This window comes from Streptomyces sp. NPDC093544 (genome assembly GCF_040683495.1).
Lineage (GTDB): Bacteria > Actinomycetota > Actinomycetes > Streptomycetales > Streptomycetaceae > Streptomyces.
The window spans coordinates 54,297-167,656 of sequence record NZ_JBFBEA010000008.1 but is presented as its reverse complement, the minus strand read 5'-3'; the positions used below and the strand labels follow the sequence as shown (position 1 = coordinate 167,656).

Sequence of the window (113,360 nt, the reverse complement as noted above, 5' to 3'; positions counted from 1 at the left end):
TGTCCGCGGTGGCGCCACAGGCACCCACGGCGAGCAACCACGCGGTGGCAAGAGCTCCGAGAAGTGCGGCTCTGCGATTTCTCATGGCTCATCTCTTTCGCTCGGGCTGGTACGGCGCCATGATTGTGCGGCTCCGAGGAGAGCCCGCCTACGTTGTGTGACCATTGAAGGTTGAGTTCATAGTGGTCGTGACGTCCCGCCGCCATACGCTCGCCGGTGAACTGCTGGTACTGCAGCTCGCCATCGTGGTGATGGTGCTGTTCGCGGTCGCGGCCGTTTCGCTGGCGCAGTCCAAGGCGACGTTCGACCGGGTCGAGGGGCGGCGAGTGACCGCCCTCGCCGAGGAGATGGCCGGAAATCCCCTGCTGCGCACTCAACTTGTCCGTCCCGCACCCGGTGAGACCCTCGCACCGATGCTGCAGACCAAGAGGACGCAGTCGAACGTCACCTCCGTGACGGTCGCCGACGCACGGGGTGAGATCGTCGCCGCCACCAATCCCACCCTGGTCGGAACACGGCTGCCGGTCGACGGATCCAGCGTCGCGCAGGCGCGCGGCTGGTCGGGGGAGCTGCCGGTGGACGGGGGCCGCGAGCTGGTGGCCCAGGTCCCGGTGCTCGGCGCTGACGCGGGGCACATCGGCGAGCATCTCGGCACGGTCATGATCGGGCGGGCATCACCGACGGTCTGGCAGCGGCTGAGTGGTGCCTCCTCGTATCTGCTCGCCTACCTCGGTATCGCGAGTGTGCTCGGGCTGGCCGGCTCCTGGCTGCTCGCCCGGCGGATCAAGCGCCAGACCTTCGGCCTCGAACCACGCGAGATCGCCGGTCTCGCCGAGCACCGTGAGGCGATGCTGTTCGGGATAGCCGAGGGCGTGATCGCGCTCGACCCGCAGCTACGGCTCACGCTGGTCAACGAGGTCGGCCGCGGACTGCTCGATCTCCCCGAGGACTGCGTCGGGGTGAGCCTGGCCGATCTGGGCATCGAGGGCAGGCTGTACGACGTCCTGGCCGGGACCGGCGGCGAGCACGGCGCCGAACGCGGTACCGAACGGCGCGACGAGGTGGTCGTACGCCGGGGCCGGGTACTGGTGATGAACCGGATGGACGTCACCAAGGACGGCCGCCGGCTGGGCTCGGTGACGACCTTGCGTGACCGTACCGAACTGGCCCAGCTCGAACGCGAACTGGGCTCGTTCCGCAGCAGCACCGACCTGCTTCGCGCGCAGGCCCACGAGTTCTCCAACCAGCTGCACACCATCTCCGGGCTCATCCAGATCGGCGAGCACGAGGAGGTCGTACGGTATGTCCGCGCCCTGCGAAAGTACCGGGACTCGCTCGATCTGACCCTCACCAGCCGGGTCCGTGACCGGGCCGTCGCCGCGCTGCTCATGGCCAAGTCCGCGCTCGCGGCGGAGCGCAGGGTCCGGCTCCGCATCTCGGAACTCACGGCGCTGGACAGGCTGGAGCCGGCGGACTCCGCGGACGTGGCGACGGTGCTCGGCAATCTCGTCGACAACGCCCTCGACGCGGCCACGGCCGGAGACCACGACAACGACGCCTGGGTGGAGGTCGAGCTGCGCCAGGACGCATCGAGCGTCGAGATCGTGGTCCGTGACTCAGGCCCGGGTGTGGCTCCCGAACTCGCGCAAGAGGTGTTTTCCCACGGCTTCACCACCAAGGCCGCGCAGGGCGGCGACCGGGGGATCGGCCTGGCGCTCACCCGGCTGGTCTGCAAACGCAGAGGTGGTGAGGTATCGGTGACCAACACGTACGCGGGCGCCATGTTCACCGCCCGGATGTCCGTGGGTCAGCTGACCGACCGAGAGACGGAGGAAGTCCGATGATCGACGTCCTGGTCGTCGAGGACGACTTCATGGTCGCGAAGATCCACCGTGGATTCGTCGACGGCGTCGACGGCTTCCGCGTGGTCGGATCGGCGAACTGCGGGGAGCAGGCGCTCACTGCCGCCGCCGAGCTGCAGCCCGACCTGGTCCTGCTCGATCTCTATCTGCCCGACATGTTCGGCCTGGAGGTCATCCCACGGCTGCGGACGGCGGGACACGACTGCGATGTGCTCGTGATCAGCGCCGCCCGCGAGGCGGAGGCGGTCCGGGGCGCCGTCCGCCACGGAGTGGTCGACTACCTGCTGAAACCGTTCGACGCTGACGACCTCAAGGAGCGGCTGGAACGTTACAGCGCCCGGCGCGGCAATCTGCACGCCCCCCTGGTCAGCGGGCAGGCCGACGTGGACCGGGCACTGGGCCGGGTGACGGCACCGACGGTGACGCCCACGCTCCCCAAGGGCATGAGTGTGGAGACCGCGGAACTGGTCGAACGCACGCTGCGCGTTGCCGACGGGAACCTGTCCGCGGCCGAGTGCGCGACGCTGGTCGGCATTTCCCGCGTCAGCGCGCGCCGCTACCTCGAATACCTCAGCGTGACGGGCCGGGCGATGGTGTCGCTGCGCTATGGACACGCGGGTCGCCCCGAGCGGCGCTACCACTGGTACGCCTGACCTGACGGGTGCTGCGTTCCTGTGCTGCTCCTGATAGGGGAATGCGGCGGCGAGGGTGGCTGTTGGACAGAACAAGAAGCTGACATGCGCGAGTCAAAATCGCGGACGTCAGGCGAAAGGAGGACCTCATGGCACGCACCAGCGCGCGCCCCGTCGTCACGCTGAAGTCGACGGCCGGGACCGGCGTCACGTATGTGACGCGCAAGAGCCGTCTGAACGACCCCGACCGGCTTGTCCTGCGCAAGTACGACCCGGTGGCCGGGGAGCACGTCCCGTTCCGCGAGGAACGCTGAACCACGCCCGGATCCATCGGGTGCACAGACCCAGGGAAGGGAACCGCATGAGGTCCCGTATTCACCCCCAGTCCCAGCCGGTCGTCTTCCGGGACCGCGCCGCGGACGTCGCGTTTCTGACACGCTCGACCGCGCACTCGTCCAGGACGATCAAGTGGGAGGACGGCAACACCTACCCGCTGATCGACGTCGAGATCTCGTCGGCGAGTCATCCGTTCTACACCGGGACCTCGCGGGTCATGGACACCGCCGGCCGCGTGGAGCGCTTCGAGCGCCGCTACGGCCGCGCAGCCTCGGCCCAACACTGAACCAAGCAGCTTCGGCCCCGCGCTGAACCGCGGGGCCGATGTCGAGGAGAAGGAGCAGAGTCATGAAGGTCCGCAAGTCCTTGCGCTCACTGAAGTCCAAGCCCGGGGCTCAGGTGGTCCGTCGGCGGGGCGTGGTCTTCGTCGTCAACAAGAAGAACCCGCGCTTCAAGGCCCGCCAGGGCTGACAGTCGGAGGACGGCAAGGGTCCGGTACGCGAAGCCGTCGCCGTCGGCGACGGCTTCAAGGGCCGGTCCGCGGAAGAGGGCAACGCCGCCCTCACGCGCATGGCAACGGAACCGGTGCTGGGTGCGGCTCGCGGTATATCGCCCAGGGGGCACCGCTTGCATGATCAAAACGGTGGGGGATTACCATATGAGCGCCTCCTAGCTCGAAAGATGGACCTGTGACTGTCAATGACGACTCGTTCACCAACTGGAAAAACCGTGAGGAAATCGCGGAGTCGATGATCCCCATCATCGGGAAGCTGCACCGGGAGCGGGACGTCACGGTACTGCTGCACAGCCGCTCCATGGTGAACAGGTCGGTGGTCAGCATCCTCAAGACGCACCGGTTCGCCCGGCAGATCGCCGGTGAGGAGCTCTCGGTCACCGAGACGCTGCCGTTCCTGCAGGCTCTCACCACGCTCGATCTCGGCCCTTCCCAGATCGACATCGGCATGCTCGCCGCGACGTACAAGGCCGACGGCAGCGGCCTGTCGGTGGAGGAGTTCACCGCTCAGGCTGTCGCCGGGGCCACCGGCGCCAACAAGATCGAGCGCCGCGACCCGCGCGACGTCGTCCTCTACGGGTTCGGCCGCATCGGCCGCCTCCTCGCCCGCCTGCTCATCGAGAAGGCCGGCTCCGGCAACGGCCTGCGCCTGCGCGCCATCGTTGTGCGGAGGGGCGCCGGCCAGGACATCGTCAAGCGCGCCTCGCTGCTGCGCCGTGACTCCATCCATGGCCAGTTCCACGGCACGATCACCGTCGACGAGGCCAACAGCACGATCATCGCCAACGGCAACGAGATCAAGGTGATCTACTCCGACGACCCGACGTCGATGGACTACACGGCGTACGGCATCAAGGACGCCATCCTTATCGACAACACCGGCAGGTGGCGCGACCGCGAGGGACTGTCGCAGCACCTCCGCCCGGGTATCGCCAAAGTAGTCCTGACCGCGCCGGGCAAGGGTGATGTCCCCAACGTCGTTCATGGCGTCAACCACGACATGATCAAGCCCGACGAGCAGATCCTGTCCTGCGCGTCCTGCACCACCAACGCGATCGTCCCGCCGCTGAAGGCGATGGCGGACGAGTACGGCGTTCTGCGCGGCCATGTGGAGACCGTCCACTCGTTCACCAACGACCAGAACCTGCTGGACAATTACCACGACTCCGACCGACGCGGCCGCTCGGCCCCGCTCAACATGGTCATCACCGAGACCGGTGCCGCCTCCGCTGTCGCCAAGGCGCTGCCCGACCTCAAGGCAAGGATCACCGGCAGCTCGATCCGCGTCCCGGTGCCGAACGTCTCGATCGCCATCCTCAATCTGCGGCTCGCGCGCGAGACCACCCGCGAGGAAGTCCTCGATCATCTCCGTGACGTGTCGCTGACCTCGCCGCTCAAGCGTCAAATCGACTTCACCAGCGCCCCCGACGCGGTCTCGAGCGACTTCATCGGCTCGCGCCACTCCTCGATCATCGACGCCGGGGCACTCAAGGTCGACGGCGACGACGCGATCCTCTACCTCTGGTACGACAACGAGTTCGGCTATTCCTGCCAGGTGATCCGCGTCGTCCAGCACGTATCCGGGGTGGAGTACCCGACCTACCCGGTTCCGGTGGCCTGATCCCGGCGTGCTGTCGGAACCGGCGTTCCGGCAGGTGAGGCGGCGTGGGGTGGCAACTGATTCCGATCAGCACGGAGTTGCTTTCCCCCTGGCAACCGCCGCCCGCCGCCGGTGGTGCCAGGGGCAGAGGCTCCAGGTGCTTCCTACGAGATTTCTATGAATCTGTGAGTCGCTTGAACATGCCGGGGCGCGGCTGCGTATTGGGGCGAGGGATTGCCATAGCGAGCCGACCATCATGCGTAGGAGCCCTTCCTTGAGACGCAACACGCGCAGACGCCCGACAGGCGCACGGCGCGCGACCTCTACAGCAGTCGCGCTGATATTGGGGGGAGTCGGGCTCGTAACGGTCAACGTCTACGCCTCGGCGACCGAAAGCGGTTCGGGCAGCGAGCCCGGCCAGGACAACCAGGTCCTGTCGTCGGCGGGTGCCACGATCGACTGCCCGGACGTCGGTAGTCAGTTGACGACGGTTCCGGACGCGGCCAAGGGAGACGTCGACAAGGAACTCGCTCTCCTGGACCAGCAGATCACCGAGGCCTATCAGCAGCTGCAGAGCGCGGCGCAGGCCGCGGATCAGGGCGCTGACGTCGCCGACAGCGAGGTTCTGAATCCGCTGGCGGAGAAGCGTGCGGCGGCGATCGACCGCATCGTGGTCGCCATCGATGGCGCGGGGGACCGTCCGGAAGGACTCGAGGCCCTCGCGACCTGCACATTGCTCGATTCCGCCAACCAGAGTGGCAGCGGCGAGAACAGCGACGCGGGCGGCGACGACCAGGGCGGTGAGGACCAGAACCAGGGCGGCGGCGACGCTGAAGCCGACGACCAGCAGGGCGGCAACGCCGGTCAGGTCGGCAACGGGCCGGTGGCCGCGGACTTCCAGGACATCAACACCGTCCAGCCCAACGCGCAGAGCCCGCAGGACCAGGACAACGCCTCCCGCGGGGAGTTCACCACCAGCTGCGGGGTGAATGCCAACGGCGTGTTCAACTCCGACAACGTGATCGTGGCTCCCGGCGTCACCAACGGCGCCCACCACTTCCACGACTACGTCGGCAACCAGGCCAACGATGCCTTCGCCAGTGATGACGACCTGGCCAACGGCGACACGACCTGCGAGGACCCGGGCGACAAGTCGACCTACTACTGGCCCGTACTGAGGCTGCAGAACGGAACTCAGGAACAGGACGCCGAGTCCGCCGGGGGCGGAATCGAAGGCAACGCCGGTGAGATCGTCACGCCCAAGCAGGTCACGCTGACGTTCGTCGGCAGCCCGCAGGGCGAAGTCGCCGCCATGCCGCGACTGCTGCGCATCATCACCGGTGACGCCAAGGCGTTCGTCAACGGCAACGCCAACGCCAACGCGTCATGGAGCTGCACCGGGTTCGAGGACCGGCAGCTGAAGGACAAGTACCCGATCTGCCCGCAGGGCAGCGACGTGGTCCGCACCTTCAAGTTCCAGAGCTGCTGGGACGGCGCGAACATCGACAGCGCCAACCACCGCACCCACGTGGCCTTCGCGGACGCTCAGGGCAATTGTGCCGCCGGGTTCCGCGCCATTCCGCAGCTGGTGCAGCGCATCGTCTACGACGTCGACGCGCCGAGTCTGGACGACGGCGGCCGGACTACGCCGTTGTTCGCGGTGGACTCCTTCCCCGAGCAGCTGCACAAGCCGGTCACGGACCACGGCGACTTCATCAACGTCTTCGACGAAGACCTGATGCAGGAGATGGTCGACTGCATCAACAGCGGCCGTCAGTGCGGTGCCGGTGCTGACCCGGGCACCGGTACCGAGGAGCCGCAGGAACCCCCCGCCTCCGAAGAACCCACACAGGAACCGCCCGCTTCCGAAGAGCCCCCGCAGTCCCAGACGCCCAGTGCGGACGAACCGTCCGACGGGCAGGGGACCGAGGAACCCGGCAACAACGGGGGTGACCAGAGCGAGGAACCCGGCAACAACGGCGGTGACCAGAGTTCGGAGCCCGCGACCGGCACTCCGGGCAACGAACCGGCAGACGAGGACTCGCCCGACGCCGCCGTCAGCGCGGAACCCAAGGTCGATGAAACGCCTTCGGCCACCTACGAGGCCGCGGCACCGGCGTCCCACGCCGGCTCGGACGATCACGGCAGTGAGGTGGGCAGCCCCGTGCAGACACCGCAGGCCGGTGGGACGGACCCGTCCGCCGCATCGGGGACCGAACCTCAAGCGGAGGGCACGGGCAGTCTCGCCACCACTGGGGCGCAACTGTGGCCGGCCGCGCTGGGCGGCGTCCTCGTGATCGCAGGCATCGTCGTGCTCCGCCGCATCAGGCGCGGGCAGATCTGACAGCGCTCCCGGAGGGTGCACCAACGGTGGCGGGACCTGCCCACTGGGCAGGTCCCGCCACCGTTTTCCCGGGAGGCACCTCCACGGGAGGCGTCTCGACGCCCCTGCCGTGCGTCGCGGGCCCGGACGTACCGATGTCGGGTCGGATCAACTGTGTCGTTATCATCCGATAGAGAGGCAATATCGCCTTTGCCCTGATGGTGCAGGTTCCTCCCGGAGTGGTCGATGTCCCGCAAGCGCCCAACGGGTGACGGCGACGAGCTGCTGGCCCGACTCGGATCGCTGACCGCGCAGGCGCGTGAGCGCGCGGAGTTCCAGCGCTCACAGGTCGAGCTGGCCATCGCGTTGCAACGCGGCATGCTCCCGGGAGACATGCCGACCGCCCCCGGCTTCGACGTGGCGGTCCAGTACGCGCCGGCCTGCTACGGCCTCAACGTGGGCGGAGACTGGTACGACGCCTTCGAGCTGCCCGACGGACGTATCGGGCTCTCCATCGGTGATGTTCAGGGACACAACATCGAGGCGGCCGCGTTCATGGGCCAGGTCAGGGTCGGGCTGCGGGCGCTCGCCTCCGTCACGAGCGAGCCGGGAGAACTCCTCGCCCGGACGAACGACCTCCTCCTGTCCATCGGCACCGACCTCTTCGCCACCTGCACTTTCATGCGACTCGACCCGTCCACCGGAGTGCTGGAGAGCGCGCGGGCCGGGCACATACCGTGCGTCTGGGCGACGGCGGACGGAAAGTCCGGCATCACCGAGGACGAAGGGGGGCCACCGCTGGGTGTGGAGGCGGGGGAGGAGTACCCGGTGACCCGGTACCGGCTCACCACCGGCGGAGTGTTCGTGCTGTTGACCGACGGTGTGGTCGAGGGCCCTTCGATGAGCGTCGACGAAGGGCTCGATCAGGTGGTACGGCTCGCGGGCATCGCCGCCGTCGCCGGGCTGTCGGCCGGTTCACTCGCCGCAGGGGTGATCAAGGGCGCCGAGCGCGTGGGGCACGAGGACGACGCGGCTGTACTGGTGGTCTGCCACGCGGCGGCCGGCCTTCGGCCGTAGGACGCGGCGTCGGGGTCGGGGTCGGGGTGCGACAGTCTCGCCTCGCCGACGGGGCGGCTGAGGTGTCTGATGGCTGCTGTGGTGGGTACCCGTGAGCTGCGCCGACCGGTCGTCGTCGCCCTTCAGACGCTGGCAGTGGCCGCCTGCTACTTCGGGGCAGGGCGCCTGGGGCTCCTGCGGCGGCTGACTGTCGATGGCGCGGTGTTCACACCCATCTGGCCGCCCACGGGCGTGGCAGTGGCCAGCCTGTTGATCTTCGGGATCCGTTGCTGGCTCGGGATCGCAATCGGTGCCCTCCTCGTCGTCGTGAGCCTTGCCTCGCTCCAGCTGCCTGCGATCGGCATCATCGCGGGCAACACCGCCGCTCCGGTCTGCGCGTACCTCATGCTGCGCAGGCTGGGCTTCCGGACCGACCTCAGTCGTCTGCGCGACGGTCTCGCCCTGGTGTTCCTGGGGGCCCTGGGCTCCATGCTGATCAGCGCCACCGTCGACGTCGGCGTTCTGGTCCTCACGGACAAGCTCGCCGCACACAGCTTCTGGCCGGTGTGGCTGGCGTGGTGGGTGGGCGACGCGATGGGTGTTTTGATCGTCACCCCGGTCCTTCTCATGCTGTACGGGATACGCCTGCCGTTGCACCCGACGCGATGGAAGGAGGCCGCGCTACTGGCGCTCGTCGCCTGCGTCCTCGTGCCGACTGCCGCGTACAGTCCGATCAGTCTGCTGTTCCTCGTCTATCCGCTGCTGGTCTGGGCATCGCTGCGTTTCCCGCAGGGAGGCAGCGTGCTGTGTGCCCTCTTCGCCTCCGTGCTGGCCACCGTCGCGGCCACGGACAGGGTCGGTCCGTTCGAGCGGTTGAGTGATACCGCGCTGATGATCAAACTCCAGGCCTTCAACGGATCCATGGCCCTGACCGCTCTGCTCCTGTCGGCCGTGATCACTGAGCAGCGCAACACAAGACGTTCCGTGGAACTGGCCTGTCAAGATCTGGTGGAGGTACTGGAGCACCTCACCGCCGGGAACGCTTCACCGTTGCCGGCGCCGGTGGACGACGAGGGCAAAGGGTGGCGGAACGAAGCCCCGTGAGTCACCCGTCGCCTCAAGCTGTTGCCGCGGCCGACGGCCGGGCTGTCCCTAGGGCACAGTCCGGTGAGGAAAGATGAGACCACAAACGAAGAACAACCGATGTGGAGGTGCGCGCCCATGCCGCACGAGCGAGCGGGTCATCCGGCAGGCCCCGAGGACCTCGTCGACGTAGCCCGGTTGGTCACGGCGTACTACTCACTGCACCCCGACCCGGCAGAGCCCGGCCAGCGCGTCGCCTTCGGCACGTCCGGACATCGCGGGTCCTCACTGGCGACCGCGTTCAATGAGGACCACATCGCCGCGACGAGCCAGGCGATCTGCGAGTACCGCGACGCCCAGGGCACCGACGGTCCGCTCTTCCTGGGCGCCGACACCCATGGGCTCTCGGAGCCCGCCAAGGTCACCGCCCTGGAGGTGTTCGCGGCCAACGAGGTGTCGGTGCTCCTCGACAGCGCGGACGGCTACACGCCCACACCGGCCGTCTCGCACGCCATCCTCACCCACAACCGGGGTCGGTCCGCGGGCTTCGCGGACGGGGTCGTGGTCACCCCCTCCCACAATCCGCCCGCCGACGGTGGCTTCAAGTACAACCCGCCGAACGGCGGACCGGCGGGCTCCGAGGCGACCGGCTGGATCCAGGACCGGGCCAACGAACTCATCGCGGGCGGCCTCAAGGACGTACGGCGCATCCCCTACGCCAGGGCGCTGGCCGCCCCCGGCACCGGCCGCTACGACTTCCTCGGCACCTATGTGGCCGACCTGCCGCAGGTGCTGGACCTGGACGCGATCCGAGCGGCCGGCGTGCGGATCGGCGCGGACCCCCTGGGCGGGGCCTCCGTCGCCTACTGGGGACGCATCGCCGAACAGCACGCGCTCGACCTCACCGTGGTCAACCCGCTCGCCGACCCCACCTGGCGGTTCATGACGCTGGACTGGGACGGCAAGATCCGTATGGACTGTTCCTCGCCCTACGCCATGGCCTCGCTGATCGAGCAGCGCGACCGCTTCCAGATCGCCACGGGCAACGACGCCGACGCCGACCGCCACGGGATCGTCACCCCGGACGCCGGATTGATGAACCCCAACCACTACCTCGCCGCCGCCATCTTCTACCTGTACTCCCACCGGGAGCAGTGGCCCGCGGACACGGGGATCGGTAAGACGCTGGTGTCGTCCGGGATGATCGACCGGGTCGCCGCCGACCTGGGCCGTCGACTGGTCGAGGTGCCGGTGGGATTCAAGTGGTTCGTGGACGGGCTGTCCGACGGCTCACTCGGTTTTGGTGGGGAGGAGTCGGCCGGCGCGTCCTTCCTGCGCCGCGACGGCTCGGTGTGGACCACCGACAAGGACGGCATCATCCTGGCTCTGCTCGCCTCCGAGATCACGGCCGTGACCGGGAAGACGCCGTCGGAGCACTACGCCGCGCTGACCGAACGTTTCGGCGAACCCGCGTACGAGCGCATCGACGCCCCGGCGACCCGCGAGGAGAAGGCACTCCTCGCAAAGCTCTCGCCCGCACAGGTCAGCACGGACACCTTGGCCGGAGAAGCGGTCACGGCGGTGCTCACGGAAGCTCCGGGCAACGGCGCGTCCATCGGCGGCATCAAGGTGACCACCGCCAACGCCTGGTTCGCGGCCCGCCCGTCGGGCACCGAGGACGTCTACAAGATCTACGCCGAGTCCTTCCTCGGAACCGACCACCTCCGCCAAGTCCAGGAGGAGGCGAAAACCGTGGTCTCGACGGCACTGGGCGGCTGACACCGCTCGCGTGGCCTGGGACCGGGTGGGCAACGGTCGGTGTGGGGTGTCAGCGCGGACCGCGGCGTCGCGGTCCGCATGCGAGTCGCAGAGGCGGCATGGGCTGTCCGGCAGGATGCGCTGCCGGACGGCCCGCCGCGCGGTAGCCCGTCCGGGTGGTGGCTGGATCCGTTGAGAGGCGTGCGGGCGCGGTACGGAGGGCACCGCGCCCGCACGCCCTCACGTCTCCACGCGTACCGGTCGCCGGAGCAGGTAGAGGCCCGCGATCGTGACGAGCACGGCCATGCACGCGATGAACACCAGCCCCGCACCCTCCAGGCCCATCGGACTCGCCAGAACCCCCACACCGATCACTGGCAACGAGATACCCGCGTACGCCACCACGAACAGGGTCGAGATCACCGCCGCACGCCGGTCCGGGGGAGAGGCCCCGGCCACCGCGGACAGTGCTCCGCGGAACGCCAGCCCCTGCCCCACTCCGGCGACGAGCGCACTCGCCACCACCAAGGACAGCAGGTCCCACCGCAGCGCACCCGCGAGCAGCGCGAGGGCGACGAAGAGCGCGGCGCAGCCCAGCGGCAGCGACCGGCCCACCCCGACCCGGCCGACCAACAGCTGCCCGCCGACCGAGGCGAAGAAGGCCAGCGCGACGACAAGCCCGCTCACGGCGTGGTTGTCCACGTTCAGGGACTCTTCGAGGAACGTTGGGCTGACCGCGGTGAACACCCCGAACAGTGCGAACCCCACGAACGACGCGATCGCCGCGGGCCCGAACACCGCCCGCACCTGCGGGGGCACGCCCGGCCGCTGCGGTCGTACGGTGTTCAGCGGCCGTCGCTCCCGTACGGTCTCCGGCAGACGCAGCAGGACGACGGCCGAGCCTGCCACCAGCACGAGGTGTACGACGAACGGCAGGTACAGCGGCCAGTCGGCGTACTGCGCGAGTAGTCCGGCAAGCAGCGGACCGCAGCCGAGGCCGCCCATATTGACGGCCGTCGCCACGAACGTGGCCCGGGAGGCGCCGCCTTTCGGTGCCAGCTCCAGCACGTACACCGTGGCGGCCCCGGTGAACAGGCCGGCGGACAGTCCCGACATCAGCCGCCCCGCGTACAGCCAGGGCAGCCCGTCGGCGCACAGAAAGCAGACCGCGCTCAAGGCCGAGAATCCCAGACCCGTCAGCAGTACAGGCCGCCTGCCGACGGCGTCGGAGGCGTTGCCTGCCAGCAGCAGCACGCCGATGACCCCGAAGGCGTACACGGCGTACACGACGGTCACCATCAGCTCGGAGAAACCGAACTTGTCCTGGTAGAGGCCGTAGAGCGGGGTCGGCAGCGTGGTGCCGGCCATGCACACGGCGAACACCGTCCCGCCGAGCAGACACTGGCGCCACCCTGGGCGATTTCCGTCCATACCGCCGACAATAATCCCGGGGGTCGCGCCCGGCATGCTGCCGTACGGGAGAGTCGAAGGAGGCGTTGAGGCGCCGGCGGATGTGCCGGAGCGGTGCCGCCGGACACCGAATTAAAGAAACGCTTGCGTTTCGCTTCAGGTCGTCGTAGTTTATGTGTACGAAACCGTTTCGTATTGATGGGAGCTCGGGGCGTGCCCAGCCGCAGCAGTAGCAAGCCCGACGTGCCGCGTGAGGCGCGGTCAGCGGCTCTGGTTCCGACCGTCGTGGCGCGGGCCGCGCGATGACGACCTCTCCGGTGTTCCTGGCTGTCGCCCTCTCCCTGGCCTCCGCGGTCTGCTACGCCACAGCCGCCGTGGTCCAGGAAAGGACCGCCGCCAAAACGGCGAACCTGCGCGGCGCGCTCACCCGCGGCTCGTGGTGGTGGTCGGTCCTCCTCAACGCCACCGGCGCTCTGCTGCACGTGGTCGCCCTGCGGTACGGGCCGCTGACCCTGGTGCAGCCGCTCGGCGCGCTGACCCTCGTGGCGGCGGTGCCCCTGGGCTCGCTGGCCGCCCGCCGCCGGACCTCGGGAACGCAGTGGCGCGGCATGGCCCTCACCCTTGTCGGGCTGACCGCACTGCTGACCGCCACCGCCTCGGGCGACGCGCCGGACAACACCTTGCACGCCACCGAGGTCCTGGTGGTCGCGCTCACCGCCGCCACCGTCGTCGCGGTGCTCGTCCGGCTCGCCTCGGGCCGCTTCGCCCTGGGCGGCCTCGCTTTCGCGGCGGCCTCGGGTATCGCCTCCGGAGTCGGCTCCACGCTGGCCCAGAAGCTCGCCGTCGGGCCGGCGCTGTCCTGGAGCGTGGCGGTGGTGACGGTCCTCACCGCCGCGTTCGCCGCGGCCGGGCTGCTGCTCTCCCAGAAGGCCTACCGCAGCGGCCTCGGCGGCCCGCTCGCCCTGCTCACCCTCGTCAACCCGGTCACCGCGTCCCTCATCGGCATCACCTTGCTCGGCGAAGGCTTCCAGTACGGGGCGACAGGCACCCTGCTCGCCCTCGCCGGCGCTGCGGCGGCCGGCCGCGGTGTGGTCCTGCTCAGCAGGCCCCAGCCCCATGACGACCACCCTGACCACCCTGACGACGGCGACGACCAGCCGCGCCTGCCGCGCCGGACAAGGCCGGTTGCCACGCCAGGCCTACGACCCTCCCGGCTTTTCCGAACCGCGTTCGCGTCCACCGGGCGGATTCGCGCGGCCACGGTCGACATCACCTGAACGAGCCGGGCAATCTGAAATGGAGAACACGGATATGGCGACTCTTCAATTGCGTCCTCGGACGTCCGTGCGTGCGGCGGGTCTGGTGGACGTGCCCGCCGTGGTGCGCCTGATCGCTCCGCCCTCGCCCTCGACCTCGCCTTCAGGCCCGTCCCTGGACAGCTCCGCGCTGGACTGGGAGCAGGCGCAGAGCGCCATGCGGATGGTGCTGGCCCACCATGCCCTCGAAGAGGGCCAGGTGTGGGTGGCGGAGCAGGAGGACGGCGCGCTCCTCGCGGCCGCCATCTGGCTGCCGCCCGGTGTCGAGTCCGAGCCTCCCGAGACGTATTTCAGCGGCCTCCTCTCCCGCGAACTCGCCATCGGCCCGCAGCACCGTCCCGTCCTGCCGACACTGCTGAAGGAGGCGGGGCCCGACGTGCCGCACTGGAAGGTGGTCGTCGCCGGCGCGCTGGACGACATGAGCGCCTGGGACCATACCGTCGCCGCCGACCTCCTGGCCCCGGGGCTGCGCGCCGTTGACGACCAGGCCTCGACCGCCGTCGCGGTCACGATTTCCGCCCGCCACGCGGACCAGCTGCGGCCCCTCGGGTTCCGCCGGCCGCGCGAAGTCGACCTCATGCCGGGCGCGAGTGTGTGGCTGACGACTCGTCACCCGAGGGGCCGGTCGGAGGGCTGACGGGCACCCGGCGCTGACGATCGCGGTCACCACGGCGCCGGGTACTCGGTACCTTTCCCGGCTCGGTTTCCATGCGGTTCACGCGGACAACGGCGGGGAGTCGGCCGTCCCGTGGTTTGCGTATCCGTTGTCGGGCGGCCCCGTCGGGGAGTGGTGGAGTTGCCTTGGAGCGCACTCCAGGGTGTTCGCTGGTGAAGGTAGCGCCGCGACGTCGTGACGGAGCGGGCGATGACTTCATGAGGAGCACGCCATGACACAGAAGATCTGGTTCATCACCGGAGCCTCCCGCGGCTTCGGGCGGGAGTGGGCGATCGCGGCGCTGGAACGCGGCGACTCCGTGGCCGCGACGGCACGCGATCTGTCCACGTTGGACGATCTTGGCGCGACCTATGGGGAGCGGCTCCTGCCCCTGCAACTGGATGTCACGGACCGCGACGCCGACTTTGCCGCCGTGCGGCAGGCGCACGAGCGGTTCGGGCGCCTGGACGTGGTGGTCAACAACGCCGGCTACGGCCACTTCGGCATGGTTGAGGAACTCACTGAGGCGGAGGCCCGCGCGCAGCTGGAGACCAACCTGTTCGGGGCGCTGTGGGTCACCCAGGCGGCACTGCCGTTCCTGCGTGAGCAGGGCAGCGGTCACATTCTGCAGGTCTCTTCCATCGGTGGGATCAGTGCGTTTCCGCTGGTCGGCATCTACCACGCGTCGAAGTGGGCGCTTGAGGGAATCAGCCAGGCGCTGGCCCAGGAGGTCGCGCCGTTCGGCATCAAGGTCACGCTGATCGAGCCTGGTGGCTTCTCCACCGACTGGGCCGGCTCGTCGTCGAGCACGTCCGAGCAGCTGCCGGCGTACGCCGAGTTCCACAAGAAGGTGCAGGAGCAGCGCCGTGAGCGCGTCGGCACCCCGGGCGACCCCCACGCGTCTGCCGCGGCCGTCCTGGAGATCGTGGACGCCGACGAGCCGCCGCTGCGATGCTTCTTCGGTACGGCGCCGCTGGGTATCGCCAGGGCCGACTACGAGGGACGTCTGGCGACGTGGGAGAAGTGGCAGCCGGTGGCGGAGCTGGCCCAGGGCTGAGATCTCTCAGCTGTCCCCGGGTTCACTGATGCAGGCGGCGGGCCTGAGGTCCGCCGCCTGGACGGTCGGCTGGTGAAGAACTCGTTGCTTCGGGCAGCAGACACCGCCGGGTCACCGTAGGCGTCGCAGGGCCGGTCTCCGCTCTGCCGGTGTCATGGCGTCGGGTGGCTTTCGGCCAGTTGGTGATCCGCGCTGTGCGGGGAGGCGTCTCGGGCCGGTATTCCGGGGCCGATCGGGTGCCCGTGTCCTACTACAATCCTGGCGACCACCACGGGGGAAGAGTGACATGGACACGGTAATAGTTCAGCTGCCCGACCGGCCGGATCCCCATTCCGGTGGGGACCTCCATGGGGCGAAGGCGAAAGGGAAGCCCAGGCTGCTGCACATGGGCCCGGGTGAGACGAGGGACTTCGGGCGTGGATCCCCCGGCAGTTCCGTCGCCATCGTGCTGAACGACCCGGGCATCTCGCGCAACGCGGGCCGGATCGAAGCCGCAGAGGACTACTGGCGGCTGTCGAATTTCAGCCCGACCGCAACCTACGTCGTAGAAAACCTCGAAGGGGCCGGCGAGTACATCAAGGTGGCCCCCGGCCGCCTCGGCGCACCGGTGCCCTTCGAGTTCTCGCGAGTCGTGCTGCCGTCGCTGGAAGGCGCCGCGGACTTCAAGGTGTTCGCGCCCCAACACGCTTACGTCGAAGGGCAGTCCGGCCCCGGCGGCGGAGAGCAGACGGCCAGCCCCTTCTCCCTCGATCCGACGTCGAAGTACTTCCTGGTCCTGGTGGCACTGTGCGAACCACGGCTGCGCACGGCGTCCGGCGCAGCCCTGCCGGGCGTGGGGGAAATCGTGGATCGCCTGCGTCCGCTCGACTCCTGCCGGGATCTGACGCGTTCGGCGGTCAATTACCACATCGACTACCTGGCCTCGGTGAAACTACGCCTCGACGTCGCCGACGAGAGTGGCACCCACAAGGAGGGCGGCCGGGTCGGCGCCAAGCGGGAGGACCTCGTGACGCTCGCCCTCCGCTTCAATCTCGTACGGGAAGAACACCTCTCGGTACTGCCGGAACGGACCGCGCTGTTGGGCGGCCGGACCCGCGTCCGGGAGGCAGGCGTATGAGCCGGACCTCCGGACCGCTGCTCGACGTACCCGTCGGGTACCGGATCGAGGACTGGGAACTGACCGGCCCGATCGGAGCCGGCGGCTGGGGGAGCGTCTATGCGGCCCGAGCCGTTGCCGACGGAACGCCGGTAGCGGTGAAACTGCTGCGCACCGACGTACTCGCGCCCGGACAGCGGGCCTCGCTCGACGAACTGGTGCGGCAGGAGGTGCGGTTCAGCCAGGAGGCCGACCACCCAAACCTCGTCCGCACTCATGCCGTGTGCACCGTCAGCGATCCGGACAGGCCGGAGCTGGACGGGGCGATCGCACTCGTCATGGACCGGGCCGAGCGAAGCCTGCAGGATCTGCTCGACGCCACCGAGCCGGGGGAGCCGGTCCCCAACGCCGCCCGTGTCCTGCGCGGCGTCGCCGCCGGGCTCATGCACATGCACGCCGCAGGCTGGGTGCACGGCGATCTGAAACCCGCGAACATCCTGCTGACCGCGCACGGAGACGTGTGGCTCGCCGACTTCGGCCTCACCGTCGAACTCGAAGGAACCCATGCCCACATGCCCCCGCTCGGCACCCTCGACCACCTGCCCCCCGAATGGTGGTCGCAGCGCACCGACGCGCGCGGCACGGTCGTACGTCCCACCGCGGACATCTGGGCCTTCGGCGTACTCGCCCACCAACTGCTCACGGGGGGACTGCACCCCTTCATGGGCGCCACCGCCCGGGCCCGCGCGCTGGCTGCACAGTCCTACGCCCGCGGGACCGCGCCGTTACGGCTCGACGACCGGATCCCCGAAGCGTGGCGAGAGCTGATCACTGACTGTCTGGCCCCCGATCACAACTCCCGCGCCCCGCACGACGCAGCCGCCGTCGCGGCGCGCATCCGTCCACTGTCGAACGATGCCCGCCGCGGTCGCCGTGTAGTGCTGCCGGCCGTGGTCGCCGCTCTGATGGCCGTCTGCGCCGCCGTCGCGGCGACATTGCTGCCCGGCGACGATGACAACACCGGCTCGCAGCGGGACCGTTCGTCCCCGTCCGCTGCCTCGTCCTCCTCCGTACCGGTGGCCGCCGGCGCGATCCCCGCCGACTCCGACATACCGACGGCACTGCGGGAACCCATCACCCGGGCGGCCAACCGCTGCACCGAGGAGGAGATCACGCCGGTCGTGATCGCCGCCCTGCTCAAGGCGGAGAGCGGCTTCGACGCCGACGCCGCGCGGCCCGAGACGGACGAGTACGGCATCGCCATGTGGACGCCGTCGGTGTTCCGGGCCTGGGCCGTCGACGGGGACAGCGACGGGGACAAGGACTACATGTCGCCGCCCGACGCGATCGTGTCCATGGGTGGATACGTGTGCTGGCTGGGCCAGCGCTTCAAACAGGAGGGTCTGAAGAAGGACCTGCCCGCCCTGGTCGCCGCCGGCTACCGCACCAGCGACCGCACGATCATCGAGACCGGCGGTGTGCCGGAGCGAATCCTGCCCCACGTGGAGAAGGTAAGGGGCTATCTCGCAGAGTATTCAGGCTGAGACCTGCCCGGTCCCTGACACCTGTCAGGGACCGGGCAGGCGCCTGTGTTCCTAGAGTGCTGAACGTCGGCCGGACGCCGCGAAGTTCATCACTCCGTCAGCACAGGGGAACTCAGCAATGCTCATACGAACCATTGCCCGGGGCGCGCTCGTCGGCGCCGGTGCGCTGGCTCTGCTCGGCCCGCTCACCGTCGGCACGGCCGCAGCGGACACGGCCACCACGCAGGGAACCGCCCGCATCATGGCGGCGCCGTACGCGGTCGTCCCGTACGAGACCGTCAACGTTCGCAGCGGCCCGTGGCGTTCGGAAGCGATCGTCGGCACCGCCGCCGCGAACCAGCCGCGCGGCGCCTACTGCTGGACCTCGGGCGAGACCATCACCGACAACGGCTACAGCAACGATGTCTGGGTGCAGCTCGTCGAGGGCTACGTGAGTGCCGTCTACCTCAATGGCGACGAATACGGCGGCCTGCCCGCATCGGCGGTCTGCTGACCGCAACACATCCTTACGCACGGGGAGGAAGACGGCAGGAATGCGCAAAAGAACCGCACTACTTGCAGCCGCGGGAGCCCTGGCCCTCGTAGGAACCTCGGCTCCCAACGCCGCGGCCGACGGGCACGGGATCGGCTACTACGGACTGTGGGCGACCGGCGTCAATGTCCGAGAGATGTACCCCATCGACAGTTGCTGGGACTACCCGAGCCCGGCCAACTGCCCCGACGTACTCGGCCAGGTGGGCGCGCCCACTCAGGTCTTCGTGCGCTGTCAGATTCCCGGTCAGCCGGTGGGCGGGAACCCGTACTGGGTGGTCGTCGAGGTGCCCGGCTGGAGCAAATACGGGGTCATGGCCAGCTATTACCTCGACAACAGCAGTAACTGGATCGACGGCGTGCCCGACCACTGTGTCTGGTCCGGCGGCTGACCACAGGACCAAGTGCAACACCAACTACCAGGGGGACACCCATGAAGAAGATGCTGCGACGTTCCGCCACCGCGATGGCCGTGACCGCGCTCGCGGTCGGCGCGCTAGCCACCTCCGCCGAGGCGGCTCCCGAGGCGCGGACCTCCGCGGTGAACGCCTCGACCACGGTGGGCGCCGCGAACAACGGCGATCCGACTCTCACCGACGTCTACATCTGGGCCACCGACGTCAACCTCCGCAGCCAGCCGACCTCGGAGTCACCGCGCTTGGCGGTGCGTTCGCAGTACTCCATGGACGCGGTGTGTCAGAAGCAGGGCCAGTTCGTCAACGACCCGGCGGTCGGCGGCAACAACTGGTGGACGGCGGTCATGGAGTTCAGCGGTAGCGATGTCGCCTGGGTCAACAACTTGTACATCCAGGGCGGCGAGAAGATCGCCGGCGTACCGGACTGTTCGTTCTGACCCGCACGGGCGGAACTCCTTCGCCCGAGCGTGGCCTCCTCCGCACCGGCCGACTTCGGTGCGGAGGAGGCTCTGCCGATCAGCCGACCCACTGCACACCGGGCCCCTGCGGTGTGCACGGCGGGCGCTTGAGTGCGGCGTGTGATGGGTATGTTCGAAAGCCTCCGAATATATGCGTATCGTGTTGAAGTAAGGCTAGGATCAAGGCAGTTGGGGGCTGTTGTGGGATCAGGAGACGAGTACGACAGAGCTGGCTCGAGGTCCTCGGACCCGGGTGTGCCCTGGGGGACTGAGGGATCCGCGACGGAGCCCGTCCCGGAGCGGGGGCGAAGCGGGGGCGAGCCTTCGGCGCCGGGAGGGGCCGCAACCCCGGACCCGGTAGTGACCTCGGTCCCGGACCCGCCCTCGGCACCGCCCGAGGACTCCCTACCTCCGTCGTCGGGCCCGCCCTGGACGCCGGGATTCTCACCGTTCCCGCCCCCGCCGGACCATCCGCCTGTGGTCGGCCCGCTGTCCGCGCCCGACCCTCTGCGCGCGCTGGCCGTGGCTCTGCTGAATCTGAGCGGCCTGGGCCTGGGCTATGTGCTGCTGCGCCGCTGGTTGCCCGCGGCTCTCTGCTGGGCCGTCACGGGCGTACTGCTGCTGATCGCGCTGCCCGCGGATCCGGACGGCGTACCCGGTGGCGTGGTGGTCGCGTACGTCATCTTCCTGCTGCTCACCGCAGGCGACGGGGCACGCCGCGGACTGCGTAGTCCCGCTGAGCCTGAGTCGGCGCCGACGCCGACGCCGACGGGAAGGCCCGGCCGGGCCGGTCTGCTGACGCCGCCTGTGGTCATCGCCCTGGGCCTGGTACTGCTGGCGGTCCCGGCGGGTGGCGCGGTCGCCTACGACGCGGCGCGGGACGAGGCCATGGAGCAGATGCTCCTCGACCGGCTCGCCGGTGCCGACGAACTGGTCGCAAAAGGCTCCGCCGCCTCGTTCGCCGCCTCGAAGGAGCAGTACCGGAGTGCCCTGGCCCAATACGGCGAACTCGCCGAGGAGCACGAGGGATCGAGAGCCGCGAAGCTCGTACCGGACAGGCTGAAGAAGTACTACACCGCTGTCGCCGGCCCGTACGCGAAGGACGAGTACTGCGACGCCGTCGAACCGCTGACGTATCTGCGGACCGTCCCCGACGCGGTGGACAAGGACCTGCTGGGCGATCTCACCGACTGGCCCGACGACCGGTTGGCCACCTCGCTGTACGAGTGCGGCGTGAGCAGGCTCGGGGGCGCGGGGGCGGCCACGGACGGGGGCGAGTTCGGTGTGTTGATGCGTACGTTCCCGGACTCCGAGCAGGCGGACAAGGTGGAGCCTGCTGTCCGGGGCAGGATCAAGCAGTTGAGCGGGGAACTGTCCGGTGGCGGTCAGGGTCCCTGCGCTGTCACCGAGGAGGTGCAGCGGATCAGCGTCACGGCATCGGGGCTGCCCGGCAAGAGCGCGACCGCACTGACCGGGGAAGCCGGGAATGTGGTGGAGTCGGGGACGTACGCCTGCGGTGTGGACCAGTTCAAGGACGACGATTTCGCCGCGGCGCGTCAGACGATGACCGATTTCGCCGCCACCTACAAGAACAGCAAGCGGCGCGTGCAGGCTCAGAACATCGCCATAGGCGCGGAGATCGCTGCGGAGGACGCTGCGGCGGGCAAGCGTGTGCCGTCGGCCGCCAAACCGAACGGTTCCGGACTGGAGCTCGTCATCAGCAATGACGCTCCGGACAATGTGGAGATCCTCTTCACCGGTCCGGTCACCGGAAAGGTCTCGCTCAAGGCCTGCGGAGGCTGCGAGACGTACTCCAGCGAGTCGACCGGACGGTCTCTTGCCTGCCAGGACACGAGCAAGAGCTACCCGAAGACCAGACTGACGCTGCCCGCCGGCAACTACTACTTCCTCTACAAGCGCGCCGACGACACGGTCGACAACGCCAACCACACCGCCACCAGCAAGATCGAGTCCGGCTACTCGTACACGGACTGCACCTACGTCGTCGAGAGCGACCCGTGGGACCTCGATCTGCCCGACCTGGAACTCCCGGAACTCGAACCGATCCAACCATGACCCGACCGTCCGCCGCCGACTCCGTCGTGACCGGAGCCGACCGGCGGACAGGAAGGTCGCTCTCAGTCGGGTGGTGGTTCCGCCGGCGCGTCACGCAGAGCGGCGCGGGACTTCCCCACCCAACCCGGACGAGGCCCCTACCAGAAACGGACTCAGCGCGCCCTCTTACAGGTCGACGGTGTAGGACGACGTGGTGTCGATCCAACGGTCGAAGACAGCCTCGACGTGGATGGCGTAGCGAGCGCTGGCGACGATGATGCGGTCGAGGTGCCAGTCGGGGGCGTTGCCGTCGTCGTCGCGCTGGACGCCGACGGAGGTCAGGCGGCCGAGATCGTCACTGTGAATGGTGACGTAGTTCCAGCGGTCACTCTCCATCCGTTTGATGAGTTTGGTGTTGACGGCCTTGCTCACGGTGCCGAGGGTGCCGGTGAGGGTGAAAGTGACGTTGGCGTCGGTACCGGCCATCCACTTGTCGGAGGTGTGGATGGTGAGCCCGTAGGCGCGATTGTCGGGCTGGAACGGGTTGTCGTCGCGGGTGGCGAGTCGGACCAGTGCCGAGGACTCCGACTCGCCGACGATCTGACGAAGGTCGTCCAGGTCGTCGGTGATGATGCCGTCGACGCCGATGCGGATGTATTCGCGCATGGCGTCGTCGGTGTTGACCGTCCACACGTAGATGAACCTCGGCCGTCCGGCCTGGGCGCGGATGCCGCAGGCGGCCTCGAGGGTGTACCGGTAGTACGGCCCGATCAGGCGGTTCAGGAAGGTGATGCCGTTGCCGTATCCCTGGTTGACGACGCCGCGGCTGGTGAAGTAGTTCGAGACGGCCCCGGGGTCGTTCTCGTAGTCGATCATCAGCCCTTCGTGGGGTCCGAGCCGACTGACGATCAAGTCGAAGAAGGCGTCCTGATGGTCTTCGCGGGACGCGATCGAGATGATGACGTTGATGTTGTTGTCGTAGGTCAGATGTTCGCGGATCGCGGTCAGCAGCTCCAGGCCGTGTTCGGGTGAGGTCACGGGCTCCTTGCAGTCGAAGACCACCAGGGACAGCTGAGGAAACTCCACGGCCAGCTCGTGCAGTCCCCTCAGGTAGTCGGCCAGCATCGGCGCGTCGCCGTCCCCCGACCCGTGGCTGATGCACAGCAGTGGGCTGTCCGCGTACGTCTGCACATCCGGCTCGAGCGCGTTCGCGCCGGCTTCGAGGGCGGACCGGGCGTCGCCGAGAGTGTTCGGGTTGTGCCCGACGATGTAGAACGGGCGCGGTCGCACGATCGCGATGGGGAACCAGCCGTGCCAGGGGTTTCCGTTCCAGGTCGCCGTATCCACCCGGCCGTCCCGCCCCACAGCGAACAGGTCCATGTGGTCGGCATCGCGGGCCAGTGCCGCGATCGGGGTGAGCTGGCCGAACTCGCCGGTGCCGAGCCGGAACCAGTCGCGCCAGGGGTTGCCGTTCCACCAGGCGCTGTGGACGCCGCCGTCCAGGCCGATGGCGAAGATGTCCATCTGGTCGGAGTTGCGGGACAGTGCGGCGATGGGCGTGTTCTGGGCGAGGACCTCCTCGCCGATGCGGAACCAGTCGCGCCAGGGGTTGCCGTTCCACCAGGCGCTGTGGACGCCGCCGTCCAGGCCGACAGCGAAGATGTCCATCTGGTCGGAGTTGCGGGACAGTGCGGCGATGGGCGTGTTCTGGGCGAAGACTTCCTCGCCGATGCGGAACCAGTCATGCCACTGGCCGTCCCACCATGTGGTCCAGACCCCGCCGTCCAACCCCACGGCGAACAGGTCCATCTGGTCGGAGTTGCGCGACAGCACGGCGATCGGTGTTCCCTGCGCGAATTCTGCCGTGCCGATGCGGGACCAGTCGCGCCACGGGTTGCCGTTCCACCAGGCGTTGTAGACCCCGCCGTCGAGCCCGACGGCGAACAGGTCCATCTGGTTCGGGTTGCGCGACAGCGTCGAGATCGGCGTGTTCTGGGAGAACTCGCGGGTGCCGATACGGAACCAGTCGCGCCACGGGTTGCCGTTCCACCAGGCGCTGTACACGCCGCCGTCGAGGCCGACGGCGAAGAGGTCCATCTGATCGGAGTTGCGGGACAGCGTCGCGATCGGGGTCCGCGGCCCGAACTCGCGGGTGCCGATACGGAACCAGTCGCGCCACGGGTTGCCGTTCCACCAGGCGCTGTGGACGCCGCCGTCGGGACCGACCGCGAAGACGTCCAGTTGGTTGGCGTTCCGTGACAGCGCGGCAACCGGGCCGGTCACCGTGTAGTGCGGCGGGTCGGGCGGTAGGGCGTCGGCGGGCGGTCCGGGTGGCATGCCGGCGGTGCGCCAGAAGACCTTTTCGTCTTCCTGCGCGGCTGTCAGCTCGGCCTGGTGCTGGGTGACGTCCTCGGCGACGACCCGTTCATACGTTCCGAGCCGGTTGCCCATGATCGCCAGGGCGTCCAGTGGCAGGTTGGCGCGCTGGTATGCGTAGGCGAGGTTCCACAGACCATGGACGAGGTAGGGGGAGGCCCAGTACTCGTTCGGGATGAAGCCGGCGAGCTGGCTGTAGTTGACCGGATCGGTGTTCCCGGTGGGACGGATCCCGGCGAGCTCCTCACTGATGATCACGGCCTCTTCGCCGGGCGCGATCGCTTCGGTGGAGGTGCCGGCGATCTGCAGGAACTGGCTGTGGTCGGCGAGTGCCGTGCTGAGCTGGGGCCGGTAGGCGGCCGAGTCGGCTTCGACCATGCGCCGGTAGGCCAGTACGCGCCGTGCCATCGCCGTCACACCCTCGTGAGTGCGCCCGGCGTGCTGATACGCGTACGCCAGGTTCTGCAGCGAGGTGACCAGGTGCGGAGGAGCCCAGAACTCGTTGGGGGTGAAGCCGGCGAGTTGTGTGTAGTCGACAGGGTCGGTGGATCCGGCCGGCCGGATGCCGGCCAGCTTCTCCTCTCGGGCGAGGGCCAGTTCCGTCGCTGCGACGTGGTTGACGATGTCCTTCACGAGCTGGCGGATCTGGTCGCGCAGGGTGGCGGCGTGCTGGACGAGGGCTTGGGCGGGCGGGAGTTCCGGTCCGGGGGCGCCGAAGGCGAGCAGGCCGGTCAGCCGGTCGAGGAGGTCGGCCGCGCGGGTGAGGTCGGGGCCGCTCAGCGGACTGGTCGCGGGCGGTTCAGCGATTGCGAACAGCAGGTCGACGGCCCGGGCGGCGGCTTGCCGTTGCTGCCGTTGTTCGGCGGGTGGGTCGGCGCAAGCGGGATGGAATGACGTCTCGTGGTGGCGCAACGCCAGGCTGGTCCAGGTGGCTGCGAGGTCGAGCCGGTGGTCGTGATCGGTCATCGCCTGGTAGGCCTGCCGGGCGTGGGCGGCGGCCTGGTCGCTGGGCGCGGAGTCGGGGCCGCCGAACGTGAGCAGCCCGACCAGGCGGTCGAGGAGGACGGCCAGCCGCCGGCGATCGGGCAGCGTGACGGCAGCGTAGGGGAGGGCTTCGGCGAGAGGAAAGGCGATGGCAGCGGCCTCGGTGGCCGCTGCGCGCTGTTTGGTCTGCTCGGCGGGTGGGTCGGGGCATGCAGGGTGGAAGGACGTCTCGTGGTGGCGCAGCGCCAGGCTGGTCAGGCACTCGGCGAGGTCGAGTCGGTGGTCGTGATCGGTCATCGCGCCGTACACCTGTGCGACGTGGGTGGCGGCCTGGTCGCTGGGCGCGGAGTCGGGGCCGCCGAACGTGAGCAGTCCGATCAGCCGGCCGAGGATGTCGGCCATCCGTTGCAGGTCAGGCAGGGTGACGGCGGGATCGGGGAGCGCGTCGGCGATGGGGAAGACGATGGCGGCGGCTTGGGCGGCGGCCGCGCGCTGTCTGGCCTGTTCGGCAGGCGGATCGAGGTTGGCGGGATGGAAGGAGATGAGGTGGTGGTGGACGGCCTGGCTGTTCCAGGAGGCGGCGATGTCCAGGCGGTGGTCGCCGTCGGTGAGGCGCGTGTAGAGAGCGCGGGCCAGGGTGAACGCGGTGACTGCGAGATCGGAGGTGGGGGAACCGAAAGCGAGGTATCCGGCGGTGGACTGGATCTGGGGAGCCAGCCGGGCGCGCTGGATGTTGGTGAGGTCCGTCAGCCCGGACAGGAACAGATAGATTTCCCAGGCGTTGCGAGCGGCCGCCAATTGGTGGGGGACGTCGTGGGGGTGGGCCGCCGCGGCGGCTGTCAGCCAGGTGTCGGCATATGGGTAGAGGTAGTCGGCGGTGACAGCGGGGCCCGCGTCGGTGACGGCGGTGATGACATCGCGGACCGCGGTGAGGGACTCATCGAAACGCGAGGCGTCGAAGGCGGCCTTGGCCTTTTCGGCATAGGCATCGGCATCGGCGAGGGGCTGGGAGGCAGCGGTGGCGTCGGCGGCGATCCGTGCCGCTTCGTCGTTCGGCTCGTCCTGCATGCACATCCCCTACTCAGACGGACTTGTCACCCTTCCCTTGACACCGAGACCTTGTCGCAGCCCGGGTCAAACGGAGCAAATGTCCGCATACCCAATTTCGCTCCCACAGACTCTCCGTTTCGTCGGCGCGTGCGCTCCGGTTGGCGGCGGAACCCGAGCGGAGGTGAACCGGTTACGGCCATGGTCACGGTCGAAAAGGTGGCGTGCTCTCCGCGCGAGCGGAGGTGAACCGCTGCCGTATGGGTCTTTCAGGACGGCCAACTCTCCGGACTGTTCCAGGTCGCGGCGGCGGCCCCGGTCGTGAGCTTCGTGCCCATCCTGCTGATCGACGTCCTGTTCGGCCTCGCGATGGACTACGAAGTGTTCCTGGTCAGCCGGATGCGGGAGCACTTCCACCATCACCGGGACGCGCGGATCGCACAGCGACACGTGAACGCCGGTGTGGGCGGCCCTTGCTGAGCCGCCCGCACCGGCGTTCGAGGCGTGTTCGTGGCGGCAGTCTGTTCCGTAGGCGCGTCCGCATTCTCCGACGGCGAGCTTCCTGAAAGGGGCGTAGGCCCTAGAAGGAGCAGAACGGATCGGGCGGCTGGACCACCCCGAAACTGCGTACACCCGAGGCGCCGGCCGCTGGACCTGGCTCCTGGTCGTCGCGCACACCCAGCTCAGGCTCGCCCGGCCGCTGGCCGCCGACCCTGGTAGATAGAGAACAAGCTTGGCAACGCTCACACTTTATGCCGCTGGCCTGCCTGTCCGTCTCCATCCGGCGTACGCCTGCACGATCGAGCGTGACTCCTCAGGGCACCCTGGCCCGACCTACGTCATTTGACAGAAGCGGCCGATGCCAAGACGTCCTAGCCTCAAAGTGCCCGATGAAACGGTCATCGCAGACGAAGGGGAAGGTCATGGTCGCAAACTCGGCAATCCGGAACGTCGTGCTCGTTCACGGAGGGTTCGTCGACGGCTCCGGCTGGAAGGCGGTGTACACCCGGCTTGTGGGTGAGGGCTACAACGTGAGTGTCGTCCAGAACCCCACGCTGAGCCTGGCGGGCGACGTGGCCGCCACACACCAGGTCATCGAGGCGCAGGACGGCCCGGTCGTTCTGGTCGGGCACTCGTACGGCGGTGTGGTCATCACGGAGGCAGGCCGACACGACAGCGTCGCGGGCCTTGTCTACATTGCAGCCTTCGCCCCGGACAAGGGCGAGTCGGTGAACAGCCTGATCGCCGATCCGCCGCCGGGCGCTCCCGTGCCCCCGATCCTGCCTCCGCAGGACGGCTTCCTGTTCTTGGACCGTGAGCGGTTCGCGGAGTCCTTCGCGGGTGATCTGCCCCTTGAGGAGGCCCGCTTCATGGCCGACTCGCAGGTTCCGTGGGGCGTGGACGCCCTCGGGGGAGCGGCTACGGAGCCTGCCTGGCGGACCAAGCCGAGCTGGTACCTCGTGGCCACCGACGACCGCATGATCCCTCCGCCGGCGCAGCGGGCGATGTCTGAGCGCATCGGGGCGACGACCGTGGAGGTCCCTGGAAGCCACTCCGTGTATCTGTCCCAGCCCGACGCGGTCGTCGACCTGATCAGGCAGGCGTCCGGCGGATAGCCCTTGGCCCGCGCCCGGCGGCCGACGTCATCGGATACGCCCAGCGCGCATGGTCCGTGCTCCTCCAGCAGCGCATCGGCTGCAGGTCCAAGGCGGATCTGCGGCCGTACGGGCTGCCTGCCTGCGATGTCCCGGGAGAGCGAAGATCCACGCCATCCTGCACCGCGGGACCCTGAACCCGGCAACCGGCGGCCGCGTAACCGGGTCCCAACTGGGCGACCGGGCAGCCGAGTTCCCCACGCACAATGAGACCCTCATCGGGCGCCCGAACTGCTACCGGTACGCCGTCTCCGGCGACGGCATCGCCAAACACGGCCTCACGCGCGCCACACCAGTCACATTGGTGGAGCTGCCCTGCCCCGTCCCGGCCGGCCTCCACGGAAGCCGGTTGCCGGAGCCCGCACACCTGTCCTGAAGGCGACCGACCGCTCCCTGACTTCCTCGGTAGGGCCCCGTCGACCTGACGTACGCGGTCTATCCTGCACGCATCGCCGAGTGGGAGCATCAGGACTCCATCTCCCAGGCAGCACACGGTGCGTGGATCGTCGGCACGGAGGCGTTCAGGTCATGCTCTCCCTCAAGCCACCCACGGATGCGGAACTCGTACGCAGGGCCCAGGCCGGCGAGACCGGAGCCCTCGGGCTGCTGCTGGCTATCCATCAGGCGCCGATGCGGGCGGCGGTCGTGGGAGCGTGGCTACCGTGACCACAGGAGGACATGTGCAGCGTGGTGAAGTCTGGTGGGTGGAGTTCGACGAACGGCGGCTGGTCGTCATCCTGTCGGGAGACGACGTGTCCGGGATCCGGGTGATGCAGGTCGTCGCTCCGGCGGTCGTTGACATCAGCGGTCTGGGCGTCGAAGTGGACGTGGGCGCCATAGAAGGACTGCCCTTTGAGGGCGTGCTCCGGTTCGCCTTCCCGCGTCCGGGCTTCACCCCCTGCACGTGGCTGACCACCGTGTCCCGGGACGACCTGATCGAGCGGGCGGGCGCCCTGTCTTCCGCGAAGCTCGGCGAGATTGAGGATGCTCTCAGTCTCGGCGGACAGGCGAAGGAGTGCACCCCCGCGACGACCGCGAAGCTCAGCGAGATGAGGGACGCCCTCCGGCTCGGTGGACCCGGGTAGGCGGAGAAGGAACGGACGCCCGCTGCACCTTGGGCCCTGCCGGAGCTTCAGGAGACCGAGGCCGGTGCACAGTTGATCGGCGGGAAGCTGTCGCGGATCGGCGCCGGCGGGCCGGTCGGCTACTTCGGCCTGAACATGGGTACCGCGACCCGGGTGCCGTTGACGGCGAGCGAACGCAGGATCACGGCTGCGGTTTTCGGTCTTTTCTGGCCCGATTCCATTGCAGAGACGGCGAGGCAGATCACCGTTCCCATAGAGTTCGTACTCCAGTGGGACGACGGACACATCCCGCGCCAATCCGGTCTCGCGTTGTTCGACGGCGCCGATACCGCCGTCCATCTCGACGTTCGGACGCGAGCATCTACGTCATCTGATGGAAGCCCACAGGCAGCGCCGCAATTAGGATCGAAGTGACTTGAAGAACAGGGTCACCGGTCTACTGGCGGAGACGGGGCTATGACATATGACAGCAGAGATTGCGGTACGGAATGTCGTACTCGTTCATGGTGGATTCGTGGACGGGTCCGGGTGGCAGACAGTTCATGATCACCCTGTGAAGGCCGGCTACAAAGTCAGCGTTGTGCAAAATCCAACACAATCGCTCGCCGGCGATGTAGAAGCTACGCCGCGAGTGGTCGCTGTTCAGGATGGTCCGGTTGCTCTCGTAGGGCATTCCTATGGCGGTGTAGTGATCACCGAAGCGGGCCTGGACGCCAAGATTTCAGCTCTGGTCTATGTCGCGGCATTTGCCCCGGACAAGGGCGAGTCTGTCAACTCGCTCATCGCTGACCCCTCGCCCGGCGCGCCTGTCCCGCCGATTCCCCCGCCTCAGGACTGTTACCTCCTTTTGGACCGGGAGCGGTTCCCAGCCGCATTCGCCGGGGATCTCCCTCTCGAGCAGGCGAAGTTCATGGCTGACTCGCAGGTTCCGTGGGGCGTCGACGCCCTGTCTGGCGCCGTTACCAACCCTGTCTGGCGTACGAAGCCCAGTTGGTACCTCGTCGCGGAGGATGACCACATGATTCCGCCGCCTGCCCAGCGAGCCATGGCCGAGCGCGCCGGCGCAACGGTCTCGGAGGTCATGGGCAGTCACTCCGTCCACCTGTCGCAGCCCGACGCGGTTGCCGACATCATCAAGCGCGCCACGACCGCGTAGTCCCAGCCGGGGGTGGTTCTTGCCCAGCCATTACGGCGGAACCGCCCCCCGGTCACGGCAACCAGGGCAGACCATCTTATTGCGTCAGCCCTTGCGCATGCCCATTTGTGCAAGGACCTTTCACCTTCGCCTAGAAGTGGCTGGCACTTACATGGAATGGTTGCGGAGAGTGATAACGTTCGAGAGTAAAATGCCCGTGCAACTCCTTGGAGGGGGGAGTGAATCACGGCGCGAAAGGGTACGGGTGCCGGTACGGATTGGCGGCCCTCATATCGCGTGGGCGTCTGAACTGTAGGGGCTGGGGGGCCGCGTGCAATCGCTTGGGTCAACGTTCCGTAAAGTTTACCTGATTGGCCTGTCGGGCTGGGTGTCGAGTCTGCTCTTTGTGCTACATGCGGGAGTCTGGTCTGATCGTACAGGGAATTGCTGCCATGATTTGTTTGTCTCATTTTCCAGCATTCTAATTCCGCCTGTGCTGGGAATGCCCGATTTGGGGCAACTCTATGCGGTTGTATTTGTAGCCGGTATGGTCGCGGTTTCGTTTGGTGTCTGCGACAGCGGGGTGTTTCGTTCTACTTCAACGGCCTTGGGCAGGGACACACTTGCCGTGTTCCCTTTGTCTCCTTGGGGTCCATCCCGCCAGCTCCGCAGGCGTCCGCATGGCCGGCGCCGCTTCGTCATGTGCCGCAGCACGAGAGCGCACGAAAGGGAAAGCATCCGTGGAAGACATGAAGTCGCTGGACGTGAAGATCGTCCGCTGGCCTGCCGAGTCAGGAAAACTGGAGGGCTTCCGGATGCAGGGGCTGCCCTGCCTCATCGTGGTGGCCCGTGGTGCGCGGGTGCCCGAGTTGGCGGGGGCGCACGAGGACTGGGTGCGACAGCCCGTGGAGGCCGGGGAGTTAAAGGCCCGGATCGCGTCACTGCACCTCAAAGCCACGTCCCACAGTGCTCCGCCCGTCGTGGACGAGGACGGGATACTCCGCTACGGCGGTGCGGTCCTGCCGCTCACGGTCTCCGAGGCGGAGGTGTTCCGCGGGCTCGTGCAGCGTCGCCCGGGCATGGCGAGCCGTGCCGAGCTGGCGGAGCGGCTCCTGTCCGCCAATCGGTCCGCCAGCCAGAACGCCCTCGACCTGCACATGATGAGGCTCAGGCGGAAGGTCGTGTCCGTCGGGCTGGCCATAGAGACCGTACGGGGGCGTGGTTTCCTGCTGAAGACCCAGGCTGTTGACGGGCCGGGCTGCTGAATTCCTCGCTGTTGAGGGCCGGTTGTCGGTGATCCGGGTTGCTGAAGGCCAGGTCCGCTTCAGCAACCCGCCCCGGTCGGGTGCCCGAAGCCGGCCGGGGCGCGGTGCGACAGCACTCCGCTCGCACCGCGGCACCGCGGCATCCGGCACCCAGGCCGACCCGACCCCACCCCGCCTGACCACGGCGGCCGGGTTACCGCGTCGCCTCGGCGGGGGCGTCCGCCGCAGTCTGCTGCTCGGCAGTGTCCGTGTCCGTGCCCGTGGGTACGGTGATTCGGCCGGGCAGCCACAGCACGGCCACCACCGCGGCCAGCGCGAGCGCCCCGGCGGCCACCGCGAAGCTCACGTGCATGGCCGAAAGATATGCGTCCTGGGCCGAGGCCAGCAGGCCGGGAATCTGTTCCTGCGCCTCGGCCGACAGCCCACCGGCCTGCTGGAGTTCGCGGACGGCGACCATGGTGCCGCCCAGGGACTCCGAGGCCGTCTCCCGTACACCTTGCGGGAGTACGTCGACAGCGCTGCCCAACTCGTTCCGGTACCAGACGGACAGGATCGAGCCGAGGACGGCGACGCCGAGGGCGGCGCCGATCTGCCGCAGTGTGTTGTTGACGCCCGCACCGATGGCGGCCTTGTCCGGCGAGACGACGGCCATGGTGGTCGTTGTAGTCGTGCCCATGACCAGGCCGAGGCCGAATCCGGAGACGCCCAGCAGGATCTCGTACCACCAGAGCGCCGTGGCGGCGTCGATGGTCGCCTGCCCCGTGAACGCCAGGGTGAGCAGCAGCAGGCCGGTGGTGACGACGGCCTTGGGACCGAACCGCATGGCCAACGGGTTGCTCAGGATGGCTGAGACGACCGCGCCCACCGCCACCGGCAGCAGGATGAGCCCCAGTTCGAGGGGTGTGTGACCGCGGATGGCCTGGACGTAGAACACCATCAGGAAGGTGCCGCCGGTCAGCGCGAAGAAGGAGAGGGCGAGACTTGCGGTGCCCGCAGCGAAGGACTTGTTCCGGAACAGCTTTACGTCCAGCGCCGGTTGCACGGTGCGGTTCTCGAACAGGACCAGTACGACCAGCAGGACCACTCCGGCGACCATCGCGCCCAGGGCCTCGATGCCGGTCCAGTCGTTGGTCTCACCGCCGCGGATCACCCCGTAGACCAGGGAGCCGATGCCCGTGATGGACAGCAGGACGCCGACGTAGTCGATGCGCGGTTTGGTCGCCGACCGGGACTCGGCGAGGACCAGTAGCAGGAGGACGGCGCAGAGGGCGGCGATGGGGACGTTGATGAGGAAGACCGAGCCCCACCAGAAGTGTTCGAGCAGGAAGCCGCCCGCGATCGGGCCCAGGGCGATCGACAGACCGCCCAGCGCCGACCAGATGCCGATCGCCTTGCCGCGTTCTTCCGGGGCGTAGATGCCGTTGATCACCGCGAGTGTGGCCGGCGGCACGACCGAACCGGCAACGCCCATCACGCCACGCCAGAAGATGAGTTCCCCGGGGGTGTCGGCGAAGCCGGCGAGCGCGGAGGCCACGGCGAAGACGGCAAGCCCGATCACCAGGACGCGGCGGCGGCCGAAGGCGTCGGCGAGGATGCCTGAGGAGAACATCAGGGCTGCGTAGAACAAGATGTAGGAGTCCAGGGCCCATTGGAGCTCGGCGTTGGTCGCGCCGACATCCTCCTGGATCGTCTGCAGGGCGACGTTCAGGATGGTGTTGTCCATCATCACCATCAGGAAACAGCAGCCGAGGGCCGCCATGATCAGTCCACGGCGGGGCACAGCCGCGCCTGCAGATAATGTCGTGCTCAATTCGCACCTCCTGTGAGAGGGGCAGGCGCCTCCGCACCGGGTGCCGCCCCATCAAGCTACTACGCGAGCATAGTAGTTGGAGGCGCAAGGGCGCGCGGTGATGGTGAAGGAATCCTGAAAGAGGCCGGTTCACTCGGTGCGTCCAGGCGCGTTCAGGTGCGTCGGCTCAGTGACCGGGGCCCTCGCGCAGCAGCTTCTCGAAGCTTTCGCGAAGGCCGGGTTCGTTGCGGATCTCGTCCAGGAAGTGGCCGACCGCGCTCACCCCGAAGTCGCGAATGACCTCACGGACGGCCATCGCCGCCTCGTCCGGGACGCAGGGCGAGTACGCGTAGCCCCGGCCCGCCTTGGTGCGGCTGGCCGCGCCCTTCTCGGCGAGACGGCTCAGTACGGTCATGACGGTGGTGTACGCCAAGGGGGTCTCGCGACCGGTGTTGAGCACGCCGAGGACCTCGCGGACCGTCATCGGTCCGGCGCCCTGCCACAGAACCTCCATGATCTGGTTCTCCAGCGGGCCGAAGACGAGACATTCCTGCGAGGCGGTGGCGGGCGAACGTTCGGCTGTCACCCTTTCAATCTACGATGCCCGCGCCCCGAATGCCCAGTGGTGCCGACGACGGCCGAGCCGGCCCTGTGTCATCTCCGGCCTCCGCGCGGGGTGTTGAGGCACGGGCGTGGGGGCGAGCGTGGGGAACGGCACTGTCCCCGGACGTCGCGCCGATTCGCCCCGTATACGGGCACGTGATATGACGCGCTCGTTCTCTTTCAATATTCCTTCCTCTTCCTTTTCCTGGTCTGTCGGTACGTACGTCCGAGCCCTTGGTGGATTCCTAGGATGCGGTGAACGCCGAACAACAGTTTGTTGTCGGGCATCGTTGTTGGGAGAGAAATTCATGGCTGTTTTCGAGTCGACCGAAGTCGCTGAGCGAGTGTTCGGCACTCTCTTCGAAATCCTGCTGAAGGACGAGCAGTTCACTTCGCAGCTGCGCGCGAGCAACCTGACCATCCGGCTGACCCAGACCGACCCGGACTGCGTCGTGCACGTGTCCGCAGACGCCTTGACAGTTGGGGCGGACGCGCCCGAAGAGGCGACGGTCAAGATCAAGATGTCCAGCGACACCGCGCACCAGCTCTGGCTCGGCAAGCTCATGATGCCGACCGCCATCGCCACCGGAAAAGTACGGATCCGCGGCAAGGTCGCCCGAGTACTGGAACTCGTCCCCATCCTGCGGCCCGCCTTCGACCAGTATCCGGAACTGGCGGCGCAAGAGGGACTTCCTGCCTGAGAACCCCGAAGGACCGCATGAAGCGGCAATTCGGTACTTCCCCTGGCATTCGGATCAGAGTTTCGGAGAGACATGACGAACAACGACGTGCTCGAGCTCAATTTCGACGTACTTCCCGGGGACGTGGAGAAACTCCGCCTCCAGGTACGGGAATTCGCCCGGGAGGTCGTCGCGCCCCGAGTGACCGCCCTCGACGGGGCGCCGGCCGACGACTTCGACTGGGACATGGTCGCCCAGGGGCACGCCCTCGGCCTCACCCGGGTCGCCGTGCCCAGGGACTACGGCGGCCTCGGCCTCGGCATGATCGGCGCTGCGGTCGCCCTGGAGGAGGTGGCGTCCGTCTGTGCCGGCACCGCCCTCATCTTCGGCGCCGCCATGCTAGGGCAGACCCCGGTGCTGCTTTCCGGCGACCCGCGGCTCCAGGCCCGTTTCCTGCCCATGTTCTCGGGTGACGCGCCGGTCCTCGCGTGCAATGCGGTCACTGAGGAGGAGGCCGGTTGCGATCTGATCATCCCGGCCAACGCGGTGCACGCCCGCGATGTGATGACCGCCCGCCGCGACGGCGACCACTACGTCCTGAACGGTAAGAAGCGCTTCATCACCAACGCCCAGGTCGCGGCGTTCGCCTCGGTGTTCGCCAACATGGAGGGCGCGCCGGGTGCCACCGGCCTCACCTCGTTCATGGTGCCGCTCGACCTGCCGGGTGTGGTCCGTGGACCGGTGGCCGACAAGATGGGTTACCGGCTCTGCCTCGGCAGCGAACTGGAGTTCCACGACGTCCGGATCCCCGCCGAGAACATGATCGGCGAGGAGGGCGACGGCATGGCCATCAACATCGCCCAGAGCAACATGGCACGCGCCTCCGTCGCTGGGATCTCCGTCGGTGTGGCCCGAGGTGCCCTCGAACAGGCCATCGAGTGGTGTGACACCCGGGTCCAGGGTGGACTGCCCCTGCGCGAGCACCAGTTCACCGCGTTCAAGCTCGCCGAGATGTCCGCGAAGGTCGACGCGGCCCGTCTGCTGTACATGAAGGCGGCCCACAAGGTGGACAACGAACTCCCCGCCCCGCAGTACGAACCGGCGGTGGCCAAGCTCTTCGCGGACCGGGTCGCCATCGACGTCGCCGACATGGCCATGTCGCTCACCGGCGCCCGCGGCTATGTGAAGTCCTTCGGCATGGAGAAGCGGCTGCGCGACGCCTACGGCGCGCGGATCTACGAAGGCACGCCCGAGGTGCTGGCCCTCGCCGTCACCGAGAGTCTCTACTCCGGAGAGTTGATATGACGGACCAGTTACCGGCACGGGAACGGTACATCTCGGACATCGTCCGGCTCCACTCCACCCTGGACTTCCGGTCTCTGCCCGACCATGTCGTCGGCGACCCGCTCTACGTCGCGTACGACCCGAGGGACGAGCTGATCACCCTCACTGTCGAGGACGACCAGCTTCCGCTGCGCTACCTCAACGGCATCATGGGGTTCCGGCTCGTGCAGTATCTGCGGCTGGGCTGGATATCACCCCAACTTGTGTACGAGCGCGCGGTGTTCCGCGAGACCGTCCGGCACCCGGAGGGGGTGCAGAACGTCCACACCGTGAGCCTGTGCACCCGTACAGGCCGGATCCGCGGATACATCAGTCTGGGCTGCTCCCAGGACCCGGTCTCCCTGCCGTTCGACCATCCGGACCGTGGCCGCTTCTCGACCGAGGTGGCGCACGACATCGACCTGCTGACCCGCTTCGCGGCCGACGGGATGAGCACCCACCAGGCCTTCGAGATCAAACGGTTCGTACGCGACCTGGACCTGCCGCCCGGCGCCGCCACCGAACGCGTGCCCTGGCATCTGCTGCTGGGCCTCGGCAGGGTCATCTCGGCTTCCGAGGGTCGTATGCGCGTCATGCTGGGCGACGCCAAGGAGAAGGTGGCGATACGGCACTTCCGGCTCACCGGCTTCGACCTGCAGGTCGACCGGGGCACCTCGCCGTGGCTGCCCGAGACGGACATCATGGCTCCGATCTACGACCAGACGGTCAACGCCGTTCCCTTCGTGGCGCCGGTCCACGACGACCTCGGCGACTACATGGACCTCATCGAGGAGTATCTCGGCGATGGCCCGGACGGGATGACACTCGTGGGACTGGTCTCCGCCATGACCGCCCGCCGGACGGGCGCTTACCGCATGAGGGAGGCGTCGTAGATGGGCGGTTACCAGGCCGAGGAGTTCAAGACGGAGGAGCTCCGAGCCGGCGAGCTGCATACCGGCGAGAAGGACTTCTACGGCGAACTGACCACTCGTAACAAGGGCGTTGTCAGCCCCGGGGAGCAGGCCGTGCTGCGCGATGCGACCGTGCTCGTCGCCGGGTGCGGGTCCATCGGAGGGGCCGCCGTCGAGCCGCTCGCCCGGCTGGGGGTGCGTTCCTTCGTGCTGGCCGACCCGGGTACGTACGAGGTGAACAATCTCAACCGGCAGAGCGCGGCGGCCACCGACGTCGACCGCAACAAGGCCACGGTCGCCGGTGAGCGGGTGGAGGCCATCAACCCGCACGCCCGCGTCAAGGTCTTCCCGGAAGGTGTCACCGAGGACACGGCGGCGGCACTGGTCGGCGACTGCGACATCATCGTGGACGGCGTGGACGTGACGACCATGGACGGGTGGCGGGCCAAACACCTCCTCCACCGCCTCGCGTTGGAACGGCGGCTGCCGCTGGTCACCGGGTGGGACATCGCGGGCGCGCAGTACGTGCGCTGCTACGACTACCGGTACATCAAGGAGCCGTTCGACGGCGCGATCGCCGAGGCCGATCTGGACCGGCTCACGTCCTGGCAGCTGCTGCTGCGGGCCGTGCCGCTGCGCTATGTGCCGGTGGAGATGCTCGTCGAGGTCAAGGCGAATCTGGGGCGGCCGGACTACAGCTTCCCGCAGGTCACCTATGTCGCCCTGATGTTCGGCGCCCTCACGTCCCACATGGTGGTGAAGCTGCTCTCCGGGGCGACCGTGCGCCCGGAGGTGTACATCGACGTGCACCAACAGGCCCGTTCGAACCGGCAGCGTGTGACCACCAGGTTGCGCCGGGTCGCCGCACTCGCCGCTCTGGCGCCGGGACTCCTCAAGCTGGCCCGCGGCGGAAAGGGGATCTGACGGGATGTCCGATCTTCATGAGATGACGGCGCTCGAACAGGCGGCCGCCATAGCCAAGGGCGACCTCTCCCCGATCGAGCTGACCGACCACTACCTCGGTCGTATCGACGAGAGGGACGAGGAGCTGGGCGCGTACCTCACCGTCTCGGCGGAACTCGCCCGGTCCCAGGCGGAACAGGCCGAGCGGGAGGTCGTGACGGCTCGCCGGGACGGCACGCGGCTGGGCGTGCTGCACGGCGTGCCCGTACCGATCAAGGACCTTGTCCAGGTGGAGGGGGTGCGGTGCACCTGGGGCTCGGCGGCCTTCGCGGACCACGTCAGCGACGCCGATGACCACGTCGCCACCCGGCTGCGGGAGGCCGGCACGGTCATGCTGGGCAAGACCAACACCGCCGAGTTCGGGCTGCCCTGCTACACCGAGAACCGGCTCGGGCCGCCGACCCGGCATCCGCTGAGCCCCGGGCGGTCGCCTGGCGGTTCCAGCGGCGGTGCGGCGGCGGCCGTCGCGGCGGGCCTCGCCCCGCTCGCGCACGGCACCGACGCCGGCGGTTCGGTACGCATCCCCGCCTCCGTCTGCGGCCTGGTGGGACTGAAGCCGAGCAGGGGCCGGATCAGCAACGGGCCGCTGCGCCCCGACGTCACAGGACTTTCGGTGCACGGCGCGCTGGCCCGTACGGTGGCCGACGCGGCGGCGCTGGTCGACGTGATGGCGGGGCCGATGCCTGGCGATGTCTACACCGCGCCCGGACACCCGCTTGGCGCGACCCTGGTGGAGCACGCACGCCGCGACCCCCGGCCCTTGCGTGTCGTGGTGCTGCGGGACCCGATGGTGCCCGGCGCCGTACTGCACCCCGACTGCGCGGACGCGCTCGACAGCGCCGCCGCGGCCCTCACCGCGCTGGGCCATGAGGTGGGGGAGTTGGAGATGCCTCCCGACGGGGGCATCGTGGCGGCGTTCACCCGTGTCTGGTCGGTGGAGGCGGCGTCGTACGAGGTGAAGCCGGAGCGCGAGCACGAGCTGATGCCCTTCACGGCCTGGCTGAGGGAGGTCGCCGACGGGGTGTCCGCGCGGGAATACCACGCGGCGCTGTCCACTTTCCGAGGCCTCGGACAGATGCTCACCGACCTGCTCTTCGCCGCCTACGACGTCATCCTGTCCCCGGTGTTGGCCCAACCACCGGTGCGGATCGGGGAGTTGCGCAACGACGCGGATCCGGCGGCCGAGTTCGCCAGAATGACCGCGTTCATGCCGTACACCGGGATCTACAACCTCACGGGCATGCCCTCGATCACCGTCCCGCTCACCCGGAACGCCGAGGGCCTGCCGATCGGCGTGCTGCTGGGCGCGCGGTACGCCGATGATGCGCTCCTGGTGTCCCTCGCGGCCCAGTTGCAGCAGTCGGAAATGGCGTACTGACAAGTGGGTGTGGGGAGGGTGCGGTTGCGCCAGATCGCGGGAGTGATTGCCGGGGGCCGCCGGACAACACGGACACGGACGCCTTCGACGGTCTGGCCGCCGTGCTGTTCCAGGTCGAGCCGGCTCGGACACGCCCCCATGGGCTTCAGCGGGGCCGCGGTTCGGAGATCCTCAACTTCGACGCCCGTTTCGAGTTCGGGCTAATTCTCGGCGGTCTTCGCGAGCGGGTCCGTGTGTCCGGTTCGGCAGAGCAGGAGTAGCGGCCCGGGGATCGATGAACCGGCGCCGCTTCAGCCCGGGACGATCAGTTGTCGCGGCATCGGCGTTCCTAGCGCCAGGGATCGAGGGCGTGCTTGCCGCAGGTCCGGCCGGCTTCGAGTTGCTGCAGCACTGCCGGCCCGTCTGCCAGGCGGTGAACCTGGGGCGCGCCGGGCGGGTATGTCCCTTGGGCGATGAGTGCCTCGATCTCGACGAGCAACGACTGATAGAGGGATGGTGCTGCGGTCGCCAGGGCGCCGATGTGCAGGCCCTTGAGCTGGACCTGGTGGGTGAAGACCAGGTCGTGCGTGGTCAAAGTGGCGTTGCCGGATGCGGCACCGAACACGATGACGCGTCCGGTGAAGGGTTTGGTGACCGACAGGCTGACTTCGAATGTGGCCTGTCCCACCGATTCCAGGACCAGGTCGACCCCGCCGGTCAGGCGTTTGATCTCCTCGGCCAGGCCGGGTTGTGCGCTGTCGAAAACCTCGTCGGCACCGAGCGCTTTGACGGTGTCGTGCTTGGCCGGCGACGCCGTGGCGATCACGCGTGCACCGTAATGGTGAGCGAGGCGGACGGCCGCCTGTCCCACGCCTCCGGCCGCCGCATGAACAAGCACCACCTCACCCGCCTTGATCTCGCCCAACGGCTTCAGGGCTGCCAGAGCGGTTGCCCAGTTCAGCACCAGGCCGAGGGCTTCGGCGTCACTCCAACCGGAAGGCACGGGGATCACACCCACGGCCGGCATCGTCATGTACTGCGCGAAAGCGCCCGGACCGGCTCCGACGACGTGGGTGCCGATCCGAATCGGGGCCTCTACGTCCGCTCCGACACCCACGATCTCGCCGGCGGCTTCGAAGCCCGCCACATAGGGGGCCTGCGGGCCACCTCCGTAAGTCCCATGGGTCTGCATGACGTCCGCGAAGTTGACCCCGGCGGCGCCCACTCGGATCAGGTACTCGCCGGGCCCTGGGGCGGGGCGACGTCGATCGGTCGTGAGTGTCAGGTCCTTCGGTCCCTGATGTGACTGCTGGACCAGTGCTCGTACCGTCTGGTCGGTCATGTGTTGCTGCTCGTTGATCTCCATGGACGGACCGTAGGAGTCTCACACTTACGTGAAGGTCAACCGACGTTCAGAGAGCAGCGCGTCGGGCCTCCCGCAGGTAGGCGTCGAGTGCCGACTGCTGATCGCTGAGAATCGCGATACGTGCAGCAAGTCGATCGCGATAGCTCTGCACCTCGGACAGGAACTCCGCGCACACCACATCCGTGCTGACGTCGGATTCGTCAGTGAGGCGGGGCAGGATCTCCCTGATCAGCCGCACGGGCAACCCTGACCCGAGCAACGAGCGGACAAGGAGCACCCGGTCGATAGTGGACCGGCAGTAGTCACGGAACCCATTGCTGCAACGCCCGGGGACGATCAATCCCTCATCCTCGTAGTGCCGCAACGATCGCGCACTCACGCCGCTGACTCTGGAAGCCTCACTGATCTGCATATCCGGAGCCAACGCTCACGCGCACCACGATCTTCCGGACCTCCATCGGTGCGCCGTGACAACACGCTCAGGTGTCAACAACCTCATGCATGCCGACCTCTTCCGGGAGCGTCCCGAAGTGCGATGAAGACGGCAGAAGTGGGTGAGGGCTGAGGTTCGCAATGCCCCCGCGGACGTGACCGGAATTGGCGGTGACTGCGACAGACAGGTCAGTGCGTCGCGCAGTCCGGCGCGAGAGGTGACGTTCAGTTTCGGAAAGACGCTGTACAAGTGTGTGGCTACGGTGCGGGGAGACAGGAAAAGCTGGGCGGCGATCTGCTTGTTGGTCAGCCCGGTGGCCGCCAGCTGCGCTATCTGCCGTTCCTGCGGAGTCAGTAAGGAGTGCCGGTCCTCACCAGGTACCACGGTCCCGACAGGGATACCGCTTGCCCGGAGTTCGTTCGCGGCCCGTGCACTCCAAGGCCTGGCACTCAGGCGCTGGAACGTGCTGAGTGCGGCGTCGAGATGGACGCGGGCCGCGACGCCTCCTTTGGCTCTGCGCAGCCTCTCGCCGTAGGCCAAGCAGATCCGTGCCCAGTCGAATGGCCATCGTTCGGCGTTGGGGGCGGCAATGGCGCTCTCGAACAGATCATGTTGGATGACGTCCAGGGTGGCCACGGCCTCGGCGGCATCGGTCATCATGGCCAGCCGTGGCGAGATGGACGGGATGTCGGTTCGTCTGACCGCTGCGACGTGTTCGGTGGCTTCGGAGTGGCGGCCCGTACGAGCGGCGGCTTCGGTGAAATCCAGGAAGAGCCACGGAGCATGGGGCATGTGTGGTGGCAGCCGGCCAGCCGTGCCCACCGATCTCAGATGGCGGTAGGCGCTTTCGAAGTCCGCGCCGCCGAGTGCGGACAGGGCCCGGATGTGGGAGGCGTACACGCGCAACGTACCCAGTCCTCGGGGGTTCCCCCAGGACACGAGGCGGTCAGCGATCTGTTGTGCGGCTTGGTTGTCACCTTGCGAGGCGGCCAGCAGACCTTGCAGGAAACGGCCTTCCCATGCCGACAGGCGGTAGTTGTACGTTGCGCACCAGCGCAGACCCTCATTGGTGACTTCCGGAAGGTCCTCCCACTGTCCACTGGTGTAGGCGTCGTTCCCCAGCAGGAAGAGGGCGTCAATCGCCGAGGCGATGGCTCCTCCGCCTCGGCCGTCGTCGATGACACGCCGCAGGGCACTGCGACAGCCGGGCAGGCGGTCGACATAGGCAGCGGAGACCGCGGTCCGAATGATGCGTCTGGGGTCGGCCTCCCGGTGAAGGCCGAAGATGAGGTCATCGAGGGTGTCCAGCACGGACAACGCCCCGTGGGTGGGATCACTCAAGGCACCGCGAACCACTGGCAGCAGGGGATCGGGAGATCGCGGCTCGATCTGCTTCACCGCGCTCTCGAAGGAGTGCCACAGCTCCGTCCGGCCGCTGTAGGAGCACACCAAGAGGAGTACGTGCAGCGCTTCGCTGAGGATGTCGTCGTCTGCTCGGCTCAGTCGTGCATGGTTGTCCATCGCGCCCACGAGAAGCTTGTGAGCAGTGTCCACATCGCCTTCGCCGTTGAGGAGTTGGCTGGCCGCTGCTGTGGCGGCCGCGAGGGAATCAGCGCCCATGGGATCAGCGAGCGCTGCGTTGTCCAGCAAAGCGCGTACGTTGCGGAGGTCACCGGTGATGTTGGCGCCCAGGCAAGCCGCCTCGGCCAGCCTTCGTCCCTTCGCTGTCCCCGTGCTGCTCAACTCGGAAGCGCGTAGGAGGGTGGTGATGGCACCGACGGCGTCGCCGCGGCGCAGCGTGCTGTAGGCCACTTCGTGCAAGAGGGAAGCCACCTGATCGTTGGGGCCGACGGCCGCATCGGCCAGGTGCCGGGCCCGGCGTTCGGATCCTTCGGGAAGTTCACTCGCCAGTGCCCGATGCCCCCATCGACGCTCAGCGCTCGTCGACAGCTCCATGACTGCGGAACGAGTGAGAGGGTGACGAAAGACGAGACGGCCGGTCAAGGAATTGACCTGGACCAGTCCGGCCCTCTCGGCGGGGCCCAACCCGGTGAGACCGTCGGAGCTGCTCACGGCCCGCTCAAGGATGTGCAGCTCACCCGAGCCGTCCAGGACGGCGAGCAAGAGCAGCTTCCGGGTCGCGTCCGGGAGGGCGGCGACCCGTACGGAAAAGATCTTCTTGAGGCGTTCGGACAACGGCAGAACAGCCGGTAGCGGTCCACGTTCTGTCCGCTGCGCCTCATTGAGTGTGACGGGCAACTCCAGCAGAGCCAGGGGGTTTCTGCCGGCCTCTGTGACAAGACGCCGACGAACCCTGGCCGCCATGGCCGGGAACCGCTCTGCCACCAGCTCATCCGCGGAGTCCTCATCCAGGGGCTGAACCTCGTGCGTAGGTATCCCGGTGCTGCTCAAGAAGGACTCGTCGCCGGTCCTGGACGCTGCCAGCAGGACCACGGAACTGGTCCGTATGCAGCGGGCGACCGTGCCCATGACTGCGGCGCTGGGCCGGTCCAGCCATGCGACGTCGTCGATGACCAGCGCAAGGGGGCCACTCCTTGCGGCGGCCTGGGACAGCAGGACATGTACAGCGTCGGCGATGGCGAGCAGTTGGGTCGGCTGCTCTTCAGACAGTCCTCGGATCGCTTGGAGCGTTTCCACCTGCCGCGGAGGCAGGACAGGGATCTCTTCAGTCAGTGGCTGGAGAATTTGGTTCAGGGCCGAGAAGCTGACGCTCTGTTCGAATTGCGAGCCGACGACACGCAGACCTCGGAAGCCTCCCTCGGACGCCCGCAGCGCCGCGGCGTCGAGCAGAGCGCTTTTGCCCACCCCTGCCTCGGCGGTCAGCATGAGAGCGATGCCCCGAGTGGCAGCCGAACTGAAGAGTTGGTCGACGAGGGCCAACTCTGTTGATCGCCCGACGAGGCGACCGACTGAGTGCGCGCCGGAGTCCTGAGTGCGGCGCGTGCCGCCCTCTGGAGCCGACGGTGTGGGGGATGACAGGAGGCCTCCCATCGGGTCGAACTGGGTCAGCGACATGACGGGAATGACGTCGGAAAGTTCGAGATCGGCTCGGTGCCCTGCATCACATGCACCAACGCCGCGAAGGCCGCGGGGAGGCAGGCGTAGTCGGTTCCCCGCCGCCGTCGACTTCTCAAGATCACTCAGCTGCCGCGCCGGAACACTGACCAACAAGCCGAGAAGCAGCGGCCTGTTCTCCCATCTCGCCGCCCACTCCCCATGGCAACTGGCCTTGTAGGAAGCGGTTTTAGGTGAGGGAGGAGGTCCGGAGGCAGCCGCACGTCCGCACGCGGGCTGCAGTCGCGGGATTGGGGACTCACCATTGGTCGCCGCGAACGCAGCCACCGGACATCAGTTTCCGAGCTTCTTGTCCAAGAATCCGGTAATGGTGCCCATCACCTTCTGCGTGGACCACGGCACACCGGCCTTGAGGTCACCAAGGAACGACATGTCTCCGTGGTTGGCTCCCTTGACGACGTAGCGAGTGCCCTCCACTCCCTTTGCCTTGAGAGCGTTGAGAAGGATCAACGACTGGCTGGGGGAGATGATGTGATCGTTGTCCCCCTGGAGGAGGATGAAGGGAGCGGAGTCCGGGCCCAGGTAAGTGGCCGGGTCAGCTGCCTTGTTCGCGGCGGGGTCCGCCTCGACGGTCTTGGTGGAGTCGGGGCCGAATACGTACGCATTGATGAAGCTGCCAGGCGCCATATACGTAGCCTTGGTCTCCGAATCGAAGTCGTCGGCGACCTTTGCCAGGTCGCCGGCGCCGAACTCGTCGACAACGGCCTGGACGTCACTGCTCTGGTCGAGGTTGTCCCCCGAATCAAACTGCTTCGTCCCGTTGGTGGCACCAGCCATGGCTGCGAGATACCCGCCTGCCGACTGGCCCCAGACGGCCACCTTGCTCGTGTCGATGCCGAACTCGTCGGCGTGGGCTCGCAGATAGCGGATGGAGGCTTTCACATCGGCGACTCCGTCCTTGTAGGTGGAGCCGGTCGTCGTCGTGCGGTACTGGATACTCGCAACCGCGTAACCCTGCTCTGCCACATAGGTGCGCTGGCCGAGGTTGGCCGACTTGTCAGCCATCACGAACCCGCCTCCGGTGATGTAGACGACCAGGGGCTTCTTGCCCGTCGTCTTCGGCACCTGAAGGTCCAATTTCAGGTCGAGCTTCTTACCGCTGACCGTGGGCGACGAGTACGTGATGTCCTGGTGTGCCGTCACCCCGGTCTTGCCGCACTCGATCTGCGGGCCGTCCGGATTGATCACGGTGCTGGTGCTGGTGTCGGTCGGCTTCACCGTCTTGGCCGTGGGAATTGCCCCGGCGGGAGGGCCGCTGGAGGCCCCGGAGGGAGCGTCGCTGGGCGTCCCGCTGGAGGCCTCTGGGCAGGCGGCGGGCTTTGCCGCGACGGAGGGGGACGCGGACCCTGCGGATGCTGTGGACCCTCCGGACGAGCAGGCCGTCACCCCCAGACTGAGAAGCGTGATCCCTGCGATCACGCTGAGCGTGCTGCGCGTGGCCATGTGAGCCTCCTTACTAAGTGGAGAAAATCTCTCCACTTGAAAACGATAGCATCGCCTTGGTCGATGTGCAGTGCATGGATGGCCCACCTGGGGGCTGCTCAGGCTCTGAAGGCCTTCCTGCGGCGGAAACTTCAGCCGGATGGGGAGGTCTGGGTCAGGCGGCCCGATCCAGGCGGCGCGCGCCCCCAAGATCAATGGCTATTGCTGCTGGGGTGATCGCGGTCCGTGGTTTGTCATGGCCGCCCGGCTACTCCTTGCGTTCCGGAGTGGGGCCCTGCATGTAGACACCGACGGGGTCCCGCCACCGGCTCGCTAGTCTTTTTCCTGTGCGGGCCTGACTAGTCCCATCACTTGCTCCACCGTCTCGTCGCTGAGGCTTGGAGTCGTCAGTGGGGGATTGTCGGGGCGCTCTCGGAGGCCATTCAGGAGGACCTCGATGTAGCGGCGCCAGATGTCCGGCCGCTTCCCCTGCGTGAACTGGGTGGCGGAGCTCAGCATTTGCTGGATGACGGGGATGTCGGAAGGGGTTACCTCTGCCCGGAGATCCCCGCTCTCCTGGGCTCGGCGGATCAAGGCTCCGAGGAAGGGGAGCATGCCGCCACGCGCCGTCTCCATGGGCTCGGAGCTGTGGCTGCCCAGCATGATCACTTCGTGGAGGCCGCGGTTCTCGGCGAGGTCAGCCGTCATCTCCATGAGGAAGTCGACGAGGCCTTGCCAGGGGTCGGGGTGAGCCAGCGCCTTCTCGGCCGACTCCTGCCGCGATGCGAGATCCTGCTCGAACAGGGTACGTACCAGGGCTTCCTTGGTAGGGAAGCGGCGATACATCGTGCCGACGCCGACTCCGGCATGGTGGGCCACATCATCGAGTGTGACTCCCAATCCACGCTGGCCGAAGACCTCGCGTGCGGCCTGCAGAATTCTTTCCCGGTTGAGGGCGGCGTCTCGCCTCAGGGGGCGGCCGCCATCCGTCGGCTTGCTTCCCCGGGAACTCTCAGTCATGTCCACATGGTAACCCTGTTGATCACACCCCAGTCTTTTGCGGGGAGGCCGACGGGGGATCGCCTGCGGGGCTGCCGTTGGTCGCGGCGGCCCTGTTCCCTGAGGGTGTCACGGCTGCCTCACTGGTCACCATGAGCGGCTCTTCTCTGGCATCGCTCCAGCCCCTCGGTCATCACACGCCGCGTCGGCGGAAGGAGTGCCCTGCCGTCGGTCGCGGCGAGGTGTCAACTCGCTCTGGTGCCTTACGTATTCGGATGTCGTCGCGTGTCGAGGTCGATCGCCGCCGTGGTGTGGGTTGCCCAAAGCGCTCTGGCTGATGTCAGGTTCCTTACCTAGCGAACCGGAGGGGTTGTCTCCGGTACGGCGCTTTGCTGTACGTCCGTCGTGTCCAAGGAATCCACGCACATGCGCTTCGAACCTGCTCTGTCCACCGAGCGTGCGCCGCACCGCACCAACCGGCTGTGACCCTCTCCACGGCGCCCGTGCCGCTGCCCGCCGGGAAGCCGGCCGCCGGCCGACGCCGCCACGGGACTGCCGCGCTGGTCACGGGACTTGGACTCCTGGCGCTGGCAGTAGCGGTCATGACCGGTGTCAGCCTCACCGTCGGATCGGGCGACGTCCCGCTGCGTGATGTCATCGACGCGGTGTTCGACCCCGACCGGTCGGTACGCGGCCAACTCATCGTGCAGGAGGTCCGGTTCCCGCGCACGTTGGCCGGTCTGCTGGCCGGTGTCGCTCTCGGGCTGGCAGGCGCCCTGATGCGGGGCGTCACCCGCAACCCGCTCGCCGACCCGGGCTGCTCGGCATCAACGCGGGCGCATCCGTCGCCGTTGTCTTCGCCGTCAGCTTCCTGTCGCTGACGGAGCCCGCGCAGTACATCTGGTTCGGGTTCCTGGGGGCGTGCGTGGCGGCCACTCTTGTCTACGGAATCGGCAGCCTCGGCCGTGAGGAGAGCAACGCCGGTGAAGCTCGCCCTGGCCGGAGCGGCGGCCTCGGCGGTGCTCTCCTCGCTCACCAGCGCGATCCTGCTCACCGAGAGCAACACGTTCGACCAGTTTCGCTTCTGGCAAGTGGGCGCCCTCAACGGCCGCGACATCGATGTCGTGGGGCAGGCTCTGAAGTGACCATGCCCTGCCTGCGACGCCGCAGCCCACAAAGATAAGCGGACCCAAGCTGATGAGGTTGCGCTCCCCACCACACAACCATGACCAACGGGCAAGGGTATTCAGCTGGACTTGACCAGCTGAATGTGGAGACACTTTCTCCGCATGGGTGAACGCAATTGGAATCTGGAGAGAATCTCTCCGGATAGTTTCTGTGTACAGGTAGGAAAGAGTTGAGCCCCGCCTGGACAAGCCTGCGACAGGAAGTCCTGCCCGGGATTCACTGGTGAATCCGCGGCGTGCCGGCGGCGGTTCACCATCCGCGGGGGCGCGAGTCGGCCGATTGCCGGGTCGACCATGTGCCTGCGGACGAGAGGGGCGCCTCTCAGCCGGAGGTGGCGGCAGCCTCGGTATCCGCTACGGATTTGCCCCCGGGGGACACGTAGAAGACCGAGTGGCCCTGCTTGAGGCGCCGGGCGCGGTTCTTGGCCACGAGGTTCTCAAGGGTGGTGCGCACGACCGTGTTCTTGAGGTTCCGGTCGGGATGGCTCCCGCCGAGCGCAACGGTGATTTCCGCAGCTGAGCGCGGCTCTGCCTGCTCGTCGAGGTGGGTGCGGATGAGGTCGATCAGCGTGGGTTGGCCTGCGCGGGACTTGCCGCGAGACGACTTGTCGGCTGCACTCTTCGGCTTCGCGTTGGTGGGCTTGGAGGTGGTCTCCGCCTGCTGCTGCGCCGGCACGGAGGCCGTGTCGGGAACTCGGGGAGTTTTTGGCTCGGACGTGGCCTGCTGGCTCAGCGTCTGCTGGAGGCTCTGCAGAATCAGGTGGTCGCTCTGGAGCGAGTTGAGTTGCTCTTGCAGAGCGTCGATCTCGGAGCTGAGACGGTCCTGTTCCTTGGTGTTGCGCCTGAGATCCTCGGCGACCTGAGCGCTGTATTGCGAGGTCAAACTGGTGGTCGGGACGGGGGAATCAGGCATTGCGTGAGCCTCTCCTCGGGTTCAGGCGTCAACGGCTACAAGAACCCCGGTAGCACGTGCAGTCAATGTGCCTGCAATAGCTTGGAGATCCTACGCATGTCTGGGCGTCGATGTTCCGCTGGGGTGCTGAATCCACCTATTCGAGAGTGCCCGGTAAGTAAGAGCGGCAATCGGTGGTTGTTTGGAGGCGCATCCTGACACAGGGCAGCGTTCCATCGACAGTCGTGCAGTGGCCGCAGGGTGGGTGGCCGGCGTCATGCCGGTGGGAGGATCGCCGTGCTCAGGCTCCGGGCCGAATTATCTGATGCGCGCCATGTTGGCCGCCCCCTAGAGTTGCGCCCATGCCGACGACTGCCTCGCCTTTGTCCGCGTACCCCCCGTTGAACGTGCAGGTGCACACACCCCGGCTGTCCTTGCTGGGGGCGACAGATGAGCTCTTGGAGCGATTGGTCCCGACGGTCCGCAAGGGCGTGGTCACGCAGCCCCCGTGGCCCTTTGACGATCCGATGTCACTTTATGAGGACAGCCCGGAGCGTGAGTGGGGCTGGCTACAAGGGGTGTGGCGGGGTCGAGGCCGGGTCAGCGCGAGCCATTGGCGGCTGTACTTCGTCGTGGTCATCGACGGTGAGCCGGTGGGCATGCAGGATCTGATCGGCACTGACTTCGCCAAGTTCGGAACGGTCACCACATTCTCCTGGCTCAGCCCGAGCGTACGGGGCGACGGCTTGGGCAAGGAGATGCGGCAGGCGGTGCTGCATCTGGCGTTCGATGGGTTGGCGGCCCGTGAGGCGAGCAGCGATGCCTTCTTCGACAACCATCCCTCGAACCGTGTCTCCCAAGCCCTGGGCTACGTGCCGAACGGCGTCACCTGGGACACCCGGCGCGGCGAGTCGGCGGAGATCAAACAATGGAGGCTGACCCGCGAGCAGTGGATCAAGCGGCGCCGCAACGACATCGAACTCGTCGCCGTTGGCGACTGTCTGCCAGTCCTCGGGATTGACCCGCCACCGCTTGGCTGATCACCAAGCCACCCGGGGAAGACCCGCTTCTCCTCGCGTCGGCAGTCGGCCTCACTTTCGCCTGAATCGACACCAGGGCTGACTGCCTCACAACAAGATTCAGGATCTCTCCAGCGGCCGCGTCCCAGTGGGTGTCGAGCCGTCCAGCAGGCGGTGGGAGCACAGAAACCCTGTGCTCCCACGAAGAACGGGAGCCCGGCCCTCACTCCGCAGGTGTGAAGACTTGCGGGACCTTGCGGGAGGGAGCGTACAGCGACCCCCTGGTTGCTCAGGACCGACGAGTGTCCTTCACACGTCGAAGCTTGCCCAGCGACCGCTCCAGGGTTTCCGGGTCGACGACGGCAACCTCGACGGTGACTCCGACGCCATCCTTGATTCCCTGAGCGATGGCCTTCGTGGCAGCCTGACGCTGAGTGGGACTGCTGTTGGGTCGTGCCTCCACGCGGACCGTCATGTGGTCCATCCGTCCCCGCCGGCTGAGCTCGATCTGGAAGTGAGGGGCCACACCAGGCGTCCGCAGCACGATCTCTTCCACCTGGCTGGGGAAGACATTGACACCGCGAAGGATGATCATGTCGTCGCAACGGCCAGTGATCTTCTCGATGCGGCGGAACCCGGGCCGGGCGGTCCCGGGCAGCAGCCGAGTCAGGTCCCGTGTGCGGTAGCGGATGATGGGCAGGGCTTCTTTGGTGAGCGACGTGAAGACCAGTTCACCGCTGTCGCCCTCCGCCAGGACCTCATCGGTGAGCGGATCGACGACCTCGGGGTAGAAGTGGTCCTCCCAGACGTGCAGTCCGTCCTTGGTCTCCACGCATTCCTGGGCGACGCCGGGGCCGATCACCTCGGACAGCCCGTAAATGTCGACGGCGTGGATATTGAGGCGCTCTTCGATCTCGCGGCGCATCTGCTCTGTCCAGGGTTCGGCGCCGAAGATGCCGACCTTGAGTGAGGTGGAGCGCGGGTCGATGCCTTGGCGCTCGAACTCGTCGAGAAGGGTGAGCATGTACGAAGGCGTGACCATGATGATCTCGGGTTTGAAGTCCTGAATGATCTGCACTTGGCGTGCGGTCATGCCTCCGGAGGCAGGGATCACGGTGCATCCGGCGCGTTCGGCGCCGTAGTGGGCGCCGAGGCCGCCGGTGAACAGGCCGTAGCCGTAAGAGATGTGGACCTTGTGCCCCGGGCGGCCGCCGGCGGCCCGGATGGAGCGCGCGACGACATCGGCCCACATGGACAGGTCGTTGTCGGTGTAACCCACCACCGTGGGACGGCCGGTGGTGCCGCTGGAGGCGTGTACGCGACGCACGTCCGACATCGGGACGGCGAACATGCCGAAGGGGTAGGTGTCGCGCAGGTCGGCCTTGGTGGTGAAGGGGAACCTGGACAGGTCCTCAAGGCTGCGGCAGTCGTCGGGCTTGACTCCGGCCTCGTCGAACTTGTGCCGGTACAGCTCCACATTGTCGTAGGCGTGCTGAAGCGTCGTGCGCAGTCTGGTGAGCTGGAGAGACCTGATCTCCCCGCGCGACAGCCGTTCGCCGTCATCCAGCAATGCCTCGGGAGGTGGATCTCCCCGGCGTGCTTCCAGGTGCTCGGGCACGATGACTTCGCTGCTCATTGCGGCTCCTCATGTTGCGTGCTGCGGAGAGTGCGACTTCGGCCGCGGAACTCCGCGATCACCTCGTCGCCGCGCAGGACACTCACGTCGTAGATGCCGCTGCGGCCGAACCGAATGCGTTCACGTGCGGTGGCCACCAGGACATCACCTTCGTGCGCGGGCGCGATGAAGTCGATGTCGGCAGCTGCGGCGACGGTCACGGGTCCGTGGCTGTTGCAGGCACAGGCGAAGGCTGTGTCAGCGAGGAGGAACAGGAAGCCACCATGGGCAATCTTGTGTCCGTTGACCATGGCGGGGGTCACGGTCATCCGGACCACGGCAGTCCCGTCGCCGTGCTGCAGCAGCTCGATGCCGAGCCCTCGTGATGCCTCGTCGTCGGCGAGCATCCTTGCGACGGGATCAGGCGTCGTGCTGTTTACCTGGGTCGTCATTTCCACCACCTTGTGGACCGACCGAACATTCGGTTAGCGTGCGGCAAGGCCAAGTAATCCAGCAAGACTCCTGCCTGTCAAGAGGTGGACCGCATGCTCCAACAGAACCCCGAGGATCTTGACTACTTCGCACGTCACAGCACACTGCTCGAGCATGCGGCGGCCGCTGTCGTATGTCGTGATCACTGGAATCCGTACCCCGAGTCACCGAGTAAGTCCCTCTACGGGGAAGACGCCGCGAAGAACGGCGAGGCCGCTTTTCACCGCCGGCTCGGCACTCCGTTCGACCTGCCCGGCCACCCCGGCCAGACCTGGGTCGCGCCCACCGAGACCTCGCCCTACGGATTCCCGCTCGGCATCAGCTACCCCCGCCTGGCGCCGACCTGGAACGGCCACCCGGGCCTGTTCGCCGGCCTGGTCACCGGCAATCCGGTCGTCGTCAAGCCGCACCTCGGTGCCGTCCTGCCTCTGGCGATCACTGTGCGCATCGCCCGCGAAGTCCTGGCCGAGGCCGGCTTCGACGCCAATGTGGTGCTGCTTGTCGCCGAAGGGCCGGATGAGCGCAGTGCAGGTGTTCTTGCCCTGCACCCCGACGTCCGGATCATCGACTTCACCGGCTCGACCGTCTTCGGTGACTGGCTGGAGACCCACGGCCACCAGGCCGCCGTCCACACGGAGAAGGCAGGCCTGAACACGGTGGTGCTGGACTCCACCGACGACTACCGCGGCCTGCTGGACAATTTGGCCTTCTCGCTCTCCCTCTACAGCGGGCAGATGTGCACCACTCCACAGAACTTCCTCATCCCGCGCGAGGGCTTCGCCACGGACCAGGGCCTCAAGAGCGCCGACGAGTTCGCGGCAGACCTGGGCGCCGCGCTGGATCGGCTGCTCAGCGACCCCGTACGGCGGCCGGCACCCTGGGAGCCATCGTGAACGACGGGGTGCGCGAGCGGCTTGAGCAGGCTGCCGGACTGGGCCGTACGGTCCATGCGTCCGCCGCCGTGGAGCATCCCGAGTATCCCGGGGCCGTCCTGCGAACGCCGCTGGTGGCACGGCTCGACTCGGCAGCCGATCGGGAGACCTACACCCGCGAGTGGTTCGGGCCCGTCTCCTTCGTCATCGGTACTGACTCCACCGAGCACAGCCTCACCGTCTTCCGTGACACGGTGCGCGAGCATGGCGCGCTGACCGCCGCCGTCCACTCCACCAGGGAAGAGGTCCTGGCGGCAGCCGAGGAGGCGGCGCTGGATGCCGGCGTGCACCTTTCGGAGAACCTCACCGGTGGGGTTTTCGTCAACCAGTCGGCTGCCTTCAGCGACTTCCACGGCAGCGCCGCGAACCCGGCGGCCAGTGCCACCCTGTCCGATGTCGCCTTCGTCGCCGGCCGCTTCGCGACCCTGCAGTCGCGCCGTCCTGCCCCTGCCCCTATTGAGGAGTCCATCTGATGTCTGACGAGGTCTATGTGATCGACGGCGCCCGGACCCCGCAGGGGCGCTACGGCGGCGCCCTGGCCTCCGTGCGCCCCGATGACCTTGCGGCTCTGGTCGTTGGCGAGGCCGTCCGCCGGTCTGGCATTCCGCGTGAAGCCGTGGATGAAGTCGTCCTGGGAGCCGCCAATCAGGCCGGTGAGGACAACAGAGACGTCGCACGCATGGCTGCGCTGCTCGCGGGCCTGCCTCATACCGTGCCCGGCTACACCGTCAACCGCCTGTGCGCTTCGGGCCTGACAGCGGTGGCCTCAGCCGCTCACGCGATCCGGTCCGGAGAGGCCGATCTGGTGGTCGCCGGGGGAGTGGAGTCCATGACCCGCGCGCCTTGGGTGATGGAGAAGCCCGGCACCCCATGGGCCAAGCCGGGGCAGGTGCACGACACCTCCTTGGGGTGGCGGTTCACCAACCCGCGCTTCGCGGAGGCGGACCGGGCTGTTGCCAAGGAAGCCGGACCGCAGACACCGAAGATCACCTTGTCCATGGGGGAGACCGCCGAAGAGGTTGCGGCTCTGGACGGCATCACCCGTGCCGAGTCGGATGCCTTCGCCCTGCGCAGTCACCAACGAGCTCTTGCGGCACAGGAGGCAGGCCGCTTCGACCGGGAAATCGTGCCGGTCCCGGTCAAGGACACCTCGGTGACCCGTGATGAGGGCCCGCGGGCGAACACCACCCTTGAGAAACTGGGCTCCCTGCGCACCATTTTCCGCAAGGACGGCATCGTCACGGCAGGCTCCTCCTCTCCGCTGTCCGATGGCGCTGCCGCACTGGTGCTCGCCGGCGCGGCGGCCGTTGACCGCTATGGACTCACACCGCGGGCGCGGATCGTTGGCTCCGCCTCGGCCGGTGTGCAGCCCAACCTGATGGGACTGGGACCGGTCCCGGCCACCGAGAAGGTACTCGGCCGCGCGGGCTGGGGGAGAGGGGAACTCGACGCGATCGAGTTGAACGAGGCCTTCGCCGCACAGGCCCTCGCGGTGATGCGACGGTTGAAGCTGGACGAGGAGAAGGTCAACGCCGACGGCGGGGCCATCGCCCTCGGCCACCCACTCGGCTGCTCCGGCGCCCGCATCCTCCTCACCCTGCTCGGTCGCCTCGAACGGGAGAACGGCCGCCGTGGCCTCGCCACGCTGTGTGTGGGCGTGGGCCAGGGCGTCGCCCTCCTGGTGGAGCGGATATGACCGCCGCCACTCACTCTGCGTCCTACGACACCTTGCTGGTCGAGGAGCGGACAGACCGGCTCGTCGTCACTCTGCACCGCCCCGAGGCCCGCAACGCCATCAGCAGCCGGATGATCACCGAACTGCACCAGGTGTGCGAGCAACTGGAACGCGACCCGAAGCTGCTTCTTCTCACCGGACACGGCGGTGTCTTCGCAGGCGGGGCCGACATCGCCGAACTGGTGAAGCGAGGCAGGGACGAAGCCCTCCAGGGCATCAACAGCCGGCTGTTCGAGCGAGTCCGGAGACTGCCCATGCCCACGCTCGCCGCGGTCGACGGCTGGGCTCTGGGCGGCGGGGCCGAACTGGCCTACGCCTGCGACCTGCGCCTCGCCGGCGCCGATGCTGTTTTCGGTAATCCCGAGCCGGGCCTTGGCATTCTTGCGGCAGCCGGCGCCTGCTGGCGCCTTCCCGAACTGGTCGGTGAGTCGATCGCCAAGCAGATCCTGCTCGCCGGCCGCAATCTCGACGCCCGGGCAGCACACGCCGCGGGCCTGGTCATCGACGTCGTCCCGGCCGAGGAACTGCTGGGTGCAGCGCACGCGCTGCTCGACCGCATGGCGCGCTCATCGGCCACGGCCCTGCGCCTGACGAAGCTCGTCGTCGACTCGCCCGGGGCCCACCCGGTGGCCGACGACCTGGCACAGGCCGTGCTGTTCGAGGGTGAGGACAAGAAGGACCGCATGACACGCTTTCTCGACAAAAGGAGCCGGACATGACGTCAGCCCCCAAGGCCGTCGGAGTCATAGGAGGCGGACGCATGGGCTCGGGGATCGCCCAGTCCTTCGCCGCCGCCGGCTCCGTGGTGACCGTGGTGGAGAGCGGGACAGAGGCTGCCGCCGTAGCGCTGGAGCGGATCGGTGCCGGCCTCAGGCGGGCTGAAGAGCGAGGCCACCTTGCCGAGCCGGCGACACTTGTGACCCGCCGCGTGACCCTCGTATCCACAGTTGAGGCCCTGCCCCCGGACACCGAGCTGGTCGTGGAAGCCGTTCCCGAGGACGCCGCGCTCAAGGCCCGCGTGCTCAAGGCGGCCGAAGAAGCGGTGAGCGAGACGACGGTCCTGGCCACCAACACCAGCTCGCTGTCGGTGACCGACCTCGCCTCCGTCCTCCACCGCCCCGAACGCTTCCTCGGCATGCACTTCTTCAACCCGGTGCCCGCCTCCGCGCTGGTCGAGATCGTGATCGCCCCCGACACCGCTCCACACACGGTCCAAGCCGTTCTGGAATGGACCAAGGCGCTGGGCAAGCAGGACGTCGTCGTCAAGGATTCCCCCGGCTTCGCCAGCAGTCGTCTCGGCCTGGCCCTTGGCCTGGAAGCCATCCGCATGGTCGAAGAAGGTGTCGCTGCCCCCGAAGCCATCGACGACGCCATGCAGCTCGGCTACAAGCACCCCATGGGACCGCTGCGTCTGACGGACCTGGTCGGCCTCGACGTACGCCTTGCCATCGCTGAATACCTGCATGCCACCCTCGGTGATCGCTTCGAACCCCCGCGGTTGCTGCGCGACAAGGTGGCGCGCGGCGAACTCGGGCAGAAGACGGGACAAGGGTTCTACACATGGTGACCGGCAGCGCGGCCTCAGCCGAGACCGAGCAGCCCCGCGTGGGCTGCACCCGTGACGGCGGTGTCGCCGTCATCGAGCTACAACGGCCCAGGGCTCGTAACGCCCTGGACGTTCGAGCTCGAACCGATGCTGCGGGCCGCCGAAGGACAGGAGCTGAAGACCGTACTCGAGCGTGAGGCCGCAGGGCAGGAGCGGCTGGGCGGCACAGAGGGTCACTGTGCCGCGGTCCGAGCCTTCCTGGCCGGACAGCAGCCGTTCTTTTCCGGGCGCTGACCACCGGTGCTTGCCAGGCCGGGGAGTGCTCACCGTATGATGGACCGAACGAATGGTCGGTAGGGAAGGTGGTACAGATGGCTACAACACATTCCGTCGTGTCCTCCGGTAGCGACACCGAGCCGGACCTGCGGTCCCAATTCGAGTCGACGATCGCACGGGACCAGCGGATCGAACCGCGCGACTGGATGCCCGAGGGATACCGCAAGACGCTGATCCGGCAGATCGCCCAGCACGCGCACTCGGAAATCATCGGCATGCAGCCGGAAGGCGAATGGATCACCAGGGCGCCGTCGCTGCGCCGCAAGGCGATCCTGTTCGCGAAGGTCCAGGACGAGGCAGGCCACGGGCTGTATCTCTACTCCGCTGCCGAGACCCTGGGAGCAGACCGGGCCGACCTGACCCAGCGCCTGATCGAGGGCCGCCAGAAGTACTCGTCCATCTTCAACTACCCGACCCCCAGCTTCGCCGACGTGGGCGTCATCGGCTGGTTCGTGGACGGTGCGGCGATCTGCAATCAGGTGCCCCTGTGCCGTAGCTCGTACGGTCCCTACGCGCGAGCCATGGTGCGAGTCTGCAAGGAGGAGTCGTTTCATCAGCGCCAGGGCTACGAACTGCTGATGACGATGATGCGCGGCACGGACGCCCAGCGCGAGATGGTGCAGGACGCCGTCAACCGTTGGTGGTGGCCCTCACTGATGATGTTCGGTCCGCCGGACGATGACTCGCCCAACTCCGCCCAGTCCATGGCCTGGAAGATCAAGCGGCACACCAACGACGAACTGCGCCAGCGCTTCGTCGACATGACCGTGCCGCAGGCGGAGAAGCTCGGCGTCATCCTGCCCGATCCTGAACTGCGTTGGAACGACGAACGAGGCCACCACGACTTCGGCACCCCGGACTACTCCGAACTGAAGCGGGTGATCGCCGGTGACGGCCCGTGCAACACGGAGCGCGTTGAACGGCGCCGCATCGCACATGACGAAGGCGCCTGGGTACGTGAGGCGGCCAGCGCCCATGCGGCCAAGCAGGCCGCCCGAGCACATGAAGGGGCAGCAGCATGAGCGAGACGGAGAACAACAAAAAGGACTGGCCGCTGTACGAGGTGTTCGTCCGGGGCAAGCGCGGACTGAACCATGTACATGTGGGCTCGCTGCACGCCGCGGATGACCGGATGGCCCTCACCCACGCCCGTGATCTCTATACCCGGCGCAATGAGGGCGTCAGTATCTGGGCTGTGCGCTCGGAGCACATCGCCGCCTCCACACGCGACGAGAAGGACCCCTTCTTCGCTCCCAGCGCGGACAAGGTGTACCGCCATCCGACCTTCTACGACATCCCCGACGATGTCCCACACATCTAGGAGCCGGGGATGAGCGACGATCACGTCTACATGACTCTGGCCGAGGGCCACGACGACAGCGATGCCCGCTGGGCGTTCGGTACCGGCTTCGAAGACCCCCTGCACGGCGTGGACACCGTGGTGCCCGGCGGCATCGATGCCGCCGAACTGGCCGCCTCCTGCATGGCACTCGGCGACGACACCCTGGTCCTGGCGCAGCGGCTCGCCGAATGGGTCACCCTGGCACCGGAGCTGGAGGAGGAGGTGGCGCTGGCCAACATCGGACTCGACCTGCTTGGCCAGGCGCGACTGCTGTACGCCCGCTGCGGCCAGGCCGACGGTAGCGGACGCACCGAGGATGCCTACGCCTACTTCAGGGACGCCGAGGACTTCCGCAACGTCCGCCTGGTCGAACTTCCCAACGGCGACTTCGCGTTCTCGATCGTGCGGCTGTTCGTGTTCTCCAGCTGGCGTCTCGCTCACTTCGCCCAGCTCGCCTCGTCGCCGGATCCCGTACTCGCTGCGATCGCTGCCAAGGCCATGAACGAACTTGCCTACCACCGGCAGTACGCCGCCGAGTGGATGGTGCGCCTGGGAGACGGAACGGAAGAATCCCACCGCCGCATCAACAACGCCCTGGCAGGTGTGGCCCCCTACTTGCCGGAACTGTTCACGGCCCACGACGGGCGAGGCGAAGTCCTGGCGGATCTTCAACAGGTTCTCGACGCCGCCGGGCTCAGCATGCCGCAAGCTCCGCCCTTGCCCGGAGCGGGTCGGCACGGCGACCACACCGAACACCTCGCGCCTCTCATCGCTGAACTGCAGAGTGTGGCCCGCGCTCATCCGGACGCGACATGGTGACCGCCCTGTCCGATGTCCGCCGCGCTCGCCGCGTTGCCGAGCAGGTGCCTGACCCGGAACTGCCCATGCTCACCCTGGCTGACCTGGGCGTCCTGCGCGACGTAACCATCACGGGAGACGGCACGGTGGTCGCAAGCCTGACCCCGACCTATTCAGGGTGCCCGGCCATGGCGGAGATGCGCGCAGACGTTTCGGCTCGCCTGCGGGAGGCCGGCTTCGAACGGGTGGAGATCCGCACAGTGCTGAGCCCGCCGTGGACCAGTGACTGGATCACCCCCGCAGGTCGCCGCAAACTCACCGAGTACGACATCGCCCCACCCCTGAGGGCACAGCAACGTCCCGTCGGCCCGGTACCTCTGAGCCTCTCGCCGGTCCGGCGTGTCGTGGCGTGCCCGCGTTGCGGGTCGGTGGATACCCAGGAGACATCGCGTTTCGCGTCCACCTCCTGCAAGGCACTGTGGCGTTGCCTCACTTGCCGCGAGCCGTTCGAGTACGTCAAGGAGATCTGATGGCAGAGCTGATGGCACCGACTTCCGGTGCACCCGTGACAAGGGCACGCAGGCGCCGCCCGATGTTCCACTCCTTGCGCGTTGCCGGTGTGCAACGCCTGTGCGAAGACGCCGTCGCTGTCAGCTTTGAGATCCCCGAAGCATTGGCGGAGGAGTTCGCTTTTGCGCCAGGTCAGTCACTCACTCTGCGCCGTGAGATCGACGGACGGGACGAACGGCGCTCGTACTCGATCTGCTCGCCGGCCGGCACACCGCCTCGCATCGGAGTAAGGGAGGTGTCGGGAGGGCTGTTCTCCTCCTGGTTGGTCCACGAGGTGAAGACCGGCGACATCATCGAAGTCATGGCTCCCACAGGTGTCTTCACACCCGACCTCACAGTGCCCGGTCACCATGTACTCATCGCAGCGGGATCCGGGGTCACTCCCATGATGTCCATCGCCGAATCGGTACTGGCATCCAACGACCTGTCCCAAGTGACACTCTTCTACGGAAACCGGCGCACCGGCACAGTCATGTTCGCCGACGACCTGGCCGACCTGAAGGACACCTACCGCACACGTTTCCAGCTCGCACACATCCTCTCCCGGGAGCCGCGTGAAGCCGATCTTCTCTCCGGCCGCCTGGACGGCGAGCGCCTCGACGCCCTCATCGACGGGCTGATCGACGTCCCAAGCGCAGACCATTGGTGGCTGTGCGGTCCTCACGGCATGGTTCGGGACGCCCAGCAGGTACTCGCGAAACTCAATGTGTCCAAGAGACGAGTTCACCGGGAACTGTTCTTCGCCGACGAGCCGCCTCAAGTGGCCCGCCACGAAGAGCCAACGGCCAACGGACCCGTCAGCGAGGTCACCATCACCCTCGACGGCCGTTCCACCACGGCCGGGCTGCCCCGCGAGAGTACGATCCTCGACTCGGCTGCCCGCATCCGTCCGGACCTCCCCTTTGCCTGCAAGGGAGGGGTCTGTGGCACCTGCCGCGCTCGAGTCACGCAAGGAGACGCGGACATGCGCCGCAACTACGCCCTAGAAGCCGCTGAGGTCGATGCCGGATACGTGCTGACGTGCCAGACGTACCCGCTCTCCGACACGCTGTCTGTTGACTACGACAGCTGACCAGCCCTGGAGAACCGGCCCACAAACATGCCGTCATCCCTCGCGCGCCGTCACCTGAACGTTCCTGTGACACCTCTGAGCGGCGGTCGTCTCTTCGAAAGCGGCTGTCCGGGCAAGGTCGCGATCGCAGTCCGGAAGTACAGGCATGCAAATTCGCAAACTCCACGGGAGTTGAGGCCTGCCCTGTTGCCCCTTCCGATCTCGCCATCGACGGAGCGTCACTTTCCGGGGTGGTGACGGAGGGAGGACGTGGCCGCGCGGCCCTCTGGCAGCGGTGTCCGACCCCGCGTAGCCCAAGTTGGCGTACGCCATCCCTGCGACAGTCAGGGCGTTGAGGGGCGGTAGTCAACGATTGCCCCAGTGATGCTCTTGGGTGGGCAAACTTCCATCCGTTCAAGTCTCTTGACACCGGTTGCATGGCTGCCTTTACTTACCAGTCACGAGACGACCAATCGTTCGGTCGGTAGGTCTGGGGCGACGATCAGCCGCAGCCCTAGAAGTCTCTGCCGACATGATGAACGGCCTAGTCCACTCAGCTGCAGAGTCCCCATCTCCAGCTGGCGGGAGCGGTCCGGGCGCCACCGTGCCTCGGTCTTCCGCCGGCTGCTGCTGGCGCCGTTGGCATCACTCACCCAGTGACATCGGCGCAATCCAGCTGCGCAGCGACCTGCTTGAGTCGACCAGCTCAGTTCAACTGCACGAGACGTGTCAGGAAACTGGGCTCAACGCACAAGCCAAAAGGGCTATTCAGTCGTCGATCGAGGAAGCGGCAGACCGGCCTCGATCAGCTCGGCAACTGGGCGAGTTCATCCCCAACTTCGCTCTGGTATCTCCCTCCCCAAGCCCCGATGAACAGCTGCGGCGGCATCGTTCACCCTGTCAGGAGACAGCAGTGGCCATCGACCGAAACCTACCCGGGACAGTCACGCCAAAGCGGGTGCGCCCGCTGCGAGTGGCAACAGCAAGCTTCGTCGGAACCGCCATTGAGTGGTACGACTACTTCATCTACGGCATGGCTGCGGCAATTGCGTTCGGACCGCTGTTCTTCCCCGGAGTCTCCTCAGCAGCGGGAACCTTGGCTTCCTTCGCCACTTACTCGGTCGGCTTCTTGGCTCGCCCGGTGGGCGGCATCGTCATGGGCCACTTCGGTGACCGAGTCGGCCGCAAGTCCATGCTGGTGATCTCCCTACTCACCATGGGACTTGCCACGGTAGGCATAGGACTGCTTCCCACCTACGCCACCATCGGCGTCTGGGCGCCGATCCTGCTGGTGACCCTGCGTTTCATCCAGGGCATAGGGGTCGGTGGAGAGTGGGGCGGAGCAGTCCTCATGGCTGTCGAGCATGCCCCGGATCGAAAGAAGGCCTTCTACGGCAGTTTCCCGCAGATGGGCGTTCCGGGAGGGCTCATCATTGCCAACCTGGTGTTCCTTGGCCTTACGACAAATCTCAGCGATGACGCTTTCCTGGCCTGGGGGTGGCGAGTCCCCTTCCTGGCGAGTGCTGTCATGGTCGTGGCCGGCCTGGTGATTCGACTGACCATCGCTGAAAGCCCGGACTTCCAGGCGGTCAAGCAGACGAAATCGGAACACCGCATGCCCATCGTGGCGGTGCTGCGAGAACACTGGAAGGAAGTGGCCCTTTCCGCCGGGGCGTTCATCGGAATCAACGCGGTCGGCTATATCTTCATGGCCTACCTGCTGTCCTACACGACCGCTGTGCTTGAGTTGAGCAGGAATCTCATCCTTGTCTTCACGCTCATCGCTTCCACGGTGTGGCTCGCGGTCATACCCTGGGCCTCCGCTCTCTCGGACCGGCATGGCCGTCGGGTGGTGCTGAGGATTGGTTCCATAGGCCTTGTCGCGTGTGCAATCTTCCTGTTCCCAATGATCAACACGGCGAACTCGGCCCTGATTCTGCTGGCGCTTCTGGTGACGGCGGTATTCATGGGTATTGTTTATGGGCCGATAGCGGCACTGTTCTCGGAACTCTTCAGAGCTGAGATCCGGTACAGCGGGGCCTCTTTGGGCTACCAACTGGGATCGATACTGGGTGGCGGCCTCGCGCCGACCGTTGCCACAGGCCTCTACACGAGCTGGGAATCCACCACACCTATCGCCCTGTACCTCACGGCGGTGACACTGATCAGCCTCGGCTGTGTGTGGCTGGTTACTCGTAGAACGGCTTGACGGTCGGGGTCCTCCGGAGGCGGCGATCAGTGGTTGACGTCTTCTTCTGGGGGATCCCGTCGTGGACGGCCCTCGTTCTCATGGCAGTCGGTCGGCGGAGGCAGCGGCAACGGGGCTTGGCTCGCGCCGGCCTGACAGGGCAACAGCCTGGAAGGGCGCCACAAACTCCTAGTCGGGCAGGAAGCACCGCAGCACAGTGTTTACATGAGCAATTCTCTTCTCTCCGCAGCGTGGGACTGACCGATGGTCGGCTGCCGTTGAGTGACACCTTGCTGCGGGCCGACCGGATCGCCGCGGGCACCCCGTACTACTCCTTGTGCCGATATTCGTTTCGTGTCGTGCGCGAAGCGCCCTACCGTGGCGCGGTGACGACTCAGATGATCATTCTCAACGGTGGTTCCAGCTCGGGGAAGTCCGGGATCGTACGATGTCTGCAGGCCGAACTGCCGGATCCGTGGCTGGCGTTCGGGTGCGACTCGTTCGTCGAGGCCATGCCGGCGAAGATGCAGGCGTCGGACGAGGGAATCGTGTTCGCGGCGGACGGCGAGGTGATCGTCGGGGCGCAATTCCGGGCGCTGGAGGCGGCCTGGATGAACGGCGTCGTGGCGATGGCCCGAGCAGGTGCCAGGATCGTCATCGATGACGTCTTCCTCGGCGGAGCGGAGTCCCAGCAGCGGTGGCGGAAGGCACTGGGCGGACTGGCCGTGTTGTGGGTGGGCGTCAGGTGTGACAGTGCGGTCGCCGCAGGCCGCGAGGTCGTACGAGGAGATCGCGTCCAGGGGATGGCCGCTTCACAGGCGGATGTGGTTCACGAGGGGGTGTTCTACGACCTGGAGGTGGACACGACGCACACCGAGTCCCTGGTGTGTGCGCGAGCCATCGCCGCCCACGTCAGTTGATCGCCGGATCGGCCCCCACACCCTGTCCTCGTCGGCCTGGACCAGCTGGGCGATCACAGGGACGCGGTTCCCGCCGAACTCCTTCGCGGCGGCGCGCCTGGGCCTACCCGCCAGTGGTGAACCGGGCCCGCCAGAGGTCGCGGAGCAACGCGATCTCGGCCATGTGGTGGATGAACTCGAGGTTTCCCCCCGACAGCACGCTGATGAAGGGGTCGTCGGGGTCGGAGCCGTACGGGTACTGCGAGAAGCCGACCGTGTCGAGCTGCTCTTCCGTCACGGCGCCGACGCTCTCGCGCCAGCGGTCGATCACCGGCCAGAACCGCTCGAGTGTCAGAGCGGCGGAGGGGGAGAAGTCGACCATCAGCTTCGGATCCTGCAGTCGTTCGCCGAAGGTCCACTCCCATCCGCCCGCGAACTGGTAGTGCAGGTGTCCCAGCCGCCAAGCGATGGTCGTGATCGGCGTTACGTCGGGCTCCGGCTCACCGGTGTGGGCGAGGATCTGCTCGACCCGCTCGACACTCACGCTCCAGTCGTCGGCGATCTTGGCGAGGGTCATGCCGCCGACGGCCTGCCGGGCGACCTCGGCGTACTCGCTCGCGGGGATGTCCGCCGCGCCCAGGTCGAGCACCCACTCGCCCGGCCCGAACGCCCTGGGCGTCGCCGCCTCACCCCGGCGCCGCAGCGACCAGCAACCGGGTACCGGCTCCCACAGGTACTCCTCGTCGCCGAGTCCCGTCAGCCGCACCTGGGCCATCTCCCGGGCCTTGTCGAACTGGTCGAGCAGTAAGCCCAGACGGTCGGTCCGCGCACCCTCAGTGTCCATGCAGATCTCCCCTTGCGGTCGCGCCTGCTACCTCACTGCGCTCAGACGGAAGTTATCGGCCCACCTCACGGGGCGCGACCGAATTCTTTGCCCACGAAGCGCTGCGACGCCACCCGCGGCGCCGCACTCCGTCGCTTCAGAGGCGGGGCCGGCCCGTGCGTGGGGGAGTGTCAGCAGGGTTGAGGTGACCGTGAGATCGCAAGCCGCCGAAGACGACGATGGTGAGAGCATCGGCGAGGACCGATACAGGTAGCTCGCCATCTGGCCGGTACCACTCGATGAGAGAATTCACGGTGCCGAAAACCAGTCGGCTTGCAAGGTGGGGGTCGATATCGGCGCGAATACCTCCCTCCTGCGCTGCGAGTTCGACCAGTTCGGCAACACGGTGGTCGAATTCTCGCCGTCGCTTGAGGATTCGCTGTTCGGTGGCACTGTTCCCGTGAACCCTCAATAGCAAGGTGACATACGGCAACTCGGCTGCGAGTACTTCGACACTCCGACGTACGATGTGCTCAAGCCTGGCCGTCGGGCGGAGTTCGGCTGTATTGGGTTCGTCAATGAGGGAAAAAAGGGCATCGAGTGCGCGGGTGACCGCAAGATCCAGAAGTTCCTCCTTGCCGGAGACATGGTGGTAGATGCTGGACTTGCTCAGGCCCAGACGTCTGGCCAACTCCTCCATACCGGTGGCGTCATAGCCTCGCTCGTTGAAGACCTCGACCGCGATCTCGAGAAGAGATTCACGGTCGTAGTTGGGTCGGCTTCGGCGATCCTGATTTCGTGGTGACGCGTTATTCACATGCCTATTGTCTCAACCAGCGCGATCGCCGGCATACCACTGCGCCCGGAGGGCGTGGGCACTGTCGACGCCCTTGCTCTCGGTTCTTTGATGAGGGGTGTCGTCCGCGGTCAGTTTCAGCTGCGGGGCTTGCGGGGCGGGTAGCTGCCGGTCACAGGAGCTGATCTTGGAAGGCGGCGCTCGGTCCCGCCCTCACGCCAGGGCGTATAACCGGACACCACGGGGCGGCTCGCCCAGGATCATCGACGAATCTCAAAAAAACTCGGACGGCGATGTCGAGAACCCGTGGCTGGCTCCGTCCCCGCAGTGAACGCGACCACAATGGCTCGCACCAGCACCGAGGAGAACCACGATGGCCAAGTACCTGCTGCTCAAGCACTACCGCGGCGCCCCGGCTTCGGTCAATGACGTGCCCATGGACCAGTGGACGCCGGAGGAGATCTCGGCCCACGTGCAGTACATGCGCGACTTCGCGGACCGGCTCGAGGGGACCGGTGAGTTCGTCGGCGAGCAGGCGCTCGCCCCCGGGGGGACGTTCGTCCGGTACGACGGCGAGGGGCGCCCGCCGGTCACCGACGGACCGTTCGCCGAGACGAAGGACCTCATCGCCGGCTGGATGGTGATCGACGTCGACAGCTACGAGCGCGCCGTCGAGCTGGCCGGGGAACTGTCGGCCGCCCCCGGGAAGGGCGGGGAACCGATCCACGAGTGGCTCGAACTGCGTCCCGCCTATGGTGTGCAGCCCACGGTCACGGAGTGACCTCCGAAGTGAACGAGGCCCTGCTCCGGAGCCTCACACCGAGCGTGCTCGGGATCCTCGTCCGCCGCGGAGCCGACTTCGCGGCGGCCGAGGACGCCGTACAGGACGCGCTGGTCGAGGCGGTGCGCGTATGGCCGACCGACCCGCCGCGGGATGTGAAGGGCTGGCTGGTCACCGCGGCCTGGCGCAAGTTCCTCGACGCGACCCGGGCGAACACTGCCCGCCGCCGACGCGAGGACCTCGTGGACGAGCAGCCGGCGCCCGGGCCCGCGCTCGCGGTGGACGACACGCTCCAGCTCTACTTCCTGTGCGCCCACCCGTCGCTGACGCCGTCCTCCGCGGTCGCGCTCACGCTGCGTGCCGTCGGCGGGCTGACCACCCGCCAGATCGCCCAGGCCTACCTGGTGCCCGAGGCGACGATGGCGCAGCGCATCAGCCGGGCCAAGGGCATCGTCTCCGGCGTGCGGTTCGACCAGCCCGGCGACGTCGCCACCGTGCTGCGCGTCCTCTACCTGGTCTTCAATGAGGGCTACTCCGGCGACGTCGACCTCGCAGCCGAGGCCATCCGGCTCACCCGGCAGCTCGCGGCCGCGATCGACCACCCCGAGGTGGCGGGGCTGCTCGCCCTCATGCTGCTCCACCACGCCCGGCGCGCCGCCCGGACCGCGCCTGACGGGAGTCTGGTGCCGCTCGCCGAGCAGGACCGCGCGCGGTGGGACACCAAGTCGATCGCCGAGGGCGTCGGGATCCTCCAGGCGGCTCTTGCCCGCGACCAGCTGGGCGAGTTCCAGGCCCAGGCCGCCATCGCGGCGCTCCACGCCGACTCGCCCACCGCCGAGGAGACCGACTGGGTGCAGATCGTCGAGTGGTACGACGAGCTCGGGCGCCTGACCGACAGCCCGGTCGTCCGGCTCAACCGCGCTGTGGCCGTCGGCGAGGCCGACGGACCGCGCGCCGGCCTGGCGGCGCTCGCGACGCTGGACGACTCGCTGCCCCGCCACGCCGCGGTGGCGGCGTACCTCCACGAGCGTGACGGCGACCTGGCGACGGCGGCACGGCTTTACGCCGAGGCGGCCCCAAAGGCATCCAACCTCGCTGAGCGCGACCACCTGACGCGCCAGGCCGCCCGGCTCAACGCCCGCCGGGGTCGCTGACAGGCCGAGGCCAGAGGCTCGTCTACGAAGGGCGACGGGTTCCTGTCCGGCCTTCGACAATCCTGTGTATCTCTAATTCATTCTCTTAGAGATCTTCAGAATAGGAAGGGACCTGGTCCGCGGTCTGTTTCCTTAAACTCCTCCCAAGAATGCCTCCTAGTGTTTTCCGTGTCGAAGCCGAACGGCTCCGGCGGAAGAACCAAGCAGCCATTGGGCTGCGCTTATGGAGGAATTGTGAGCTTCAAGAAGATTGCCGCCGTCAAGGCCACCAAGCCCGTCAAGCCGGCCAAGCCCGCCAAGGCCAAGACGGCGAAGCCGAAGGCCCACAAGCGCCCGATCAAGCACTGATCTCCCCCTGAGCGAAAGGCGGGTCCGCGGCACGGAGCCGCGGACCCGCCTCCTTCATGTCGAAGCCAACCCAGGAGTGGCAGTGACCTCGTACAACGAACAGCAGACGGTGCAACTGCGCCTGCCGCAGGCGCCCCCCGTACGAGGACGTCACCGCCGCCCCGGCCTTATGCGCCCCCACGACACTCAGACGCTTGTGGGTCTGCAACCCCATACCGTCGCGAGGGGCGCCGATGCCGACAGCGCCGAGACCAACGCGCCACCCACCCTCACCATGAGGCAGGCCTTCTCCCGCTTCTGGCCGCTGACAAGGGGTGACCGGCGCTGGCTGGTGTTGATCTGCGTCGGTGTCATCGTTGCCGCGCTGTGCGAGACGGCCGCGATCCTGCTGTTCGGCGAACTCACTGACCACGCGCTTCAGAAGGGCTCTCTGAGCGCCTTCTGGGCGCCGGCGGGCCAGTGGCTGGCTGTCGCGGTCCTGGGTGCCGCCGTCGGGTACGCCGGAAACTCCCTGGCCGTGTGGACGGCGGAGCGTTTCGTCATGCGTCTACGGGCTCACGTCTTCGGGCACGTGCAGGACCTGCCGCCCGACTTCTTCCAGAGACACCGTCAAGGCGACCTGCTGGAACGGCTGACCGGGGATGTCGAGTCCATCGAGGAGATGGTCGTCTCCGGCGTCGTCGGTATCGTTTCCGCCGTCTTCAACGTCGTACTGTTCTCGGCTGCCGCCCTGTGGCTGCGCTGGGACTTGGCACTGGCCACCTTCTTGCTCGCGCCCGTTCTGTGGCTCACGGCCCGGAAGTTCTCCGCCCCCATCAAGTCCGTTGCCCGCGAGGAACGTGTCGCCGACGGAGCCATCACCTCGGTCGTAGAAGAGGCGCTCGGCAACGTGGTGCTCACTCAGGCCTACAACCGGAAGAACGCCGAGGAGAAGCGGCTGCGCCGTGAGGCTCGTGCGTGGATGCGCGCGTCGGTGACCGGTGCGCGCATGAGTGAACTCTACGAGCAGGCCGTCGAGGTCCTGGAGACGGTGTGCGTCCTTGGTGTGATCGGGCTGGGTGCCTGGGAAATCTCCCAGGACCGTATGACCCTCGGCCAACTCCTGTCCTTCGCCGCCTTTCTGGGCTACCTGTACCCTCCCCTGCGCAGCCTCGGCCAACTGGGCCTGACCATCAGCGCAGCCACCGCCGGCGCCGAACGGCTGCTGGACATCCTCGACACACGGCCCGCCGTCACCGACCCACCGGCGCACCAGGCCGTCACCCCGTGGCGAGTCCACGGCACGGTGCAGCTCGACCGGGTCGGCTTCAGCTACCCGGGACAGGACGCGCCCACTCTCAGCAACGTGTCCCTCACCGCCCGCCCCGGTGAGTTCATCGTCGTCACCGGCCCGAGCGGCGCGGGAAAGTCCACCATTGCCAAGCTGCTCCTGCGCTTCTACGACCCCACCGCCGGAAGCATCCATCTCGACGGCGTCGACCTGAATACCGTCGCGCTGTCCTTCCTGCGCGAGAACGTCACTCTGCTGCCCCAGAAGACCCTCATCCTGCACGACACCATCCACGAGAACATCGCCTGCGGACGTCCCGGTGCCACCGCTCGGGAGGTCGAGCACGCAGCCCGCGCCGCTGCTGCCCACGACTTCGTCACGGCACTGCCGGACGGTTACGACACCCACATCGATCCACACAGCGCCCAGCTCTCCGGTGGCCAGCTGCAGCGCATCGCCATCGCCCGGGCGATGCTCCGCGACGCGCCCGTACTGATCCTTGACGAGCCCACCACCGGACTTGACGCCCTGGCGGCCCGCCGCGTCATCGGCCCGCTTCGCCAGCTGATGTCCGGCCGCACCACCATCATGATCACTCACGACTTGCAGTTGGCTCCCCAGGCCGACCGCATCGTGGTGCTCAACGACGGTCAGGTGGTGGAGACCGGGACGCATCACGAGCTCCTCACCCGTCGAGGCGTCTATGCGGAACTGCACGGAGTACCCAATGGTGTCCGGCTCAAGAAGACTGAACCCGCCGAGGCCCACTTCAACGAATCCACGTGACGACTGCGGCGCGCTTGGCCGCCGATCCTCGAACTGTGGGTACCGGCCGAGGAGCTCCACGAGTTCAACGCACACATCGTCGGTGAGATCCAACTGGTCCACGAGTTCCACCGGGAGACGCAGGCTCACTGACTGGGCAGGGACGCACAGCGCGATGATCTTGATGTGCCCTGGTGTGATCACGGCGTCAGCCGTCCTGGGTAGCGCCTTCGCTGGTGGTTCCGCACGCTGTTGCGTACGCAGCCGGTGAATGACCTCGGACCACGCGACCCCGGCCGCCCCTACCCCCGGTGGGAGTGCGTCGGGCGAGTGGTGTGGGTGGAGGAACCGGCGATCGGGTACAGCTGGATGGTCAGCGTTGCCTGGAGTCCGCCGCCGGCAGCGTCCCCCAGAGTCAGCGTCCCGCCGTGCAGCTCGGCTTGCTGTTGCACGAGGGCCAGCCCGAGACCGGAGCCGTGGCTGCGCGGCCTGCGGCCACGTGCGAAGCGTTCCTTGACGGCTTCGCGCTGGTCGGAGGGAATGCCGGGCCCGTCGTCGATGACGGAGACGTACACCTGCGAGGAGTCCCACACCAACGACACGTGAACCTGCCCATGGGGTTGCCGCCCGTGCAGGGCCGCATTGTTGAGCAGATTGTCCACGGCCATGCGCAGCCCGGCCGGCCAGCCCTGGACGCGTGGAACGCTGCCGGCGGCAATGGAAATGTTGTACGTGGTTGCCGGATGCCGGTGCTGAGCATGGCGTACGGTCTCGTCGAGCAGCGCGGGCAGGTCCACGGTGGCGCGCGGAGGAAGCGCACCCGCATCACCACGGGCGAGAATCTGAAGCCCCTCCAGCAGTACCGTGATCCGGCGATGCTCCATGACCATGGCATCGAGGGCCTCCTGCCGCTGGGCAGCGGGCAGGTGGGGATTGCGCTGCAGGGTTTCGAGGTTCATGCCGATGGTGGTGAGCGGGGTGCGCAGCTCGTGACCCGCGTCAGCGGTGAAACGGCGGGTCGCGTGCATGCTCGTCTGCAGTTGGCCCAGCATGCGATTGAGGGATGCGGACAGGTCCGCCACCTCCTGCGGCCGGGTGACCGTCGGGAGTTGCTGATGGGTGTCGGCGGCGCGGATGCGGTGCGCTCCGGTGCGCAGTCGTTGCAGAGGCTGCAGGATCATTCGAGTGATCAGCCACACGCCGCCCGCCGCGATGAACATGGACAGTACGGCGACGCCGGCCACGATGCGAGTGTTGTCGGCCAGCCGCTGCTCGATGGGGCCGAGGTCCTGGAGCACTTGAAGGCGTGCGTCGGAGTCGTCCCTGAGGGGTTGCACGAAGGACCGCCAGGACTGGCCGCCGACCCGGACGGTGCTCAGGCCGTCCGATGTCGGGACGGGAATGGCAGCCGTGGGCTGATCACCGCGCTGGGTGATGATCTCATTCCCGGAGACGAGCCGGACCAGGGATTGGCTGCCGACCAGCAGGCCGCCGTAGTCGTCACTGCCGGGACTGTCCGCCCCGTTTCCTTGCGACAGCAGCTTGTCGGCGTCCCCCTGCACCTTGTCGGCGCGGGCGGTGAGCTGCCGGTCGACGTCGGTACGGTCACGGTGGTCGATGCGGTCCACGATGACGAGGCCGGCGACGCCGACCACGAGCACCACCAGGAGAGCGACACTCGCGGTGATCTGTGAGCGCAGGCTGCGCGGCAGCGGGAGCCTCATGTCCGCAGCGCGAATCCGACGCCGCGCACCGTCTGCAGGATCCGCTTCTCACCGTCGGCTTCGAGCTTCCTGCGGAGATAGCCGATGAAGACGTCGACCACATTGGTGTCCACGTCCCAGGTATATCCCCATACCTGCTCCAGCAGTTGGGAGCGGCTCAGGACCTGACCCGGACGCTGGGCGAGTGCCACCAGAAGATCGAATTCGCGTGTGGTGAGCCCCAGCTCACGACCGGAGCGTGTGGCCTCACGGCGGGCGGGCTCGATGGTGAGGTCCCCCAGCAGGAGCGGGCGCTGTTGGCTGCTTTCGTGCAGGCGGACCAGGGCGTGCAGCCGGGCGGCGAGCTCGGCGACCGAGAACGGCTTGACCACGTAGTCGTCCGCCCCGGCTGCCAGTCCTGCCACCCGGTCGTCGACCTCGTCGCGTGCGGAGAGCATGCACACCGGAATCGTGCGACCTTGCAACCGCATACGACGTACCGCCTCCACACCGCTGATGCCGGGCATGACGACGTCCAGCAGGACGACCGAGGGCAGCTGTGTGGTGATCGACTCCAGACCGGACTCCCCGTCCGCAGCCTCGTGTACGTCGAAGCCCTCGACGGACAGTCCCAGCCGCAGCGCCTGACGGACGCCCTGGTCATCGTCCACGACAAGCACCAGCGGCTTTCGCCGGGAAACTGGCATCGCCCCTCACTTTCCGTGCTGGGCCGAATACCCGAGCCGTAGTGCGATTGCGGATCACGGGGCCCGGACGAAACGGACGGGCCCGTTTGAACCACCCGCGAACAGCATGGCTGATCATTCACAAAACAGATTAAGAACGGTGGGCCCCCGCCGCTGCCTGCGCCTTCTTAAAGGCGCCACAAAAATGCCCTCCACTCTGGTCATCGAAGCGCCCAGCAGGGCGCCTGTCAGCCCCGTCACATGTCTGAGGGAAGCCAGTGATGACCACATCCAATGCGGCGGCCGCCGGCCACCGAAGGCCGCCCGCGCCGCGGCGCGGCGCCCTCCGGTTCGGCCTCGCCGACCTACTGGGGCCGACGGCCATCGCCTCAGTGGTCGCCGTCGTATTCCTCTGGATCCGCAACCAGGGCCTGCTGAGCCTGACCACCGTGGACACCGCCGTCGGATCGCTCGGCCTGCTCACCGGGCTGGTCTCCGCCGATCTGATGCTGCTGCAGGTCGTGCTCCTGGCCCGGATCCCCTGGGTCGAGCGGTCCTGGGGCCACGACCTGCTCACCCGGCGGCACCGCTGGATCGGCTTCGTCTCGTTCTGGCTGATGATGGCGCACGTCGTTCTCTTCGCCGTGCAGCGCATCTCCCGGGACCCGGCCGGCGCCCTGGACGAGCTGTGGAAGCTGTTCATCACCGACGCGTGGATGCTGTTCGCCACGATCGGCACCATCGCCGTGATCATGGTGGTCGTCACCTCCGTCCGGGCTGCCCGGCGCAGGCTGCGGTACGAGTCCTGGCACCTCCTCCACCTGTACGCCTATCTGGGTGTCGCATTCACCTTCCCGCACATGCTGGAGGACGGAGCCGACTTCCACGAAGCCTGGGCGCGCACCTATTGGTGGACCCTGTATCTCTTCGCCGCCGGTGTCACCGTCGTCTACCGGCTGGGCTGGCCCGCCTGGCGCTCCCTCTACCACCGCCTGCGCGTGGCGGACGTACGTCCCGAGGGGCCAGGGATCTTCTCCGTCACCATGCGCGGACACCGGCTGGACAAGCTGCGCACCGAGTCCGGACAGTTCTTCATCTGGCGCTTCCTCGACGGCCCGGGCTGGTCCCGCGGCAATCCGTACACCCTCTCCGCGGCGCCCACGGCTGACCGTCTGCGCATCACGGTGAAGATCGCCGGAGACGGAAGCGAGCGCCAAGCCCAGCTCAATCCCGGCACCCGCGTCCTGATCGAAGGCCCGTACGGCACCCTCACAGCACGGCAGCGCAGCCACCCGCGCATGCTCATGATTGCCGCCGGGATCGGCGTCACCCCCATGCGCGCCCTGCTTGAGGACACCCCCTACGCCCCCGGGGAAGCCGTCCTCCTCTACCGCTATACCGAAGCGGAACATGCCGTGTTCGCCGACGAACTCCGGGAGCTCGCCGGTCGGCGCGGTGTTGAACTGCACTTCATGCCCGGCCCCCGCCGTGCCGACGACTCGTGGCTGCCGACGGGCGTCGGCACCCAGGCCGATGACGCCGAAGTACTCAAGGAACTCGTCTCGGACATCGCCAACCGCGATGTCTACGTCTGCGGTCCGCCTGCCTGGCTTTCAGCGGTCCGCAAGGCAACCAGGGTCGCCGGCGTGCATCGCGACAGTCTGCACACCGAGGAATTCGCCTGGTAGCCCGGCAACACCCGTCAACCGCACTTCTCAAACATCACAGGAGTAATCATGCGCCGCATCACGCTTTGGCTCACGGCCACACTCGCCGTCAGCGCCCTTCTCTTCGCCTACCAACTCAACCTTTCCGGGAGTGGCGCGAAGGGAGGCGAAACCAAGAACGAGGAGCCCGTCGCTACGGCCCCTGCCAGTCCGGGCACCGACGCGTCTGCAAGCCCTGCCGACCAGGCAAAGGCCGGCGACGACACGCCGGGCGACGGTGAGCATGCCGGCAAGCCGGGCGAGAACAAGTAGCCCTCGCCGCCCTGCCGACAACATCCTCAGCTGCTGGGATCGTCTTCGACCGACCTGACGGTCCCAGCAACTCGCCCTCCCGCGTCACCTCGTGGACCGGGACGGCACCACGCATCACCTGCACACCGCCTGCGACGCCGCAATCGGCCGGTGCCCGTGCGCCTGAACTCGGCAATCTGGGCCGCCCGCACGGCCGCTGCCCATTCCCCGCGCAGCGCAGCGGATCCTCCCGCGGAGCACTTCGCTTGTGACGCGATGTCATTCCAAGCCGCTCCGAGCCGCGCCAACCCGTTCCGAGCCGCGCCAACCCGTTCCGAGCCGCGCCGACCCGTTCCGAGCCGCACCAAGCCGTTCCGAGCCGCGCCGACCCGTTCCGAGCCGCACCAAGCCGTTCCGAGCCATTCCGGCCGGACAACGAGCGCCGGACACCTCTGCTTTTGACCGGTCTTGCTTGGGACCCGACTTCGCCGAAGGCCTCGTCACCAGCGCGCTGCCACCGAACATCCGCCAGCTCCAACAGCTCCAACCCACCCCTGATTCATCAGCAAGGCGAAGGTGCCCACGTGACGACCCCCACCGCAGCAGCCGCTCTGGCAGAAGCCCTGGCCTTTCTCCGGCAGTTCACCCGTACCGCGACAATGACGGGATCCATCGCGCCCAGCGGGGCCGCCCTGTGCCGTGCTCTCACCCGCCACATCCAGCCCGGCAGTCCGCACCGGCCGCGTGCCGTGCTGGAAGTCGGACCGGGAACCGGAGCCGTCACCCGCCACCTCGCCCCTCGCCTCGGCCCGCACGACACACTCGAACTCGTCGAGGCCAACGGCCCGTTCGTCGACCACCTGACCGCGGCCCTCAAGCACGACACACGACTGGCCGCCATCGCCCACCGCACACGCCTGCACCACGGCCTTATCCAGGACCAGCAGCTCGGGCACTACGACAACATCGTGTGCGGGCTGCCCTTCGCCAACTTCCCGCCCACACAGATCGAAGCCGTCGTCCGCCAACTCCTGACGTCACTCAGACCCGGCGGCCGGCTCTCCTTCTTCAGCTACATCGGAGGCCGCGCCATAGGGCAACTCAATCCCCGGCGGGCTCTGTCCCGGCACGCGCTGCGTGAGGTCATAGCCCCGCACGTGGTGGGCAGCGAGATCGTCATCTCCAACCTGCCACCCGCCTACGTCCACCACCTCCTGGTCCCCGCCCCAGCCCTGGCCGCCTGCCACTGCGGAGCGCTCCCGCGGACTTGAAGAGCCCAGGCGCGCCGGGGCTGTTGGGGGGCGTGTCAAACAGTTCTTGACTCGGTGCGTCCCGAGGTGGTTGGCCCTGCCGGGCGGGAGCAGGACCAACGGCACTTCGGAGCTCGTCACCGGTGGTCCCCGCGGCGATGAGCAATTTGTGTGCAGGCTCTAATCGTCTGAATTTTCTTATAGCGCCCTCAAAAAGTCGGCCTAGTGTCCTGTTCAGTGAGCTCGCAGAGCCTCAAGAAGGAAAGCAGCGCTCACAGGCGGACCGGCGCACAGCCGTGGGTGCTTGCCGACGCAGCGGCTCAACTGCACTGCACGGGCCCCTTCCTGCCGGGCAAAGCACCCCGGCCCCCGGCGCAGAACACCTTCCGCGCCTCCGCCGGCTCCGTGTTCCGTCCGACCTCGGAGAACAAGACATGGCAATGACCACCCCCCACGATGGCCCGAGCATTCTCGTAGTCGATGACGAAGAGGCCATCCGCCTCGTGCTGGAGATGACCCTTACACGCCGCGGCTACAGGGTGCTCCTCGCCTCGGACGGTGAAGAGGCGCTCCGGACGGCTGCGCAGCTGCGCCCCGACCTCATCGTCCTCGATGTCCTCCTGCCCGGCACGGACGGGCTGACGGTATGCCGCCGGCTGCGCGCTCGCGGCGATGAGGTTCCCGTACTGATGCTTACGGCCCGCGACACGATCGGTGATCGCGTGACGGGCCTGGAAACCGGTGCGGACGACTATGTCCTCAAGCCGTTCATCGCCGACGAACTGATGGCCCGGATCAGCGCTCTTCTGCGGCGTAGCCAAGTCACCAGATCTCGTCGGTCGGTCCTGACCTTCGGTGGTCTGCGCATGGACGTAACCAATCGTCGGGTAACCCGCGACGGCCGCAGCTTGAACCTGACACGTACCGAGTTCGCTCTGTTGGAGCTCTTCCTTGCGCGTCCCGGCCAGGTACTGAAGCGGGAGTGGTTGCTCACATCCCTGTGGGGCGAGCAAGGGGAACCCACGTCCAACACCGTCGACGTGTACGTCATGTACTTGCGCCGCAAGCTTGAAGTGGGAGGTCTGCCGCGGCTGCTCCGCACTGTTCGGGGTGTCGGCTACATCCTGGATACGGGTGCCTCGGCCTGCCCGACCCGATGACGGCAGTTCACGGCCGTCATCGGGTCGGGCAGTTGGCCTCGGACGGGACGGGTGGCTACTTGTTTTCCGTCTCGCCGGCCGGCATGTGGTTGCCTGGCTCCTTGTTGTTGTCGGTAGGTACCGCAGGGTTGGCAGTCAGACCGCCGGCGTTGACCATGTAGCACACGACCAGGCCGACGGCAGAGATGATCAGAGCACTCCACAGGGTGATGCGATGCATGACGGCGTCGCTCCTTGAAACAGGGCCCGTTACCAGGCGAACACTTCGGTGTGGATGTCTTCTTCATGTACGCCCGCGCGCCGCAGCGTGGCGTGGACCGCGGAGGCCCACGGGGGAGGGCCGCACACGTAGATGTCCCGGCAGACCAGGTCGGGAACGGTATGACGCAGTACGGGGATCTCGTCAGGTTGTGCGCCGTAGTCGGCCGGCAGCCATGAACCGTCGGGACCGCGAACTCCTGGCAGCAGGACCAGCTCGACGCCGCGTCGGGTGGCGAGCTCGTGCAGTTCCGTTGTGAAGAGCCGGTCGGCTTCACTGCTGAAGCGGTAGAACAAGGTCGCTTCACCGGGGTCGTATGGGGTGTCTTCCAACAGGGCCCGCAACGGCGTGATCCCGATTCCGGCGGCGATGAGCAGCATCTTCGGCCAGCGGCGTTGACGCGCGGTCATGGTGCCGTAGGGCCCTTCGATCAGCGCGCGGGTACCGGGCTGCAGCGTGACGGCGCGGGCGCTACCGTCGCCGGACTCTCGGATCGAGATACGGAGCCGGTCACGCTGAGGTGCTGCGGACAGGGCGTAGGGGTGGCCGCGGGTCCAACCCGGTCCGTCCATGAAGCGCCAGATGAAGAACTGCCCCGACTTGGCGTGCAGTCGGTCCAGCCGACGGCCTGTCAGCGAGACGGACACCACGCCGGGCGCTTCGGTGCTCACCTGCTCGACACGGAGGCGGTGATACAGAGACCGGTACAGGGGCAGACCGAAGCGGAAGAGCAGGATGCAGGCAGCGGCGAGGATGTATTCGGCCCATAGGCAGGTGCGCGCCCACTGCGCGTGGAACTCCGGACCGGTCACCAGCATGTGCGGCAGGATGAAGATCAGGCCGAGGTAGGTGTAGAGGTGCAGTAGATGCCAGCTCTCGAAGCGCAGCCGTCGGCGTGCCCAGCGCATCGACGTGATCATCACGCCGAGGATGAGGACGGTGCCGACGGTTGCGGCGAGCATCCACGGTTCAACAATGTAGATCTCGTAGGTCCGTTGCCAGGCGGTCGACCAGTCGCGGGAGACTCGCTCAAGGGTCTGGGCAACGATGTGACCCATCATGAACCAGAACGATGCGAATCCGATCCAGCGATGCTGCCGAGCCAGGCGATCATGCCCCCAAGCTCGTTCCACCCATGGGATCCGTGCCAGGAGGATGACCAGCAGGAGCATGAGTTGGGTCGCGATGAGCGAGCACAGCAGCCCCAGCATGCCGACGGTGGTCTTCATTCCCAGCGGGACCGGCAGCCCGTGATTCAGTAGCCACAGACCGACAGGGGCGACGGTCGCCAAGATCGCGAGGGTACCGAGCAGATCACCCCACCCGGGCCGGTACCGCTCGGGACGCGGGGGCGTCCCGTCCGGGGGTTGCGCCGATGATTCCGGTGGTACCTGATGAATCGTTCCCATGGACACCCTCTCATCACACCCGAGGCCTATAGCCCAGTCGCACTACGTGGACGGCGCTGCGCGTATCAGGATGATGGAGGTCTTTGTGACCATTCTAAGAAAGTGGCCACGCGATGGCGGCCGTGAATCCCGCAGCTTCCCTTCCCACGTGGAAGCCTTGATGCGACTCGATATCAGAGGGATTGTTTCCGGCCATGACATGCCGTAAATGAACCCCTTTTGCGGCTACTTGTTCTCTCCCGGCTTACCTGTGTGGTCGCAGTCGCCGGCCGTGTCATCGCCCGCCTTTGGGCTCGCGGGTGCACAGGTGGCATTGCTCGGAGCCGTGGATTTGGTCGAGGACCCACTGGTCCCGCTGCCCGAGGAACTGTCGTTGCAGCCAGTGAGCAGAGCTGCGGCGGCAAATACCGCAACAGCCCCCAGAGTGAATCGACGCATTACCTTGCTGCCTTTCGTGTAGGTGATGTCTCTGCGGTACTTCTTCGCGGGATCTGCCCTGACCACGGATGGTTGTCCCGCCCGTTAAGCACCTTGAGCACTCAGTGTTGCGGCCCTTTTTGTGGTGACCCTAAGACTGACTTCCGTCGTGGAGCGGGTCGTTGCAACCGGCGGTAACGGTTTGCCGAGCGGTCGACCGCCGGGCATGAGGCACCGTTGAAACAGTGCGACGCGCACCTGGCACGCCATGTTCCGTAGCGTGCGAGGTGCGCGTCGAATGATGCGGCGATCGTGCCCGTGCGGCCGGTTGCTGGGGGTAGAGGGCCACTGGCCCGCACGGGCACGAGTCATGGGCCGCTCGAGATCAGTTCCACTCGAGCGTGATCTTTGTGACCTCGCCCTTGGCGGCCGGAGCCGACAGCTTGAGCTCACCGGACTTGACCTTGGAGAAGGTCCAGCTCCTCTTCTTGTCGTTCTCCTTGTAGGTTCCGGAGGTGAACTGCTTGCCGCCGACGCTCAACTTCCAGGTGTGCTTGATGTTCTTGGAGCCGCCGGCATCGACGGTCACGGTCACCGTGCCGCCGTGGAAGCTCTTCGTCCCGACAGAGGTGCCCGCACTGACCTTCGACGTGCTGGAAACCTGGTGCTTTGCCGCACTCGGCGCTGCTTCTGCCGCGCCAGTGGCGCCGGCGAACAGTGCGACTGACGCAGTCGTCGCTATCGCGGCGGCTTTGAGAGACGTGACACGCATACGTTCTTCTCCCTTGTATGGGGGATTTCGTGGACGTGTTCATGCTAGGCATGGAAGTAGGAAGGATAAATTCTGGAATCGCTTTCCATGCCTAGGGCGTGAGGCTCCCTCAGGTGAATATGAGACGTACTCAGAAAAGTTCCAATCCTCGCACGGACGCAACGCTGTATTTGGTGCGCCCGGGATCTTTCTGAGTATGAGAAAACGCCTAATATGTGCTTTCCTCAGACTCGTGGATACTGCATAAATGTCTCCGCGTTGGGCGCGATGAACACCTTCATGACAGCCGCGGAGCGGAGGTCCTCGATCGCTCGCAGCGCCTCCTCGACCGGAGCGATCTCCGTGGTGAGGTCGTCGACGCGGATGTCTCCGCGGGCGAGCAGTTCGATCGCGCTGTCGAACTCGGAGCCGTAGACGAAAGACCCGCGGACGGTGAGCTCCTTGAGCAGAATGACGTCGGCGTCGAATCCGTCGCCAGGCCCCGCACCCACGTTGACCAGCACACCACCGGGGGTCAGCAGCCGGAGGGCCTCCGCTCTGGCCGCCGCACTGCCCGAGCACTCGAACACCACATCCACCGTGGAGGGGCCGAGTTGGACGCCGGCCTGCGCCGGGGGCAGCGCCAGATCGGCGTGTGAGGCCGGGCCGAAACGGCGGCGCTCCGGAGCCGGCTCCACCAGGATGACGTGGGCTGCGCCCCGCTGGGCGGCGATGCGGCATGCCAGCTGCCCGATCGGACCTCCGCCGAAGACCGCCACCGTGCTGCCCTCGAGGTCCCCGGCCAGTACCGCCGCACGCAGTGCCGTGGCCGTGGGTTCCACCCAGGCCGCCTCCAGCCGGCCTATCGACGCGGGCAGTGCCCGCAACGTGCCAGGGAGAACAGCCATCTGCCGCGCGAGGGCTCCGTCCATCTGGAACCCCAGCGCGGTCTCCATCGTCGCCTGGTGGCAGAAGTTGGGCCGGCCCGAGACGCAGTACACGCATCGACCGCACACGTTCCCGTTCGGATTGACGGCGACACGCTGCCCCACTTCCCAGCCCTCGACCGCGTCCCCCACGCCGCTGATCCGTCCCGTCGACTCGTGTCCCATGACGAAACCGCCGCGGTAGACCTCCGGCATCCGCGACGCGTGAAGGTCAGTGCCGCAGATTCCGCACAGGTCGACATCCACGATCACCTGATCGGGACGGAGTTCAGGCTCGGGCCTCGACTCGAGCACGATCTTCCGGTCCACGCCCAGAACCACTGCTTGCATCACGGCCCTCGCCGCCCTTCTGCTGCTGCCGTGAGCGATTCCGTCCCCACACGGTGAGGAGCCGAAATGCCCGTCTGTACCTGCACCGCAGCGCAGGGAACTCACACAAAGTGAGTCAAAGGCCTCGCTGGTGGGTCGACTTCAGCTGCCGCACGCATCACTGAACAGCTGACGCTCGCTTGCGTGAACGGCCGTGTGCCGGCGGCAGCCACAAGGCTGCCGCCGGCACACGGCTGCCCTGCTCCTAGGCGCCCTTGAACTGCGCGGTGACGGCGGCCACGCGCTTGCCCTGGTACGTGGCGGCGGCGCGAGCGGTGTCGTCGACGGGGATCGCTCCCTGACCGTTGACATGGCTGGTGCCGTAGGGGTTGCCGTCGGCGAACTTCACCGGGTCGGTGTAGCCCGGGGTGACGAGGATGCCGCCGAAGTGGTGCACGGAGTTGTAGAGAGCGAGCAGCGTGGACTCCTGCCCGCCGTGCGCGGTGGCGGTGGCCGTGAAGCCGCTGTAGACCTTGTCGGCCAGCTTGCCCTGCGCCCACAGCCCGCCGAGCGTGTCGATGAACTGCTTCAACTGGCTGGCGATGTTGCCGAAGCGGGTGGGGCTGCCGAAGATGACGGCGTCGGCCCACTCGATGTCTGCCGCGGTTGCCACCGGGATGTCCTTGGTGGCCGCAGCGTGTGCCGACCATGCGTCGTTGGCGGCGATGGCCTCCTCGGGTGCGAGCTCGGACACGCGCAGGAGTCGTACATCGGCACCTTCCTTGCGGGCACCCTCGGCCACCGACTCCGCCAACTCGTGCACGGTGCCCGTCGACGAGTAGTAGATGACTGCGATCTTGGGGGACATCGGGAGTTCCTCTCGCTGTTCTATGGTCTCGACGGCAGGTGCCGTCGTGGGTTCGACGGCCGGAGCCGCCGTGGTCTTGGCGGTGGGATCCGCCGTGCCCGGGTCGGGATGGGCGATGGTGGTCAGGGAGAGTCGAAGCCGACGCGCCGCGAGTCCCTTCGAAGCGGTCAGTCCATGGCGGTAACGGTCGATCGTCACCGAGGCCGATATCCGCAGCGATCCGTTCTCGACGGACAGGGAATCCACCGTCAGGTCGACAGGTGCTCGGTGCTCGCGGACGGTGAGGACACCCTTGACGATCCAGGCTCCGGCCTCACCGCGTGCCACCGTGGTCGAGTCGAATCTGATGCTGGGGTAGCGGTCCGCGTGAAGGAAGGCGGGGGACCGCACATGATCGTCCCGGCGGTCCGTGCCCGTCCGGAAGCTGCCCGCCTCGACGACGGCTTGTGCGGTCGAGCGGGTGATCGGCTCGGCGACCGTGATGCTCCCCGACTGCACCTGGAACGTGCCAGTCACCTCGCCCAGGCCGAACATGTGCCGAGTGGTGAAGGTGAGGGACGAACGTGCTGGATCGACCTTGTAGTTCCCGGCTGGGGGCAGTTGAACGCTCATGCCCTTCTTGCCTCTCGCTTGTCGTTGCCGCGGGACGACCCGTTCGACGCTATTGCTTGCGTTGGCAAGCATCCTCTCTCGACTAAAAATGCTTTGTCAAGCAAGTACAGCTTGTGCTTGAGTGTTCTTACCCGGAAAGGGAGGTGCAGCAGGTGCCGACGCAGCAACCACAGAACGTCGCGGGCCCAGCGTCCCTGGAACCGCTGAACAGTGCGGAGGAGCGCCTTTGGCGCTCACTCCAGAAACTGCTGGTGGCGCTGCCCCGGGCGCTCGACGAGGATCTCTTGCGCTCCACGGGCCTGCCGCTCACGCAGTACATCGTCTTGATGCATCTCTCCGAAACGGAGGGCAACTGCATGCGCATGAACGACCTGGCCGCCGCCACGGCCTTGTCCGCGAGCCGCGTCACCCGGCTCGTGGAGACCCTGCGCGTTCAAGGTCTGGTGGGCAAGCGACGTCACTCGACGGACGCCCGGGGGAGTATGGCTGTGCTTACGGAAGCCGGCCGGAAGCGGCTGATGGGTGCCCACCCGGCTCATCTGGCCAGTGCCCGCCGACGAGTCGTCGACCAGCTCGATCCCGCCCTTGTCCACAGGCTCGCCGATGAGCTGCAGTCGGTAGCCGATCCGCTGCTCTCGCGGTGCCGGGCGAGCTCCGATTTCTGCGAGCCGAGTTCCGTGTGCAGCGAAACAGTCGTTTGATCCCAGACGGCCCCGGCCTTCTGTAGGAGCATGGTGGCTGCCCCAACCAGACGTCGACCCCGAAGGCGCCTCAGTGGTGGTGGCCGTGCCGGCCGAGGGTCTCCACCGGGGTCGCGCCGGGGCGGGACCACTGCGGCACGGGCCGGCTGGTCGGGCCCCAGGTGGCGATGCCGTCGGCGTCCGAGCGCCAGTACCAGCAGGACTGGCCTCCCACGGAGGGGTGCCCCTCGCGGACATCGCCGATCACGGGCCGGCCCTCGGGGTTGTCCTCCCACGCCTCGCCGCGGCCGTAGGGCGTCATGTCGAGCAGGGCGAGGGATCCGTTGACCGGCTCGTTGCCACGGCCCGTCGTGGAGTAGGTGAGGAACACACGGTCGCCGTCGCGCAGGAAAGAGACGATGTGCCCCATTTCCCCGCCGACCGGCGCGTCCACGCCCCGCACGGAGTACCAGGGCTGGGTGTAACCCATGAACTCGACGTAGGAGGCCACCTCGTCCCACGGGCCCGAGGTCAGGACGGCGAACGAGACACCCCGGGCGTTGAGGTAGACGGCGTCCTTGACATGCCAGGCCGTCGTGGTGCAGCCCTCGCACTGCCCCTGGTGTGGCGCACCGTCGTACCACATGTGCTGGTAGACCACGAGCTCGTCGCGGCCCTGGAAGAGGTCGAGGAACGGGACCGGCCCGTCGACGCCGGAGACCTCGACCGCGCCGTCGAGCTCCACCATCGGCAGCCGCCGCCGGGCCGCGGCGATCGCGTCGCCCTCACGGGTGTGCGCCTTCTCGCGGACCAGCAGCTTCTCACGCGCCGCCTGCCAGGTGGCCAGGTCGACGACCGGCGGATTGCCGGGGAGGTTGCTGCTCGCATTGTTGGGCGTGGTCGGCATGGTGTCCTCCGTGATGCCTCGTGTCGGGCAGCGTCGTACGACGTCGTACGACGCTCACCAGAACAGACTCGCGACGCGGCCGGAACTCATCGCAGCAGCGGGCGTTCTCGCCCGCGTGAACTGCATTGCCGTGCTGTCCGGGGTGATGTCATGTCGCCGGGACGTGTGGTCGGTGTCGAGGCGTGAGCGGAAGAATCCCGCCTGGTTGAACGTGGAGCCGGTCGAGGCCGCGTGCGGTGTGCGGGTTGTGCCCGGTCTCGGCGCTGATGCGGGATGCTGCATATTGAGGTTCTTTGCTTGAGCACGCTAATCTGCATGGATGACCGCCGAAGATCCCTTGCTCGCTCAGGAAGAGCGATTCTGGCGTGCCCTGATGCGTGTCATCGTCGCGCTGCCGCGCTCGCTGGATGACGATCTGCTGCGATCGACGGGGCTGACCCTCACCGAGTACGTCGTGCTGATGAACCTTTCCGAGGCCGAGAACCAGGAGCTCCGCATGGCGGATCTCGCCTCGGCGACCGCGCTGTCGGCGAGCCGTATCACCCGCGTGGTGGATGCGCTGCAGAGCCGCGGCCAGGTCGTCAAGCGGCGCTTCGAGGGGGACGCCCGGGGGAACGTCGCGACCCTCACCCCGGAGGGGCTGAAACGACTTGAGGCGGCGTACCCGATACACCTGGCGAGTGCCCGCAAGCGGGTCATGGACCTTCTCGACGGTCGATCGCTGCCGACGATGGTGAGGCAGTTCGAAGCGGTGGCCGACAAGCTCGACTGAGATCCGTCGTCATCACGGTGATCGTGAAGGTCCCGGACGCGAACCCCGTGTCCGGGACCTTCCGCGTACCGGGAAGCTGCTTCGCGCAGTGCTAATATACAAGTGTCAAATAGATGTGTCAGGAGAAGCTCCAGCCCGTCACCTGGGGAGACGCAATGAAACCGCGCGCACTGGGCGGGCATGCTCAACGGTTGAGGCAGCTGACATGACCTCGCGACAACAGAACTGGGCTCGGATTCGCCGTCAGTTGTGGAGACCGCCGCGCGCCCATGGCGAACAGCCGCAGCACCGGGTGGTCGGCCCCCTGGAACTCTTCTACGACCTGATCGTGGTCGTGCTGGTCGCCCAGGCCGCCCACCACCTGGCCGACCATCTCACCTGGCACGGCCTTGGCGAGTTCGCCGTGGTGTTCGCGTTGGTGTGGATCGCCTGGCTCAACGGCACGCTGCACCACGATCTGCACGGCCACGACGACGCTCGGGGCCGCAGCCTGTTCCTGGTGCAGATCCTCGTCCTTGTCCCTCTGGGGGCCTTCATCCCCGAGGCGGGCGGTGAGGACGGAGGCCATTTCGCCATTGCCGCGGGAGTTCTGTTCGCCGTACTGGCCTTGCTCTGGCTCCTGTCCTCTCGTGGAAGCACTGCAGAGTTCCGGAAGTCCAGTCGGCTGTACGTGACGGGGACGGCTGCCTGTGCGGTCGTCCTCGTCGCAAGCGCTTTTCTGCCGGCCGACGCCCGCATGCCGACCTGGGGGCTGCTGGTTGTCGCCTACCTCGTCGGGTTCACGGCGGTTACCGTCGCGGCTGTTCCGGCTCAGGTAACGGCGCTCGCCATCACCGACGCGCTCACCGAGCGGTTCGGGCTGTTCATCATCATCGTGCTCGGCGAAACCGTCACGGGCGTGGTGAATGGGCTGGCCGGCGAGCCGACCAGTGCCATGAGCCTGGCGGTCGGGCTCGTGGCCGTGGTGGTCGGATTCGGCGTGTGGTGGACGTACTTCGACTTCGTCGGACACCGTCGCCCCAGACGCGCTCGTTGGGTGACCTTGCAGTGGATGCTCACCCACCTGCCGCTCACGGCGGCACTGACCGCCATGGGCGCTGCGATGGTCGGTCTGGTCGAGCACGCGCACGACAGCCGGACGCCCGTCGCGACGGCCTGGGTCCTCTGCGGGGGCGTTGCTGTGGTGCTGTTGACGACGATGTTCCTCACGACCGGTCTGGAAGCCTGGCAGCACGACCGCGAGCTCTATCGGCCGCTCGCCCGCACCTGTCTCGTCGTGGCCCTCGCGGCCGTGGCCCTTGGCGCCGTACGTCCTGCGCCGCTGGTTCTCGGGCTCGCGCTCGTCGTCCTCCTCGGCATCCCGTGGGGACTCGCCGTGGCACGTCGACTGGCTCGGGACGAGACAGCCACCCTCTGACTCCTCAGGGCGCGGAGGGGCGCGTCTCGGTCCAGTCGACCATCAGGCGGCGTTCGGAGAAGTACCAGTCGCCGTCCTGCTTGGTGAACTCGTCGAGATAGCGAATCGAGGCGATCATGAGAGTGCGCTGCCCGGACTCGTCGACCGAGACGTGGTGGGCGAGGCAGTAGCTCTCGCCGGTCGCCCGGGTCCCGTCCAGCGTGACGGTGCTCTGGCCGTTGAAGTGAGTGGTGGTCCGGTAGGTGTTGAGGTTGTCGAACACGGGGGCGAGGGCCTCGCGTCCGTGCAGCTCCTGCGTCGGCTCCGTCGCTGTGGTGTCCATGAATACCAGGAAGCGGGTGTCCTTGGTGAACAGGGCCATCTGGCCCTCGGCGTCTCGCCGGTCCGCGCAGTGCGCGTAGGCGTCGACCAGCTCACGGATGGCCAACCTGTCGGCGGACTCCTGGGGCGAGTTCGAAGTGTGGGAGGCCACAGCGGCTCCTTTCTACGCACTATTTGACATATGTATAAAATCACTGCTCATGGCAGGGTGCAACGGGAACTCAGGGAGGGCAGAACGCTGAACGACCGGATCGATCCACGCATCACCCGCACGGCCCAGGCTTTCGAGCAGGCCATCGCCGACCTCGCCGCGCAGCGGCCTGTCTCCCAGATCACCGTCGCCGAACTGGCGGACCGCGCCGGGGTCACCCGTGCGACGTTCTACAACCGCTACAGCACCCCGCTCGACCTCCTCATCCAGGTGCTCCACACCGACCTGGAGCGAGGCCACCGGCTGGAGGAGGAGCGGCGTGCGCAGGGCGGGTACGCGGCCCGCGAACTGCTTCGCCTGGCTACGACGGAGGTGGCCGACCACGTCGAGCGGTTCACCGCGGTGTATCGGCACGCCCTCGCGGATCCCGCGGACAGCGGGGTGTACGAGGCGCTCGTACACCACTTCAGCGACTACGCCCTGGACTTCATGGTCCACTGTGACCCCACGGGGCTGCCTGATGTCAACCGTCAGGTGATCGCGCAGTTCATGGCCCACGGCTTCGCCGGTGCCATCAAGGCATGGCTCAGCGACTCGTCCGTCACGAAGGACGACTTGGTCGACGCGGCCGTGGCGTGCGCTCCCGCCTGGTGGATGGACGAGGCGGACTCCGCCCCCGACTCCGCGGACGCGTCCGATCGTCCGTAGGAGTCGGCGCCGAGCCTCGTCAACTCCCGTACACGCGCCGCGCGATGTGCTCCGCGATCATGATGGTGGTCGCGTTGGTCACGGTCGACGGGACCTCGGGAATGATCGAGGCGTCCACCACGCGTAGCCCCGTCAGCCCCTTCACGGCCGCCGACTCGTCGACGACAGCCCACTCGTCCCCGGGCCCTCCCATGGGTACGGTCGAGGTCGGGTGCCCGTAGGTCGAGATTCCTGTCGCGATCGCCGCCGCCAGCTCCTCGTCGCTCCGTACCGCGTCACCCGGAACGAGTTCGGTGGCCACCGCGCCGGCGAAGGGCGGGGTGCTCGCCAGACGCCGTACGAGCTTCACGCCCTCCAGAATGCGACTGCGGTCCCTGGCTGTCGCGAAGAAGTTGTTGTCGATGACCGGAGCGTCGTGGGGATCGCGGCTGGCCAGTCGCACCGAGCCGCGCGACTCCGGCCGGGTGACGGCCGTGGCGAGGAGAATCGCGCCGCCGGTGGGGCTGAAGGAGCCGTCCGGTAGATGGGTGGCGACGACGCTGAGGTCCAGTTCGCCGGCGTGCGCATCGCGCGAGGCGAGCCACAGGTGGGCCTGGAAGGCGGACGTCATGGTCTGGTGCTCGGGCGCGAGGGCGAACAGTGAGTGGAAGAAGGGGTGATCCTGCAGCCTCTGGCCGACCGGGAGGTCGGCGACCACGTCGATACCGAGAGCCCGCAGATCCTCGGCCGGGCCGACGCCGGAGCGGAGCAGGATGGCCGGGCTGCCGTAACTGCCCGCGGACAGCACGACCTCGCCGGCCCGGTAAACCGTGCCCGACGCGCTCACGACGCCTTGCGCAACGCCGTCCTCGATGAGCACTCTGTCGATCGTGATGCCGCTCAGCACCGTCAGATTGGGGCGGCGCCGCACCTGCGGCGTCAGATACACCAGGGCGGTGTTCTGGCGCACCCCGTCGACGATGTTGACCGGGTAGCCGCCGGTGCCGCCCTGCTGGTCCGCGTTGAAGTCGTCGTTCCGCCGGAACCCCAGCTCCGCCGAGCTGTCCACGAACGCCTGCAGTGGAGACGTGAGTTGCTCGTACGTCCACTGCCGAACGGGGAAGGGACCGGTACGACCGTGGTAGGCGTCGTCACCGGTCGGCGTGCTCTCCATGTCCCGGAAGGTCGGCAGAACCTCCTCGTACGACCAGCCCTTGATTCCGTAGTGCTCTCCCCAGGCGGCGAAGTCCGCCGCACGTGCCCGGATCGCCACACCCGCGTTCACCGCGGAACTGCCGCCCATGGTCCGGCCGCGCGGTGCGGGGATGCTCGGTGCACGGTCAGTGGCGCGTGCCGTGTAACCCCAGTCGTGGTCGGGGTCGGCCAGGAGCTGCGGGGCCAGCAGTCCTTCGGGGACCCGGTCGGCGGGGTAGTCCGGTCCTGCCTCGATCAGCAGGACTGTGCGCTGCGGATCCTCACTGACCCTGGCGGTGAGCGCGGCGCCGGCGGAACCTCCGCCGATGATGACGACATCGGCCTCGCGACCGGGTTGTTCGCTTGTGGTGGTCATCTACATCTCCTCGCTTGCATGCGTTAGCAAGCAAATGGAATGGTGTTCGCCGACGGTGTGGTGTGTGCTGGGTCAGATGTGCAGTGCTTCGGGTACGAGGCGCTCGCCGAGCAGTTGCAGCGCGGCGTGCTGATCGGCTCCGCGGATCGGTCCGATGACGTGGTCGATGCCGATGTGATCCAGCCGCCGCAGTTCTGCGAGCAGGGCCCGGATGTTCTCACCTCGTGCGCCGGGGTCGAGGGGGAGCAGGACCGTCTTCTCGATCTCGTCGTAGTCGCGCCCGACGTGATCGCAATGCCTGCGGAGCACGTCGAGTTTGTGCTGGAGGTCGGGTCCGTGGAAGAGGTTGCAGGCGTCGGCGTACTCCGCGACGAGCCGCAGGGTTTTCCGCTCGCCGGATCCGCCGATCAGGATCGGCGGGCGGGGCCGCCGTACCGTGCTGGGGGAGTTGAGGGTGCGTTCGAGTCGGTAGTACCGGCCGTCGAAGGGCTTCTCGTCGTCGCTCCACATCTGCAGGCAGATCTGAAGCGTTTCCTCGAGTCGCTCGAACCGCTCCGCGACCGGAGGAAAAGGCAGACCGAGTCCGCGTGCCTCGGCGATGTTGAAACCGGCTCCGACGCCGATGCCGAGGGCGGCGCGGCCCTCGGAAAGGACGTCGAGCGTGGTGATCATCTTGGCCAGCAGCCCCGGTTCGCGGTAACCGACCGAGGTCACCAGGGCGAGCAGTTCCGCACGTTCGGTGGACGCTGCCAGATAGCCCAGGGTGGTGTACGCCTCCAGCATCTCCCGCTCGGCGGCGCCCACGATCCCGATCTGGAACAGATGATCCATGACGGCGATGCGTGTGAAGCCGAACTCCTCCGCGGTTTGGGCGAGGCGGCCCACGTGACGTGCGATGCCGGGCGGGCCCCCGGGCTGGGTGAAATCCGCGATGGCGACGCCGAGCTTCATGTGGGCCTCCGTCGTGCGAACTGCTGGGCTGATCGCCATCGAGTATGCCTGGCTCGCTATGTGCTTTGTCAAGCAAGGAAATGAACATGCGGGAGGTGGGAGTGAGTCGGGCTGCTGAAGGGTTCCCCCGGCGCGCCATAGGCGTGCGGTGGCTGGTGGCGTGCAACAGCTGGGCTGCCTCTGGGTGTTGCTTGACAAGCGACGAACGCGAGAGACACCATGCTTGCCGATGCAAGCAAATGGTTCAGGGAAGGTGGGTTGCCGTGCCTGGTACCCGTGAGCACGTACTACGTCGGAGGTCGGCGGCAGGGGCCCCCGTAAGGGCGATGTTCGAGGACTTGGAGCCCAACACGGGCAAAGCGCTCGCGCAGGTCACCGATGCCGGGGGAGCGGAGGCCCGTTTCGCCGTCGAGGCCGCGACCGTCGCCAGGCAGCTCGGCCTGGCCTGACATCACTGCACCGCCTGGCACGGCGATCAGTCCGGCAGAGGGCTGAAGTCGTCCGCGACCGGCTGACGGCCGCCCAGGACCGTCCCGCCGTACACCTATCAAGGAGAAGCAACATGCCCCGCGACCTGTACCCGACCCTGCCCGAATCCGGCGCGTACGCACCGCCTGTCAGCAAGGTGGTGGCGCGGTGAGCAGCAGCGTAGCGATCGTGGTCGGCGCGGGCGGTGCCCTCGGCCGGGCGACTGCCTTGGTTCTTGCCGCGGACGGCTTCACGGTCGTGGCCGTCGACCGCAACGAGCGGGCGCTCAAGGAATTGCCGGACAGTATCGGCCGTGAAGTGGGCGACACCTCCGATCCGGACGTGGCCAGGACTCTCGTCGACCGGATCGCCGCTGAGGTCGGCCCTCCGGACGTGCTGGTGAACACCCTGGGCGCGTTCGACCTCTCGGACGCGTTCACCACGACGCCCGAAGCGCTGCGTCTCATGGTCGACGTGAACCTGGGTGCGGCTCTGTGGCTGAGCCAGGCGGCCGGGGCCCACATGCAGAGGCGTGGATCCGGAGCCATCGTGCACGTCTCCTCGCGCCCGGGCGTCGAACCCACCGCCGGCATGACGGCCTACGGCGTCAGCAAGGCCGCACTCACCCACCTGATCCGCATCCTCGACCTCGAACTGCGCCCCAGCGGCATCCGAGTGAACGCGGTCGCCCCGCAACTGATCGACACCCCCAAGAACCGTGGTTTCCTCACCGAGGACCAGCTTGCGCACGCGGTCTCCCCGGAAGCGATTGCGAAAGTGATCGCGTTCCTCGTCAGCGACGCCGCCGCACCGATCAGCGGAGCGATCCTGCCGACGTACGGCGGCTGACTGGCCTACGGCGTCAAGGCGCCGCAGAGGGAAATCCCATGCCAGAGAACCCGGCCAACGACCTTGCGGCCGACGCCGTCACCGTCAACGCCGCGTAACCGGCGTTCACGCGCACACCGCCGGTGTTGTTCCTCGCTGTTCCTCACCGGCGACGATGCCGAGTTCGTCACCGCCGAGTTCATCGCCGCCGACGGCGGCCGCACCCGCACCTACTGACTCTGAGCCGCCCGCGAACCACCCGCGCTTCCGCCCCCCGAAGCGCACCGGGCGCCTGATCAGAACACCTGTGACCAGCCAAATCAGTTCATCAATGTGAAAGGCAGTAGCGACCATGTCTGAGCTCGATTCCTCCACGAACCGTCGTTCGTTCCTGGCCAAGTCGGCGAAGATCGCGGCCGTCCCGGCGATCGCCGCCGTGGCCGGCGGTGTCCTCGCCGAGCCGGCCGCCGCCAACTCCACCGAGCTGCCGGACTACGCTCCGATCCCGGCCTCGGCACTCGGCCCCGCGGTCAACGCCCAGGGCTACTATGTCGGCCGGATCAAGCGGAACCTGTACTGGGTCACCGACTCCACCTACCAGGCCGCGTTCCTGACGACCAAGGAAGGCGTCGTGCTGTTCGACGCGCCCCCGACCATCGGGCGCAACCTGCAGCGCGCCATCGACCAGATAGCCGCGGCCAACGGCACTTCCAACAAGGTCACCCACATCGTCTACTCCCACCACCACGCCGACCATCTCGGGGCCTCGTCCCTGTTCGGCCGTCACGTGGAGCGGATCGGCCACGTCGAGAACCGCCGGCTGCTGCTGCGTGACAACGACTCGACCCGCCCGGCACCGAACGTCACCTTCGAGGAGCGCAAGACCCTGCGCGTGGGCGGGGAACGCATCGAACTGGCCTACAAGGGCACCAACCACAGCGCGGACAACATCTACATTCACTTCCCTGACCACGACACCCTGATGCTCGTCGACATCAGCCTGCCCGGCTGGGTGCCGTTCCAGAACCTCAACATCAACGAGGATGTCCAAGGCTCCATCGCCGCCGCGGGCAAGGCCCTGTCGTACCCGTGGACCCACTTCATCGGCGGGCACATGGGGCGGCTCGGCACTCGTCGCGACCTGACCATTCACCAGCAGTACGTCGACGACATCGTCGAGTCGGTCAGGTCCGCGATGGCCAACGTCGACCCGACCCCGTTCTTCGCCAAGTACGGCAACAACACCTGGGCCGCTGTCAAGACCTACCAGGACGCTCAAGCCGAGTACGCCGCCGCCCCGGTCATCAAGAAGTACACCGGCGTCCTGGGCGCCGCTGACGTCTACACCGCCAGCCATGCCTTCACGATCCTCGAGTCCATCCGCCTCGACCTCGGCTACGGCTCCGAGGTCCACGCCTGAGCATGCCGAGCTCAGGTCCCCGCCGTCGGGGTCAGCGGCGGGGAACCCTGGACAGCTGAATCACGCGGCGCGCTACGTGCGCCAGGGCATCGAAGAAGACCTGACCACCCTCGGCCCAGACCGCCTGGCGGCCGTGAACCTGCGCATCGTGGACCAGTCCGCGCCCGGCAAACGGTTCGACGCCCAACTGGCGAGCCTGATCCGAGCCCGCGACGAGGGCCTCATCGACGGCATCGGACTCAGCAACATCTCGCACCGAACCTCCTGCTCATCCCCGGAACCCGCACCCGCACGCACCTGACCGAGAACCTCCACACCGCCGGCATCGAACTCGACGATGCCGCCCTCACGGAGTTGGCGAGGTACTTTCCGGCCGCTCGCGCCGGCTGAGGGCTGAGCTGCGGGATCCCATTTTTAAGTTAATTAGCAATTAATATTGACAGCCTTGAAGGGGCCCAGCCACAGTTTCCGCCGTGGCACCGGCGCCCGGCACGTCCGGAGTGGTGTGTGCCCAGAGCACTCCAACTCTCGGGAGACTTCAGTGGCTTCACATCGTGCTGGGACGGCGCGACTACGGCGGACCACGACGGCGCTCGGTGCCGTGGTGCTGATCGGGTCGGCTGTTCCGGCGGCACACGCCGCGGACGACCAGGGCGCGCCGCAGTACTACGACAGCGGCCTCGCCTCCACGCCGTACATGGGATGGAACACCTACTACGGGCTCGGCGCCCCGACGGAGGACCAGGTCAGGAAGGTCGCCGACTACCTGGTCAGTAGCGGGCTGCGCGACAGTGGCTACAACATCGTCTGGCTGGACGGTGGTTGGCAGGCGGACCAGCCGCGCGACCCGGAGTCGGGCCGGCTCGTGGCGAACCCCACGCGCTTTCCCTCCGGCATCCCCGCGCTGGTGACGTACCTTCACAAGCGCGGCCTCAAGGCCGGCATCTACACCGACGCGGGTGAGTACGACGGCGGCAAGTGGTGCGGTCTGGGCAGCCGGGGCCACTACAAGGAGGACGCCCGCCAGTTCGCCGGGTGGAAGGTCGACGCGATCAAGGTCGACTTCCTCTGCGGCATCGGCGCCGGGCTCGACCCGGGCCCGGCGTTCAAGGAGTTCAGCGACGCCGTCGCCAAGTCCGGGCGGAAGATGCTGCTCAACCTGTGCAACCCGCTCACCGACGACTGGGGCATGCCGCACACCCCGGAGCAGGATGCGCACAACACCTTCGTCTACGGGCCCACCACCGCCGACTCCTGGCGCACCGGCACCGACATCGCTTGGGGCACCCCGACTGCGGGGGAGTGGCCGAACATCCTGCGCAGCGTGGATGCCAATGCCTGGCACCCCGAGGCCCAGGGGCCCGGGCACTGGAACGACCCCGACTACCTCATCCCGATGCGCAAGCTCGCCGAGGGCGGCTACGAGCTGACGGAGGAGGAGTCCACCACGCAGTTCGTGATGTGGGCCGAGATGGCCTCGCCGCTCGTGCTCGGCAGCGACCCGCGCACCCTGCCGCAGTCGATGATCGACACCCTGCGCAACCCCGAGATCATCGCCGTCAACCAGGACCCGCTGGGCATCCAGGGCGCCCGCGTGGCGACCGACTCGGTCGGCGACGTCTACAGCAAGGTGCTGCAGGGCGCGGGCAAGCGGGCGGTCGCCCTGCTCAACCGTTCCGACCAGGCGCAGGACCGTACGGTGACCTTCACCGACGCGGGCCTGACGGGCAACGTCGCCGTGCGCGACCTGCGGGCGCGAGCCTCGCGCGGCACCCACACCGGCTCGTACACGGTGCGCGTTCCCGCGCACGGCACGGCCTTCCTCAAACTGACCGGCAGCGATGACGCTCCCGGCGCGCAGCTTTCCGGCCGCTCGTCGGCGAGCCCGGCCCTGGTGCGCGACGGCGACACGCTCACCGTCTTCACCCGCGGTACGGACGGTGCGCTGCGCGCGCAGACCGCGCGCGGCGGTGACTGGTCCGCGTCCCGGACAACCGACCTGGGCGGCCCGACGCACGGCCGCATCCTCGGCCAGCCCGCCGCGTACGCCTCCGCCGGCGGCAGGATCGACGTCTTCGTCCGCGGCACCGACGACACCGCCTACCGGCGCGTGTACGCGAACGGACACTGGGGCCGCTGGCAGAGCCTGGGCGGCACGTTGACCGACGCGCCGACCGCGGCGTTCTCGGGGCCGGACGACTGGACACTGTTCGCCCGCGGCGCGGACGGCAGCGTGTGGTCGCGTGGCACGGCTTCCGGCTGGACCTCGCTGGACGCGCCCCAGGACCGCCCGTTCTACGGGCGCCCGTCGGCCGTCGTGGACGACGCCGGTCGGATCCACGTGGCTGTACGCACCGCTGACGACGCGCTGTGGTGGCGGTCCCGTGACACCTCCGGCACATGGTCGGACTGGACGGCTCTGGGTGGCACGGTCAGCGGCAGCCCAACACTGGTGGCCTCCGGCGGCATGGTGCATGTGTATGCGCGGGCCGGGGACTACACGCTCTGGACGCGCAGTTGGACCGCGTCCGGCGGCTGGGCCGGCTGGAGCAAGAACTCCGACTTCGGCAGCGGTGTCTTCGACGGTGCGCTCGGTGCCGTCGCCGGGGCGGACGGCGGCGTGCTTGGCGCGTTCCGCGGGGTGGACGGGCGCGTCCATCAGGCCGGGCTCTGAGCTCCGGCTCACCCCGCTTCAGCTCCGGCTCACCCCGCTTCACCTGCGTCGATCCGTACACCTCGTACCTCCGCGTACCGCTTGGCACCAACAGGTGTGCTTCCGGGCCTTGTCCGAGACCCGGAAGCACACCCTCCGAGAAATAAATTAGTAATTAATCTTGACGGTGCCCGGACCTCCGCGACAGGCTGCGTCTGCCGCACCAAGAGCCGGGCCGTCAGGGGGCCTCAGCTCCGTTCCGTGGGCATATAGGGAGTGCACAGATGACCGCCTTCAACGCCACCCGCCGCAGATTCCTCGTAGGAACAGGCGCAGTCGGCGCCGGCGCGCTGCTCAGCAGCTGCGTCACCCAGAGCCCGTCCTCCTCCGGAGGCAAGTCCGGCGGCCCGGTGACCCTGCAGTCCAACCTCTCCTCCCCGCAGGCCAAGACAGCGATGCAGGCGGTGGTCGCGGCCTTCGAAAAGCGCGGGGACGCCGAGGCGCAGCTCAACACCGTCGCGTCGGAGACCTTCCGCACCCAGCTGCCGACCTACCTCACGTCGGCCAACCCGCCGGACGTCTACACCTGGTACCCCGGCTCCGTCGCCGAGTCGTACGCCAAGAAGGACCTGCTCCTCGGTCTCGACGACATCTGGGACAAGCCCGAACTCGCCGGCTACTCCGACGCGCTGAAGAAGCTGTGCACCTCGGCCTCCAGCGGCAAGAAGGTCTTCGTGCCCACCACCTACTACTGGTGGGGCATGTTCTACCGGAAGTCCAACTTCGCCAAGTGGGGCGTGCGGGAGCCCAGGACCTGGGACGAGTTCCTGGACCTGTGCGACAAGCTCAAGAGCAAGGGCGTCGCTCCGATCGGTCTCGGTGCGGGCGGCGACACCCCGTGGGTCGCCTCCGCGTGGTTCGACTACCTCAACATCCGCGTCAACGGTGCCACTTATCACCGCGAACTCCTCGCAGGGAAGCACCGCTTCGACGACCCCGAAGTCCGCAAGGTCTTCGACACGTGGGACCAGGCGCGCCCGTACTTCGACCCCAACGGCACGGCGATCCCCTTCCAGGACGCCACCACCGCCCTCCTCCAGGGCCGCACCGGCATGATGCTCATCGGCACCTTCTTCGCCGACGCCGCACCGAAGGACGCCCTGGGCGACCTGGACTTCTTCCAGTTCCCCATCATCGACCCGAAGGTGCCGGTCGCCGAGGAGGCGCCCACCGACGGCTACTTCGCCAGCGCCCGCACCAAGCGCGTCGACGGTGTCAAGGAACTGCTGCGCTACCTGGCGTCCGCCGAGGGGCAGGAGTTGTACCTCAAGAACTCCTCGGGCACCGCGCTGCCCACCCACCCGGACGCCAAGGACGCCGGCACCCCGCTGGTCCTCAAGGGCCGCAAGCTCATCGAGGGCGCCACCGACGTGACGCAGTTCTTCAACCGGGACTCCAGCGACGCACTCCAGCCGACCGCGGACACGGCGCTCGTGCACTACCTGGCCAAGCCCAAGGAGATCGGCTCGATCCTCACCACGTGGCAGCGCGGCGCACAGAAGATCTGGAGCCAGTGACGATGGCGCTGCTCGGCTCCCCGCGACGGTCAGGGGCCACGCGGGTGCCCCCGGTGGTCCTGGCCTTCGTCCTCGTCCCGCTGCTCGCCGAGGCGTTCTGGGTCTTCTGGCCGGCCCTCCAGGGCTTCTACCTCTCCCTGACCTCCTGGGACGGCCTGTCGGCCCCGAAGTTCGTCGGCCTCGGCAACTTCAGCGAGATGGTGCACGACGAGGTCTTCCGCACCGCCGCGGTCAACACGGTGCTGTGGCTGCTGCTGTTCGGCGGACTGTCCGCAGCCCTCGGCCTCGGTGCCGCGCTGCTGCTCCAGCAGGACCGGCGCGGCATCGGGTTCTACCGGGCGGCGCTCTTCCTGCCGGTGGTCTTCTCGCTGGTCGCGACCGCGCTGGTGTGGCAGGCGATGTACCAGCCGGACGGCCTGATCAACAACGCGCTGGGGGCGTTCGGTCTCGGCGGCTGGAAGCACGCCTGGCTCGCCGACGAGGACACCGCCTTCTACGCGGTGATCGTGCCCGCGCTGTGGCGCCAGGTCGGCTACGTGATGGTGCTGTACCTGGCCGGCCTCAAGGGCATCGACCCCGTGCTGTACGAGGCGGCCAAGGTCGACGGCGCGACCCGCGTGCAGCAGTTCCGGCACATCACCCTGCCACAACTGCGCGGGGTCAACGCGGTAGTCCTGTCGGTGATCGTCATCGACTCGCTGCGCTCGTTCGACGTGGTGTGGGCGCTCACCCGCGGCGGCCCGTACCACTCCTCCGAACTGCTGAGCACCTACATGTACTCCACCGCGTTCCAGTCGCTGCGGCTGGGATACGGCTCCGCGCTCGCCGTCGTCATCTTCGTGCTGGCCTTCGGCGTCATCGCGAGCTACCTCGTGCGAGCCTTCCGGGAGGCCGACTGATGACCGCCACCCACACCGCCGAGCGCATCGCCAAGGACACCGGTTCGGACGCCGCCCCGACGCCGGGTCCCCGCCGACGCGTCGTCCGGAGTCGCGCCTTGCGCACCGCCGGCTTCCATCTCTCCGCGAGCCTGCTGTCCGCACTGTGGCTGCTGCCGATCGCCCTCGTCCTGGTCACCAGCACCCGGACGTTCGACGACATCGCCGCGCACGGCGTCGGCAGTTGGCCGCACTCCTTCACCTTCGACAGCTTCCGTCAGGCGTGGGTGGACGGCGGCCAGCAGCGTGCTCTCATCAACAGCATGCTGGTCACGATCCCGACCGTGCTGCTCTCGCTCGGCCTCGCCTCCATGGCGGCCTTCGCGCTCAGCCGCTACGACCTGCCCTTCCGGCGCGCCCTGCTGCTGCTCATGCTCGGCGGCAACCTGCTGCCCCCGCAGATCCTGCTGATCCCGGTCTCCAAACTCAGCGAAGTGCTCGGCATCTACGACCAGCTGTACGCCCTGATCGGCGTGCAGGTCGGCTTCGGAGTCGGCTTCTACGTCTTCGTCCTGCACGGCTTCATGCGGTCGATCCCCAGTGAGATCCAGCAGGCCGCCGTCATCGACGGAGCGAACCCCTGGCAGATCTACTGGCGGATCATCCTGCCGCTGGCCCGCCCGGCACTCGCCGCGCTGACCGCCCTGTCGTTCACCTGGATCTTCAACGACCTACTGTGGGCCATCACGGTGCTGCGCACCGACACCCAAATGCCCATCACCGCTTCCCTCATCGGACTGCAGGGCCAGTACGTGTCCATGTGGAACGTCATCGCGGCCGGCTCGGTGATCGCCGCCGCGCCCACGGTGGCCGTCTTCCTCCGCTTCCAGCGCCACTTCGTGGCCGGACTGAACCTCGGAGCCGTCAAGTGACCGCGCACGACCGGTGGCTGCTGCACACCGACACCACCAGCTACGCCGTCACCCTCGGCGGCGACGGCCACTGGGCCGAGCTCGCCGCCTGGGGGCCGCACGGCGCCGAGGACGGTCCGTCGCCCATGGACTGGTCGCGGCGCACCCACTTCATCACCCACGCCGACGCCGCTCCGGCCGAGTACATCCCGTACGGGTTGCGGCCGTTCACCGGCGCTGATCTGATCGCCTCCCGCCCCGGCGGTGACCGTGGCAGCTGGTGGCGTTTCGACGGCGCGACCCAGGACGGCGACCGGGCACTGAGCCTGGACTTTGCCGACGACGTGCTCGGACTGCGTACGACGCTCCGCTACGAGACGGTGCCCGGCACCGACGTCATCCTGCGCTGGACGGAACTGACCTGCACCGGTGACAGCGAGGTGAGGCTTGAGCGCTTCGACTCCGCCGCCGTCAACGTCCCTGTCCAGGGCGGCGCCCGGCTGACGTACCTGGCAGGCCAGTGGCAGCAGGAGTTCCAGCTGAAGGAAGTGGTGCTGGAGCGCGGCCGCTTCGAGATGGAGAGCACCCAGGGGTCGGCCGGGCACGCTTACCAGCCCTGGCTCGCCGTCCAGGACTCCGCCGAGGGCGCGAGCCCCACGTACGGCATCGCCCTGGAGTGGTCCGGCAACTGGCGGATCACCGCCGACGCCGAACCCGGCGGCGCCGTACGGGTCCGCGCAGGCCGCGTTCCGCATGAGGGCGCCGTCCGGCTCGCTCCCGGCGCCACCCTTGTCACCCCCCGGCTGGCCTGCGCCTTCAGCTCCGACGGGCTCGACGGGCTGGCCCGCGTGTGGCACCGCTACGAACGGCATCTCACCGGCGAGCGCATGGACCGGCCGCGCAAGGTGCTCTACAACTCCTGGGAGGCCACCGGCTTCGACGTCGACGCCGCGGGGCAACTGGAGCTCGCCAAGACCGCCGCCGAGCTCGGCGCCGAACTGTTCGTCGTCGACGACGGCTGGTTCACCGGCCGCCCCGACGACACCGGTGGCCTCGGCGACTGGTACCCGGACCCGGCCGAATTCCCCGCCGGATTCGACCACTTCATCGAGGGCGTCCGCGCCCTCGGCCTGGACTTCGGCCTGTGGGTCGAGCCCGAGGGGATCAGCCCCCGCTCGAAGCTGTACGCCGAGCACCCCGAGTGGGTGTACCGGATCGACGGCCGGCCCGCGACACTCGTACGCAACCAACTCCTGCTCGACCTTGGCCGCGACGACGTCCAGGACTTCGTCATCGGCACCCTCGACCGGTTGCTTGGCGACCACGCCATCTCCTATCTCAAATGGGACATGAACAGGCCGCCCACCGAACGCGGCCGCCCGACGGCGGGCGAGGACCCGGAGCGACAGGACCTCGACGCCGCCCACATCGCGGGCTACCTGCGCGTCCTGGACCACCTGCGCGCCACCCACCCGCACGTCACCGTTGAGGGCTGCGCGGGCGGCGGCGCCCGCGTCGAGCACGCCACTCTCGCCCGCACCGACGTGGTGTGGCCCAGCGACAACACCGCGCCCATGGACCGGCTGCGCATCCAGTACGGCTACCTCCACGCGCACGCCCCGCACACCATGAGCTCCTGGGTCACCGATGCCCCTGGCCTCTTCGACCCCCGGCCCCGCTCGCTCGCCTTCCGTTTCGTCAACTCCATCGCCGGGGTACTGGGGATCGGCGCCGACATCCGCCACTGGACGCCGGAGCAGCGCACCGAGGCCGCCGAGTGGATCGCCCGCTACAAGGAGGTCCGCGACGTCGTCCACCACGGCGAGGTCCACCTGCTGGGCAGCCCCGCCGACCCGACGTACGGCATCCAGTACGAGGAACAGGGCGGCGCCCGCCTGGTGGTGACGGCCTGGAACACCGGCCCGCTCGACGGCGCGCCCCTGGTGCCCGGCCGGGCATCCCGATTGCGCCTGCGCGGCCTCGCACCGGGCGCCGTCTACGCCGACATCGACACCGGCGCTCGCTACAGCGGCGCGTACCTGCTCCACTCGGGGCTGCCGTTCGCCTGGAGGGCAGGACACGACGCGGAGTTGACCGTCCTGGCCCGGCAGTGACGACAGCGAAAGAATCTGCATCCCACCTCCCTCTCGAACAGGAGACGATCCACCCCATGAACCCAGCCGCCCGCTTCACCAACCGCGTCGCCGTGGTCACCGGAGCAGCGTCGGGCATCGGCGCGGCCTCCGCGGCACGCTTCGCCGCGGAGGGCGCGGCCGTCGTCCTGGTCGACATGGCTGCCGAACGCGGTGAGGAGACCGCCGAACGGCTGCGCAAGGACGGGGCCCGGGCCCTCTTCGTCGCCGCCGACGTCGCGAGCGAGGACGACTGGCAGCGGGTGATCACCGCAGCCCACGGCTTCGGGCCCGTGGGCGTGCTGGTGAGCAACGCGTACACGGTGGCGGTCGCACCGGTCCACGAGATGAGCCTCGCGTCCTGGGAGCGGCAGCTGTCGGTCAACCTCACCGGCGCCTTCCTGGGCGTCAGGGCGACGCTGCCCGACCTGCGCGAGCACCAGGGGGCGGTGGTGCTCGTCTCCTCCGTCCACGCCCACCGGGGGATCCCCGGCCACCCGGCGTACGCGGCGAGCAAGGGCGCGCTGCTGTCGTTGTGCGGCCAGCTCGCCGTCGAGTACGGCCCCGAGGTCCGCGTCAACGCCGTGCTGCCCGGACCGATCCTGACCGCCGCCTGGGACCGCGTCCCGCAGGCCGACCGCGAACTCAGCGTCGCCGGGACCGCGGCCCGCCGCTTCGGCACCCCTGAGGAGGTCGCGGCCGCCGTCGCCTTCCTCGCCGCCGACGAAGCCTCGTACATCACCGGATCGACCCTGGTCGTGGACGGCGGCTGGAGCGTCACCAAGGCTTCCGCGTGACAGCGCCGACCGCTCCGGCCACCGACCGACCAGCAAGAAAGGCACACACATGACGCCATACGCCCGCCGCGGAGTGCACGGCCAGACCGTGGAGACCCTCGCCCGCCGGGTGCTCAGCGGCGAGATCCCCGAGGGAGCGACGCTCGACATGGCGGCCCTGCAGAGCGAGTTGGACGTCAGCCTCACCGCCCTGCGCGAATCGCTCAAGGTCCTCGCGGCCAAGGGCATGGTCGACGCCCGGCAGAAGCGCGGCACCTTCGTCCGGCCCCGCTCCGACTGGAACCTGCTCGACGCCGACGTGCTGCGCTGGCAGTTCTCCGAGAACAAGGGCACCGGGGCCGACCCCGCGCTGCTCCGCAACCTCGGCGAGGTCCGCGGCATCATCGAACCCGCCGCCGTGCGGCTGGCCGCGGCGCGCCGCACCGACGCCGACCTCCAGGCGCTGGAGTCGGCGCTGACCGCCATGGGCAAGGAGGGCGGCGCGAGCGACGCAGTCGAGGCCGACCTCGCCTTCCACCGGGCGCTGCTCGCGGCCACCCACAACGAACTGCTGGAACGCATGGAAATGGTCATCGAGTCCGGCCTGGCCCAGCGCGACCAGCTCGTGCACAGCGCCCCGCACAGCGAGGACCCGGTCCCCAGCCACCGCGCCGTCCTCGACGCCGTGCGCGACCGGGATCCGGACGCCGCGGAATCCGCCATGCGTGCTCTGCTCGACCAGGCGACGCGCGACCTCGACAAGCTCGGCGGCCCGTCCGCTCCCGAGGACGCGGACGGCTCCGCCGAGGAGAAGGACGGCCAGTCACAGTGAAGATCGCGCGTGTCGAGACTTTCCTCGTGCCGCCCCGTTGGCTGTTCTGCCGCATCGAGACCGACGACGGTGTCGTCGGCTGGGGCGAGCCGGTGGTGGAGGGCCGGGCCGAGGTGGTCAGGTCGGCCGTGGAGGTGCTGGCGGAGTATCTGGTGGGCCAGGACCCGCTGCGCATCCAGGACCACTGGCAGGTGCTCAGCAAGGGTGGCTTCTACCGGGGCGGCCCGGTCCTGTCGAGCGCCGTCGCAGGCATCGACCAGGCCCTGTGGGACATCGCGGGCCGCGCCCTCGGGGTGCCGGTGCACACCCTGCTGGGCGGCCCGGTCCGCGACACAGTCCGGGTCTACGCCTGGGTCGGCGGCGACGAACCCGAGCGGATCAAGGAGGAGGTCACCGCCCAAGTGGAGGCCGGCTTCACCGCCGTAAAGATGAACGCCGCCGGGCGCACCCCGCCGATCGGCAGCCCCGCCGAGACGGCCGCCGTCGTCGGGCGCGTGGCGGCTGCCCGCGATGCCCTCGGCCCGCAACGCGACGTCGCCGTCGACTTCCACGGCCGCTTCAGTGCCGCTAACGCGCGGCGCGTGCTCCACGAGATAGCCCCGCTGCACCCGCTGTTCGTCGAGGAACCCGTCCTGCCCGAGCAGGCACACCTGCTGCCCGGGCTGGTCGCCGCCTCGTCCGTGCCGCTGGCCACCGGCGAACGGCTCTACGGGCGGGCCGACTTCCTCCCGGCGCTGACCGCGGGCATCGCGGTGGCCCAGCCGGACCTGTCGCACGCCGGCGGAATATCGGAGGTCACCCGGATCGCCTCACTCGCCGAGACCTTCGGGGCCCACCTGGCGCCGCACTGTCCGCTCGGTCCCATCGCGCTGGCCGCCAGCCTCCAGGTCGCCTTCGCCACGCCCAACTTCCTGATCCAGGAACAGAGTCGGGGCATCCACTACAACAAGGACGCCGACCTGCTGTCCTACCTGGTCGACACCGAGCCCTTCCGCTTTGTCGACGGTCAGGCGCACCGCACCGGAGCGCCCGGACTCGGCATCTCCGTCGACGAGGACGCGGTTCGCGCCGCCGACCGGTCCGGCCACGTCTGGCGCAACCCCGTCTGGCGGCACGCCGACGGCTCCTTCGCCGAATGGTGAGCGCCACGCGGCTGCCCGTCCGCGTCGCCACCGACCTTGCCAGTGGCGGACGTTGGACGTCGCTGACCGCGGGCGGCCGCGAGTGGCTGTGGCACCGCGACGAGCCCCGCCGCCGTACGGTCCGGCCCGGCGACCCCTTCGCCGACGCCGGCGGCCTTGAGGAGTGCGTGCCCACCGTGCGGGGGTTGCCCGACCACGGGGACGCCTGGTCGCGGCCCTGGCGGAGGGTGGGGGAGGGGGACCTCGCGGAGTGTCCCGACTTCCGCCTGACCCGGCGTATCGGCGTGCGAGGGGACGCGGTCGTCGCCGACTACAAGCTCGCTGCCGAGCCCGGCTACCGCTTCGTGTGGGCCGCCCACGCCCTGCTGGACCTCTCTCCGGACGCCCGGATCGGCGTCGTCGGACCCGCGGTGACCCGGCTCTACCCGGACGAGGGCGACCGCGGGGTCGCCGGCACCTGGCCCAGCGTCGACGGTGTACCGCTGGACCGGCTCGGCCCGGACGACGGGAGCGCCGTCGGAGCGGTCGTCCTCACCTCCCGGGTCTCGGTGCACGACGGCGCCGACACGCTGCACCTGTCCGTCGAGGCCGACGGGCAACCGGCCGCGGTCGCCCTCTGGCGCAACCTCGGCGGCTTCCCCCGGAGCGCGCCGTACCGCTCGATCGGTGTCGAGCCGATGCTCGGGCGCGTCTTCAACCGCGCGGCGGCCAACGACGGCGATACCGCCGTCGTGCCGCCGACCGGCGAGGTCGCCTGGCGGCTCACCGTCACCGCGACCCGCCGCCCCTGACCCCTCTATGCCAGAGCAGCCCCCGACCCCCTAAGTCATCGCCGCTCCTGACCCCCTCCCTTAAGCCATCGCCGCCTCTGAACCCCCACCAGCCCAGAAGGGATGTCGGATGAATCTGCTCGCCGCGCTGCGCGCCCACCGGCTGCTCGCCATCGTCCGCGGCAGCGCCCCGGACGCCGCGCTGACCACCGTGCTCACCCTCGCCGAGGAGGGCGTCACTCTCATCGAGGTCTCCCTCTCCGGGCGCGACGCGCTCGACGTCATCGCGCGGGCCCGCGCCGCGCTCGGCCCCGACGCGATGCTCGGCGCCGGAACCGTGCTCAGCTCCGGCGACGCCCGTGCAGCCCAGAAGGCCGGGGCCGCCTTCCTCGTCACTCCGGCAGTCAGCGACGGCATCGCCACCGGGCGGGAACTCGGGCTCCCCGTGCTCGCCGGAGTGATGACGCCCACCGACGTCCTCCAGGCACAACGGCTCGGCGCCGACGCCCTCAAGCTCTTCCCGGCAGGCAGCGCAGGGGGCCCCGGCTATCTGCGGGACCTGCGCGGACCCTTCCCGGACCTGCCCTTCGTACCCGTCGGGGGAGTGGACGGGGCGGCGGCCGCCGACTACCTGCGCGAGGGAGCCATAGCCGTCGGCGTCGGATCGCCCCTGATCGGCGACGCCGCCGTGGGCGGCGACCTCACCGCCCTCCGCGAGCGGGCCCGCACCTTCCTGGACGTCGTCCGCGCGCAGGCCCGCCCATGACCGCCGCTTCCATCTTGGGGACCGACCGCCTCGAACTGGGCGAGGGCATCCGCTGGACGGACGGCCGCGCCGTGCTGACCGACATCCTCACCGGCCGGCTGCTCGCCGTGCCCGACCGGGCCGCCGCGCCGCTCGCCCCGATCGCCCAACTGCCTTGCCCGCTGGGCGCCGTGGCACCGGTGGAGGGGCGCCCCGGCCACTGGATCGCGGCGGCGGGCACCGGCATCTGCCGCATCGACCCCGCGGGCCGCGTCGACTGGATCGCGCGCCCCGAGGACCGCGCACCCGTGTCGATGCGGATGAACGACGGCGTCGCCGACCCGCACGGCCGCTTCTGGGCGGGCAGCATGGCGTACGAGGCCACCGATGGCGCGGGCTCCCTCTACCGCCTGGACCGCGACGGCAGCATCACCCGCGTCCTGCGGGACGTCACGATCCCCAACGGCCCGGCGTTCAGCGCCGACGGCACCGTCATGTACCTCGCCGACAGCGCCCGGGGCGTCATCCGTCGCTACCCGGTCGACCCCGTGAGCGGCGTGCTGGGCACCGCTGAACCGTTCGTAACCCTTGACTCGGGTAGCCCCGACGGCATGACCACCGACATCGTGGGCTGCGTATGGACCGCCGTCTGGGGCGCCGGGCAGGTCCACCGCTACCGCCCCGACGGCAGCCTCGACCAGGTCGTCGACCTGCCCGCCGGGCAGCCCGCAGGACTCTGCCTCGGCGGCCCCGACGGCCGTACGCTCCTCGTCACCAGCGCACACCTCGGCCTGCCCGCCCCCAGACCTCTCGACGGCGCCGTCTTCGCGGTCCGGGTGGAGGTCCCCGGCGCCCCGGCCGCTCCGTACCGTCAGGCGAACCCCTCCGTCCCGGCTGCTCCGGGCCGCCCGGCGGACCCCTCCGCCCCGGCGGACCGCGCCGACACACCCTAGGAAATCCACCATGAGCACCCAGCGGCCATTTCGTTTCGGCCCCGTGGTCTGCGTCGGCGAGACCATGGCCGCCCTAGCCCCCGACCCCCTCGGGCCGTTGGACGGTGCCGACCTGCTGCGCGTCGACATCGCGGGCGCCGAGTCGAACGTCGCCCTTTACCTCGCCGACCACGGCATCCCCGCCCGCTGGGTCTCCGCGGTCGGCGACGACCCCTTCGGCCGCCGCGTCCGCGCCCGCATCGCCGCGGGCGGCGTCGATGTCAGCGGCGTCCGCACCGACCCGGAGCGGCCCACCGGACTGCTGCTCAAGGACCCGGGCGCGCACGGCACCCGCGTCCGCTACCACCGCGCCGGATCAGCCGCCTCGGCCCTCACCCCCGACGTACTCGACGACCCGACGATGGCGGGCGCCGCGCTCGTGCACCTGAGCGGCATCACCCCTGCCCTGTCACCCGGCTGCCGCGCCCTCGTCGAACACGCGCTGCGCCCCGACCGCCCGTGGCCCGTCAGCTTCGACGTCAACCACCGCTCCGCCCTGTGGGCCGACCGCTCCGCGGCTGACGTGCTGCAACCGCTCGCGGACCGGGCCGACATCGTCCTCGTCGGCCTCGATGAGGCCCAGGCCCTGTGGGGGGACGGAATCACCGATGCCCAACGGGTCCGCGACCTCCTGCCCGGCCCGCGCGTCCTCGTCGTAAAGGACGGGGACCGCGCCGCGACCGCCTTCGTGGGGGCCGCCGCCCGCAGCGTGCCCGCCCTCACCGTCCGCGTCGTCGAACCGGTCGGCGCCGGCGACGCCTTCGCCGCCGGATTCCTGAGCGGCCTGCTGCGGCAGCTGCCTGTGGACCGCGCCCTGCGGCTGGGCCATCTGACCGCGGCCTCAGCTCTGAGAGTCACCGCCGACCACGGCCCACTCCCCGACCCCGCCCTCGTCGCGGCGCTCCTCGACGCCGACGAGGAGACCTGGCGGGCCACCATGATCGACTGATTCCTCCGGACGGGACAGTCGCGTTCGAGTGCTTCGGTCTGCCGTGGCGGAGAAGGACCCGCGGATCAGCGGGCGCTCGGCGGCCCGGCCGGAGTTCGGTTCCTCGGCGACGCGACGAAGTACCGCAGCCGGCGCAGCGCCACGATCGTCATGCTGCGGCGGTGGTAGGTCACGCCTCCCAGCAGGGAGGGAGCCGGTAGTGGCGTCGCCCCTGATGCAGGCGGACGATGAGGGTATGGAAGCCCGACGGCATGCGACCGCGGCAGCCCCCGCCGACACCCGGCAGACGGTAGGGGTGCGGTCGGTTGCCGGGCCGACAGGTCCGACGGGAGTTCGGCGGTCTTTGGCGGACGGTCGCTCCGTCCCTCGACACCCCGGCAGACAGGCTGAGCCGAGCAGCTCCCGCTATGCCGGCCGCCGTCCGCCCCGACCGCGGCAGCAGCCCCTTTGAATACACAGGCCTCCATCCCCATCGCGGCGTTCCGGTCCTCGCCGGACGCCCCATCGAGCGGAGCAGCACCATGCGAGAGTTCCTGGTGGAGATCACCACCACTGTCCCCGAGGGCACCAGCCAGGACGAGATCGATCGGCGGCGCGCCGCCGAAGCCGTCCGCTCCCGGGAACTGGCCGCCACCGGCAACCTGGCGCGACTGTGGCGCCCGGTCGGCGAGCTACGCAGCATCGGCATCTGGCGGGCCGCCGACGAGGACGAGCTCCACGAGAAGGTGCTCGGCACGCTGCCGCTGCGTCCCTGGATGACCCTCACCGTCACAGCACTCCAGTCCCATCCCAATGACCCGGCCCGGACCGACGCCACACCGTGACGACACGCCCTCCGTTCGCACTCCCCACCGCAGCTGGGGCGGGGAGCCGTGGCCGCCCCGGGAGTCGGCGCGACCTCACATGGGCTTCATCGTGAGCGTATGACCCATGCGCGCGAGGCCTCGGAGGACGGCGCCGACTACCGCAGCCACCAAGCAGCGCCATGCGGTTCGCCCGTCTGGTTGCTCATCCTGGGCACTCGGCTGTCCCGCAGATCTCGGCCACGCCCGAGGCCGAGTAGCCGCGCAGCCGATGAGGGCCTGCGGAGCAGTTTCTACGTCGGCTGTTCGAGTAGACGGAGGCCGGACAGTGCGCCCGGTCATCAAAGTGGCGGCAACGTCTCGGGCTGCCTGTTCGGCAACCTCACGCTGAGAATGGACCGGTCGCCTGCCTACTCCCCGTCGGGGGAGGGGAAATCGATCGACTGGCTGATGGCGGCTTACTTCTCAGCTTCCGTGGTGCGCTCGCTCGGCACCTGACTACCGCGCGATCGAACCAGGCCCGGCCGCCGACCTCGTAGTGACCTCGTTCCTTCACGGTGTCGGACAAGGCATGTGGAGCATGACGGGGAGCTGCGCCCTTGTGTAAGCACGTGCTGAGTGGCGCGGTTTACTCGGCGTCGAGCTGGTGGTCGGCCCAGACGTAGCTTTCGGGGAGCAAGTCGGTGACAGGAACGGTTCGGACGCGGTCGTCTTCGCCGACGATGACCTTGAGAGCGGGGAAGTAGTCGAGAAGGACCTGACGGCACCGGCCGCATGGGGGAACGACCCCTCGCTCGCGGTCGCCCACGGCAACGATCGTGTCCAGCTCGTAGATACCCTGGGCGGCCGCCGTGCCGATGAGGACCAACTCGGCACAGGGCCCTCCGGTGAAGTGATAGGCGTTCACCGCCGTGACGATCCGGCCGTCCTTGGCGCGGGCCGCGGCTGCCATGGTGTGGTTGTCGCCCTGGCAGTAAGTGTGAGCGACGTGCGCCGCGGCCTGGATGAGTTCGTGGTCGACGGAGTGGGTCTGGGTGGTCATCATCTCTGCCTTCGTCAGGTGTCAGGCGACGTTGACCCCGAGTGCCGATGGCGTGCAAGCGAATATCGGCGGTGTGCTTGTTCCGCGACTGACAGGAGCAGGGCCGGACCCGGCTTCCGTCCGGTCCGGCCCTGTCATACGTCCGTCTACTGCACGGCCGCTGCCGCGATGGCGCAGCGGCCGAGAAGGGGGCCCAGAACGGGCCGACGGGGTTGTGCCGGTCCTCCGCTGATCTCCGGGCACCCTCGGAACCGAACGGGTCGGCTTCCCCGCGTTCGACTCGAGCGGGCCGCACGGGGTGCGCAGGTCAGCAGAGTTGGGTGGGCGGGTCTGTCGGCGCCCGCTGACCGGCGCGCGTCCTGGGAGAAGCTGCGCTGATCTCCCAGTACTCCGCCGACGAGCGACCGCATGGAGTTTGCTGCCGGACGCGACGCGACGCGGCGGTACGCAGGTCACGCCAGGAAGCGGCGGCTGTGCCAGGAGAAGACCCCGGTCACCGCGACTCCCCGCTGTTCCCCGCCGCATCCTGTGCGCTTGTCATGCGGAGGGGTGCGCTGCTTGCGAGTTCTCCCGTGATGGGGAGGCGGCGAAGGGTCGAGTGTGGTGCCGGCCCGCCCGATCGCCGTCCTGGCAAAATGGCGGCATGGAACGTGTGCTTGGAATCGGTGGACATTTCATGCGGGCTGCCGACCCGGCGGCCCTGAGCGCGTGGTATCGCGATTGCCTGGGCCTGGACACCGATGAGAACGGCCTGTGGCGGCAGGGAACCGGGCCGACGGTGTTCGCGACGTTCGAGTCCGAGACCGACTACTTCGGGTCCCGCGCCCAGCAGACCATGCTCAACTTCCGGGTCCGCGACCTGGACGCGATGCTCGCGCAGTTGCGCGCCAAGGGCGCGGACGTGGCCGAAGAAACGCAGGACATGGAGGGTGTCGGTCGATTCGGCTGGGTCACCGATCCTGAGGGCAATCGGGTCGAGCTGTGGCAGCCCGCCTGACCGCGCCCTCACGCAGGCGGTGACGCTCTGGTGGACTATCAGGTTGTCGAGGCGTGACCCTGGGCGAGGCCCATGCGGCCATATCCCACTACCCTTTCTGCGGGCTGTCACGGGAACACCTTGGCGAGTTTGTCGCCGAACTCGCTCGCAGCGTCCGGATGCGCGATGCGCGTCCACCCGGATCCGCTGGTGAACCGTCCCGCCGACTCGGTCGCATCGCGACCGCGCGTACTACGGGGCGATCCCCACACCGTTGATCCGGCTCCAGCACTTTTCCTGAGATGCCGTCATGGCCGGCCATGACAGCCCGCCCGGCCGCGGCAGGACACGAGAGGCGTAGTGCGACGGGCGGAAGTCGGAGTCGTAGAAGCACCCCGTGCCGTAGTCGCGGTCGAAAGAGGCACACGATGACGCGACGGACTGCGGCGTGGGCTTCTTCCCCGTGCCTACCCAGGAGGCCAGCGCGGCAATGGAGTTGGCGTACTCCGAGTCACTCAGTGCGCTGTGCTCGCTTTCACTGGTGAAGGTCTGCACGAGGTTCTCCTCGCGATGTGCGCCCTCAAGAGTCGCCCGGTACGCAGCCTCGTGTTCGACGAATGCGGTGGGGTCGTCGATGGCGTGCATGGTGAGTACGGGGATCGAGACGCGCCCGGTGAGATCGCTGTCGTAGGACAGATCGCGCTGGGCCTTGGGATCGGCGGCAAAGCGCTCGACACCCGCATTCAGTGCCTTGTCGTCGTGCGAACCGGAGTACCGCACGCCCTTGTTGCTGAAGGGATTCCGGTCGCCGAGCCGGTTGTGCACGATGTCGCGGAAGGTGAACACGGAGAAGCGCAGGTGCGATTCCAGCGTCCGCTCCGGGATGTGCGTGACCGCGAGAATGTCGTCAAGGTTGCGTTGCTGCAGTGGTGTGCGCTCCTGCGGAGCCGAGGCAAATCCGGTGCACTCCTCCAGGCGAGCCCGCAGGCCTGCTGTCGTAAGGGTCGACGACGGACGTAGCCCCTGCCACAGCGGGTACTGAGCCTCGGTGGGGCGCGGAAGGTTTTGGCAGTAGTACTGATAGACCACCCGTAGATCAACGCGGTAGTCATAACCGCGCGAGCCGCCTGCCAGAACACCGCTGGTGAGCAGAGCGCCGTCGTAGGGGCCGTTCTTCTTGCCGTACACCTCCGCGACCTTGGCGGCGACGTTCCCACCCCAGGACTGTCCGTGCACGTACGTCCGTTTCGGCTTGCCGAACTCCTCCACGAACAGACGGCGCAGATTCTCCGTGTCGGCAGCCGCCATCCGGGTTCCGTAGCCACCTCGGCGGTAGGACGAACCGGCCCACGCATATCCCTCGTCCACCATCACGGACCAGCGATCCAGGTCGCCGATGCTCCGCTCCGGATCTGACCCCTCACCCAAGTCGGGGCCGCCATGGGCATGTACGACCAGCGAGCCGTTCCAGTTCTTGGGCACGGCGATCGCGTAGTAAGCCCCGTTGGCGTCCTGTCCGGTGTAACACGTGGCCTTGCTCCCCACTCTCGCGGGGCACGCGGCCGGCCCAGGCTGCGACTGGGTGGCTTGGGCTGGGCTGATGCCGTTCAACGACCCGACGACGACGCCGGCGATACCGGCTGCCAGTGCCACGCCACGTCGCATGAGGGATCGGGTCCGGGAGGGTCTGTTCCGACTTGGGCTGGACAAAGCAACGCTCCTGAATCCAGTGGCGCACCATCGCGCCGAGCGCTGTGATGCTAGGAACACACCGGCTCGCGCACCATTGATCACACAGTTCTGTTCATACTGTGCACGCGCGCCCGCGGGGCAGAGGTTGCCGTGGGAAAGCCGCACGACTGAGGGCGCTCTGCCATGTTTACGTGGACCTTGTCGCGAGGTGTGCGCTGATCAAGAGGTGATCGCGATGGCGACAAGTCGGCGTTCGCGACCCAGGGCGCGGTCGAGAAGGTGGACCAGGCGGTACATGAAGAAGCGTCGCTTCATCATCTCCTGGACGCGGGCGGTCTCCGCGGGATCCAGGAGCCGGGCGGTGGCCGAGACGGTGGGTGCGTCGTCGGGAATGGTGCCCTTCATGGTGCACGGGGCGATGGTCACCTGCGGGGTGTGGCGGATCCGCTTGACCTTTCCGGTCTCCGGTGGGGTCAGGACGTAGAGGATTCCGTCGTGCACGAGGCTGCCGACGGGGGTGGGGACCGGCTGTCCGTTGCGCCGGAAGGTGGTCAAGCTGACGTGCTTGCCCCTGCCGATGCGGTCAAGAGCCTGGTGGAAGTCGCGGCTGTGCGGGGTGGACATGGAGTTCTCCGAAGCTAGTCGGTGTGTTGGCCGGTGAGGGCGCGGGCCGTGCGCGCGGCTTGCTCTTCGACGGACGAGCGGGTGTTCCAGGAGCCGGGCAGCATGTCCTGCTGCTGGACCTGCTGCCCGCTTCCCCCGCCTCCCGTGTGGTCACCGTCAGCAGCGCGGGCCACCGCATGGGCGGCCCCATCGATCTCGATGATCTCGACTGGCGCAGACGCCCCTACGACCGGACCGCCGCGTACGGCCACTCCAACCTGCTGTTCACCTACGAGCTCCAGCGCAGACTGCCCGCAGGCGGGCCGCTCGCCGTCGCCGCCTACCCCGGCGGCGCGGACACCACCGGCTCCCGGAGCGCGATGTCCCACTCCTCCGCCCTCACCCGCGCGGCCTTCGCGGCGATCCGGCCGCTGCTCCTCCAGTCACCCGAAATGGGAGCCCTGCCGGTACTGCGCGCCGCGACCGACGTGGACGTACGCGGAGGCGAGTACTACGGCCCGCGCGGCTTCCAGCAGAGCAAGGGCTACCCCAAGACGGTCCGCTCCAGCCCGCAGTCCTACGACTCGACCCTCCAACGCCGCCTGTGGTCCCTCTCCGAGGACCTGACCAGCATCAGCTTCCAGTTGTAGGGCCAGACCGTCACAACTCGCGCCCACCCTCCCGTCCCACGCGTGCGGCGTGCGGCTCTCGGGCGCCGCCGCCGTCCTGTGGCGTGTTCCCCTGCTTGGGGCGCTGTGTACATCGAGTGGCGATCGAAGTACGCGCCCTTGTGGCCTCGGACTCTTTACGCTTTCTTGATTCTCATGACGGAGATCACTGGGAAGTCAGTGTCAGGGGAGTCCATCTCCCAGCCGCGCAAGTCGAGTTGGAAGTACATCGGACCCGGCATCGTCGTCGCCGCGACAGGCGTCGGCGCCGGTGACCTCGTCGCGACGCTCGTCGCGGGCAGCAACTTCGGTTACACCCTGCTCTGGGCCGCGGTCATCGGCTGCGTGGTCAAGATCTCTCTCGCCGAAGCGGCCGGCCGCTGGCATCTGTCCACCGGACGGACCCTCTTCGACGGCTGGGCCAGCCTGGGCCGGTGGACGACGTACTTCTTCGTCGTCTACGTCGTCATCTGGGGCTTCGTGTACGGCGCGGCGGCGATGTCGTCGAGCGCGCTGCCGCTGCAGGCGCTGTTCCCCGACGTCTTCCCGGACGACTGGTCGATCAAGCCGTGGGCGGTCATCTGCGGCCTGGTGGGCCTGGTGTTCGTGTGGTTCAACAAGTACGAGGTCTTCGAGAAGGTCATGACCGTGCTGGTGGGCGTGATGTTCGTCGTCACGGTCTACCTGGCTATCCGCGTCACCCCCAACCTCGGCGACGCCTTCGCCGGCCTCCTCCCCGTCCTCCCCGACGAGAAGGACTCGATCCTCAACACGCTCGGCCTGATCGGCGGGGTCGGCGGCACCATCACCCTTGCGGCGTACGGCTATTGGGTCAACGCGAAGGGCTGGACGAACACGGGCTGGATGAAGGTCATGCGCCTCGACAACCGCGTCGCGTACATCACCACCGGCATCTTCGTCATCTCGATGCTCTTCGTCGGCGCGGAAATCCTGCACTCGTCGAACATCGCCATCGCGAGCGGCGACCAGGGCCTCATCCAGCTGAGCGACATTCTGGAGGCGGAGTACGGCACGGCGACCGCCAAGTTCTTCCTGATCGGATTCTTCGCCACGTCCTTCACCTCGCTCATCGGCGTCTGGCACGGCGTGAGCCTGATGTTCGCGGACTTCGTGGAGCGCTACCGCGGGACCAGGACGACCGGGGAGGAGGTGGCGTCGGGCACCCGGGAGAAGTCCTGGCCGTTCCGTGCGTACCTGCTCTGGCTGACCTTCCCGCCGATCGTCCTCCTCTTCCAGGGCCAGCCGTTCCGTCTGGTGATTCTCTACGGCGTCCTGGGCGCCGCCTTCCTCCCCTTCCTCGCCCTCACCCTGATCTGGCTCCTCAACTCCTCCCGCACACCGAGCGAATGGCGCAACGGGCCGATCAGCAACGCCATGCTCGCCATCGCCGGACTGCTCTTCCTGGTCCTGTGCGTGAAGCAGGTCTGGGACCAGCCGTGGGCGGACTTCTTCTAGCGCTGGGCCGAGCTCGAGCCACTTCGCACGCGTGGCGATGTCCTTGAGCCGCTTCGTCGTGAGCGCGGGGGTGTTGTGGGTGGCGGACTCGCTCCGGTTGCCGGAGTCGAAGGCGCTGATCACCGCACGCTCTGCCGTCGGTCCTCCTCTCCTTCGACGGACATCACGCTGTGTGGCCGGGTGAACCTGTGGGGCCGGCCAGTTGCCCGCGACAGCACGCCCGAGCCGCGCCACGGGCGCCGCACCGCGCCGGAGGATCACGTGGTCAGCGAGCTGGCGTCGATGTGCGGCACATTGCTCCATGCCTGAGCTTGACTTCAAGCGCTTCAACTATTGGAGGCTTCCTGCATGGCAGCAACGACCGCGGGGCAAGCAGTGGGCCTGACCGTTCAGGAGATGGCGCGACGGTCGGGTTTCAGTGAGCCCACGCTGCGCTACTACGAGAAAATCGGCCTGCTGGGAGCAGTCGCCCGGGACGAGTCCAGTGGTCATCGCCGGTACGAGCCGGCGAC

104 protein-coding genes and 5 pseudogenes (2 of these 109 cut by a window edge) are annotated in these 113,360 nt (G+C 67.9%); 78 read left to right on the top strand and 31 right to left on the bottom strand.

The features are described from left to right. Window positions 1-85, bottom strand: the beginning of a protein-coding gene (locus AB0N66_RS14285; protein WP_365433202.1) for a tripartite tricarboxylate transporter substrate binding protein. The gene continues 926 nt to the left of window position 1, outside the view; only the first 85 of its 1,011 coding nucleotides appear in the window; it begins with the start codon at window positions 83-85; its stop codon lies off the left edge, out of view. Between the two features lie 97 nt (window positions 86-182). On the opposite strand from AB0N66_RS14285, the gene AB0N66_RS14280 reads away from it, so the two are divergent. From AB0N66_RS14280 to pgm, 10 genes are all read left to right on the top strand, one after another. After that, the gene (locus AB0N66_RS14280; protein ID WP_365433199.1) at window positions 183-1,844 is read left to right on the top strand and encodes an ATP-binding protein; all 1,662 of its coding nucleotides are present in this window, start codon (window positions 183-185) and stop codon (window positions 1,842-1,844) included. After that, window positions 1,841-2,515 carry a response regulator gene (locus AB0N66_RS14275; RefSeq protein WP_365433196.1) on the top strand — a complete coding sequence of 225 codons (675 nt, stop codon included), beginning with the start codon at window positions 1,841-1,843 and terminating at the stop codon, window positions 2,513-2,515. Before AB0N66_RS14280 ends, AB0N66_RS14275 begins: the two co-directional genes overlap by 4 nt. A gap of 128 nt (window positions 2,516-2,643) precedes the next feature. Next, the gene (gene rpmG, locus AB0N66_RS14270) at window positions 2,644-2,808 is read left to right on the top strand and encodes a 50S ribosomal protein L33 (protein WP_365433193.1); all 165 of its coding nucleotides are present in this window, start codon (window positions 2,644-2,646) and stop codon (window positions 2,806-2,808) included. 47 nt (window positions 2,809-2,855) lie between these two features. Continuing rightward, window positions 2,856-3,116, top strand: a complete 261-nt coding sequence (locus AB0N66_RS14265) for a type B 50S ribosomal protein L31 (RefSeq protein WP_365433189.1) — start codon at window positions 2,856-2,858, stop codon at window positions 3,114-3,116. Between the two features lie 62 nt (window positions 3,117-3,178). After that, window positions 3,179-3,301 carry a type B 50S ribosomal protein L36 gene (gene ykgO / locus AB0N66_RS14260; protein ID WP_054244622.1) on the top strand — a complete coding sequence of 41 codons (123 nt, stop codon included), beginning with the start codon at window positions 3,179-3,181 and terminating at the stop codon, window positions 3,299-3,301. A 218-nt stretch (window positions 3,302-3,519) separates the two neighbouring features. After that, entirely contained in the window at window positions 3,520-4,965 is a 1,446-nt protein-coding gene (locus AB0N66_RS14255) for a glyceraldehyde-3-phosphate dehydrogenase (protein WP_365433185.1), read from the top strand. Between the two features lie 253 nt (window positions 4,966-5,218). After that, window positions 5,219-7,288 carry a DUF1996 domain-containing protein gene (locus tag AB0N66_RS14250; RefSeq protein ID WP_365433182.1) on the top strand — a complete coding sequence of 690 codons (2,070 nt, stop codon included), beginning with the start codon at window positions 5,219-5,221 and terminating at the stop codon, window positions 7,286-7,288. Between the two features lie 225 nt (window positions 7,289-7,513). After that, window positions 7,514-8,344 carry a PP2C family protein-serine/threonine phosphatase gene (locus AB0N66_RS14245; RefSeq protein ID WP_365433179.1) on the top strand — a complete coding sequence of 277 codons (831 nt, stop codon included), beginning with the start codon at window positions 7,514-7,516 and terminating at the stop codon, window positions 8,342-8,344. A gap of 78 nt (window positions 8,345-8,422) precedes the next feature. Beyond that, entirely contained in the window at window positions 8,423-9,427 is a 1,005-nt protein-coding gene (locus AB0N66_RS14240) for an MASE1 domain-containing protein (protein WP_365433637.1), read from the top strand. A gap of 117 nt (window positions 9,428-9,544) precedes the next feature. Further along, window positions 9,545-11,185, top strand: coding sequence for a phosphoglucomutase (alpha-D-glucose-1,6-bisphosphate-dependent) (gene pgm / locus AB0N66_RS14235; protein ID WP_365433176.1), 1,641 nt, complete (start codon window positions 9,545-9,547; stop codon window positions 11,183-11,185). 219 nt (window positions 11,186-11,404) lie between these two features. On the opposite strand, the gene AB0N66_RS14230 is transcribed toward pgm, so the two are convergent. Then, window positions 11,405-12,595 (bottom strand): MFS transporter, encoded by a 1,191-nt coding sequence (locus AB0N66_RS14230; protein ID WP_365433174.1) that lies wholly within the window; start codon window positions 12,593-12,595, stop codon window positions 11,405-11,407. A 281-nt stretch (window positions 12,596-12,876) separates the two neighbouring features. Between AB0N66_RS14230 and AB0N66_RS14225 the strand changes: the two genes are divergently transcribed. The 9 genes from AB0N66_RS14225 to AB0N66_RS14185 all read left to right on the top strand — a co-directional run bounded on the left by AB0N66_RS14225 (window position 12,877) and on the right by AB0N66_RS14185 (window position 21,723). Beyond that, the gene (locus tag AB0N66_RS14225; RefSeq protein WP_365433171.1) at window positions 12,877-13,851 is read left to right on the top strand and encodes a hypothetical protein; all 975 of its coding nucleotides are present in this window, start codon (window positions 12,877-12,879) and stop codon (window positions 13,849-13,851) included. A 34-nt stretch (window positions 13,852-13,885) separates the two neighbouring features. Continuing rightward, a complete protein-coding gene (locus AB0N66_RS14220) occupies window positions 13,886-14,527 on the top strand; it encodes a hypothetical protein (RefSeq protein WP_365433168.1) in 642 nt (213 codons plus the stop codon). A 250-nt stretch (window positions 14,528-14,777) separates the two neighbouring features. Further along, window positions 14,778-15,602 (top strand): SDR family oxidoreductase, encoded by an 825-nt coding sequence (locus tag AB0N66_RS14215; RefSeq protein ID WP_365433165.1) that lies wholly within the window; start codon window positions 14,778-14,780, stop codon window positions 15,600-15,602. Window positions 15,603-15,888: 286 nt separating this feature from the next. After that, the gene (locus AB0N66_RS14210; protein ID WP_365433162.1) at window positions 15,889-16,719 is read left to right on the top strand and encodes a serine/threonine protein kinase; all 831 of its coding nucleotides are present in this window, start codon (window positions 15,889-15,891) and stop codon (window positions 16,717-16,719) included. Continuing rightward, window positions 16,716-18,242, top strand: coding sequence for a serine/threonine-protein kinase (locus AB0N66_RS14205; protein ID WP_365433160.1), 1,527 nt, complete (start codon window positions 16,716-16,718; stop codon window positions 18,240-18,242). The genes AB0N66_RS14210 and AB0N66_RS14205 overlap by 4 nt, the downstream gene beginning before the upstream one ends. A 118-nt stretch (window positions 18,243-18,360) precedes the next feature. Next, a complete protein-coding gene (locus tag AB0N66_RS14200; RefSeq protein ID WP_365433157.1) occupies window positions 18,361-18,735 on the top strand; it encodes an SH3 domain-containing protein in 375 nt (124 codons plus the stop codon). A gap of 40 nt (window positions 18,736-18,775) precedes the next feature. Next, complete coding sequence (locus AB0N66_RS14195; protein ID WP_365433154.1) at window positions 18,776-19,165, top strand: hypothetical protein; 390 nt, start codon at window positions 18,776-18,778, stop codon at window positions 19,163-19,165. A gap of 41 nt (window positions 19,166-19,206) precedes the next feature. Next, complete coding sequence (locus AB0N66_RS14190; protein WP_365433152.1) at window positions 19,207-19,626, top strand: peptidase M23; 420 nt, start codon at window positions 19,207-19,209, stop codon at window positions 19,624-19,626. Window positions 19,627-20,124: 498 nt separating this feature from the next. Beyond that, entirely contained in the window at window positions 20,125-21,723 is a 1,599-nt protein-coding gene (locus AB0N66_RS14185) for a hypothetical protein (protein WP_365433149.1), read from the top strand. A 165-nt stretch (window positions 21,724-21,888) separates the two neighbouring features. Here AB0N66_RS14185 and AB0N66_RS14180 read toward each other — a convergent pair whose 3' ends face one another. Next, entirely contained in the window at window positions 21,889-26,130 is a 4,242-nt protein-coding gene (locus AB0N66_RS14180; RefSeq protein WP_365433147.1) for a PLAT/LH2 domain-containing protein, read from the bottom strand. 237 nt (window positions 26,131-26,367) lie between these two features. On the opposite strand from AB0N66_RS14180, the pseudogene AB0N66_RS14175 reads away from it, so the two are divergent. The 7 genes and pseudogenes from AB0N66_RS14175 to AB0N66_RS14145 all read left to right on the top strand — a co-directional run. After that, window positions 26,368-26,544: pseudogene (locus AB0N66_RS14175) on the top strand (MMPL family transporter); the annotation flags it as partial. A 488-nt stretch (window positions 26,545-27,032) separates the two neighbouring features. After that, window positions 27,033-27,725 carry an alpha/beta hydrolase gene (locus AB0N66_RS14170; protein ID WP_365433144.1) on the top strand — a complete coding sequence of 231 codons (693 nt, stop codon included), beginning with the start codon at window positions 27,033-27,035 and terminating at the stop codon, window positions 27,723-27,725. A 567-nt stretch (window positions 27,726-28,292) separates the two neighbouring features. Further along, the gene (locus AB0N66_RS14165; RefSeq protein ID WP_365433141.1) at window positions 28,293-28,430 is read left to right on the top strand and encodes a hypothetical protein; all 138 of its coding nucleotides are present in this window, start codon (window positions 28,293-28,295) and stop codon (window positions 28,428-28,430) included. 14 nt (window positions 28,431-28,444) lie between these two features. After that, window positions 28,445-28,849 (top strand): type II toxin-antitoxin system PemK/MazF family toxin, encoded by a 405-nt coding sequence (locus tag AB0N66_RS14160; RefSeq protein ID WP_365433634.1) that lies wholly within the window; start codon window positions 28,445-28,447, stop codon window positions 28,847-28,849. A gap of 84 nt (window positions 28,850-28,933) precedes the next feature. Then, a pseudogene (locus AB0N66_RS14155) lies at window positions 28,934-29,167 on the top strand (alpha/beta hydrolase); the annotation flags it as partial. A gap of 145 nt (window positions 29,168-29,312) precedes the next feature. Then, window positions 29,313-30,005 (top strand): alpha/beta hydrolase, encoded by a 693-nt coding sequence (locus tag AB0N66_RS14150; RefSeq protein ID WP_365433139.1) that lies wholly within the window; start codon window positions 29,313-29,315, stop codon window positions 30,003-30,005. A gap of 728 nt (window positions 30,006-30,733) precedes the next feature. Then, a complete protein-coding gene (locus AB0N66_RS14145) occupies window positions 30,734-31,249 on the top strand; it encodes a winged helix-turn-helix domain-containing protein (protein WP_365433631.1) in 516 nt (171 codons plus the stop codon). A gap of 193 nt (window positions 31,250-31,442) precedes the next feature. Here AB0N66_RS14145 and AB0N66_RS14140 read toward each other — a convergent pair whose 3' ends face one another. Both AB0N66_RS14140 and AB0N66_RS14135 read right to left on the bottom strand, forming a co-directional pair. Beyond that, a complete protein-coding gene (locus tag AB0N66_RS14140) occupies window positions 31,443-33,029 on the bottom strand; it encodes an MFS transporter (RefSeq protein WP_365433136.1) in 1,587 nt (528 codons plus the stop codon). Window positions 33,030-33,225: 196 nt separating this feature from the next. Further along, entirely contained in the window at window positions 33,226-33,624 is a 399-nt protein-coding gene (locus AB0N66_RS14135; protein WP_365433134.1) for a BlaI/MecI/CopY family transcriptional regulator, read from the bottom strand. Between the two features lie 325 nt (window positions 33,625-33,949). On the opposite strand from AB0N66_RS14135, the gene AB0N66_RS14130 reads away from it, so the two are divergent. The 5 genes from AB0N66_RS14130 (at window position 33,950) to AB0N66_RS14110 (ending at window position 38,896) form a co-directional block, all read left to right on the top strand. Further along, window positions 33,950-34,342: an SCP2 sterol-binding domain-containing protein gene (locus AB0N66_RS14130; protein WP_365433131.1), complete on the top strand. Its 393-nt coding sequence runs from the start codon at window positions 33,950-33,952 to the stop codon at window positions 34,340-34,342. Between the two features lie 72 nt (window positions 34,343-34,414). After that, window positions 34,415-35,626, top strand: coding sequence for an acyl-CoA dehydrogenase family protein (locus AB0N66_RS14125; protein WP_365433128.1), 1,212 nt, complete (start codon window positions 34,415-34,417; stop codon window positions 35,624-35,626). After that, window positions 35,623-36,537: a hypothetical protein gene (locus tag AB0N66_RS14120; RefSeq protein WP_365433125.1), complete on the top strand. Its 915-nt coding sequence runs from the start codon at window positions 35,623-35,625 to the stop codon at window positions 36,535-36,537. Before AB0N66_RS14125 ends, AB0N66_RS14120 begins: the two co-directional genes overlap by 4 nt. Continuing rightward, window positions 36,538-37,479, top strand: coding sequence for a ThiF family adenylyltransferase (locus AB0N66_RS14115; protein ID WP_365433122.1), 942 nt, complete (start codon window positions 36,538-36,540; stop codon window positions 37,477-37,479). It abuts the gene before it with no gap. Between the two features lie 4 nt (window positions 37,480-37,483). Then, complete coding sequence (locus tag AB0N66_RS14110; RefSeq protein WP_365433119.1) at window positions 37,484-38,896, top strand: amidase; 1,413 nt, start codon at window positions 37,484-37,486, stop codon at window positions 38,894-38,896. Between the two features lie 328 nt (window positions 38,897-39,224). On the opposite strand, the gene AB0N66_RS14105 is transcribed toward AB0N66_RS14110, so the two are convergent. The 4 genes from AB0N66_RS14105 to AB0N66_RS14090 are packed head-to-tail and all read right to left on the bottom strand — an operon-like array spanning window position 39,225 to window position 44,988. Further along, window positions 39,225-40,241, bottom strand: a complete 1,017-nt coding sequence (locus tag AB0N66_RS14105) for an NADPH:quinone oxidoreductase family protein (RefSeq protein WP_365433116.1) — start codon at window positions 40,239-40,241, stop codon at window positions 39,225-39,227. A gap of 46 nt (window positions 40,242-40,287) precedes the next feature. After that, window positions 40,288-40,653 carry a MerR family transcriptional regulator gene (locus AB0N66_RS14100; protein ID WP_365433113.1) on the bottom strand — a complete coding sequence of 122 codons (366 nt, stop codon included), beginning with the start codon at window positions 40,651-40,653 and terminating at the stop codon, window positions 40,288-40,290. A 15-nt stretch (window positions 40,654-40,668) separates the two neighbouring features. Then, window positions 40,669-44,037, bottom strand: coding sequence for a LuxR C-terminal-related transcriptional regulator (locus AB0N66_RS14095; protein WP_365433110.1), 3,369 nt, complete (start codon window positions 44,035-44,037; stop codon window positions 40,669-40,671). 6 nt (window positions 44,038-44,043) lie between these two features. Continuing rightward, a complete protein-coding gene (locus AB0N66_RS14090; protein ID WP_365433107.1) occupies window positions 44,044-44,988 on the bottom strand; it encodes an alpha/beta hydrolase in 945 nt (314 codons plus the stop codon). Window positions 44,989-44,998: 10 nt separating this feature from the next. On the opposite strand from AB0N66_RS14090, the gene AB0N66_RS14085 reads away from it, so the two are divergent. Next, a complete protein-coding gene (locus AB0N66_RS14085) occupies window positions 44,999-45,217 on the top strand; it encodes a hypothetical protein (protein ID WP_365433104.1) in 219 nt (72 codons plus the stop codon). A gap of 308 nt (window positions 45,218-45,525) precedes the next feature. On the opposite strand, the gene AB0N66_RS14080 is transcribed toward AB0N66_RS14085, so the two are convergent. Next, a complete protein-coding gene (locus AB0N66_RS14080; RefSeq protein ID WP_365433628.1) occupies window positions 45,526-46,212 on the bottom strand; it encodes a TetR/AcrR family transcriptional regulator in 687 nt (228 codons plus the stop codon). Between the two features lie 581 nt (window positions 46,213-46,793). Between AB0N66_RS14080 and AB0N66_RS14075 the strand changes: the two are divergent. Beyond that, window positions 46,794-47,324 (top strand): annotated as a pseudogene (locus AB0N66_RS14075) (iron chelate uptake ABC transporter family permease subunit); the annotation flags it as partial. Window positions 47,325-47,700: 376 nt separating this feature from the next. On the opposite strand, the gene AB0N66_RS14070 reads toward AB0N66_RS14075, so the two are convergent. After that, on the bottom strand, window positions 47,701-48,291 hold the full coding sequence (locus tag AB0N66_RS14070) for a hypothetical protein (protein ID WP_365433102.1): 591 nt from the start codon (window positions 48,289-48,291) through the stop codon (window positions 47,701-47,703). Between the two features lie 341 nt (window positions 48,292-48,632). Here AB0N66_RS14070 and AB0N66_RS14065 point away from each other — a divergent pair, with 341 nt between their 5' ends. Further along, on the top strand, window positions 48,633-49,310 hold the full coding sequence (locus AB0N66_RS14065; protein ID WP_365433099.1) for a GNAT family protein: 678 nt from the start codon (window positions 48,633-48,635) through the stop codon (window positions 49,308-49,310). 268 nt (window positions 49,311-49,578) lie between these two features. Here AB0N66_RS14065 and paaK read toward each other — a convergent pair whose 3' ends face one another. Both paaK and paaI read right to left on the bottom strand, forming a co-directional pair. Then, entirely contained in the window at window positions 49,579-50,925 is a 1,347-nt protein-coding gene (gene paaK / locus AB0N66_RS14060; RefSeq protein ID WP_365433096.1) for a phenylacetate--CoA ligase PaaK, read from the bottom strand. After that, window positions 50,922-51,311 (bottom strand): hydroxyphenylacetyl-CoA thioesterase PaaI, encoded by a 390-nt coding sequence (paaI, locus tag AB0N66_RS14055; protein WP_365433093.1) that lies wholly within the window; start codon window positions 51,309-51,311, stop codon window positions 50,922-50,924. Before paaI ends, paaK begins: the two co-directional genes overlap by 4 nt. A gap of 138 nt (window positions 51,312-51,449) precedes the next feature. Between paaI and AB0N66_RS14050 the strand changes: the two are divergent. From AB0N66_RS14050 to cpt, 12 genes and pseudogenes are all read left to right on the top strand, one after another. Then, window positions 51,450-52,801 (top strand): annotated as a pseudogene (locus AB0N66_RS14050) (aldehyde dehydrogenase family protein). Further along, a complete protein-coding gene (locus AB0N66_RS14045) occupies window positions 52,801-54,024 on the top strand; it encodes a thiolase family protein (RefSeq protein WP_365433090.1) in 1,224 nt (407 codons plus the stop codon). The pseudogene AB0N66_RS14050 and the gene AB0N66_RS14045 overlap by 1 nt, the downstream one beginning before the upstream one ends. Next, complete coding sequence (locus AB0N66_RS14040) at window positions 54,021-54,782, top strand: enoyl-CoA hydratase/isomerase family protein (protein ID WP_365433086.1); 762 nt, start codon at window positions 54,021-54,023, stop codon at window positions 54,780-54,782. Before AB0N66_RS14045 ends, AB0N66_RS14040 begins: the two co-directional genes overlap by 4 nt. Beyond that, entirely contained in the window at window positions 54,779-55,630 is an 852-nt protein-coding gene (locus AB0N66_RS14035; protein ID WP_365433083.1) for a 3-hydroxyacyl-CoA dehydrogenase family protein, read from the top strand. Before AB0N66_RS14040 ends, AB0N66_RS14035 begins: the two co-directional genes overlap by 4 nt. Window positions 55,631-55,681: 51 nt before the next feature. Continuing rightward, complete coding sequence (locus AB0N66_RS14030) at window positions 55,682-55,903, top strand: hypothetical protein (RefSeq protein WP_365433081.1); 222 nt, start codon at window positions 55,682-55,684, stop codon at window positions 55,901-55,903. A gap of 77 nt (window positions 55,904-55,980) precedes the next feature. Continuing rightward, window positions 55,981-56,967: a 1,2-phenylacetyl-CoA epoxidase subunit PaaA gene (paaA, locus tag AB0N66_RS14025; RefSeq protein ID WP_365433078.1), complete on the top strand. Its 987-nt coding sequence runs from the start codon at window positions 55,981-55,983 to the stop codon at window positions 56,965-56,967. Further along, window positions 56,964-57,266, top strand: a complete 303-nt coding sequence (gene paaB, locus AB0N66_RS14020) for a 1,2-phenylacetyl-CoA epoxidase subunit PaaB (RefSeq protein ID WP_365433075.1) — start codon at window positions 56,964-56,966, stop codon at window positions 57,264-57,266. Before paaA ends, paaB begins: the two co-directional genes overlap by 4 nt. A gap of 9 nt (window positions 57,267-57,275) precedes the next feature. Beyond that, complete coding sequence (gene paaC / locus AB0N66_RS14015; protein ID WP_365433072.1) at window positions 57,276-58,106, top strand: 1,2-phenylacetyl-CoA epoxidase subunit PaaC; 831 nt, start codon at window positions 57,276-57,278, stop codon at window positions 58,104-58,106. Then, window positions 58,100-58,615 carry a 1,2-phenylacetyl-CoA epoxidase subunit PaaD gene (gene paaD, locus AB0N66_RS14010; RefSeq protein ID WP_365433069.1) on the top strand — a complete coding sequence of 172 codons (516 nt, stop codon included), beginning with the start codon at window positions 58,100-58,102 and terminating at the stop codon, window positions 58,613-58,615. The genes paaC and paaD overlap by 7 nt, the downstream gene beginning before the upstream one ends. A gap of 11 nt (window positions 58,616-58,626) precedes the next feature. After that, entirely contained in the window at window positions 58,627-59,727 is a 1,101-nt protein-coding gene (paaE, locus tag AB0N66_RS14005; protein WP_365433625.1) for a 1,2-phenylacetyl-CoA epoxidase subunit PaaE, read from the top strand. Between the two features lie 892 nt (window positions 59,728-60,619). Then, a complete protein-coding gene (locus AB0N66_RS14000; protein ID WP_365433067.1) occupies window positions 60,620-61,915 on the top strand; it encodes an MFS transporter in 1,296 nt (431 codons plus the stop codon). 377 nt (window positions 61,916-62,292) lie between these two features. After that, window positions 62,293-62,814, top strand: a complete 522-nt coding sequence (gene cpt / locus AB0N66_RS13995; protein WP_365433622.1) for a chloramphenicol phosphotransferase CPT — start codon at window positions 62,293-62,295, stop codon at window positions 62,812-62,814. A gap of 103 nt (window positions 62,815-62,917) precedes the next feature. Here cpt and AB0N66_RS13990 read toward each other — a convergent pair whose 3' ends face one another. Both AB0N66_RS13990 and AB0N66_RS13985 read right to left on the bottom strand, forming a co-directional pair. Continuing rightward, window positions 62,918-63,637 carry a DinB family protein gene (locus AB0N66_RS13990; protein ID WP_365433064.1) on the bottom strand — a complete coding sequence of 240 codons (720 nt, stop codon included), beginning with the start codon at window positions 63,635-63,637 and terminating at the stop codon, window positions 62,918-62,920. A gap of 136 nt (window positions 63,638-63,773) precedes the next feature. After that, window positions 63,774-64,433 carry a TetR/AcrR family transcriptional regulator gene (locus AB0N66_RS13985; RefSeq protein WP_365433061.1) on the bottom strand — a complete coding sequence of 220 codons (660 nt, stop codon included), beginning with the start codon at window positions 64,431-64,433 and terminating at the stop codon, window positions 63,774-63,776. A gap of 352 nt (window positions 64,434-64,785) precedes the next feature. Here AB0N66_RS13985 and AB0N66_RS13980 point away from each other — a divergent pair, with 352 nt between their 5' ends. The 3 genes from AB0N66_RS13980 to AB0N66_RS13970 all read left to right on the top strand — a co-directional run bounded on the left by AB0N66_RS13980 (window position 64,786) and on the right by AB0N66_RS13970 (window position 68,751). Further along, window positions 64,786-65,193, top strand: a complete 408-nt coding sequence (locus AB0N66_RS13980) for a YciI family protein (RefSeq protein WP_365433058.1) — start codon at window positions 64,786-64,788, stop codon at window positions 65,191-65,193. 8 nt (window positions 65,194-65,201) lie between these two features. Then, window positions 65,202-66,347 (top strand): DUF6596 domain-containing protein, encoded by a 1,146-nt coding sequence (locus AB0N66_RS13975; protein WP_365433619.1) that lies wholly within the window; start codon window positions 65,202-65,204, stop codon window positions 66,345-66,347. 622 nt (window positions 66,348-66,969) lie between these two features. Then, entirely contained in the window at window positions 66,970-68,751 is a 1,782-nt protein-coding gene (locus tag AB0N66_RS13970) for an ABC transporter ATP-binding protein (protein ID WP_365433616.1), read from the top strand. 281 nt (window positions 68,752-69,032) lie between these two features. On the opposite strand, the gene AB0N66_RS13965 is transcribed toward AB0N66_RS13970, so the two are convergent. Beyond that, window positions 69,033-70,454, bottom strand: a complete 1,422-nt coding sequence (locus tag AB0N66_RS13965; RefSeq protein ID WP_365433055.1) for a HAMP domain-containing sensor histidine kinase — start codon at window positions 70,452-70,454, stop codon at window positions 69,033-69,035. Continuing rightward, window positions 70,451-71,140: a response regulator transcription factor gene (locus AB0N66_RS13960; RefSeq protein ID WP_365433052.1), complete on the bottom strand. Its 690-nt coding sequence runs from the start codon at window positions 71,138-71,140 to the stop codon at window positions 70,451-70,453. The genes AB0N66_RS13965 and AB0N66_RS13960 overlap by 4 nt, the downstream gene beginning before the upstream one ends. Before the next feature lie 260 nt (window positions 71,141-71,400). Here AB0N66_RS13960 and AB0N66_RS13955 point away from each other — a divergent pair, with 260 nt between their 5' ends. The 4 genes from AB0N66_RS13955 (at window position 71,401) to AB0N66_RS13940 (ending at window position 75,487) form a co-directional block, all read left to right on the top strand. Next, window positions 71,401-72,807: a ferredoxin reductase family protein gene (locus AB0N66_RS13955; protein ID WP_365433050.1), complete on the top strand. Its 1,407-nt coding sequence runs from the start codon at window positions 71,401-71,403 to the stop codon at window positions 72,805-72,807. 48 nt (window positions 72,808-72,855) lie between these two features. Then, window positions 72,856-73,098: a hypothetical protein gene (locus tag AB0N66_RS13950; RefSeq protein WP_365433047.1), complete on the top strand. Its 243-nt coding sequence runs from the start codon at window positions 72,856-72,858 to the stop codon at window positions 73,096-73,098. A 563-nt stretch (window positions 73,099-73,661) separates the two neighbouring features. Beyond that, on the top strand, window positions 73,662-74,348 hold the full coding sequence (locus AB0N66_RS13945) for a methyltransferase (RefSeq protein ID WP_365433044.1): 687 nt from the start codon (window positions 73,662-73,664) through the stop codon (window positions 74,346-74,348). Between the two features lie 413 nt (window positions 74,349-74,761). After that, window positions 74,762-75,487 carry a response regulator transcription factor gene (locus tag AB0N66_RS13940; RefSeq protein ID WP_365433041.1) on the top strand — a complete coding sequence of 242 codons (726 nt, stop codon included), beginning with the start codon at window positions 74,762-74,764 and terminating at the stop codon, window positions 75,485-75,487. A 55-nt stretch (window positions 75,488-75,542) separates the two neighbouring features. On the opposite strand, the gene AB0N66_RS13935 is transcribed toward AB0N66_RS13940, so the two are convergent. From AB0N66_RS13935 to AB0N66_RS13910, 6 genes and pseudogenes are all read right to left on the bottom strand, one after another. Then, window positions 75,543-75,707 carry a hypothetical protein gene (locus AB0N66_RS13935; RefSeq protein ID WP_365433038.1) on the bottom strand — a complete coding sequence of 55 codons (165 nt, stop codon included), beginning with the start codon at window positions 75,705-75,707 and terminating at the stop codon, window positions 75,543-75,545. Window positions 75,708-75,736: 29 nt separating this feature from the next. Further along, window positions 75,737-77,038, bottom strand: a complete 1,302-nt coding sequence (locus tag AB0N66_RS13930) for a ferredoxin reductase family protein (RefSeq protein WP_365433035.1) — start codon at window positions 77,036-77,038, stop codon at window positions 75,737-75,739. 919 nt (window positions 77,039-77,957) lie between these two features. After that, on the bottom strand, window positions 77,958-78,344 hold the full coding sequence (locus AB0N66_RS13925) for a hypothetical protein (protein ID WP_365433032.1): 387 nt from the start codon (window positions 78,342-78,344) through the stop codon (window positions 77,958-77,960). A 224-nt stretch (window positions 78,345-78,568) separates the two neighbouring features. Beyond that, the gene (locus AB0N66_RS13920) at window positions 78,569-79,600 is read right to left on the bottom strand and encodes an alcohol dehydrogenase catalytic domain-containing protein (protein WP_365433613.1); all 1,032 of its coding nucleotides are present in this window, start codon (window positions 79,598-79,600) and stop codon (window positions 78,569-78,571) included. Between the two features lie 244 nt (window positions 79,601-79,844). Beyond that, window positions 79,845-80,447, bottom strand: a complete 603-nt coding sequence (wrbA, locus tag AB0N66_RS13915) for an NAD(P)H:quinone oxidoreductase (protein WP_365433610.1) — start codon at window positions 80,445-80,447, stop codon at window positions 79,845-79,847. Between the two features lie 168 nt (window positions 80,448-80,615). Continuing rightward, window positions 80,616-81,059: pseudogene (locus AB0N66_RS13910) on the bottom strand (YceI family protein); the annotation flags it as partial. A 143-nt stretch (window positions 81,060-81,202) separates the two neighbouring features. On the opposite strand from AB0N66_RS13910, the gene AB0N66_RS13905 reads away from it, so the two are divergent. After that, a complete protein-coding gene (locus AB0N66_RS13905) occupies window positions 81,203-81,760 on the top strand; it encodes a MarR family winged helix-turn-helix transcriptional regulator (RefSeq protein WP_365433029.1) in 558 nt (185 codons plus the stop codon). A gap of 70 nt (window positions 81,761-81,830) precedes the next feature. Here the strand turns inward: AB0N66_RS13905 and AB0N66_RS13900 are convergent, their stop codons facing one another. Beyond that, complete coding sequence (locus tag AB0N66_RS13900) at window positions 81,831-82,646, bottom strand: DUF899 domain-containing protein (RefSeq protein ID WP_365433026.1); 816 nt, start codon at window positions 82,644-82,646, stop codon at window positions 81,831-81,833. Between the two features lie 319 nt (window positions 82,647-82,965). Between AB0N66_RS13900 and AB0N66_RS13895 the strand changes: the two genes are divergently transcribed. Both AB0N66_RS13895 and AB0N66_RS13890 read left to right on the top strand, forming a co-directional pair. Further along, a complete protein-coding gene (locus tag AB0N66_RS13895) occupies window positions 82,966-83,418 on the top strand; it encodes a MarR family transcriptional regulator (protein WP_365433023.1) in 453 nt (150 codons plus the stop codon). A gap of 205 nt (window positions 83,419-83,623) precedes the next feature. Further along, window positions 83,624-84,835: a low temperature requirement protein A gene (locus AB0N66_RS13890; RefSeq protein WP_365433020.1), complete on the top strand. Its 1,212-nt coding sequence runs from the start codon at window positions 83,624-83,626 to the stop codon at window positions 84,833-84,835. Window positions 84,836-84,839: 4 nt separating this feature from the next. On the opposite strand, the gene AB0N66_RS13885 is transcribed toward AB0N66_RS13890, so the two are convergent. Further along, window positions 84,840-85,307 (bottom strand): nuclear transport factor 2 family protein, encoded by a 468-nt coding sequence (locus AB0N66_RS13885; protein ID WP_365433017.1) that lies wholly within the window; start codon window positions 85,305-85,307, stop codon window positions 84,840-84,842. A 30-nt stretch (window positions 85,308-85,337) separates the two neighbouring features. On the opposite strand from AB0N66_RS13885, the gene AB0N66_RS13880 reads away from it, so the two are divergent. Further along, complete coding sequence (locus tag AB0N66_RS13880; protein WP_365433014.1) at window positions 85,338-86,015, top strand: TetR/AcrR family transcriptional regulator; 678 nt, start codon at window positions 85,338-85,340, stop codon at window positions 86,013-86,015. Between the two features lie 19 nt (window positions 86,016-86,034). Here the strand turns inward: AB0N66_RS13880 and AB0N66_RS13875 are convergent, their stop codons facing one another. Both AB0N66_RS13875 and AB0N66_RS13870 read right to left on the bottom strand, forming a co-directional pair. Then, window positions 86,035-87,564 carry a GMC family oxidoreductase N-terminal domain-containing protein gene (locus AB0N66_RS13875; RefSeq protein ID WP_365433011.1) on the bottom strand — a complete coding sequence of 510 codons (1,530 nt, stop codon included), beginning with the start codon at window positions 87,562-87,564 and terminating at the stop codon, window positions 86,035-86,037. Between the two features lie 72 nt (window positions 87,565-87,636). Then, a complete protein-coding gene (locus AB0N66_RS13870) occupies window positions 87,637-88,515 on the bottom strand; it encodes an LLM class F420-dependent oxidoreductase (RefSeq protein ID WP_365433008.1) in 879 nt (292 codons plus the stop codon). Window positions 88,516-88,778: 263 nt separating this feature from the next. On the opposite strand from AB0N66_RS13870, the gene AB0N66_RS13865 reads away from it, so the two are divergent. Both AB0N66_RS13865 and AB0N66_RS13860 read left to right on the top strand, forming a co-directional pair. Beyond that, window positions 88,779-88,964, top strand: a complete 186-nt coding sequence (locus AB0N66_RS13865) for a hypothetical protein (protein WP_365433005.1) — start codon at window positions 88,779-88,781, stop codon at window positions 88,962-88,964. A 187-nt stretch (window positions 88,965-89,151) separates the two neighbouring features. After that, complete coding sequence (locus tag AB0N66_RS13860; protein WP_365433002.1) at window positions 89,152-89,832, top strand: SDR family NAD(P)-dependent oxidoreductase; 681 nt, start codon at window positions 89,152-89,154, stop codon at window positions 89,830-89,832. A gap of 105 nt (window positions 89,833-89,937) precedes the next feature. On the opposite strand, the gene AB0N66_RS13855 is transcribed toward AB0N66_RS13860, so the two are convergent. Beyond that, entirely contained in the window at window positions 89,938-90,165 is a 228-nt protein-coding gene (locus AB0N66_RS13855) for a hypothetical protein (protein WP_365433000.1), read from the bottom strand. Between AB0N66_RS13855 and AB0N66_RS13850 the strand changes: the two genes are divergently transcribed. The 15 genes from AB0N66_RS13850 (at window position 90,164) to AB0N66_RS13780 (ending at window position 106,412) form a co-directional block, all read left to right on the top strand. After that, on the top strand, window positions 90,164-91,231 hold the full coding sequence (locus AB0N66_RS13850) for an MBL fold metallo-hydrolase (RefSeq protein WP_365432997.1): 1,068 nt from the start codon (window positions 90,164-90,166) through the stop codon (window positions 91,229-91,231). The genes AB0N66_RS13855 and AB0N66_RS13850 overlap by 2 nt on opposite strands. Before the next feature lie 76 nt (window positions 91,232-91,307). After that, window positions 91,308-91,532 carry a hypothetical protein gene (locus AB0N66_RS13845; protein ID WP_365432994.1) on the top strand — a complete coding sequence of 75 codons (225 nt, stop codon included), beginning with the start codon at window positions 91,308-91,310 and terminating at the stop codon, window positions 91,530-91,532. Window positions 91,533-91,772: 240 nt separating this feature from the next. Continuing rightward, window positions 91,773-93,905 carry a glycoside hydrolase family 27 protein gene (locus AB0N66_RS13840; protein WP_365432992.1) on the top strand — a complete coding sequence of 711 codons (2,133 nt, stop codon included), beginning with the start codon at window positions 91,773-91,775 and terminating at the stop codon, window positions 93,903-93,905. Between the two features lie 263 nt (window positions 93,906-94,168). Then, window positions 94,169-95,461: a substrate-binding domain-containing protein gene (locus AB0N66_RS13835; RefSeq protein WP_365432989.1), complete on the top strand. Its 1,293-nt coding sequence runs from the start codon at window positions 94,169-94,171 to the stop codon at window positions 95,459-95,461. Window positions 95,462-95,463: 2 nt separating this feature from the next. Then, the gene (locus AB0N66_RS13830) at window positions 95,464-96,360 is read left to right on the top strand and encodes a sugar ABC transporter permease (protein ID WP_365433607.1); all 897 of its coding nucleotides are present in this window, start codon (window positions 95,464-95,466) and stop codon (window positions 96,358-96,360) included. Continuing rightward, window positions 96,360-97,271 (top strand): carbohydrate ABC transporter permease, encoded by a 912-nt coding sequence (locus AB0N66_RS13825; protein ID WP_365432986.1) that lies wholly within the window; start codon window positions 96,360-96,362, stop codon window positions 97,269-97,271. Before AB0N66_RS13830 ends, AB0N66_RS13825 begins: the two co-directional genes overlap by 1 nt. Beyond that, window positions 97,268-99,364, top strand: coding sequence for an alpha-galactosidase (locus AB0N66_RS13820; protein ID WP_365432983.1), 2,097 nt, complete (start codon window positions 97,268-97,270; stop codon window positions 99,362-99,364). Before AB0N66_RS13825 ends, AB0N66_RS13820 begins: the two co-directional genes overlap by 4 nt. A gap of 56 nt (window positions 99,365-99,420) precedes the next feature. Further along, on the top strand, window positions 99,421-100,179 hold the full coding sequence (locus tag AB0N66_RS13815) for an SDR family oxidoreductase (protein WP_365432980.1): 759 nt from the start codon (window positions 99,421-99,423) through the stop codon (window positions 100,177-100,179). 49 nt (window positions 100,180-100,228) lie between these two features. Continuing rightward, window positions 100,229-100,990 carry a FadR/GntR family transcriptional regulator gene (locus AB0N66_RS13810; protein ID WP_365432977.1) on the top strand — a complete coding sequence of 254 codons (762 nt, stop codon included), beginning with the start codon at window positions 100,229-100,231 and terminating at the stop codon, window positions 100,988-100,990. Then, the gene (dgoD, locus tag AB0N66_RS13805) at window positions 100,987-102,132 is read left to right on the top strand and encodes a galactonate dehydratase (protein ID WP_365432975.1); all 1,146 of its coding nucleotides are present in this window, start codon (window positions 100,987-100,989) and stop codon (window positions 102,130-102,132) included. The genes AB0N66_RS13810 and dgoD overlap by 4 nt, the downstream gene beginning before the upstream one ends. Then, entirely contained in the window at window positions 102,126-102,923 is a 798-nt protein-coding gene (locus AB0N66_RS13800) for a hypothetical protein (RefSeq protein ID WP_365432972.1), read from the top strand. Before dgoD ends, AB0N66_RS13800 begins: the two co-directional genes overlap by 7 nt. 109 nt (window positions 102,924-103,032) lie before the next feature. Further along, a complete protein-coding gene (locus AB0N66_RS13795; RefSeq protein ID WP_365432968.1) occupies window positions 103,033-103,668 on the top strand; it encodes a bifunctional 4-hydroxy-2-oxoglutarate aldolase/2-dehydro-3-deoxy-phosphogluconate aldolase in 636 nt (211 codons plus the stop codon). After that, window positions 103,665-104,600, top strand: coding sequence for an SMP-30/gluconolactonase/LRE family protein (locus tag AB0N66_RS13790; protein WP_365432965.1), 936 nt, complete (start codon window positions 103,665-103,667; stop codon window positions 104,598-104,600). The genes AB0N66_RS13795 and AB0N66_RS13790 overlap by 4 nt, the downstream gene beginning before the upstream one ends. Window positions 104,601-104,610: 10 nt before the next feature. Beyond that, window positions 104,611-105,588 carry a sugar kinase gene (locus AB0N66_RS13785; RefSeq protein WP_365432962.1) on the top strand — a complete coding sequence of 326 codons (978 nt, stop codon included), beginning with the start codon at window positions 104,611-104,613 and terminating at the stop codon, window positions 105,586-105,588. A gap of 521 nt (window positions 105,589-106,109) precedes the next feature. Next, window positions 106,110-106,412: a muconolactone Delta-isomerase family protein gene (locus AB0N66_RS13780; RefSeq protein ID WP_365432959.1), complete on the top strand. Its 303-nt coding sequence runs from the start codon at window positions 106,110-106,112 to the stop codon at window positions 106,410-106,412. Between the two features lie 607 nt (window positions 106,413-107,019). On the opposite strand, the gene AB0N66_RS13775 is transcribed toward AB0N66_RS13780, so the two are convergent. Further along, window positions 107,020-107,433, bottom strand: coding sequence for a cytidine deaminase (locus AB0N66_RS13775; RefSeq protein ID WP_365433604.1), 414 nt, complete (start codon window positions 107,431-107,433; stop codon window positions 107,020-107,022). A 643-nt stretch (window positions 107,434-108,076) separates the two neighbouring features. Between AB0N66_RS13775 and AB0N66_RS13770 the strand changes: the two genes are divergently transcribed. Then, window positions 108,077-108,430, top strand: coding sequence for a VOC family protein (locus tag AB0N66_RS13770; protein WP_365432956.1), 354 nt, complete (start codon window positions 108,077-108,079; stop codon window positions 108,428-108,430). Between the two features lie 231 nt (window positions 108,431-108,661). On the opposite strand, the gene AB0N66_RS13765 is transcribed toward AB0N66_RS13770, so the two are convergent. Beyond that, the gene (locus tag AB0N66_RS13765; RefSeq protein ID WP_365432953.1) at window positions 108,662-110,074 is read right to left on the bottom strand and encodes a hypothetical protein; all 1,413 of its coding nucleotides are present in this window, start codon (window positions 110,072-110,074) and stop codon (window positions 108,662-108,664) included. Between the two features lie 246 nt (window positions 110,075-110,320). Continuing rightward, entirely contained in the window at window positions 110,321-110,725 is a 405-nt protein-coding gene (locus tag AB0N66_RS13760) for a PPOX class F420-dependent oxidoreductase (RefSeq protein ID WP_365432950.1), read from the bottom strand. A gap of 23 nt (window positions 110,726-110,748) precedes the next feature. Between AB0N66_RS13760 and AB0N66_RS13755 the strand changes: the two genes are divergently transcribed. The 3 genes from AB0N66_RS13755 to AB0N66_RS13745 form a co-directional block, all read left to right on the top strand. Next, the gene (locus AB0N66_RS13755) at window positions 110,749-111,354 is read left to right on the top strand and encodes a hypothetical protein (protein ID WP_365432947.1); all 606 of its coding nucleotides are present in this window, start codon (window positions 110,749-110,751) and stop codon (window positions 111,352-111,354) included. Between the two features lie 174 nt (window positions 111,355-111,528). Beyond that, window positions 111,529-112,848: an Nramp family divalent metal transporter gene (locus tag AB0N66_RS13750; protein WP_365432944.1), complete on the top strand. Its 1,320-nt coding sequence runs from the start codon at window positions 111,529-111,531 to the stop codon at window positions 112,846-112,848. Window positions 112,849-113,196: 348 nt separating this feature from the next. After that, window positions 113,197-113,360, top strand: partial view of a MerR family transcriptional regulator gene (locus AB0N66_RS13745; protein ID WP_365432941.1) — the 5' portion only. It continues 292 nt past the right edge of the window; the window shows 164 of its 456 coding nt (coding positions 1-164); its start codon is at window positions 113,197-113,199; its stop codon lies off the right edge, out of view.

What these genes read in the sequence shown, in the direction of transcription:
- AB0N66_RS14045 (WP_365433090.1), top strand. Translation starts at nt 52,801, where the DNA reads ATGTCTGACGAGGTCTATGTGATCGACGGCGCCCGGACCCCGCAGGGG.
- AB0N66_RS14040 (WP_365433086.1), top strand. Translation starts at nt 54,021, where the DNA reads ATGACCGCCGCCACTCACTCTGCGTCCTACGACACCTTGCTGGTCGAG.
- AB0N66_RS13825 (WP_365432986.1), top strand. Translation starts at nt 96,360, where the DNA reads ATGACCGCCACCCACACCGCCGAGCGCATCGCCAAGGACACCGGTTCG.
- AB0N66_RS13970 (WP_365433616.1), top strand. Translation starts at nt 66,970, where the DNA reads ATGAGGCAGGCCTTCTCCCGCTTCTGGCCGCTGACAAGGGGTGACCGG.
- AB0N66_RS14100 (WP_365433113.1), bottom strand. Translation starts at nt 40,653, where the DNA reads ATGCAGATCAGTGAGGCTTCCAGAGTCAGCGGCGTGAGTGCGCGATCG.
- AB0N66_RS14265 (WP_365433189.1), top strand. Translation starts at nt 2,856, where the DNA reads ATGAGGTCCCGTATTCACCCCCAGTCCCAGCCGGTCGTCTTCCGGGAC.
- AB0N66_RS14180 (WP_365433147.1), bottom strand. Translation starts at nt 26,130, where the DNA reads ATGCAGGACGAGCCGAACGACGAAGCGGCACGGATCGCCGCCGACGCC.
- AB0N66_RS13800 (WP_365432972.1), top strand. Translation starts at nt 102,126, where the DNA reads ATGGTGAGCGCCACGCGGCTGCCCGTCCGCGTCGCCACCGACCTTGCC.
- AB0N66_RS13855 (WP_365433000.1), bottom strand. Translation starts at nt 90,165, where the DNA reads ATGGTCGCTACTGCCTTTCACATTGATGAACTGATTTGGCTGGTCACA.
- AB0N66_RS14170 (WP_365433144.1), top strand. Translation starts at nt 27,033, where the DNA reads ATGGTCGCAAACTCGGCAATCCGGAACGTCGTGCTCGTTCACGGAGGG.
- ykgO (WP_054244622.1), top strand. Translation starts at nt 3,179, where the DNA reads ATGAAGGTCCGCAAGTCCTTGCGCTCACTGAAGTCCAAGCCCGGGGCT.
- pgm (WP_365433176.1), top strand. Translation starts at nt 9,545, where the DNA reads ATGCCGCACGAGCGAGCGGGTCATCCGGCAGGCCCCGAGGACCTCGTC.
- AB0N66_RS13925 (WP_365433032.1), bottom strand. Translation starts at nt 78,344, where the DNA reads ATGCGTGTCACGTCTCTCAAAGCCGCCGCGATAGCGACGACTGCGTCA.
- AB0N66_RS14115 (WP_365433122.1), top strand. Translation starts at nt 36,538, where the DNA reads ATGGGCGGTTACCAGGCCGAGGAGTTCAAGACGGAGGAGCTCCGAGCC.
- AB0N66_RS14080 (WP_365433628.1), bottom strand. Translation starts at nt 46,212, where the DNA reads ATGACTGAGAGTTCCCGGGGAAGCAAGCCGACGGATGGCGGCCGCCCC.
- AB0N66_RS13875 (WP_365433011.1), bottom strand. Translation starts at nt 87,564, where the DNA reads ATGACCACCACAAGCGAACAACCCGGTCGCGAGGCCGATGTCGTCATC.
- AB0N66_RS14070 (WP_365433102.1), bottom strand. Translation starts at nt 48,291, where the DNA reads ATGCCTGATTCCCCCGTCCCGACCACCAGTTTGACCTCGCAATACAGC.
- AB0N66_RS13850 (WP_365432997.1), top strand. Translation starts at nt 90,164, where the DNA reads ATGTCTGAGCTCGATTCCTCCACGAACCGTCGTTCGTTCCTGGCCAAG.
- AB0N66_RS13760 (WP_365432950.1), bottom strand. Translation starts at nt 110,725, where the DNA reads ATGTCCACCCCGCACAGCCGCGACTTCCACCAGGCTCTTGACCGCATC.
- AB0N66_RS13815 (WP_365432980.1), top strand. Translation starts at nt 99,421, where the DNA reads ATGAACCCAGCCGCCCGCTTCACCAACCGCGTCGCCGTGGTCACCGGA.
- AB0N66_RS13990 (WP_365433064.1), bottom strand. Translation starts at nt 63,637, where the DNA reads ATGGACACTGAGGGTGCGCGGACCGACCGTCTGGGCTTACTGCTCGAC.
- AB0N66_RS13780 (WP_365432959.1), top strand. Translation starts at nt 106,110, where the DNA reads ATGCGAGAGTTCCTGGTGGAGATCACCACCACTGTCCCCGAGGGCACC.
- AB0N66_RS13810 (WP_365432977.1), top strand. Translation starts at nt 100,229, where the DNA reads ATGACGCCATACGCCCGCCGCGGAGTGCACGGCCAGACCGTGGAGACC.
- AB0N66_RS14150 (WP_365433139.1), top strand. Translation starts at nt 29,313, where the DNA reads ATGACAGCAGAGATTGCGGTACGGAATGTCGTACTCGTTCATGGTGGA.
- AB0N66_RS14205 (WP_365433160.1), top strand. Translation starts at nt 16,716, where the DNA reads ATGAGCCGGACCTCCGGACCGCTGCTCGACGTACCCGTCGGGTACCGG.
- AB0N66_RS13895 (WP_365433023.1), top strand. Translation starts at nt 82,966, where the DNA reads ATGACCGCCGAAGATCCCTTGCTCGCTCAGGAAGAGCGATTCTGGCGT.
- AB0N66_RS14145 (WP_365433631.1), top strand. Translation starts at nt 30,734, where the DNA reads ATGAAGTCGCTGGACGTGAAGATCGTCCGCTGGCCTGCCGAGTCAGGA.
- paaK (WP_365433096.1), bottom strand. Translation starts at nt 50,925, where the DNA reads ATGAGCAGCGAAGTCATCGTGCCCGAGCACCTGGAAGCACGCCGGGGA.
- AB0N66_RS14105 (WP_365433116.1), bottom strand. Translation starts at nt 40,241, where the DNA reads ATGGAGATCAACGAGCAGCAACACATGACCGACCAGACGGTACGAGCA.
- AB0N66_RS13795 (WP_365432968.1), top strand. Translation starts at nt 103,033, where the DNA reads ATGAATCTGCTCGCCGCGCTGCGCGCCCACCGGCTGCTCGCCATCGTC.
- AB0N66_RS13960 (WP_365433052.1), bottom strand. Translation starts at nt 71,140, where the DNA reads ATGCCAGTTTCCCGGCGAAAGCCGCTGGTGCTTGTCGTGGACGATGAC.
- AB0N66_RS14200 (WP_365433157.1), top strand. Translation starts at nt 18,361, where the DNA reads ATGCTCATACGAACCATTGCCCGGGGCGCGCTCGTCGGCGCCGGTGCG.
- AB0N66_RS13920 (WP_365433613.1), bottom strand. Translation starts at nt 79,600, where the DNA reads ATGCAAGCAGTGGTTCTGGGCGTGGACCGGAAGATCGTGCTCGAGTCG.
- AB0N66_RS14220 (WP_365433168.1), top strand. Translation starts at nt 13,886, where the DNA reads ATGGCGACTCTTCAATTGCGTCCTCGGACGTCCGTGCGTGCGGCGGGT.
- AB0N66_RS14245 (WP_365433179.1), top strand. Translation starts at nt 7,514, where the DNA reads ATGTCCCGCAAGCGCCCAACGGGTGACGGCGACGAGCTGCTGGCCCGA.
- rpmG (WP_365433193.1), top strand. Translation starts at nt 2,644, where the DNA reads ATGGCACGCACCAGCGCGCGCCCCGTCGTCACGCTGAAGTCGACGGCC.
- paaD (WP_365433069.1), top strand. Translation starts at nt 58,100, where the DNA reads ATGGTGACCGCCCTGTCCGATGTCCGCCGCGCTCGCCGCGTTGCCGAG.
- AB0N66_RS13955 (WP_365433050.1), top strand. Translation starts at nt 71,401, where the DNA reads ATGACCACATCCAATGCGGCGGCCGCCGGCCACCGAAGGCCGCCCGCG.
- AB0N66_RS13830 (WP_365433607.1), top strand. Translation starts at nt 95,464, where the DNA reads ATGGCGCTGCTCGGCTCCCCGCGACGGTCAGGGGCCACGCGGGTGCCC.
- AB0N66_RS13770 (WP_365432956.1), top strand. Translation starts at nt 108,077, where the DNA reads ATGGAACGTGTGCTTGGAATCGGTGGACATTTCATGCGGGCTGCCGAC.
- AB0N66_RS13775 (WP_365433604.1), bottom strand. Translation starts at nt 107,433, where the DNA reads ATGACCACCCAGACCCACTCCGTCGACCACGAACTCATCCAGGCCGCG.
- AB0N66_RS13935 (WP_365433038.1), bottom strand. Translation starts at nt 75,707, where the DNA reads ATGCATCGCATCACCCTGTGGAGTGCTCTGATCATCTCTGCCGTCGGC.
- AB0N66_RS13765 (WP_365432953.1), bottom strand. Translation starts at nt 110,074, where the DNA reads ATGCGACGTGGCGTGGCACTGGCAGCCGGTATCGCCGGCGTCGTCGTC.
- AB0N66_RS13980 (WP_365433058.1), top strand. Translation starts at nt 64,786, where the DNA reads ATGGCCAAGTACCTGCTGCTCAAGCACTACCGCGGCGCCCCGGCTTCG.
- AB0N66_RS14225 (WP_365433171.1), top strand. Translation starts at nt 12,877, where the DNA reads ATGACGACCTCTCCGGTGTTCCTGGCTGTCGCCCTCTCCCTGGCCTCC.
- AB0N66_RS14110 (WP_365433119.1), top strand. Translation starts at nt 37,484, where the DNA reads ATGTCCGATCTTCATGAGATGACGGCGCTCGAACAGGCGGCCGCCATA.
- AB0N66_RS13940 (WP_365433041.1), top strand. Translation starts at nt 74,762, where the DNA reads ATGGCAATGACCACCCCCCACGATGGCCCGAGCATTCTCGTAGTCGAT.
- AB0N66_RS13900 (WP_365433026.1), bottom strand. Translation starts at nt 82,646, where the DNA reads ATGCCGACCACGCCCAACAATGCGAGCAGCAACCTCCCCGGCAATCCG.
- paaE (WP_365433625.1), top strand. Translation starts at nt 58,627, where the DNA reads ATGGCACCGACTTCCGGTGCACCCGTGACAAGGGCACGCAGGCGCCGC.
- AB0N66_RS14130 (WP_365433131.1), top strand. Translation starts at nt 33,950, where the DNA reads ATGGCTGTTTTCGAGTCGACCGAAGTCGCTGAGCGAGTGTTCGGCACT.
- AB0N66_RS14120 (WP_365433125.1), top strand. Translation starts at nt 35,623, where the DNA reads ATGACGGACCAGTTACCGGCACGGGAACGGTACATCTCGGACATCGTC.
- wrbA (WP_365433610.1), bottom strand. Translation starts at nt 80,447, where the DNA reads ATGTCCCCCAAGATCGCAGTCATCTACTACTCGTCGACGGGCACCGTG.
- AB0N66_RS13950 (WP_365433047.1), top strand. Translation starts at nt 72,856, where the DNA reads ATGCGCCGCATCACGCTTTGGCTCACGGCCACACTCGCCGTCAGCGCC.
- paaI (WP_365433093.1), bottom strand. Translation starts at nt 51,311, where the DNA reads ATGCTCGCCGACGACGAGGCATCACGAGGGCTCGGCATCGAGCTGCTG.
- AB0N66_RS13835 (WP_365432989.1), top strand. Translation starts at nt 94,169, where the DNA reads ATGACCGCCTTCAACGCCACCCGCCGCAGATTCCTCGTAGGAACAGGC.
- AB0N66_RS14215 (WP_365433165.1), top strand. Translation starts at nt 14,778, where the DNA reads ATGACACAGAAGATCTGGTTCATCACCGGAGCCTCCCGCGGCTTCGGG.
- paaB (WP_365433075.1), top strand. Translation starts at nt 56,964, where the DNA reads ATGAGCGAGACGGAGAACAACAAAAAGGACTGGCCGCTGTACGAGGTG.
- AB0N66_RS14210 (WP_365433162.1), top strand. Translation starts at nt 15,889, where the DNA reads ATGGACACGGTAATAGTTCAGCTGCCCGACCGGCCGGATCCCCATTCC.
- paaC (WP_365433072.1), top strand. Translation starts at nt 57,276, where the DNA reads ATGAGCGACGATCACGTCTACATGACTCTGGCCGAGGGCCACGACGAC.
- cpt (WP_365433622.1), top strand. Translation starts at nt 62,293, where the DNA reads ATGATCATTCTCAACGGTGGTTCCAGCTCGGGGAAGTCCGGGATCGTA.
- AB0N66_RS13965 (WP_365433055.1), bottom strand. Translation starts at nt 70,454, where the DNA reads ATGAGGCTCCCGCTGCCGCGCAGCCTGCGCTCACAGATCACCGCGAGT.
- AB0N66_RS14190 (WP_365433152.1), top strand. Translation starts at nt 19,207, where the DNA reads ATGAAGAAGATGCTGCGACGTTCCGCCACCGCGATGGCCGTGACCGCG.
- AB0N66_RS14275 (WP_365433196.1), top strand. Translation starts at nt 1,841, where the DNA reads ATGATCGACGTCCTGGTCGTCGAGGACGACTTCATGGTCGCGAAGATC.
- AB0N66_RS14195 (WP_365433154.1), top strand. Translation starts at nt 18,776, where the DNA reads ATGCGCAAAAGAACCGCACTACTTGCAGCCGCGGGAGCCCTGGCCCTC.
- AB0N66_RS14230 (WP_365433174.1), bottom strand. Translation starts at nt 12,595, where the DNA reads ATGGACGGAAATCGCCCAGGGTGGCGCCAGTGTCTGCTCGGCGGGACG.
- AB0N66_RS13790 (WP_365432965.1), top strand. Translation starts at nt 103,665, where the DNA reads ATGACCGCCGCTTCCATCTTGGGGACCGACCGCCTCGAACTGGGCGAG.
- AB0N66_RS14125 (WP_365433128.1), top strand. Translation starts at nt 34,415, where the DNA reads ATGACGAACAACGACGTGCTCGAGCTCAATTTCGACGTACTTCCCGGG.
- AB0N66_RS14035 (WP_365433083.1), top strand. Translation starts at nt 54,779, where the DNA reads ATGACGTCAGCCCCCAAGGCCGTCGGAGTCATAGGAGGCGGACGCATG.
- AB0N66_RS14065 (WP_365433099.1), top strand. Translation starts at nt 48,633, where the DNA reads ATGCCGACGACTGCCTCGCCTTTGTCCGCGTACCCCCCGTTGAACGTG.
- AB0N66_RS13785 (WP_365432962.1), top strand. Translation starts at nt 104,611, where the DNA reads ATGAGCACCCAGCGGCCATTTCGTTTCGGCCCCGTGGTCTGCGTCGGC.
- paaA (WP_365433078.1), top strand. Translation starts at nt 55,981, where the DNA reads ATGGCTACAACACATTCCGTCGTGTCCTCCGGTAGCGACACCGAGCCG.
- AB0N66_RS13880 (WP_365433014.1), top strand. Translation starts at nt 85,338, where the DNA reads ATGTATAAAATCACTGCTCATGGCAGGGTGCAACGGGAACTCAGGGAG.
- AB0N66_RS14165 (WP_365433141.1), top strand. Translation starts at nt 28,293, where the DNA reads ATGCTCTCCCTCAAGCCACCCACGGATGCGGAACTCGTACGCAGGGCC.
- AB0N66_RS13750 (WP_365432944.1), top strand. Translation starts at nt 111,529, where the DNA reads ATGACGGAGATCACTGGGAAGTCAGTGTCAGGGGAGTCCATCTCCCAG.
- AB0N66_RS13890 (WP_365433020.1), top strand. Translation starts at nt 83,624, where the DNA reads ATGACCTCGCGACAACAGAACTGGGCTCGGATTCGCCGTCAGTTGTGG.
- AB0N66_RS13870 (WP_365433008.1), bottom strand. Translation starts at nt 88,515, where the DNA reads ATGAAGCTCGGCGTCGCCATCGCGGATTTCACCCAGCCCGGGGGCCCG.